Source organism: Mesorhizobium sp. RCAM 05099 (genome assembly GCF_059683685.1).
In genome coordinates, this window is the sequence record NZ_CM185035.1 from 6,894,301 (window position 1) to 7,007,863 (window position 113,563).

Annotated in this window: 106 protein-coding genes, 1 tRNA gene and 1 pseudogene (2 of these 108 running past the window's edge); 61 read left to right on the forward strand and 47 right to left on the reverse strand. The window is 63.7% G+C overall.

Annotated features, from left to right (window positions below):
- Together pdxR and AC56QQ_RS34120 are read left to right on the forward strand one after the other, a co-directional pair.
- Positions 1-786, forward strand: partial view of a MocR-like pyridoxine biosynthesis transcription factor PdxR gene (gene pdxR / locus AC56QQ_RS34115; RefSeq protein WP_489859202.1) — the 3' portion only. It extends 708 nt beyond the left edge of the window; the window shows 786 of its 1,494 coding nt (coding positions 709-1,494); its start codon lies beyond the left edge, outside the window; it ends in the stop codon at positions 784-786.
- Between the two features lie 185 nt (positions 787-971).
- Entirely contained in the window at positions 972-2,561 is a 1,590-nt protein-coding gene (locus tag AC56QQ_RS34120) for a trimethylamine methyltransferase family protein (protein WP_269906034.1), read from the forward strand.
- Positions 2,562-2,581: 20 nt separating this feature from the next.
- On the opposite strand, the gene AC56QQ_RS34125 is transcribed toward AC56QQ_RS34120, so the two are convergent.
- The 4 genes from AC56QQ_RS34125 to AC56QQ_RS34140 form a co-directional block, all read right to left on the reverse strand.
- Positions 2,582-2,980: a hypothetical protein gene (locus AC56QQ_RS34125; RefSeq protein ID WP_497124932.1), complete on the reverse strand. Its 399-nt coding sequence runs from the start codon at positions 2,978-2,980 to the stop codon at positions 2,582-2,584.
- A 62-nt stretch (positions 2,981-3,042) separates the two neighbouring features.
- Positions 3,043-4,434 carry a chromate efflux transporter gene (chrA, locus tag AC56QQ_RS34130; RefSeq protein ID WP_497124933.1) on the reverse strand — a complete coding sequence of 464 codons (1,392 nt, stop codon included), beginning with the start codon at positions 4,432-4,434 and terminating at the stop codon, positions 3,043-3,045.
- Positions 4,431-5,255: a chromate resistance protein ChrB domain-containing protein gene (locus tag AC56QQ_RS34135; RefSeq protein WP_489863597.1), complete on the reverse strand. Its 825-nt coding sequence runs from the start codon at positions 5,253-5,255 to the stop codon at positions 4,431-4,433. The genes chrA and AC56QQ_RS34135 overlap by 4 nt, the downstream gene beginning before the upstream one ends.
- 295 nt (positions 5,256-5,550) lie before the next feature.
- Positions 5,551-7,356, reverse strand: coding sequence for an IlvD/Edd family dehydratase (locus AC56QQ_RS34140; RefSeq protein ID WP_489859199.1), 1,806 nt, complete (start codon positions 7,354-7,356; stop codon positions 5,551-5,553).
- A gap of 149 nt (positions 7,357-7,505) precedes the next feature.
- Between AC56QQ_RS34140 and AC56QQ_RS34145 the strand changes: the two genes are divergently transcribed.
- A complete protein-coding gene (locus tag AC56QQ_RS34145) occupies positions 7,506-7,958 on the forward strand; it encodes an SRPBCC family protein (RefSeq protein WP_489859198.1) in 453 nt (150 codons plus the stop codon).
- A 106-nt stretch (positions 7,959-8,064) separates the two neighbouring features.
- Here AC56QQ_RS34145 and AC56QQ_RS34150 read toward each other — a convergent pair whose 3' ends face one another.
- Positions 8,065-9,240, reverse strand: a complete 1,176-nt coding sequence (locus AC56QQ_RS34150) for an Mrp/NBP35 family ATP-binding protein (RefSeq protein ID WP_497124934.1) — start codon at positions 9,238-9,240, stop codon at positions 8,065-8,067.
- A 180-nt stretch (positions 9,241-9,420) separates the two neighbouring features.
- Between AC56QQ_RS34150 and AC56QQ_RS34155 the strand changes: the two genes are divergently transcribed.
- Positions 9,421-9,798 carry a VOC family protein gene (locus tag AC56QQ_RS34155; protein ID WP_497124935.1) on the forward strand — a complete coding sequence of 126 codons (378 nt, stop codon included), beginning with the start codon at positions 9,421-9,423 and terminating at the stop codon, positions 9,796-9,798.
- 45 nt (positions 9,799-9,843) lie between these two features.
- Here AC56QQ_RS34155 and AC56QQ_RS34160 read toward each other — a convergent pair whose 3' ends face one another.
- Positions 9,844-10,848 (reverse strand): inorganic phosphate transporter, encoded by a 1,005-nt coding sequence (locus AC56QQ_RS34160; RefSeq protein WP_497124936.1) that lies wholly within the window; start codon positions 10,846-10,848, stop codon positions 9,844-9,846.
- Positions 10,849-10,851: 3 nt separating this feature from the next.
- On the reverse strand, positions 10,852-11,493 hold the full coding sequence (locus AC56QQ_RS34165; RefSeq protein WP_497124938.1) for a DUF47 family protein: 642 nt from the start codon (positions 11,491-11,493) through the stop codon (positions 10,852-10,854).
- Between the two features lie 156 nt (positions 11,494-11,649).
- On the opposite strand from AC56QQ_RS34165, the gene AC56QQ_RS34170 reads away from it, so the two are divergent.
- The 10 genes from AC56QQ_RS34170 to AC56QQ_RS34215 all read left to right on the forward strand — a co-directional run bounded on the left by AC56QQ_RS34170 (position 11,650) and on the right by AC56QQ_RS34215 (position 21,831).
- Positions 11,650-12,549, forward strand: coding sequence for a LysR family transcriptional regulator (locus AC56QQ_RS34170; protein ID WP_091584589.1), 900 nt, complete (start codon positions 11,650-11,652; stop codon positions 12,547-12,549).
- Between the two features lie 134 nt (positions 12,550-12,683).
- Entirely contained in the window at positions 12,684-13,163 is a 480-nt protein-coding gene (locus AC56QQ_RS34175; RefSeq protein WP_497124940.1) for a formate dehydrogenase subunit gamma, read from the forward strand.
- A complete protein-coding gene (locus AC56QQ_RS34180) occupies positions 13,160-14,716 on the forward strand; it encodes a formate dehydrogenase beta subunit (protein WP_489859192.1) in 1,557 nt (518 codons plus the stop codon). Before AC56QQ_RS34175 ends, AC56QQ_RS34180 begins: the two co-directional genes overlap by 4 nt.
- Positions 14,717-14,726: 10 nt before the next feature.
- Positions 14,727-17,639 (forward strand): formate dehydrogenase subunit alpha, encoded by a 2,913-nt coding sequence (gene fdhF, locus AC56QQ_RS34185; RefSeq protein WP_497124941.1) that lies wholly within the window; start codon positions 14,727-14,729, stop codon positions 17,637-17,639.
- A 2-nt stretch (positions 17,640-17,641) separates the two neighbouring features.
- Positions 17,642-18,472: a formate dehydrogenase accessory sulfurtransferase FdhD gene (gene fdhD, locus AC56QQ_RS34190; protein WP_497124942.1), complete on the forward strand. Its 831-nt coding sequence runs from the start codon at positions 17,642-17,644 to the stop codon at positions 18,470-18,472.
- Positions 18,462-18,773, forward strand: coding sequence for a formate dehydrogenase subunit delta (locus tag AC56QQ_RS34195; RefSeq protein ID WP_497124943.1), 312 nt, complete (start codon positions 18,462-18,464; stop codon positions 18,771-18,773). The genes fdhD and AC56QQ_RS34195 overlap by 11 nt, the downstream gene beginning before the upstream one ends.
- A 113-nt stretch (positions 18,774-18,886) precedes the next feature.
- Positions 18,887-20,440 carry an alpha/beta fold hydrolase gene (locus tag AC56QQ_RS34200; protein ID WP_497124944.1) on the forward strand — a complete coding sequence of 518 codons (1,554 nt, stop codon included), beginning with the start codon at positions 18,887-18,889 and terminating at the stop codon, positions 20,438-20,440.
- A gap of 109 nt (positions 20,441-20,549) precedes the next feature.
- The gene (locus AC56QQ_RS34205) at positions 20,550-21,029 is read left to right on the forward strand and encodes a carboxymuconolactone decarboxylase family protein (protein WP_489859187.1); all 480 of its coding nucleotides are present in this window, start codon (positions 20,550-20,552) and stop codon (positions 21,027-21,029) included.
- A gap of 84 nt (positions 21,030-21,113) precedes the next feature.
- Positions 21,114-21,476 (forward strand): nuclear transport factor 2 family protein, encoded by a 363-nt coding sequence (locus tag AC56QQ_RS34210; protein WP_497124945.1) that lies wholly within the window; start codon positions 21,114-21,116, stop codon positions 21,474-21,476.
- Between the two features lie 40 nt (positions 21,477-21,516).
- Entirely contained in the window at positions 21,517-21,831 is a 315-nt protein-coding gene (locus tag AC56QQ_RS34215; protein WP_497124946.1) for a hypothetical protein, read from the forward strand.
- Positions 21,832-21,883: 52 nt separating this feature from the next.
- On the opposite strand, the gene AC56QQ_RS34220 is transcribed toward AC56QQ_RS34215, so the two are convergent.
- From AC56QQ_RS34220 to AC56QQ_RS34255, 8 genes and pseudogenes are all read right to left on the reverse strand, one after another.
- Entirely contained in the window at positions 21,884-22,369 is a 486-nt protein-coding gene (locus tag AC56QQ_RS34220; protein WP_497124947.1) for an ester cyclase, read from the reverse strand.
- Positions 22,370-22,414: 45 nt separating this feature from the next.
- Positions 22,415-23,842: a gamma-aminobutyraldehyde dehydrogenase gene (locus AC56QQ_RS34225; RefSeq protein ID WP_497124948.1), complete on the reverse strand. Its 1,428-nt coding sequence runs from the start codon at positions 23,840-23,842 to the stop codon at positions 22,415-22,417.
- 29 nt (positions 23,843-23,871) lie between these two features.
- Positions 23,872-24,687 (reverse strand): ABC transporter permease, encoded by an 816-nt coding sequence (locus tag AC56QQ_RS34230; protein ID WP_091584386.1) that lies wholly within the window; start codon positions 24,685-24,687, stop codon positions 23,872-23,874.
- Positions 24,677-25,627, reverse strand: coding sequence for an ABC transporter permease (locus tag AC56QQ_RS34235; protein ID WP_497129223.1), 951 nt, complete (start codon positions 25,625-25,627; stop codon positions 24,677-24,679). Before AC56QQ_RS34235 ends, AC56QQ_RS34230 begins: the two co-directional genes overlap by 11 nt.
- A 14-nt stretch (positions 25,628-25,641) precedes the next feature.
- Positions 25,642-26,639, reverse strand: a pseudogene (locus tag AC56QQ_RS34240) (ABC transporter ATP-binding protein).
- Between the two features lie 190 nt (positions 26,640-26,829).
- Entirely contained in the window at positions 26,830-27,984 is a 1,155-nt protein-coding gene (locus tag AC56QQ_RS34245) for an ABC transporter substrate-binding protein (RefSeq protein WP_489859182.1), read from the reverse strand.
- 203 nt (positions 27,985-28,187) lie between these two features.
- Positions 28,188-29,114, reverse strand: a complete 927-nt coding sequence (locus AC56QQ_RS34250; RefSeq protein WP_489859181.1) for a LysR family transcriptional regulator — start codon at positions 29,112-29,114, stop codon at positions 28,188-28,190.
- Positions 29,115-29,182: 68 nt separating this feature from the next.
- The gene (locus AC56QQ_RS34255) at positions 29,183-29,959 is read right to left on the reverse strand and encodes a DeoR/GlpR family DNA-binding transcription regulator (protein ID WP_497124949.1); all 777 of its coding nucleotides are present in this window, start codon (positions 29,957-29,959) and stop codon (positions 29,183-29,185) included.
- A 442-nt stretch (positions 29,960-30,401) separates the two neighbouring features.
- On the opposite strand from AC56QQ_RS34255, the gene AC56QQ_RS34260 reads away from it, so the two are divergent.
- From AC56QQ_RS34260 to AC56QQ_RS34275, 4 genes are read left to right on the forward strand one after another with little or no spacing between them, the layout of a single operon-like run.
- A complete protein-coding gene (locus AC56QQ_RS34260; protein ID WP_497124950.1) occupies positions 30,402-31,289 on the forward strand; it encodes a phosphotransferase in 888 nt (295 codons plus the stop codon).
- Positions 31,286-33,727, forward strand: coding sequence for a GcvT family protein (locus AC56QQ_RS34265; protein WP_497124951.1), 2,442 nt, complete (start codon positions 31,286-31,288; stop codon positions 33,725-33,727). Before AC56QQ_RS34260 ends, AC56QQ_RS34265 begins: the two co-directional genes overlap by 4 nt.
- A gap of 10 nt (positions 33,728-33,737) precedes the next feature.
- Positions 33,738-36,155: a GcvT family protein gene (locus tag AC56QQ_RS34270; RefSeq protein WP_497124953.1), complete on the forward strand. Its 2,418-nt coding sequence runs from the start codon at positions 33,738-33,740 to the stop codon at positions 36,153-36,155.
- Positions 36,156-36,184: 29 nt separating this feature from the next.
- On the forward strand, positions 36,185-37,060 hold the full coding sequence (locus AC56QQ_RS34275; protein WP_497129226.1) for a phosphotransferase: 876 nt from the start codon (positions 36,185-36,187) through the stop codon (positions 37,058-37,060).
- A 97-nt stretch (positions 37,061-37,157) separates the two neighbouring features.
- Here AC56QQ_RS34275 and AC56QQ_RS34280 read toward each other — a convergent pair whose 3' ends face one another.
- Both AC56QQ_RS34280 and AC56QQ_RS34285 read right to left on the reverse strand, forming a co-directional pair.
- Positions 37,158-38,081, reverse strand: a complete 924-nt coding sequence (locus tag AC56QQ_RS34280) for a DMT family transporter (RefSeq protein ID WP_497124955.1) — start codon at positions 38,079-38,081, stop codon at positions 37,158-37,160.
- A 107-nt stretch (positions 38,082-38,188) separates the two neighbouring features.
- On the reverse strand, positions 38,189-39,469 hold the full coding sequence (locus AC56QQ_RS34285) for an amidohydrolase family protein (protein WP_497124957.1): 1,281 nt from the start codon (positions 39,467-39,469) through the stop codon (positions 38,189-38,191).
- Positions 39,470-39,622: 153 nt separating this feature from the next.
- On the opposite strand from AC56QQ_RS34285, the gene AC56QQ_RS34290 reads away from it, so the two are divergent.
- Complete coding sequence (locus AC56QQ_RS34290) at positions 39,623-41,377, forward strand: ABC transporter ATP-binding protein (protein WP_497124959.1); 1,755 nt, start codon at positions 39,623-39,625, stop codon at positions 41,375-41,377.
- A gap of 126 nt (positions 41,378-41,503) precedes the next feature.
- Here AC56QQ_RS34290 and ilvD read toward each other — a convergent pair whose 3' ends face one another.
- Complete coding sequence (gene ilvD / locus AC56QQ_RS34295; RefSeq protein WP_497124961.1) at positions 41,504-43,348, reverse strand: dihydroxy-acid dehydratase; 1,845 nt, start codon at positions 43,346-43,348, stop codon at positions 41,504-41,506.
- A gap of 220 nt (positions 43,349-43,568) precedes the next feature.
- Between ilvD and AC56QQ_RS34300 the strand changes: the two genes are divergently transcribed.
- The gene (locus AC56QQ_RS34300; protein ID WP_497124962.1) at positions 43,569-44,039 is read left to right on the forward strand and encodes a VOC family protein; all 471 of its coding nucleotides are present in this window, start codon (positions 43,569-43,571) and stop codon (positions 44,037-44,039) included.
- Positions 44,040-44,210: 171 nt separating this feature from the next.
- Here AC56QQ_RS34300 and AC56QQ_RS34305 read toward each other — a convergent pair whose 3' ends face one another.
- The 4 genes from AC56QQ_RS34305 to AC56QQ_RS34320 form a co-directional block, all read right to left on the reverse strand.
- Positions 44,211-45,803 carry a peptide chain release factor 3 gene (locus AC56QQ_RS34305; RefSeq protein ID WP_497124963.1) on the reverse strand — a complete coding sequence of 531 codons (1,593 nt, stop codon included), beginning with the start codon at positions 45,801-45,803 and terminating at the stop codon, positions 44,211-44,213.
- Between the two features lie 125 nt (positions 45,804-45,928).
- Positions 45,929-46,255, reverse strand: coding sequence for a DUF1127 domain-containing protein (locus AC56QQ_RS34310; protein ID WP_497124965.1), 327 nt, complete (start codon positions 46,253-46,255; stop codon positions 45,929-45,931).
- An 8-nt stretch (positions 46,256-46,263) separates the two neighbouring features.
- Entirely contained in the window at positions 46,264-46,797 is a 534-nt protein-coding gene (locus AC56QQ_RS34315) for a hypothetical protein (RefSeq protein WP_497124966.1), read from the reverse strand.
- Positions 46,798-46,813: 16 nt separating this feature from the next.
- Positions 46,814-47,095, reverse strand: coding sequence for a DUF4242 domain-containing protein (locus AC56QQ_RS34320; protein WP_489859169.1), 282 nt, complete (start codon positions 47,093-47,095; stop codon positions 46,814-46,816).
- 202 nt (positions 47,096-47,297) lie between these two features.
- On the opposite strand from AC56QQ_RS34320, the gene AC56QQ_RS34325 reads away from it, so the two are divergent.
- Positions 47,298-49,136 carry a winged helix-turn-helix domain-containing protein gene (locus AC56QQ_RS34325; protein ID WP_497124967.1) on the forward strand — a complete coding sequence of 613 codons (1,839 nt, stop codon included), beginning with the start codon at positions 47,298-47,300 and terminating at the stop codon, positions 49,134-49,136.
- 69 nt (positions 49,137-49,205) lie between these two features.
- Complete coding sequence (locus tag AC56QQ_RS34330; RefSeq protein ID WP_497124969.1) at positions 49,206-50,273, forward strand: NAD(P)/FAD-dependent oxidoreductase; 1,068 nt, start codon at positions 49,206-49,208, stop codon at positions 50,271-50,273.
- Here AC56QQ_RS34330 and AC56QQ_RS34335 read toward each other — a convergent pair.
- The 3 genes from AC56QQ_RS34335 to AC56QQ_RS34345 form a co-directional block, all read right to left on the reverse strand.
- Positions 50,267-51,634 (reverse strand): amidase, encoded by a 1,368-nt coding sequence (locus tag AC56QQ_RS34335; RefSeq protein ID WP_497124971.1) that lies wholly within the window; start codon positions 51,632-51,634, stop codon positions 50,267-50,269. The two genes, AC56QQ_RS34330 and AC56QQ_RS34335, sit on opposite strands and share 7 nt — an antisense overlap.
- A gap of 125 nt (positions 51,635-51,759) precedes the next feature.
- Positions 51,760-52,557 (reverse strand): class II glutamine amidotransferase, encoded by a 798-nt coding sequence (locus tag AC56QQ_RS34340; protein ID WP_489859165.1) that lies wholly within the window; start codon positions 52,555-52,557, stop codon positions 51,760-51,762.
- A 15-nt stretch (positions 52,558-52,572) separates the two neighbouring features.
- Positions 52,573-52,827, reverse strand: coding sequence for a DUF6356 family protein (locus tag AC56QQ_RS34345; protein WP_091584328.1), 255 nt, complete (start codon positions 52,825-52,827; stop codon positions 52,573-52,575).
- A 115-nt stretch (positions 52,828-52,942) separates the two neighbouring features.
- Here AC56QQ_RS34345 and AC56QQ_RS34350 point away from each other — a divergent pair, with 115 nt between their 5' ends.
- From AC56QQ_RS34350 to AC56QQ_RS34370, 5 genes are all read left to right on the forward strand, one after another.
- Positions 52,943-53,413 (forward strand): Lrp/AsnC family transcriptional regulator, encoded by a 471-nt coding sequence (locus AC56QQ_RS34350; protein WP_256749078.1) that lies wholly within the window; start codon positions 52,943-52,945, stop codon positions 53,411-53,413.
- An 85-nt stretch (positions 53,414-53,498) separates the two neighbouring features.
- The gene (dut, locus tag AC56QQ_RS34355; RefSeq protein ID WP_497124972.1) at positions 53,499-53,984 is read left to right on the forward strand and encodes a dUTP diphosphatase; all 486 of its coding nucleotides are present in this window, start codon (positions 53,499-53,501) and stop codon (positions 53,982-53,984) included.
- Positions 53,984-54,649, forward strand: a complete 666-nt coding sequence (locus AC56QQ_RS34360) for an HAD family hydrolase (protein WP_489859163.1) — start codon at positions 53,984-53,986, stop codon at positions 54,647-54,649. The genes dut and AC56QQ_RS34360 overlap by 1 nt, the downstream gene beginning before the upstream one ends.
- Positions 54,650-54,719: 70 nt before the next feature.
- The gene (locus AC56QQ_RS34365) at positions 54,720-55,571 is read left to right on the forward strand and encodes a hypothetical protein (RefSeq protein ID WP_497124973.1); all 852 of its coding nucleotides are present in this window, start codon (positions 54,720-54,722) and stop codon (positions 55,569-55,571) included.
- Between the two features lie 79 nt (positions 55,572-55,650).
- Positions 55,651-56,454, forward strand: a complete 804-nt coding sequence (locus tag AC56QQ_RS34370; RefSeq protein ID WP_489859161.1) for an isocitrate lyase/PEP mutase family protein — start codon at positions 55,651-55,653, stop codon at positions 56,452-56,454.
- A 9-nt stretch (positions 56,455-56,463) separates the two neighbouring features.
- Here AC56QQ_RS34370 and AC56QQ_RS34375 read toward each other — a convergent pair whose 3' ends face one another.
- Both AC56QQ_RS34375 and AC56QQ_RS34380 read right to left on the reverse strand, forming a co-directional pair.
- Positions 56,464-57,162, reverse strand: coding sequence for a sulfate transporter family protein (locus tag AC56QQ_RS34375; protein WP_497129231.1), 699 nt, complete (start codon positions 57,160-57,162; stop codon positions 56,464-56,466).
- A gap of 87 nt (positions 57,163-57,249) precedes the next feature.
- Positions 57,250-58,134, reverse strand: coding sequence for an EamA family transporter (locus AC56QQ_RS34380; protein WP_497124974.1), 885 nt, complete (start codon positions 58,132-58,134; stop codon positions 57,250-57,252).
- 270 nt (positions 58,135-58,404) lie between these two features.
- Between AC56QQ_RS34380 and AC56QQ_RS34385 the strand changes: the two genes are divergently transcribed.
- Both AC56QQ_RS34385 and AC56QQ_RS34390 read left to right on the forward strand, forming a co-directional pair.
- The gene (locus AC56QQ_RS34385) at positions 58,405-59,397 is read left to right on the forward strand and encodes an adenosine kinase (RefSeq protein WP_256749085.1); all 993 of its coding nucleotides are present in this window, start codon (positions 58,405-58,407) and stop codon (positions 59,395-59,397) included.
- Between the two features lie 343 nt (positions 59,398-59,740).
- On the forward strand, positions 59,741-60,454 hold the full coding sequence (locus AC56QQ_RS34390; protein ID WP_497124976.1) for an antitoxin Xre/MbcA/ParS-like domain-containing protein: 714 nt from the start codon (positions 59,741-59,743) through the stop codon (positions 60,452-60,454).
- Between the two features lie 138 nt (positions 60,455-60,592).
- On the opposite strand, the gene AC56QQ_RS34395 is transcribed toward AC56QQ_RS34390, so the two are convergent.
- Together AC56QQ_RS34395 and AC56QQ_RS34400 are read right to left on the reverse strand one after the other, a co-directional pair.
- Entirely contained in the window at positions 60,593-61,684 is a 1,092-nt protein-coding gene (locus AC56QQ_RS34395) for a diguanylate cyclase domain-containing protein (RefSeq protein WP_497124977.1), read from the reverse strand.
- Positions 61,685-61,873: 189 nt separating this feature from the next.
- Positions 61,874-64,153 carry an NADP-dependent malic enzyme gene (locus AC56QQ_RS34400; protein WP_497124978.1) on the reverse strand — a complete coding sequence of 760 codons (2,280 nt, stop codon included), beginning with the start codon at positions 64,151-64,153 and terminating at the stop codon, positions 61,874-61,876.
- A 256-nt stretch (positions 64,154-64,409) separates the two neighbouring features.
- Here AC56QQ_RS34400 and mutS point away from each other — a divergent pair, with 256 nt between their 5' ends.
- Positions 64,410-67,097, forward strand: a complete 2,688-nt coding sequence (mutS, locus tag AC56QQ_RS34405; protein ID WP_497129234.1) for a DNA mismatch repair protein MutS — start codon at positions 64,410-64,412, stop codon at positions 67,095-67,097.
- Here mutS and AC56QQ_RS34410 read toward each other — a convergent pair whose 3' ends face one another.
- The 3 genes from AC56QQ_RS34410 to AC56QQ_RS34420 form a co-directional block, all read right to left on the reverse strand.
- Complete coding sequence (locus AC56QQ_RS34410) at positions 67,098-67,943, reverse strand: aldo/keto reductase (RefSeq protein WP_497124980.1); 846 nt, start codon at positions 67,941-67,943, stop codon at positions 67,098-67,100.
- Between the two features lie 90 nt (positions 67,944-68,033).
- The gene (gene copM, locus AC56QQ_RS34415; protein ID WP_497124981.1) at positions 68,034-68,423 is read right to left on the reverse strand and encodes a CopM family metallochaperone; all 390 of its coding nucleotides are present in this window, start codon (positions 68,421-68,423) and stop codon (positions 68,034-68,036) included.
- 43 nt (positions 68,424-68,466) lie between these two features.
- Positions 68,467-70,977, reverse strand: coding sequence for a heavy metal translocating P-type ATPase (locus AC56QQ_RS34420; protein ID WP_497124983.1), 2,511 nt, complete (start codon positions 70,975-70,977; stop codon positions 68,467-68,469).
- A 191-nt stretch (positions 70,978-71,168) separates the two neighbouring features.
- On the opposite strand from AC56QQ_RS34420, the gene AC56QQ_RS34425 reads away from it, so the two are divergent.
- From AC56QQ_RS34425 to AC56QQ_RS34450, 6 genes are all read left to right on the forward strand, one after another.
- A complete protein-coding gene (locus AC56QQ_RS34425) occupies positions 71,169-71,972 on the forward strand; it encodes a glycosyltransferase family 25 protein (RefSeq protein WP_489859155.1) in 804 nt (267 codons plus the stop codon).
- A gap of 91 nt (positions 71,973-72,063) precedes the next feature.
- Positions 72,064-74,865 carry a [protein-PII] uridylyltransferase gene (locus tag AC56QQ_RS34430; protein ID WP_497124985.1) on the forward strand — a complete coding sequence of 934 codons (2,802 nt, stop codon included), beginning with the start codon at positions 72,064-72,066 and terminating at the stop codon, positions 74,863-74,865.
- A 46-nt stretch (positions 74,866-74,911) separates the two neighbouring features.
- The gene (murJ, locus tag AC56QQ_RS34435; protein ID WP_497124986.1) at positions 74,912-76,519 is read left to right on the forward strand and encodes a murein biosynthesis integral membrane protein MurJ; all 1,608 of its coding nucleotides are present in this window, start codon (positions 74,912-74,914) and stop codon (positions 76,517-76,519) included.
- A gap of 117 nt (positions 76,520-76,636) precedes the next feature.
- Positions 76,637-77,704, forward strand: a complete 1,068-nt coding sequence (gene trpS, locus AC56QQ_RS34440; RefSeq protein WP_497124987.1) for a tryptophan--tRNA ligase — start codon at positions 76,637-76,639, stop codon at positions 77,702-77,704.
- 99 nt (positions 77,705-77,803) lie between these two features.
- A complete protein-coding gene (locus AC56QQ_RS34445) occupies positions 77,804-78,295 on the forward strand; it encodes a universal stress protein (RefSeq protein WP_091580652.1) in 492 nt (163 codons plus the stop codon).
- A 274-nt stretch (positions 78,296-78,569) separates the two neighbouring features.
- Complete coding sequence (locus AC56QQ_RS34450; RefSeq protein WP_091581039.1) at positions 78,570-79,139, forward strand: NifU family protein; 570 nt, start codon at positions 78,570-78,572, stop codon at positions 79,137-79,139.
- Positions 79,140-79,305: 166 nt separating this feature from the next.
- On the opposite strand, the gene AC56QQ_RS34455 is transcribed toward AC56QQ_RS34450, so the two are convergent.
- On the reverse strand, positions 79,306-79,923 hold the full coding sequence (locus AC56QQ_RS34455; protein ID WP_489859152.1) for a L,D-transpeptidase: 618 nt from the start codon (positions 79,921-79,923) through the stop codon (positions 79,306-79,308).
- A 221-nt stretch (positions 79,924-80,144) separates the two neighbouring features.
- On the opposite strand from AC56QQ_RS34455, the gene cueR reads away from it, so the two are divergent.
- From cueR to AC56QQ_RS34475, 4 genes are all read left to right on the forward strand, one after another.
- Positions 80,145-80,561, forward strand: a complete 417-nt coding sequence (gene cueR / locus AC56QQ_RS34460; protein ID WP_497124989.1) for a Cu(I)-responsive transcriptional regulator — start codon at positions 80,145-80,147, stop codon at positions 80,559-80,561.
- 53 nt (positions 80,562-80,614) lie between these two features.
- Positions 80,615-81,037, forward strand: a complete 423-nt coding sequence (locus AC56QQ_RS34465; protein WP_497124991.1) for an OsmC family protein — start codon at positions 80,615-80,617, stop codon at positions 81,035-81,037.
- Between the two features lie 550 nt (positions 81,038-81,587).
- Positions 81,588-81,806, forward strand: a complete 219-nt coding sequence (locus tag AC56QQ_RS34470; RefSeq protein ID WP_489859149.1) for a hypothetical protein — start codon at positions 81,588-81,590, stop codon at positions 81,804-81,806.
- A 118-nt stretch (positions 81,807-81,924) separates the two neighbouring features.
- Entirely contained in the window at positions 81,925-82,878 is a 954-nt protein-coding gene (locus tag AC56QQ_RS34475) for an IS1595 family transposase (protein ID WP_497124992.1), read from the forward strand.
- Positions 82,879-83,204: 326 nt separating this feature from the next.
- Here the strand turns inward: AC56QQ_RS34475 and AC56QQ_RS34480 are convergent.
- Positions 83,205-83,294, reverse strand: a tRNA-Phe gene (locus AC56QQ_RS34480).
- Positions 83,295-83,424: 130 nt separating this feature from the next.
- Here AC56QQ_RS34480 and AC56QQ_RS34485 point away from each other — a divergent pair.
- Together AC56QQ_RS34485 and AC56QQ_RS34490 are read left to right on the forward strand one after the other, a co-directional pair.
- Complete coding sequence (locus tag AC56QQ_RS34485) at positions 83,425-83,952, forward strand: hypothetical protein (RefSeq protein WP_497124993.1); 528 nt, start codon at positions 83,425-83,427, stop codon at positions 83,950-83,952.
- Between the two features lie 181 nt (positions 83,953-84,133).
- On the forward strand, positions 84,134-84,316 hold the full coding sequence (locus AC56QQ_RS34490; RefSeq protein ID WP_497124995.1) for a hypothetical protein: 183 nt from the start codon (positions 84,134-84,136) through the stop codon (positions 84,314-84,316).
- Here the strand turns inward: AC56QQ_RS34490 and AC56QQ_RS34495 are convergent.
- The 4 genes from AC56QQ_RS34495 to AC56QQ_RS34510 form a co-directional block, all read right to left on the reverse strand.
- Positions 84,313-84,690: a type II toxin-antitoxin system PemK/MazF family toxin gene (locus AC56QQ_RS34495; RefSeq protein WP_497124997.1), complete on the reverse strand. Its 378-nt coding sequence runs from the start codon at positions 84,688-84,690 to the stop codon at positions 84,313-84,315. The genes AC56QQ_RS34490 and AC56QQ_RS34495 overlap by 4 nt on opposite strands.
- The gene (locus AC56QQ_RS34500; protein WP_497124999.1) at positions 84,647-84,889 is read right to left on the reverse strand and encodes an AbrB/MazE/SpoVT family DNA-binding domain-containing protein; all 243 of its coding nucleotides are present in this window, start codon (positions 84,887-84,889) and stop codon (positions 84,647-84,649) included. Before AC56QQ_RS34500 ends, AC56QQ_RS34495 begins: the two co-directional genes overlap by 44 nt.
- Before the next feature lie 282 nt (positions 84,890-85,171).
- Entirely contained in the window at positions 85,172-85,540 is a 369-nt protein-coding gene (locus AC56QQ_RS34505; protein WP_497125001.1) for a hypothetical protein, read from the reverse strand.
- Positions 85,533-85,802, reverse strand: a complete 270-nt coding sequence (locus AC56QQ_RS34510) for a hypothetical protein (RefSeq protein WP_497125003.1) — start codon at positions 85,800-85,802, stop codon at positions 85,533-85,535. The genes AC56QQ_RS34505 and AC56QQ_RS34510 overlap by 8 nt, the downstream gene beginning before the upstream one ends.
- 171 nt (positions 85,803-85,973) lie before the next feature.
- On the opposite strand from AC56QQ_RS34510, the gene AC56QQ_RS34515 reads away from it, so the two are divergent.
- Positions 85,974-86,474: an MmcB family DNA repair protein gene (locus AC56QQ_RS34515; protein WP_497125005.1), complete on the forward strand. Its 501-nt coding sequence runs from the start codon at positions 85,974-85,976 to the stop codon at positions 86,472-86,474.
- 279 nt (positions 86,475-86,753) lie between these two features.
- Here AC56QQ_RS34515 and nhaA read toward each other — a convergent pair whose 3' ends face one another.
- The 5 genes from nhaA to AC56QQ_RS34540 form a co-directional block, all read right to left on the reverse strand.
- Positions 86,754-87,950: a Na+/H+ antiporter NhaA gene (nhaA, locus tag AC56QQ_RS34520; protein ID WP_497125007.1), complete on the reverse strand. Its 1,197-nt coding sequence runs from the start codon at positions 87,948-87,950 to the stop codon at positions 86,754-86,756.
- Positions 87,951-88,270: 320 nt separating this feature from the next.
- A complete protein-coding gene (locus AC56QQ_RS34525) occupies positions 88,271-88,834 on the reverse strand; it encodes an ActR/PrrA/RegA family redox response regulator transcription factor (protein ID WP_111544836.1) in 564 nt (187 codons plus the stop codon).
- A gap of 85 nt (positions 88,835-88,919) precedes the next feature.
- The gene (locus AC56QQ_RS34530; RefSeq protein ID WP_497125008.1) at positions 88,920-90,251 is read right to left on the reverse strand and encodes an ActS/PrrB/RegB family redox-sensitive histidine kinase; all 1,332 of its coding nucleotides are present in this window, start codon (positions 90,249-90,251) and stop codon (positions 88,920-88,922) included.
- 26 nt (positions 90,252-90,277) lie between these two features.
- The gene (gene hrpB / locus AC56QQ_RS34535) at positions 90,278-92,740 is read right to left on the reverse strand and encodes an ATP-dependent helicase HrpB (protein WP_497125009.1); all 2,463 of its coding nucleotides are present in this window, start codon (positions 92,738-92,740) and stop codon (positions 90,278-90,280) included.
- 95 nt (positions 92,741-92,835) lie between these two features.
- Positions 92,836-93,726, reverse strand: a complete 891-nt coding sequence (locus AC56QQ_RS34540) for a DMT family transporter (protein ID WP_497125011.1) — start codon at positions 93,724-93,726, stop codon at positions 92,836-92,838.
- A gap of 28 nt (positions 93,727-93,754) precedes the next feature.
- Here AC56QQ_RS34540 and AC56QQ_RS34545 point away from each other — a divergent pair, with 28 nt between their 5' ends.
- The 15 genes from AC56QQ_RS34545 (at position 93,755) to AC56QQ_RS34615 (ending at position 107,682) form a co-directional block, all read left to right on the forward strand.
- Positions 93,755-94,444 carry a PIG-L deacetylase family protein gene (locus AC56QQ_RS34545; protein WP_489859143.1) on the forward strand — a complete coding sequence of 230 codons (690 nt, stop codon included), beginning with the start codon at positions 93,755-93,757 and terminating at the stop codon, positions 94,442-94,444.
- A 283-nt stretch (positions 94,445-94,727) separates the two neighbouring features.
- On the forward strand, positions 94,728-96,059 hold the full coding sequence (locus AC56QQ_RS34550; RefSeq protein ID WP_091580678.1) for an ABC transporter substrate-binding protein: 1,332 nt from the start codon (positions 94,728-94,730) through the stop codon (positions 96,057-96,059).
- 109 nt (positions 96,060-96,168) lie between these two features.
- Complete coding sequence (locus AC56QQ_RS34555) at positions 96,169-97,116, forward strand: carbohydrate ABC transporter permease (protein ID WP_497129236.1); 948 nt, start codon at positions 96,169-96,171, stop codon at positions 97,114-97,116.
- Positions 97,113-98,063, forward strand: a complete 951-nt coding sequence (locus AC56QQ_RS34560; protein ID WP_256749110.1) for a carbohydrate ABC transporter permease — start codon at positions 97,113-97,115, stop codon at positions 98,061-98,063. Before AC56QQ_RS34555 ends, AC56QQ_RS34560 begins: the two co-directional genes overlap by 4 nt.
- A gap of 2 nt (positions 98,064-98,065) precedes the next feature.
- On the forward strand, positions 98,066-98,266 hold the full coding sequence (locus AC56QQ_RS34565) for a hypothetical protein (RefSeq protein ID WP_497125012.1): 201 nt from the start codon (positions 98,066-98,068) through the stop codon (positions 98,264-98,266).
- A 3-nt stretch (positions 98,267-98,269) separates the two neighbouring features.
- Positions 98,270-99,382 carry an ABC transporter ATP-binding protein gene (locus AC56QQ_RS34570; protein WP_489859142.1) on the forward strand — a complete coding sequence of 371 codons (1,113 nt, stop codon included), beginning with the start codon at positions 98,270-98,272 and terminating at the stop codon, positions 99,380-99,382.
- Positions 99,375-100,388 (forward strand): ABC transporter ATP-binding protein, encoded by a 1,014-nt coding sequence (locus AC56QQ_RS34575; RefSeq protein WP_497125014.1) that lies wholly within the window; start codon positions 99,375-99,377, stop codon positions 100,386-100,388. The genes AC56QQ_RS34570 and AC56QQ_RS34575 overlap by 8 nt, the downstream gene beginning before the upstream one ends.
- Before the next feature lie 74 nt (positions 100,389-100,462).
- Entirely contained in the window at positions 100,463-102,106 is a 1,644-nt protein-coding gene (locus AC56QQ_RS34580) for a dihydroxyacetone kinase subunit DhaK (protein WP_497125015.1), read from the forward strand.
- A 72-nt stretch (positions 102,107-102,178) separates the two neighbouring features.
- Entirely contained in the window at positions 102,179-102,781 is a 603-nt protein-coding gene (gene dhaL / locus AC56QQ_RS34585; protein ID WP_497125017.1) for a dihydroxyacetone kinase subunit DhaL, read from the forward strand.
- A complete protein-coding gene (gene dhaM / locus AC56QQ_RS34590; RefSeq protein WP_027040441.1) occupies positions 102,778-103,167 on the forward strand; it encodes a dihydroxyacetone kinase phosphoryl donor subunit DhaM in 390 nt (129 codons plus the stop codon). The genes dhaL and dhaM overlap by 4 nt, the downstream gene beginning before the upstream one ends.
- Before the next feature lie 21 nt (positions 103,168-103,188).
- Positions 103,189-103,491 (forward strand): HPr family phosphocarrier protein, encoded by a 303-nt coding sequence (locus tag AC56QQ_RS34595; RefSeq protein WP_497125019.1) that lies wholly within the window; start codon positions 103,189-103,191, stop codon positions 103,489-103,491.
- Positions 103,475-105,076, forward strand: coding sequence for a phosphoenolpyruvate--protein phosphotransferase (gene ptsP, locus AC56QQ_RS34600; protein WP_497125020.1), 1,602 nt, complete (start codon positions 103,475-103,477; stop codon positions 105,074-105,076). Before AC56QQ_RS34595 ends, ptsP begins: the two co-directional genes overlap by 17 nt.
- Before the next feature lie 11 nt (positions 105,077-105,087).
- On the forward strand, positions 105,088-105,510 hold the full coding sequence (locus AC56QQ_RS34605; RefSeq protein ID WP_489859136.1) for a hypothetical protein: 423 nt from the start codon (positions 105,088-105,090) through the stop codon (positions 105,508-105,510).
- Between the two features lie 25 nt (positions 105,511-105,535).
- On the forward strand, positions 105,536-106,522 hold the full coding sequence (gene dhaK, locus AC56QQ_RS34610) for a dihydroxyacetone kinase subunit DhaK (protein WP_497125021.1): 987 nt from the start codon (positions 105,536-105,538) through the stop codon (positions 106,520-106,522).
- A 134-nt stretch (positions 106,523-106,656) separates the two neighbouring features.
- Complete coding sequence (locus tag AC56QQ_RS34615) at positions 106,657-107,682, forward strand: nucleotidyltransferase family protein (protein WP_497125022.1); 1,026 nt, start codon at positions 106,657-106,659, stop codon at positions 107,680-107,682.
- A 9-nt stretch (positions 107,683-107,691) separates the two neighbouring features.
- Here the strand turns inward: AC56QQ_RS34615 and AC56QQ_RS34620 are convergent, their stop codons facing one another.
- The 4 genes from AC56QQ_RS34620 to AC56QQ_RS34635 all read right to left on the reverse strand — a co-directional run bounded on the left by AC56QQ_RS34620 (position 107,692) and on the right by AC56QQ_RS34635 (position 110,025).
- Positions 107,692-108,663 (reverse strand): serine kinase, encoded by a 972-nt coding sequence (locus AC56QQ_RS34620; protein ID WP_497125023.1) that lies wholly within the window; start codon positions 108,661-108,663, stop codon positions 107,692-107,694.
- Positions 108,660-109,094, reverse strand: coding sequence for a lasso peptide biosynthesis B2 protein (locus tag AC56QQ_RS34625; RefSeq protein ID WP_497125024.1), 435 nt, complete (start codon positions 109,092-109,094; stop codon positions 108,660-108,662). Before AC56QQ_RS34625 ends, AC56QQ_RS34620 begins: the two co-directional genes overlap by 4 nt.
- 33 nt (positions 109,095-109,127) lie before the next feature.
- Positions 109,128-109,412, reverse strand: a complete 285-nt coding sequence (locus AC56QQ_RS34630) for a PqqD family protein (protein ID WP_269908005.1) — start codon at positions 109,410-109,412, stop codon at positions 109,128-109,130.
- Positions 109,413-109,719: 307 nt separating this feature from the next.
- On the reverse strand, positions 109,720-110,025 hold the full coding sequence (locus AC56QQ_RS34635; protein ID WP_497125025.1) for a hypothetical protein: 306 nt from the start codon (positions 110,023-110,025) through the stop codon (positions 109,720-109,722).
- Between the two features lie 118 nt (positions 110,026-110,143).
- Here AC56QQ_RS34635 and AC56QQ_RS34640 point away from each other — a divergent pair, with 118 nt between their 5' ends.
- From AC56QQ_RS34640 to AC56QQ_RS34650, 3 genes are all read left to right on the forward strand, one after another.
- Positions 110,144-112,051: a propionyl-CoA synthetase gene (locus tag AC56QQ_RS34640; RefSeq protein WP_497125026.1), complete on the forward strand. Its 1,908-nt coding sequence runs from the start codon at positions 110,144-110,146 to the stop codon at positions 112,049-112,051.
- A 210-nt stretch (positions 112,052-112,261) separates the two neighbouring features.
- Positions 112,262-113,278 carry an acyltransferase family protein gene (locus AC56QQ_RS34645; protein ID WP_497125027.1) on the forward strand — a complete coding sequence of 339 codons (1,017 nt, stop codon included), beginning with the start codon at positions 112,262-112,264 and terminating at the stop codon, positions 113,276-113,278.
- Positions 113,279-113,438: 160 nt separating this feature from the next.
- A protein-coding gene (locus AC56QQ_RS34650) for a metallophosphoesterase family protein (RefSeq protein ID WP_497125028.1) crosses the window boundary here: on the forward strand, positions 113,439-113,563 show its 5' portion. 634 nt of this gene lie beyond the right edge of the window; 125 of the gene's 759 nt are visible here — the first part of the coding sequence; its start codon is at positions 113,439-113,441; its stop codon lies beyond the right edge, outside the window.

A 113,563-nucleotide genomic window follows, 5' to 3' on the forward strand; every position in this document is an offset into this window, starting at 1 on the left:
CGCTCGATCTTCCGGCTCGCGGGCGCCGACATCCAGCCGGTGCCGGTCGACCAGTCCGGCATCGTAACCGCTTCTATTCCCAATGATTCCGGCTTCGTCTTCGTCACGCCCAGCCATCATTGCCCGACCATGGTGCCGCTGTCGGCGGAACGGCGGCAGGATCTCTTGGCACGTGCCAACCGCTACAACCAGATCATCATCGAGGACGGCTATGACAGCCAGTTGCTCGACGAGGCGCCGCAGCAGGCGCTGAAGAGCCTCGACCGCTCCGGCCGCGTCGTCTATGTCGGCTCGATGTCGAAGACGCTGGCTCCGGGGCTGCGGCTTGGCTACATCGTCGCCTCCGCTGGACTAATCTCCGAACTGCGGGCCCTGCGCCGCTTCATGCTGCGCCATCCGCCAGCCAACAACCAGCGCGCCGTTGCATTGTTCCTGTCGCTCGGCCACCACGAGGCGCTTGTACGGCGGCTGTCGAGCGCCTTCGACGAGCGGCGCAAGCGCCTGGTCCATGCGATTTCCGCCTTCCTGCCAGAATGGCGTTCGACCGATTCGGCCGGCGGCACGTCGCTGTGGCTCGAGGGGCCGCGCGGCACCGATGCGCGCGGGCTGGCCGAGGCAGCCGCCTCGCGCAGCGTGATCATCGAGCCGGGCGACCGCTTCTTCGACCGCACCGAAAAGCCCTCGCGTTTCATGCGCTTGGGCATCTCCTCGATCGCGCTGCAGCACATCGAGCCCGGCATCCGCGAACTGGCCACCGCGGCCGGACGCAGGCCTGCCGCCGCCTGATCCATCGACCGATCCCTTCAGAGCCGCGCGCGCGGCTCTGGTCCTTTAGCTCTGGCATATGCAACCGGACTGGCTGGCTCATAGGCTGTGCCAATGCCGGCGGCATAGTCGGAGCATAAGGGGAAGAAGCAGCCGATGGTGGACCAACCGCCGCGCCCTGCTTCTCTGAAAGGTGGAGTGTCTGCATGTCTGTGGTTCTTGAAAAGCAGGAAGCGGCGGCGGATCAGCGTTCGCGCCGCTCCGGCGGGCGCGAAGCGCGCCGTGCCATGCGAGCCGCGCCGCTGGCCGACGACATCAAGCCGGTACGCGCCGGTCTCGAAGGCGGCAGCTACGGACCGCTGACCGGGAACGACCAGGAGCGCATTCACGAGGCGGTGCTGACCCTGCTGGAGACGGTCGGCTTCGCCAACGCCATTCCCTCCTGCATCGAAGCGCTGACCGAGGCTGGAGCCACCTACGCCGACGATGGCCGCATCCGGTTCCCGCGCGCGCTGGTGCTCGATACCATCAAGAAAGCGGCACGGAATTTCACCCTGCACGGCCAGGACCCCAAGCACGACATGCTGATCAAGGGCAAGCGTGTGCACTACGGCACGGCCGGAGCCGCCGTCCATCTGGTCGATGTCGAGAAGCGCGAATACCGCGAGTCGCTGCTGCAGGACATCTATGATGCCGCCCGCATCGTCGAGGGGCTCGACAACATCCATTTCTTCCAGCGGCCGATGGTGCCGCGCGACATTCCCGATCCGCTCGAAATGGACTTCAACACGCTCTATGCCTGCGTGATGGGCACGTCCAAGCATGTCGGCACCTCGTTCACCGTGCGCGAGAACGTGCAGCCAGCGCTCGAAATGCTCTATGCCATTGCCGGTGGCGAGGAGAACTTCCGCGCACGGCCGTTCGTCTCGAATTCCAACTGCTTCGTCGTGCCGCCGATGAAATTCGCCGAGGACGCCTGCGGCGTGCTCGAAGCCTGCGTCGAGGGCGGCATCCCGATCCTCCTGCTCTCGGCCGGACAGGCAGGCGCCACGGCGCCGGCGGCGATTGCAGGTGCTGTGGTGCAGGCAGTGGCCGAAGTGCTGGCCGGCCTCGTCTATGTCAACGCCATCAAGCCGGGGCATCCGGCGATCTTCGGCACCTGGCCGTTCGTTTCGGATCTCAGGACCGGCGCCATGTCGGGCGGTTCGGCCGAACAGGCGGTGCTGACCGCGGCTTGCGCTCAGATGGCGCAATTCTACGACCTGCCGGGTGGTTCGGCCGCCGGCATGACGGATTCGAAACTGCCCGACATCCAGTCCGGCTATGAAAAGGGCATCACTGATGTGATGGCCGGCCTGGCAGGGCTCAATTTGGTCTATGAATCGGCCGGCATGCACGCCTCGCTGCTCGGCTTCTGCCTGGAAAGCCTGATCATCGACAACGACATGCTCGGCCACTGCCTGCGTTGCGTGCGCGGCATCGAAGTGTCGGATGAATCGCTGTCGATCGACACCATCGCCGATGTCTGCCTGAAGGGACCGGGACATTATCTCGGCAACGAGCAGACGCTGCGGCTGATGCAGACCGAATATTTCTATCCGGCCGTCGGCGACCGGTTTTCGCCGAAAGAATGGAACGAGAAGGGCCGACCCGACATCCTGCAGCGGGCGATCATCGAGAAGAAGCGCGTTCTTGCCGAGCGCTTCCCGCGCCATGTCCCCAAGCTGCTCGACGACAAATTGCGCGCCCGCTTTGGTGAGATGATCAAGCTGCCGCGCGGCAGCATGGGCGGATAAGCTCACTTCCCTTGAAGCCGTCAGCCGGCGCTGAGCCCATAGCGCTCGACGACCTCGGCACTGATCAGCTTGGCGTGCAGCGTCATCAGCACGATTTGCGCATCGAAGCTGTCGCCGGCTTCAAGGGCTGTTTCGATCCGCCGCTCCGCGTCGAGCCTGCCCTGAAGGCCGTTGGATCGTTCGAAGGCTTCCGGTCCGGCAATGCAATAGCTGAACAGCCGCGCCACCTCTGGATAGGCCTGGCTGGGCGGCTCGTCGGGCCAGCGGTCCTTCATCAGATTGACGATGGTGAGTTTCACCCCCTCCGGCACGAGGGCCGGATGAAGGTCGGCGCCACGCAACGCCGCATCGAGCTGCCTGAGGTCGCCCGAGCGGCCGAACATTCCGAGGAAGCCGAGGGAAGAGCGTCGTCCCGCCATGATGGTCCAATCCGTTTCCAACCACTTAGGTGTTCGCAAGCGGAATACAAAGCAAGCGGCATCTAGCCACTCGCCGCCAGCAGCAAGACACCGGCAAGGGCGGATCCGGCAAGCGTCGGCAGCATGCCGACTTTCAGCTTCAGGATGGCGATCATGGCGGCTCCGGAAAACAGTGCCGCGCGCCAGTCGATCGACGAAAACACCGGCACATTCATGCCGAGGCCCATGTTGCGAACCTCCCGGAAGATGACGTGCAGGGCAAACCACAAGGCGAGGTTCATGATGACGCCGACAACGGCGGCGGTGATCGCGCCCAGCGCTGCGGACAATGCCTTGTTGCCACGCAGGGCCTCGATATAGGGGCCGCCGAGGAATATCCAGAAGAAGCACGGCGTGAACGTCACCCACAAGGTCAGCAGCGCTCCAAGCGATCCGGCAAGCAACGGGTGCAGCGACCCGGAATGGCGGAACGCGGCGATGAAGCCGACAAACTGCAAAACCAGAATGAGCGGACCTGGCGTCGTTTCGGCAAGCCCAAGACCGTCGACCATTTCACCGGGCGCGAGCCAGCCGAAGGACTGGACGGCCGCCTGCGCGACATAGGCGAGGACCGCATAGGCGCCACCGAAAGTGACGACCGCCATGAGACTGAAAAACCTGCCTATCTCGGTCCAGACGCTGGCAGAGCCGGTGAACCACCAGACCACGAGAACGGGTCCGAGCCAGATCGGCAGCCAGATCGCGACGGTGCGCGGCGCATGCCATGTCGTCGGTTTGACATGGGTGAGTTCGCCGCGCTCGAACATCAGGTCGACCGCACCCTTGATATCGGCAACATCGCCCTTGCCATGCGCCGAGCCGGAAAACAGGCCAGGAGCAACGCGGTCCCCCAGCCATCCCGTGAGGCCCGCGAGCAGGATGATAAGCGGGAACGGCACATTCAACGCATAGATGGCGATAAAGGCCGCGACCGCGACCGACACCATGACTGGGTTTTTCAGGGCGCGCCGGCCGATCCGGATCACCGCTTCGATGACAATGGCAAGCACCGCCGCCTTCACCCCGAAAAACAGCGCCTCGACGAGCGGTACGTCGCCATAGAGCATGTAGAGGCTGCTCAAGATCAGCATGACAAGCGCGCCCGGCACGACGAACAGGATGCCGGCAATGAGGCCGCCGATCGTCCTGTGCAGCAGCCAGCCAATGTAGATGGCAAGTTGCTGGGCTTCCGGGCCAGGCAGCAGCATGCAGTAGTTCAACGCATGCAGGAAACGCTGTTCACCGATCCAGCGCCGCTCCTCGACCAGTTCCTTGTGCATCATTGCGATTTGCCCGGCCGGTCCGCCGAAGCTGAGCAGTCCGATTTTCGCCCAGACCTTGACGGCTTCGGCGAAGGCCGGTGCAACCGGTGCCTGGACGCTCCCAGCCTTATCCTCCGGGACCAAAACGCTCATGACGGTTTACCTGTGCCTGCAGCGGGCCAGTTGTGCGTTTCTTCGGTGGCGTCGCGACACCAGCGGAAGAACGCATCGTAGAGCAGCATGCCTGCTTCCAGTTGTTCCAGATCGTCGCGAAACATACGCGACAGGCCAAGCGAGGCAGCCAGAAAGCCGGCCGCCTGGGGCACCAGGTCGAGGCTTGCGGTGTCGGCGGCGCGCACGATCGCGGCAAGGCGGTCCAGCGCTTCGGATTCAAGCTCGAACTCCTCGATCATCGTGTCGAAGGTGCAGCGTTCGCCGCGATGGCTCCAGAACACATTGTCTATGTCAAAAGGTACCGCCTGAAAGCGATCGGCAACGGCCAATACTTCGGCGGGTTCGACAAACAGGAAGACCGCGTGAGGATCGACGAAACGCCGGATCAGCCAGGGGCAAGCGATGCGATCGACCTTCGGGCGGGACCGCGTCACCCATATGGTGCGGCCCTGTTCGTCGCACGACGGCAACTTGTCTGTGCGGACCAGAAGCCCCTTTGCATCGCGCCAGGCTTCGAAGCCGCCTTCGAGCGATTCGGCGGGAATTCCCTCGTGCCGCAGCCAGGCTGCGACGCCTTGCGAGAGCTTTTGCCCTTTCTGGCAGACGACGGCCACTGGTTTGCCGGCGAACGCGGCCGCCCAGGTCGAAACGGTTTTGAAATCGCGCCGGGTCGAGGCTGGCAGCAGGCGCGGATCGGCGTCGAAATCTTCATCGATGCGAACATCGACGATTACCGGAGCACCCGGCAGACCGACCAGACGGGACAGTTGCGATACGGTGATAGCGGTTGTTGACGGCATGGCGTCCACCTCCTGGAAGAGAAGCTTGGACGCGAACGTTGGGCTGACGCCTCACGGGGTCGTCGCGATGCACCCCTTGCCATGATGGTGGATTTGTTGGGCACGCTTGTCAAGGATGGTGAGTGTTCTCGCCCACGGCCGGTGTGCGCCACGCTGAACGGAAAAACGGCAGGCGGCCTGATTGATCAGGTCGCCTGCCGTTGATCCCAGCATCAGTGATTATCGCAAGGAATAATCAATGATTGTCCTTGGGAATAATCGATGACTATCCCGGGAATAACCAATGATTACCCAATCAGTGGTTGTCCCTGGGGACACCGCTGGTGTGCGCGACGTCCTGGTATTTCACCGCCGGCTTCAGCACCATTCCCTCGGAGAACTGGTCGACCATGCCGCGCTGGATCTCCTGCCACGGCGTCTGGTGCTTCGGATAGTGATAGCCGCCATTGTTCTGCAGTTCGGCGCGGCGTCGGGTGATCTCGTCGTCGGTGACGAGGATGTCGGCCGTGCCCTTCCTGAGATCGATGCGGACGCGGTCGCCGGTCTTGAGCAGCGCCAATCCACCGCCGATCGCGGCTTCCGGCGAGGCGTTGAGGATCGACGGCGAGCCTGACGTGCCCGACTGGCGACCATCGCCGATGCAGGCGAGCGCATGGATGCCCTTCTTGATCAGATAGGCCGGCGGCTGCATGTTGACGACCTCGGCACCGCCGGGGTAGCCGACCGGGCCGGCGCCGCGCATGAACAGGATGGTGTGTTCGTCGATGCCTTGCGCCGGATCGTCGATGCGGGCGTGGTAATCCTCGGGCCCGTCGAAGACCATGGCATTGCCCTCGAAAGCCTCGGGATCCTTGGGGTTGGAGAGATAACGCTCGCGGAACTCCGGCGAGATGCCGCTGGTCTTCATGATCGCCGAATCGAACAGATTGCCCCTGAGGTTGATGAAGCCGGCATTGGCCTTCAGCGGCTCGGCGACGGTGCGGATGACGTCGATGTTCTCGTTGACGACCCCCTTGCAATTGTCGCCGATCGACTTGCCATTGACGGTCAAGGCATCTGGATGCGGCAACAGCCCGCCCTTCATCAGCTCGGCCACCACGGCCGGCACGCCGCCGGCATGATGGTAGTCCTCGCCGAGATATTCACCTGTCGGCTGCAGATTGACGATGAGCGGCACCTTGAGGCCGATCTTCTGCCAGTCGTCATTGTCGAGCGGCACACCGAGGTGACGGGCGATGGCGTTGAGATGGATCGGCGCATTGGTGGAGCCGCCAATGGCCGAATTGACGACGATGGCGTTCTCGAAGGCTTTCCGCGTCATGATATCGGACGGCTTCAAGTCCTCATGCACCATCTCGACGATGCGTTTTCCGGTCTCGTAGGAAATCTGGCCGCGCTCGCGATAGGGGGCGGGAATGGCGGCCGAGCCCGGCAGTTGCATGCCGAGCGCCTCGGCCAGCGAGTTCATGGTGGTGGCGGTGCCCATTGTGTTGCAATAGCCGGTGGACGGCGCCGAGGACGCAACGATGTCCATAAACTCGTCATAGTCGATCTCGCCAGCCGACAGGCGCTGGCGCGATTCCCAGACGATGGTGCCCGAGCCAGTGCGCTTGCCCTTGTGCCAGCCATTCAGCATGGGGCCAACCGACAGGGCAATGGCCGGAATGTTGACGGTGGCTGCCGCCATGAGCAGAGCTGGGGTCGTCTTGTCGCAGCCGATGGTCAGAACCACGCCATCGAGCGGATAGCCGTAGAGCACCTCGACCAGGCTGAGATAGGCAAGGTTGCGGTCAAGAGCGGCGGTCGGGCGCTTGCCGGTTTCCTGGATCGGATGGCACGGGAACTCGAAGGGAATACCGCCCATCGACACGATGCCTTCGCGCACGCGCTTGGCCAGTTCGATGTGGTGGCGGTTGCAGGGCGACAGATCCGAGCCGGTCTGGGCAATGCCGATCAGCGGCTTGCCGGACATCAGCTCGGCCCGCGTCAGTCCGTAATTCAGGTAGCGCTCCAGATAGAGCGCCGTCATCCCGGGATTGTCGGGATTGTCGAACCACTCCTGCGAGCGAAATTTTTTCTTTCTGGTGGGGGCGCCTGCCATCGTGGTCTCCGTATTTGTAAGACAAATCGATATGGCAACGCGCGAGAGCAGGCAAGAGGGACGCGCGGTCGCAACCGGACTTTGGTGCGATAGACATGCACCCAACCGTGCGTTAGGGCTTCGGGGCAGTCTTGCTCTGGGAGGTTTTCATGGCTTTGGTGATCGAAGGCGAGGAACACATCGCCGCACCCCTGCAAAAAGTGTGGGAAGCGCTGAACGATCCCGAGGTTTTGAAGGCGACCATTCCCGGCTGCCAGAGCCTTGAGATGAAGTCACCGACCGAGATGGCGGCGACCGTGGTGGTGAAGATCGGACCGATCAAGGCGACCTTCAACGGCGAGGTAACGCTGAAGAACCTCAAGCCGCCGCATTCCTACACCATCCAGGGCGAAGGCAAGGGCGGCATCGCCGGCTTCGCCAAGGGCGGCGCCGACGTGACGCTGACATCAGATGGGCCGGATGCCACGGTGTTGAAATACGTGGCCAAGGCCGATGTCGGCGGCAAGATCGCCCAGCTTGGCAGCCGGCTGATCGAATCGACCTCGAAGAAACTGGCCGGACAGTTTTTTTCGAAGTTCGGCGAGAAGGTGGGCGCGGCTTAGGCCGCTGCTTGAACAACGCTTGGCTTGTTCAAGGCTGGCGCTACCCGTTGACGATCCTGCTCTCCCCGTTGTTCGAGGGTGAGGCAACGCCTACCGAACGGAAAACCTACTCGAACACTATGCTCGGCACCGCGGCTGCCGCAGCACCGCGCTCCTCATTGACCCGGTCCCAGACTTTTCCGGCAATGTCGCGATAGATCTTCGCTTCGGCGCCGTCGGGCTTCGAGACAACCACCGGCGTGCCGGCATCCGAACTTTCGCGGATACCCATCTCGAGCGGCACTTCGCCGAGGAAGGTGACGCCGAGGCGCTCGGCCTCGCGGCGGGCGCCGCCATGGCCGAAGATATCGTAGCGCTTGCCGGTGTCGGGAGCGATGAAATAGCTCATGTTCTCGACGATGCCGAGCAGCGGCACGTCGACCTTCTTGAACATGTTGAGGCCCTTGCGAGCGTCGATCAAGGCCAGGTCCTGCGGCGTCGAGACGATGACGGCGCCGGCCAACGGCACCTGCTGGGCCATGGTCAGCTGGGCGTCGCCGGTGCCGGGCGGCATGTCGACGACGAGCACGTCGAGCCGACCCCACTCGACCTCGCGCAGCATCTGCGTCAGCGCCGACATCACCATCGGCCCGCGCCAGATCATCGGCGTTTCCTCATCGACGAGGAAGCCCATCGACATGACCTTGAGGCCGTAATTCTCCATCGGCTTCAGGATCTTGCCGTCGACGGTCTGCGGCCGGCCATGGATGTTGAGCAGCCGCGGCATGGAGGGGCCATAGATGTCGGCGTCGAGCACGCCGACGCGCAAGCCGTTGGCGGCGAGGCCAAGCGCGATGTTGACGGCCGTGGTCGACTTGCCGACGCCGCCCTTGCCTGAAGCCACCGCGATGATCGCCTCGATGCCGGGCACGCCGCGCTTGCCGTGGCTTTGCGATGCAGGGGCATGGGGAACTGGCCGCGAAGCAGCTGGAGCGGCCGGGGGTGCCGGCCTGGGAGCAGGACGCGCCGCGACCGGAGCCTCCATGCCGCCGCCCTTCTTCTCGGCAGTCAGCGCGACGACGGCGCCGGCGACGCCGGGGATCGCCTTGACGACGCGTTCGGCGGCGGCGCGCAGCGGCTCCATTTCCTGGGCGCGAGCGGCAGGAACGGTGATCGAGAAGAAAACCTTGCCGTCGGCGATGAAAATCTCGGAAACCATGCCGAGGTCGACAATATTGCTGGTGAAGTCCGGCCCGTTGACCGTTTTCAGGCGTTCGATGACGGTATCTTTGGTGACGGGCATGACTTTTCCTCGGCGTTCGGCACTTCAGATAGTGTAGTTTTCGACCGGAACCAAGCAGCCGCCTCGACGCACCCCGGCTACTGCGAGCGAGAACTTCAGCGGGACGCCGGTCGTCAAACGGGGCACGCGACCTATTTCAATGAGCGACATGAGGAGCGCCAACCAGGGAAGGAGACGATCATGCTTGCCAACAGCAACGCGACGGCCAATCTCGCGGTGAACGACCTGGCGAGAGCAAAAGCCTTTTATGAAGGAACGCTGGGCCTCAAGCAGGTCGATGATATGGGTGGCGAACTGATCGTCTACAAAAGCGGCGATACGGTCATCAATGTCTATCGGTCCCAATTCGCCGGGACCAACAAGGCGACAGCGGTGACGTGGACGGTCGGCGATCAGATCGAGACTGTCGTCAAATCATTGAAATCGAAAGGCGTTGCGTTCGAGCACTATGAAATGCCCGGCCTGACGATCGAGGGCGACATCCATGTCGGCCAGGGCATGAAGGTCGCATGGTTCAAGGACCCGGACGGCAACATCCTCAATCTCGTGAACCGATAGACCGTGTCATGATTGCCGGCGGTTCCAGACGCTGCAATGCGCGCCTCATCCCGCCAGTCCGACCGCGAAGTAAGCGAGCGCCGAAATGGCGGCCGTGGCCGGCAAGGTGACAATCCAGGCAATGACGATGTTGCCGGCAATCCCCCAGCGCACGGCCGAGACACGGCGGGCGGCGCCGACGCCGATGATAGCGCCGGTGATGGTGTGGGTGGTCGACACGGGAACACCGAGCCAGGTGGCGGCGAACAGGGTGATTGCGCCGCCGGTCTCGGCGCAGAAGCCCTGCATCGGGTTCAGCCGAGTGATCTTCGAGCCCATGGTGTGGACGATGCGCCAGCCGCCGAGCAACGTGCCCAGCGCCAGCGCCGACTGACAGGTGAGGACGACCCACAGCGGCACGTAGAAATTGGCGCCGAGCATGCCTTGCGAATAGAGCAGCACGGCAATGATGCCCATGGTTTTCTGGGCGTCGTTGCCGCCGTGCCCGAGCGAATAGAGCGAGGCGGAAAAGAACTGCATGACGCGGAAGGTGCTGTCGACGGCGAACGGCGTCTGCCGCACGAACAGCCATGAAACGACGAGGATCAGGACAAGCGCCAGGACAAAACCGGTCGCCGGCGACACGACGATCGCGGCGACCGTCTTGCCAAGCCCCGCCCAGACGATGGCACTCAGTCCAGCCTTTGCAAGGCCGGCGCCGACCAACCCGCCGATCAGCGCATGTGAGCTGCTCGACGGGATGCCGGCAATCCAGGTGACGATGTTCCAGACGATGGCGCCGACAAGGGCTGCGAAAATCACCGCCGGGGTGACGATGCTGACGTCGACAATGCCCTTCCCCACGGTCTCGGCGACGTGAAGACCGAAGAACATGAAGGCGATGAAATTGAAGAAGGCCGCCCACAGCACCGCATATTGCGGCCTCAACACGCGGGTGGAGACGATGGTGGCGATGGAATTGGCCGCATCGTGCAGGCCGTTGAGAAAGTCGAAGAACAGCGCAACCGCGATGAGAGCGGCGAGAACGGGAAAGGCGATGGTGGCTTCCATTACCTAGACATTCTCGATGACGATGCCGCTGATTTCGTTGGCGACGTCCTCGAAGCGATCGACCACCTTTTCCAGCTGGCCATAGATCTCGCTGCCGATCAGGTAGGCCATCGGGTCACTGCGGCCATGCTTCCTGAACAGGTCCTTCAGCCCCTGCTCGTGCAGGTCGTCGGCCCGGCTTTCGACGCGCATGACCTCTTCGGCTATGGCGGTCAGACGCGCCGTGTGCGTCCCGACCTTGGCAAGCAGCGGGATCGCCTCGGCCACCAGCCCGGCGGCGGCGACGATGACGCCGCCCATTTCCTGCATCAGCGGGTCGAATTCCTTCTTTTCGAACAGCTTCACCGTCTTGACGGTCTTGTGCATCATGTCGATGGCGTCATCCATCGACTGGATCAGGTCCTTGATGTCGCCGCGATCGAAAGGCGTGATGAACGAGCGCCGCACGGCCAGCAGGACTTCGGCGGTGATGTGATCGGCCTCATCCTCGAGAGCGATGATCTTCTGACACCAGTGATCGATATCCTTGCCTTGGAGAAGCTGCTGGAGCGCCTCGGCGCCGCCGACCACGGTACGGGAATGGCGTTCGAACAGGTCGAAGAAACGATCTTCGCGCGGCAGCAGCTTGCGGAACCAGCCCAGCACGTCCGACCTCCCCGTTTCTGTCCCACCACATAGCGCCACATTCCGCCGGGGGAAACAGGTAGCCGGCTCAAAGATGTGGATGCAGGCCAATTGCGCATAGCGCTTGCGGCGAAACGCAATTTCCCCGACCTTGCACGCAAAGACCGGACAGATGGCATGATCGACAAGCTGGAATTCTTCATCGCATTGGCCAGGGAAGAGCATTTCGGCCGGGCGGCGGAGCTGTGCGGTGTCACCCAACCGACACTTTCGGCGGGGATCAAGCAGCTGGAGGGCCAGCTCGGCGTGATGCTGGTTCTGCGGGGCTCGCGCTTCCAGGGGCTTACACCGGAAGGCAAGCAGGTGCTGATATGGGCGCGGCGCATCGTCGGCGATACCCGCGCCATGCGCGAGGAAATGCGGGCGGCGCGCCATGGCCTTTCCGGACGTATCCGCATCGCCGCCATCCCGACCGCGCTGGCCATGGTAGCGCGGCTGACAACCCCTTTCCGGGCAAAACATCCCGGCGTCACCTTTTCGGTGCTGTCGCGGACTTCGATCGAGGTGTTGTCGCTGCTCGGCAATTTCGACATCGATGCCGGCATCACCTATCTCGACAACGAGCCGCTGGGACGGGTGACCAGCGTGCCCCTCTATGACGAGCGCTATCAGCTGATCACCGCTGTCGGAAATCCCTATTCCGACCGCGACAAAGTGACGTGGGCCGAGCTCAGCCAGCTGCCGCTCTGCCTGTTGACGCCGGACATGCAGAACCGCCGCATCATCGACCAGCATCTGGCCGAGGCCGGCGTACAGGTGCGGCCGACGCTGGAATCCAACTCGATGATCGTGCTGTTTTCCCACATCCGCACCGGCAAATGGTCGTCGATCATGCCGCTCAACCTTGCGGAAACATTCGGCTTTTCCGAACCGGTCCGGGCCATCCCGATCGTCGAACCGGATGCCAGCCACACCGTCGGGCTGGTGGCAACCCCGCGCGAGCCGCACACGCCGCTGGTCTCGGCGCTGTTGGACGAGGCGATGGCGCTGGCGGACGATTTCCACGCCCAACGCTAGGCTAGACAATGCAGGCTGAACACGATCGATAGAAGATCTCTATCGATCGACGGGACAGCGATATTGATTTCGCGGGTTTCCTCTGATTTTGTAAAGACTTAGCGAAAAAAGCTATCGACCAGGGAGGGCGCTGCATGACCATGCAGCCTGCAAGTACCGAGATCGCATCGCGCACGGCGGCGATCATCCATGAGATGAGGGGGCTGGAAGGCCCGCTGCTGCCGATCCTCCACGGCATCCAGGAAGAGTTCGGCCATGTGCCGCAGGATTCGCTGCCTGTCATCGCCGAGGCGCTGAACATTTCCAGGGCCGAGGTGCACGGCGTTGTCAGCTTCTACCATGATTACCGCCGCCATCCGGCCGGCCGGCATGTCCTGAAGCTCTGCCAGGCAGAATCCTGCCAGTCGATGGGTTCGGACGCCGTCGCCGCCAAGATCAAGCAATTGCTCGGCATCGGTTTCCACGAGACCACCCGCGACGGATCGGTTACACTCGAGCCTGTCTATTGCCTCGGGCTTTGTGCCTGTTCGCCGGCGGCAATGCTGGACGGCGAGGTGATCGGGCGGCTCGATGACGAAAAGATCGAAGAGATCGTTGCCGAGGTGCGCTCATGATCCCCCGCATCTACATTCCCGGCGATTCCGGCGCTCTGGCGCTGGGTGCCGAAAAAGTCGCCAAGGCAATCGCAAGTGAACTCGCCGAGCGCGGCATCGAAGCCAAGATCGTGCGCAACGGCTCGCGCGGCGCTTATTTCCTCGAACCGATGGTCGAAGTGGCGACGGCAAATGGCCGCGTCGCCTACGGCCCGGTAAAACCCTCCGACGTCAAAAGCCTGTTCGACTGCGGCTTCCTCACCGGCGGCCATCACAAACGCTGGCTGGGCGCGCCCGACAAGATTCCGTTCCTGGCCAAGCAGACGCGGCTGACTTTCGCCCGCTGCGGCGTCACAGATCCGCTGTCGCTCGAATCCTACAAGAATCATGGCGGGTTGAATGGACTGACGAACGCGTTGAAACTGACGCCCGCCGCCATTGTTGCCCAAGTGACTGAATCCGGGCTGCGCGGGCGCGGTGGTGCGGGCTTTCCAACCGGCATCAAGTGGAAGACGGTGCTCGATACCGTTGGCGACCGCAAATACATCGTCTGCAACGCCGACGAAGGCGACTCGGGCACCTTCGCCGACCGCATGATCATGGAGGGCGATCCCTTCGTGCTGATCGAAGGCATGACGATCGCCGGCATCGCCACGGGTGCGACCAAAGGCTTTGTCTATATCCGCTCGGAATATCCGCATGCGGTGGCGGTGATGAACAAGGCCGTCGAGGTTGCCCGCAAGGCTGGTGTCCTTGGCGCCAGCGTGCTGGGCTCGTCCAACGCTTTCGACATGGAGATCCGCGTCGGCGCAGGCGCTTATGTCTGTGGCGAAGAGACGGCGCTGCTCGACTCACTCGAAGGCAAGCGCGGCATGGTGCGCGCAAAGCCGCCGCTACCGGCTCACAAGGGGCTGTTCGGCAAGCCGACGGTCATCAACAATGTCATCTCGCTGGCTTCCGTGCCTGTCATCATGGACAAGGGTGCTGCCTTCTACAAGGATTTCGGCATGGGCCGCTCGCGCGGCACGATCCCGATCCAGATCGCCGGCAATGTCAAATATGCGGGTCTGTTCGAGGCCGCCTTCGGCATGACGCTGGGCGAGATCGTCGACGATATCGGCGGTGGCACCGCGACCGGCCGGCCGGTGAAGGCGGTGCAGGTCGGCGGGCCGCTCGGTGCTTATTTTCCGCGCGCGCTGTTCGACACGCCATTCGACTATGAGGCCTTCGCGGCCAAGGACGGGCTGATCGGCCATGCCGGCATCGTGGTGTTCGACGACACTGCCGACATGCTGAAGCAGGCGCGCTTCGCCATGGAGTTCTGCGCCATCGAAAGTTGCGGCAAGTGTACGCCCTGCCGCATCGGCTCGACGCGCGGTGTCGAGACCATCGACAGGCTCGCTGCCGGCATCGAGCCGGAGAAGAACCTGGCGCTGGTCACCGACCTCTGCAACACGATGAAATTCGGCTCGCTTTGCGCGCTGGGCGGCTTCACGCCTTACCCTGTGATGAGCTCGATCACCCATTTCCCCGACGACTTCAAGCCTGCGCCCGTGCGCGTGGCTGCTGAATAGGAGCTGGCAGATGAACATCAAGGCCGACTTCCCATCCCTCGTCGAAGAGATCGACTATGGAACCCCGCAATCGAAGGCCGAGAAGCAGGTCACGCTGAGCGTCGACGGCCGCAGCATCACCGTGCCGGAAGGCACGTCGATCATGCGTGCCGCGATGGAAGGCGGGGTCGAGATTCCGAAGCTCTGCGCCACCGACATGCTGGACTCGTTCGGCTCCTGCCGCATCTGCCTCGTCGAAATCGAAGGGCGTGGCGGCACGCCGGCGTCCTGCACGACACCTGTCGGCGAAGGCATGGTGGTGCGCACGCACTCCGAGCGGCTCGACGCCATTCGTCGCGGCGTCATGGAACTCTATGTCTCCGACCATCCGACCGGCTGGAACGAGAAGGCCGGAACCGGCGCCAGCGAGTTCGACGCGGTGGCGAAGTCGGTCGGCCTGACCGAGAACCGCTACGGTATCGAGGGCCGTAACCACGTCAAGCAGGAGAACGGCGTGGCGCCCGGCCATGGCTCGCTGGCGGTCGACTACATCGCCCGCGATGAATCCAATCCCTATTTCACCTATGATCCGGCGCAATGCATCGTCTGCTCGCGTTGCGTGCGGGCCTGCGAGGAGGTGCAGGGCACCTTCGCGCTGACCATCGAAGGGCGAGGCTTCGAATCCAGAGTTTCGGCTGGAATGCACGAGGCGTTCATCGATTCGGAATGCGTGTCCTGCGGCGCCTGCGTGCAGGCTTGTCCGACCGATGCGCTGCGCGAGAAATCGGTACTTGCCAAGGGCCTGCCGGAGCGTTCGGCCGTCACCACCTGCGCCTATTGCGGCGTCGGCTGCTCGTTCAAGGCCGAAGTGAAGGGTGACGAAGTCATTCGCATGATGCCCTACAAGGAGGGCAAGGCGAACCACGGCCATTCCTGCGTGAAGGGCCGTTTCGCTTATAGCTACGCCACCCACAAGGACCGCATCCTGTCGCCAATGATCCGGGAGAAAGTCACCGATCCCTGGCGCGAGGTGACCTGGGAAGAGGCGATTGCTCACACGGCCAAGGAATTCCGCCGCATCCAGTATCAGTACGGGCGCACAGCGATAGGCGGCATCACCTCGTCGCGCTGCACCAACGAGGAAACCTACCTCGTCCAGAAGATGGTGCGGCAGGGCTTCCGCAACAACAATGTCGACACGTGCGCGCGCGTCTGCCACTCGCCGACGGGCTACGGGCTCGGCCAGACCTATGGCACCTCGGCCGGCACGCAGGATTTCGACTCCGTCGATTATACTGACGTCGCCGTCATCATCGGCGCCAATCCCGCGTCCGCCCATCCGGTGTTCGCCTCGCGGCTGAAGAAGCGGCTGCGCCAAGGCGCCAAGCTGATCGTGCTCGATCCGCGTCGCACCGAGATGGTCAAGTCGGCACATATCGAAGCGGACTATCACCTGCCGCTGAAGCCCGGCACCAATGTGGCCGTGCTGACGGCGCTGGCGCATGTCATCGTCACCGAAGGTCTTTTCAACGAAGCCTTCATCCGCGAACGTTGCGACTGGGCGGAGTTCCAGGACTGGGCGTCTTTCGTCGCCTTGCCGGAAAACAGCCCCGAAACCGTCGGCAAGTTGTCCGGCGTCGATCCCGAACTGATCCGCGGCGCCGCGCGTCTCTACGCCACCGGCGGCAACGGCGCGATCTACTACGGCCTCGGAGTGACGGAACACAGCCAGGGTTCGACCACGGTGATGGCGATCGCCAACCTCGCCATGGCCACCGGCAATATCGGCCGGCCGGGCGTCGGCGTGAACCCGCTGCGCGGCCAGAACAACGTGCAGGGCTCGTGCGACATGGGTTCGTTCCCGCATGAGCTTCCCGGTTATCGCCATATCTCAGGCGAAGCCGTGCGCGACATCTATGAGACCCTGTGGGGCGTTAAGCTGGACGACGAACCCGGCCTGCGCATTCCCAACATGCTGGATGCGGCCGTCGACGGCACCTTCAAGGGTATCTACATCCAGGGCGAGGACATTTTGCAGTCCGATCCTGACACCAAGCATGTCGCCGCCGGCCTCGCTGCCATGGAATGCGTCGTCGTGCACGACCTCTTCCTCAACGAGACCGCCAACTACGCGCATGTGTTCCTGCCGGGCTCGACCTTCCTCGAGAAGGACGGCACTTTCACCAATGCCGAGCGCCGCATCAACATGGTGCGCAAGGTTCTGGAGCCGAAGGCGCGCTACGCCGATTGGGAGGCGACGCAGGAGCTTGCCCGCGCGATCGGGCTGGACTGGAACTATCAGCATCCCTCGCAGATCATGGAAGAGATCGCCAAGACGACGCCGAGCTTCGCCGGTGTCTCCTTCGATCTGCTCGACCGTGTCGGATCCGTGCAATGGCCCTGCAACGAGAAGGCGCCGCTCGGCACCCCGATCATGCATGTCGATGGTTTCGTGCGCGGCAAGGGCAAGTTCATCCGCACCGAATATGTGGCGACGGACGAGCGGACCGGGCCACGCTTTCCGCTGCTGCTCACCACCGGGCGCATCCTGTCGCAGTATAATGTCGGCGCGCAGACCAGGCGCACCGACAACATCGTGTGGCACGCCGAGGACCGGCTGGAGATTCATCCGCACGATGCCGAGAACCGCGGACTGCGCGACGGCGACTGGGTACGGCTGACCAGCCGCTCGGGCGAAACGACGCTGCGCGCGCTGATCACGGACCGGGTATCGCCAGGCGTCGTCTACACGACATTCCATCATCCCGACACGCAGGCCAACGTCATCACCACCGACTTCTCCGACTGGGCGACCAACTGTCCGGAATACAAGGTGACAGCGGTGCAGGTCGGCGCCTCCAACGGGCCTTCGGAATGGCAGCGCGACTATGACGAGCAAGCGCGCAACAGCCGTCGCATCGCGAAGCTGGAAGCGGCGGAGTAGTCTTGACCGCGCGCCGCAAAGCCACGACGCCGGTATCGCGGCTGACGCGCCGCGCCGGCGGCATCGCGACGGCCGACCGCATGGTGCCGGAGGAGACGCCGGTGGCGTTCTCCTTTGCCGGCACCACCCATGCGGTGATGATGGCAAGCCCGGCCGATTTCGAGGATTTCGCGCTCGGCTTCTCGCTGACCGAAGGCATCATTGCCGACCCACAAGAAATCGAAGCCATCGAGGTCGAGGATCTCGGCGAGGGCATCGACATCCAGATCCGGCTGAAGGATCAGGCCAACACGCGCTTCGAGGCCCGACGCCGGCGGCTCGCCGGACCGGTCGGCTGCGGGCTGTGCGGCATCGAATCGATCGAGGAAGCAATGCGATCGGTCGATGCGGTTGGTGCGTCAAAGCTTACGCTTGAGGCCGACGATATCGTCCGCTCCGTCAAGCTCCTGTCGAAGGTGCAGCCGCTTCACACCGAGACCGGAGCCGTGCACGCCGCCGGTTTTTACGTTCCAGGCAAGGGCATCGTCATGGCGCGCGAGGATGTCGGCCGCCACAATGCGCTCGACAAGCTGGCCGGAGCGCTGGCCGGGGCCGGCATCGACGGCGCTTCCGGTGCCGTCGTGGTCACCAGCCGTGTCTCGGTCGAGATGGTGCAGAAGACGGCGGCGATCGGCGCCGCCTTCATCATCGCGGTCTCCGCGCCGACCGCCCTTGCCATCCGCACCGCGCAGGAAGCCGGCATGACGCTGGTGGCGCTGGTGCGCGGCGATGATTTCGATATTTTCACCCACCCCGACCGGGTGGCTTTCGGAGTTGCCAAGCATGTCGCATGACGAGGAACACATCATGAGCACCAGCGAGAAGCTGGTGCGGATGGCAAACCAGATCGCCGATTTTTTCCATTCCAAACCGCGCGAGGAAGGGATCGCGGGCGTTGCCGAGCATATCAACAAGTTCTGGGAGCCGAGGATGCGGCAGCAGCTGTTCGAGATGCTGGAGGGCGGCACCGAGAACTTCAACGAGTTGGTGGTGGCCGCCTCCGCCAAGATCAAGCGGCCGATCACGCCGGCCGAGGCAGATCTCAAACTCGGGCTCAGGCCCTTCCCGGCCGACGTCGCCGCCTCGCAAAAATAGCCGCCGGGCCGCGCCGGCTTATATTCCCTGCCGCTAAAGTTTAAGCTGCCGCAATCGGCACTGTTCTGCTATGGTTGACGATCAGAAATCGTCAGGCCGGGGCGGAAAACCTGGTGAGGCCGATCGAGACCCGATACGCCCTTAGCGGCGACGTGCGGATCGCCTATCAGGTGGTAGGCCAGGGGTCGTTCGATCTCGTCTTCGTGCCGGGCTTCATTTCCAATCTCGACCTGCACTGGGAAGACGAAGGCTACAGCCGGCTCTTGAAGCGGCTTTCGGCGTTCTCGCGGCTGATCCTGTTCGACAAGCGCGGTACGGGTCTTTCCGACCGTGTCGACGCGCACCACCTGCCCAGTCTCGAAACGCGCATGGACGATGTGCGCGCGGTGATGGACGCGGCGGGCAGCGGCCGTGCGGCACTGCTTGGCGCCTCCGAAGGCGCGCCGATGGCGATGCTGTTCGCCGCCACCTATCCGGAACGGACGCGGGCGCTGGTACTCTATGGCGGCTATGCGCATTTCCACAAATGGGTGATGCCGCCAGAGCGCCTCGAGACCTTCATCGAGACGGCCGAGACGGCCTGGGGCACCGGCGCCACTTTGCCGAATTTCGCGCCAGGTCGGGTTGATGATGCGCATTTCGCCCAGTGGTGGGCGCGTTTCGAACGGTTGTCGGCGAGCCCGACGGCAGCGGCGGCGCTGGCGCGTATGAACGCGGAAATCGACGTGCGTGACGTGCTGGCGACAATCAGCGCGCCAACGCTTTTGATCCATCGCCGCAACGATGCGCGGGTCGACCCCGACGCCAGCCGTTTTCTGGCGAGGAAGATCCCAAACGCCAAGCTGGTTGAAGTGCCCGGGCGCGACCATCCGATCTGGACCGGCGACGTGGACCGGGTGGCCGACCTGATCGAGGAATTCCTGACCGGCGAGCGCGCCGTGGTGGAAGCGGAGCGCGTACTGGCTGCGCTTTTGGTGACACGCATCTACGATACGGCACGCCTTGGCGACCGCATGTGGAGCGAACGCAGCCAGCGCTTCCAGGAAACATGGCGAACACTTGTCGGGCGCCATGGCGGGCGCTGCGTGGATACGCATGGCGAAGTGATGATTTCACGTTTCGATGGACCGGGGCGTGCCTTGCGGTGCGCGGCGGCGTTGCGCGAAGCAGCGCAGGAAATCGGCGTAGCGAGCGCACAAGGAGCGCATGTCGGCGAGATCGAGTTGCGCGGACCGCCGGCAGGACTCACAGGCCGCGTGGCGATGCAACTCTCTACTCATGCCGGGCGCGGCGACATCCTGGCGTCGCGGCTGGTCGCCGATCTGGCCGCCGGCTCCGGGCTGCATTTCGCGGATGCCGGCCGTATCAGCATCGACGAACTGGACGAGCCGCTGGCGCTCGTGCTGGCGATGTCCGAACAGCATCTGGAACCGGCTTGCCGTCCCAAGGTCAAGGCGACGGAGCCGGCTTGCCTGACGGCACGTGAAAGCGAGGTGGTGAGCCTGATTGCAGACGGCAAGAGCAATGCCGCGATTGCCGCCGAGCTCAGGCTGAGCGAACACACGGTCAAGCGCCACGTCGCCAACATACTGCTCAAGCTCGATCTGCCATCGCGAGCGGCGGCGGCGGCATTTTCCGTCAGGCATACTGGCCCGGACGGGCCATGAGAGCCATGGCGCTTTCGGGCGAAGCGGCCATGCCACCGTAAGCGCTATCAATTTCTCCCATGCAGGCCAGGCGGTGTCGCCGGGAAAGGCGCTGCGAACGGAGGATGAAATGCTGAAGTCAAAGCTGAATGTCAGATCACTCGTGATAGCGGCAGGCGTTGGCGCGCTGTTCGCCATCACTCCCGCAAAGGCCGAGGATGCATCGGCAACGGCCGCCTACAAGGACATCCAGGCAACGCTCGGCTCGGTGCCGGACATGTTCAAGACCTTGCCTGACGTCGCCATCGCCGGCGCCTGGGCAGAGATCAAAGGCGTCCAGCTCAACCCGAACACGGCGCTCGACGGCAAGACCAAGGAACTGATGGGCCTCGCGGTCGCGTCGCAGATTCCTTGCCAGTATTGCATCTATTTCCACACCGAAGCGGCCAAGCTCAACGGTGCGAGCGACGAGGAAATCAAGGAGGCGATCGCGATGGCGGCGATCGTGCGCCACTGGTCGACGATTCTCAACGGCAGCCAGGTCAATCTCGCGACGTTCAAGAAGCAGACCGACGACGTGTTCGCTGCCGTCAAGGCGAAGTCGCAGTGAAAAATCCCTGCCCGGCGATGAGCACCGGACAGCACTTCTGATTATCAACCGCCCGATCGCGAAGACGGGCACATGGAGGATAAAATGCTGACCAAGACACAGGCCGTGGACGGCGCGGCGATCAAGAAGGCAATCGAAGGCCGTGACGGAAAACTCCTGTCGAGCTTCTATGCAGACGACGCGCTGGTGCGGGTGATCGACCGCAACAACCCACCGAGCAAGCCGCGCGAAATCCGCGGGCGCGCAGCGATCAGCACGTTCTGGGACGACATCTGCAGCCGGGCGATGACCCACAAGGTCGATACCACGATCGCCGATGGCGACAGCCTGGCCTTCACCCAGGCCTGCGCCTACCCGGACGGCACCAAAGTGTTCGCCGCGGCGATGCTGGAGCTGAAGAACGGGCGGATCACGCGGCAGACCGTCGTGCAGGCCTGGGACGAGTAGATCAATCGCGGGCTCAACCGCAATCTCGGAGGAAACCACCATGTTCAGCGCCAGATGGCAGATCGACGCCAAGTTCGGGCACAAGCAGACCGTGCTTGAGCTGTTGAAGAAATGGGAACGTGAGATCGGTTCGCAGGTCGGCATCGCCGACCTGAAGTTCCAGATCATGACCGGATCGATCGGGGCGCGGGAGGCAACAGTCGAGTCGCATCACCATGTCGAGAGCCTGGCTCAGTTGGAGGCGGTCTTCGCCAAGATCGGCAAGATCGACGCCCACGCCAAATGGGGCAAGGAGATGGAGCCCTATGTCGTGTCGGGCACCAGCCTGTGGAACATCTACCGCATCGTGGAATAATGGCTGCTTCCCTTCTCCCCGGCAACGGGGAGAAGGGAAGCAGGCGGCGCTGCTACATCAGGCCGAGCTGCTTGTAAAAGCCGAGCGCGTCGTAATAGTCGCTCTGGGTCGCGATCTTGCCGTCCTTGACCGAGAACATCGAGGCACCGGTGAAGGAGAACTTCTTGCCGGTGGCCGCGGTGCCGTCGGCCCAGGCGCCGGTATTGGTGCCGGAAAACTCCCATTCGAACGAGACGCGGTCGCCCTCGACGACGGGCGAACCCTTCATCGTCCAGACGGCATCTGGGACGGCCTTGAGGAAATTGTCGATGACGCCGGTCTTGGCGGCCTCCTTGCCCTTGACCGGTTTGCCGACCGAGGCGTCGTAGTAGGTGACGTCGTCGGCGAAGTAGCCGGCGGCCTTGGCCGAGTCATGCGCGTTCCAGGCGGCGAGATAGGCTTCGACCACCGATTGCGCAGTATCGGCGCCAAAGGACGGCGCCGCGACGAAGAGCGTGGCGGCGATGGCTGCGGTTGTCAGAAACTGGCGGCGATGCATGGTTCTTTCCTCCCTGGTTGAATGCCTCTATTGCGCGCTCAAGGGCTAGCCGTGGGCTACCATCACATGCCGCACGGCGGTGTAGTCCTCCAGCGCATAGAGCGACATGTCCTTGCCGTAGCCGGATTGTTTCAATCCGCCATGCGGCATCTCGTTGGTCAGCATGAAATGGGTGTTGATCCAGGTGCAGCCATATTGCAGGCGGGCGGCCGTCGCCATGGCGCGCGAAACGTCCTTGGTCCATACGGATGACGCCAGGCCGTAGTCGCTGTCATTGGCCCATTTCACCGCTTCGTCGACTTCCGTGAAACGCGTGATCGAGACGACCGGCCCGAACACTTCGCGGCGTACGATCTCGTCTTCCTGCAGTGCACCCGCGACCACTGTCGGCTGGTAGTAGAAACCTGAGCCCTCGCCCGGCTTGCCGCCGGTGGTGATCTCGATGTGCTTCAGTTCCGAAGCGCGCTCGACGAAGCTCGAGACGCGGTCGCGCTGGCGGCGCGAAATCAGCGGCCCGATCTCGTTTTCCGTGTCGTCCGGACGATTGTACTTGATGGTCGAGACGGCCGATGAGAGGTTGGCCACGAGCTTGTCGTAGATTTTCTTGCCGGCATAGATGCGGCAGGCGGCGGTGCAGTCCTGGCCGGCATTGTAGTAGCCGAAGGCGCGCAGCCCGTTGACCACCGCGCCGAGGTCGGCATCGTCGAAGACGATGACCGGCGCCTTGCCGCCGAGTTCGAGATGGGTGCGCTTGACCGACTTGGCCGCGGCCTGCAGCACCTTCTTGCCGGTGGCGACGTCACCGGTGATCGAGATCATGTTGACCTTGGGATGATTGATCAGCGTGTTGCCGACGCTGTCGCCACGGCCGAGCACGACGTTGACGACGCCTTCGGGCAGGATGTCGGCAAGGATTTTCGCCAGCTTGAGCGAAGTCAGCGGCGTCTGTTCCGACGGCTTGAAGACGACGGTGTTGCCGCCGGCGATCGCCGGCGCCAGCTTCCAGGCCATCATCATCAAAGGATAGTTCCACGGCGCGATCGAGGCGACGATGCCGATGGCATCCCGGCGCACCATCGAGGTGTGGCCGGGAATGTATTCGCCTGCAACGACGCCCGGCATCGAGCGGACGGCGCCGGCAAAGAAGCGGTAGCAATCGACGATCGCCGGGATCTCGTCATTGAGGACGGCATTGATCGGCTTGCCGCAGTTGAGCGCCTCGAGCGTAGCGAACTCCTTGGCATCGGCCTCGATGCGGTCGGCGATCTTGAGGAGATAGCCGGAGCGCTGAGCCGGCGTGGTACGCGACCACAAGACGAACGCTTGTTCGGCGGCGCTGACAGCCGCCTCGATCTGTGCCTGGCTGGCTTCGGGCAGGTTGAGGATCGTCGCTCCGGTCTTCGGGTTGAGGATCGGCTCCTCGGTTTCGGTACCCTTCTCGAATTTCGAGCCGATCAGCATCTGGGTGTCCATGGAAGTCTCTCCCTTGGGAACTCTTGAAATCATTTGCCCGAACCGGCGATCTGGTCGCCGTCGCGGGTCAGGTAATAGGCGGCGAGGATGGGCAGCAGCGTCACCAGCACGACGACCATGGCCACGACGTTGGTGACCGGGCGCTGACGCGGCCGGATCAGTTCCTCCAGCATCCAGATCGGCAGCGTCTGCTGTTGCCCGGCGGTGAAGGTGGTGACGATGACCTCGTCGAAGGACAGAGCGAAGGCCAGCATGCCGCCGGCAAGCAAAGCGGTGGCAATGTTGGGCAGCACGACATGGCGGAAGGTCTGGAAGCCATCGGCGCCAAGATCCATCGACGCTTCGATCATCGAACCGGACGTGCGGCGGAAGCGGGCGACGGCGTTGTTGTAGACAACGACGACGCAGAAGGTGGCATGGCCGAGCACGATCGTCCAGAACGAGAACGGAATGTCGGCCAGCGAAAACGCCGAGCGCAGCGCGATGCCGGTGATGATACCGGGCAAGGCGATCGGCAGGATGACCAGCAGCGAAATGGTTTCCCGGCCGAAGAATTTCGTCCTGGAAACCGCCGCCGAACAGAGCGTGCCGAGGATCAGCGCGATCGCCGTCGAGATGGCGGCGACCCTCACCGACAGCGACAGCGCCTGCCAGACATCGGGGCGGTTCCAGGTGACGGCGAACCATTGGGTGGTCAGGCCGGGTGGCGGCCAGACGAAGCTCTTCTCCTCCGTCGTGAAGGCGTAGACGAAGATCAGCAGGAGCGGCAGGTGCAGGAACAGCAGGCCGCAAGCGGCGGCGACCTTCAGGCTGAGCGGAGCGGATTGACCGCGATCAGAGCGCATTGAAGGCCCCCATGCGCTTGGCGCCCCAGAGATAGAAGCCCATGATGACGATCGGCACGACGGTGAAGGCGGCGGCGAGCGGGATGTTGCCGGCGGTGCCCTGCTGCGAATAGACGGCCTGGCCAATGAACAGCCGCGAGGTGCCGATGATCTGCGGGATGATGTAGTCGCCGAGCGTCAGCGAGAAGGTGAAGATCGAGCCGGCGACGATGCCCGGCAGCGCCAGCGGAAACAGCACGTTGCGGAAAGTCTGGCCGGGCGAGGCGCCGAGATCGGACGAGGCCTCGACCAGATTGCCCGGCACGCGCTCGAGGGCCGCCTGCACCGGCAGGATCATGAACGGCAGCCAGACATAGACGAAGACGATGAAAGTGCCGGTGAACGACACCGACAGCGAGTTGCCGCCGACGACCGGCAGCGACAGCCAGGCGTCAATCAGCCATTGCAGATGGAGCTTGCCGAACAGCCAGGTGAGGATGCCTTCCTTGGCCAGGATCAGCTTCCAGGCGTAGATCTTGACCAGGTAGCTCGACCACAGCGGCAGCATGATGCCGAGATAGAACAGCGCCTTCCAGCGGCCGCGCGCATAGCGCGCCGCATAATAGGCAATCGGGAAAGCGATGATGGCCGAGGCCAGCGTGACCAGGGCCGCCATCGTCACCGTGCGCAGGATGATGTCGAGATTGGCCGCCTGGAACAGGTCGCCATAGGTTTTCAAGGTGAACTGGCGGTTGATCAGGCCGGAGTACTCGTCGATCGAGAAAAAGCTCTGCGCCAGCAGCGCGAACAGCGAGCCGATATAGACGATACCGAGCCACAGCACCGGCGGCAGCAGCATGAGCAACAGCAGGACTTTTGGCTTGCGCCAGAAAAGGTCCGACAGCGCGCCGCGTAGGCCACCACTGCCTGGCAGGATGGCGGGCGCCGTGGCGCGCGGCATGGCGGCGTCGAGGCTCATGCCGGCTCGTCCATCAGGTGCAGGTGCTCGCGGTTGAAGGTGAGGACGACCGCTTCGCCTTCCACCGGCAAGGCCGTGCCGGCCGGCACGATGGCGTGCAGCCGCAGCCCGTCGGCGTCGAGCGCCAGTTTTGTCGTGGCGCCAAGATAGTTGGTCGAGACGAGGCGGGCGGAGACGCCTTCGCCGCTCGCCCCGCGACCGACGCGAATGGATTCAGGGCGCAGGCTGCCCCAGCGATGCTGGCCGGAATAGCGCTGGACGAAATCCGGCGGCAGCACGTTGGAGGAGCCGACGAAATCGGCAACGAAGCGGGTCTTCGGCCGCTGGTAGATGTCCTCGGGCGTGCCGATCTGCATGATCTTGCCGTCGTTGAAGACAGCGACGCGGTCGGCCATCGACAGCGCCTCGCCCTGGTCGTGGGTGACGAAGACGAAGGTGATGCCGAGCGCCTTCTGCAGCGACTTCAGCTCCTCCTGCATGTTCTCGCGCAGCTTGAGGTCGAGCGCGCCAAGCGGCTCGTCGAGCAACAGCACCTTGGGCTGGTTGACCAGCGCGCGGGCGAGCGCGACGCGCTGGCGCTGGCCGCCGGAAAGCTGGCCGGGGCGGCGGGCGCCATAGCCGGGCAACCGCACCAGCGACAGCGCTTCCTCAGCCGCCTTGTGCCGTTCCGGCTTGCCGACGCCCTTGACCATCAGCCCGTAGGCGACGTTGTCGAGCACATTCAAATGCGGGAACAGCGCATAGTCCTGGAACACGGTGTTGACGTTGCGGCGATAGGGGGCACGCCCTCGGCGCGTTCGCCGAAGATCGAGATCGAACCCGAGGTCGGCTGCTCGAAGCCGGCGATCAGGCGCAGGCAGGTGGTCTTGCCGGAACCCGACGGCCCGAGCATGGCGAAGAACTCGCCCGGCGCGATGTCGAGATCGACCGCGTCGACGGCGCGAACGCTGCCGAAATGGCGCGAGACTTTCTGGAAGGAAACGGCTGATGTCATGGGTTGTCCTGATCTGTCAGGCTCGTCAAGTTCGGACGCTGCGCTGCCCCTCATCCGCCTGCCGGCACCTTTTCCCCGAATAGTGATGGGGAGAAGGAACTTGGCGGAAACGCTGGCGACCCCCTCTCCCCGTTCTTCACGGGGAGAGGATAAGGGTGAGGGGCAGCGCTATGCTCTCAGCGAGGCGGAATCACCGCCCGCCGATGACGCCGATATAGTCCGACACCCAGCGATAGTAGGGCACGCACTGGTCGTTCTGGGTGGCGCATTTCGACACCGGCGTCTTCCAGAACTTGATCTTTTCGAAATTGTCGTAGCCGTTGGTCTTGCAGCCTTCGTCGGTCAACAGCTCGTTGCCCTTGCAGGCGGCGGGCACTACCGGCAGCGAACCGAACCAGGCCGAGACATCGCCCTGCACCTTCGGCGACAGCGAATGCTCGAGCCACATATAGGCGCAGTTGGGGTTGGCCGAATCGGCCTCCATCATGGTGGTGTCGGCCCAGCCGGTGACGCCTTCCTCCGGCACGGTCGAGGCGACCGGCTTCTTGGCGGCGACCAGCGCGTTGACCTGATATGGCCACGAGCCCGAGGCGACGACGCCTTCGTTCTGGAAATCGTCGACCTGGATCGCGGCGTCGTGCCAGTAGCGGCCGACCAGGGTGCGCTGGACGCGCAACAGCTCGAGTGCCGCCTTGTACTGGTCCTCGTTCAGTTCATAAGGATCCTTGATGCCGAGTTCCGGCTTGTGGAACATCAGGTAATTGGCGGCATCGGCAATGTGGATCGGCCCGTCATAGGCCTGGACGCGGCCCTTGTTGGACTTTCCGTCCGGCAGCTTCATTTCCTCGAAGACGACGTTCCAGCTCTTGGGCGCTTCCTTGAACACCTCGGTGTTGTACATCAGGATGTTCGGGCCCCACTGATAGGGAACGCCGTAGTGGACGCCGCCGACGGTGAACCATGGAGCGTCCTTGAGGCGGTCGTCGACCGTCTTCCAGCTCGGGATGAGATCGGTGTTGATCGGCTGGACGCGCTTGCCAGCGACGAGGCGCAGCGAGGCATCGCCTGAAGCGGTGACAAGGTCGAAGCCGCCCTCGTTCATCAGCGAGACCATTTCGTCGGAGGTGTTGGCGGTCTTGACGTTGACCTTGCAGCCGGTCTCCTTCTCGAAGGAGCTCACCCAGTCATAGCCCTTGTCGGTTTCGCCGCGCTCGATATAGCCAGGCCAGGCAACGATGTTGACCTGGCCTTCGCCCTTGCCAAGTTCCTTGACCTGGGCGACGGCCTGACCCGAGAAGGTCAGCGCGACCGTCAAAGCAGTGCATGACTTCAGGAATGAATTCATCATCGATCTCCCATTTTGGCGCCTGACCCCGAAAGCCGGTTTCGGTCTTCGCTAGGGGGCACGCGCGGACTGAAAAGTGTCAGTTCTTCCTTGGACGCCTGTCGCTCTGGTGGCGGCTTTGGTCCCTGAACCGAAAAGTGCTTTGAAAATTCCGGTTTCGCAAATTCATTTGTCAGAAAGGCGATATCGGTTTTTCCGATAGATCAGCGACCAATCTTGTCGGGCCGCTGGCGGACCATGCGCTGCGACTGGGCAAGGCCGATGAAATCGCGCGCCGCCTGCGGCAGGCCGGAGCCGCGCCGCCAGACCATGCCAACCTGGACCACCGGCAAGGAGCCGGAAATGTCGCGCGATTCGATGCGGTCGCCTTCCAGCGACCATGGCCGGTAGACAAGATCGGGCAGCAGCGCCACGCCGGCGCCGGTGGCAACCAGGCTGCGCACGGCTTCGACCGAACGCGTGCGGAAGGCGACATGAGGCTTGGCGCCGATCGCCGTCAGCAGCTTGCCGGTGTTCTCCTCGATTTCGTCGACGGTCAGCATGATCAGCGGTTCGGAGGCGATGTCGCCGATGCTGATGATATCGGCGCCGGCCAGCGGGTGGCCGAGCGGTAGCCACAGCCGGTAGGCCGAGACCTCGAGGATTTCCGACTGCAGCGCGGTGCGGTCGCGCAGGTTCGAGGTGACCATGACGGCTATGTCGAGCTTGCCGCCGATCAACAGATGTTCGAGATAGTCGCCATTGTCCTCGATGGCCGAGACCTCGACGCCCGGATAGGCGCGGCGGTAGCGCGCAAGAAGATCCGACAGCACATAGCCGGCGACCAGCGAGGTGACGCCAAGTTGCAGCCGACCCCCGGCAACCGTCTGCTCGCCGAAAAAGGCGCGACGCGCGTCGGAGACATCGGCGAGGATCTTTGTCGCGTGGCGCAGGAACTGGTGGCCCTTGTGGGTGATGTTGAGGCCGCGCGGATGGCGTTCGAACAGTTCGACGCCGAGATCGCTTTCCAGTTCCTTGATGGCTTCGGTGACCGACGACTGCGAGATGGAGAGATTCTGGGCGGCGCCCGACACCGTGCCCTGCTCGGCGACGGCGATGAAGAACTGCAGCTGGCGGATGGTGAAAGCCATGGCCGGACTAAACACGCTGAAGGCGGCGGTGGGAAGTGCCGGCCAATCGTCGGCAGGCATTGACTGGATCAGAACCCGGCTTCCTCGCCGGCAATGCTGAGCCGCGCGCCGGCCTGCTCAAGGGCGGCGGCAATGTCGTGCGGCGGCGACCGATCGGTGGCGAGTTCGGAAAAGCTGCCGAAGCCGCAAACCTGAACCAGACCAAGGCGGCCGAACTTGCTGTGATCGGTGATGACGAGCGAACGCTGGCCGCGCGACAGCACCATGCGGGCGAACTCAGCCTCTTCCAGATCATAGTCCATGACGCCCATCGCCGCATCGACGGCGCCGGTGGAGATGATGGCGTGGCTGACCGAGAAGCGGCTGACGAACTCGATGGCCGAGACACCGAAGGCGGCGCCGGAATCGCTGCGCAGTTCGCCGCCGGCCATATAGACTTTGTTGCCATTGATGGTGGCCAGCGTGCGGGCGATGTCCGACGAGTTGGTGACGACCGTCAGGCGCCGGTGGGCGAGCAGTTCACGGGCCAGGAACGAGGTCGTCGTGCCGGTGTCGAGCATGACCGATTCACCGTCGCGGATGGTGGCGGCGACCATGCGGGCAATGACGCGCTTGGCGTCGGCATTTTCGCGCATGCGCCGCTCGAATGGCGCTTCGCCGATCATCGACGGCAGCCCGATGGCACCATGCATCTTGAGGACGGAGCCGTCGCTGGTGAGCGGCTTGACGTCGCGGCGCACGGTCTCGAGCGACACGCCCAACCGGTCGGCCAGGCTGGCGATGGTGACGGTTCCCTCTTCCTGCAGCAGCCGCAGGATCTCGCCGTGCCGTTTCGAGTGAGCCATGGGGTCGTTTCCGGTCGCATCTGTTGCGCAATTGACCGCTTCTAAGGCAAATCTGCTGGATATTACAAGAAATCTCGAGACGAATCGGTCATAAAAGCAGGAAAAACCACAGAATCCAGTTGACATCCGGCGTTACGCGGCGTGACACTGGTTTGGTGACAGGCTCGGACTGCCACGGGAGAACGATGGCAGAGCCGTATCCAAACTTGCATGCCCAAAGGTCTGGAAACTGTCTGGCGCGAGGGCGAAGGAACCTATCGAATCCGCGGGGGCGGATGCCGGCCTCGAAGAGCCCGGCACATGGGACTCGTCGGTGCGGCGTGGGATACCGATCCCGAGTGCCGCGCCGACGAGATCTTTGCCAAAATGAGCATCCGTCGAAACGGCACGCCGGCCCCGCTGCGCCGCCCTGTCGATGCCTTGTCGGACCAAGGGCCAATCCATGACCGCCGAAGACCGCATCCGCGCCCTGCCCTGCTGGACCGGCGACATCGAGATCGCACCGCTGCCTGGCGGGTTGAGCAATGCAAACTATCTGGTCAAGGACGCGGCCGGAAAGCATGTCGTGCGCTTCGGCAAGGACTATCCGTTCCACCACGTCTTTCGCGAGCGCGAGGTGATGACCGCGCGGGCGGCCCATGCCGCCGGTTTCGCGCCGGCCGTCCGCCATACCGAACCGGGCATCATGGTGACGGAGTTCCTTGGCGCGAAGACCTATCTGGCCGAGGACGTGCGGGCCAATCTCGGTCGCGTCGCGGCCCTGATGCGCGGCTTTCACCGGGAGATGCCGAACCATATCTCCGGCGCCGGCTTCATGTTCTGGGTATTCCATGTCATTCGCGACTATGCACGCACGCTGGAAGAGGGCGGCAGCCGCAAGCGCGGCGAGTTGCCGCGCTTGCTGACGCTGGCGGACGAGCTGGAACGCGCACAGAAACTGCTGCCTATCGTCTTCGGCCACAATGATCTGTTGCCGGCCAATATTCTCGACGACGGCAACAGGCTGTGGCTGATCGACTTCGAATATGCCGGCTTCAACACGGCGATGTTCGACCTCGCCGGCGTCGCCTCGAATGCCGGCATGAGCGACGAGGAATCCTTCGCCTTCCTGACCGCCTATTTCATGAAGGAGCCGGATGAAGCGATCCGCCGCTCGCACGCGGCGATGCAGTGCGCCTCGCTGCTGCGCGAGGCGATGTGGAGCATGGTGTCCGAGCTCTATCTCGACGCGCCCGGCATCGACTACGTCGCCTATACCGAGGAAAACCTGACGCGGCTCGAAGCCGCGCTGGAAAATTACAGAACAAAATACGGGATACAAAAACCATGACATTGCCAACCCATGCTGGCGTCGTCGTCATCGGCGGCGGCATCATCGGCTGTTCGACGGCCTATCATCTGGCGCGCGACCACAAGGCCGATGTCGTGCTTTTGGAACAGGGCAAGCTGACCTCGGGCTCGACCTGGCACGCCGCGGGCCTCGTCGGGCAATTGCGCTCGTCGGCCTCGATCACCCGCGTGCTCAAATATTCCGTCGATCTCTACAAGGGACTGGAGGCCGAAACAGGTCTGGCCACCGGCTGGAAGATGACCGGTTGCCTGCGGCTGGCCACCAACGCCGACCGCTGGACAGAGTACAAGCGGCTGGCGACGACGGCGAAAAGCTTCGGCATGGACATGCAATTGCTGTCGCCGGCGGAGGTCAAGGCAATGTGGCCGCTGCTTGAGACCGGCGATCTGGTCGGCGCCTCCTGGCTGCCGACCGACGGGCAAGCAAGCCCCTCCGACATCACGCAGTCGCTGGCCAAGGGCGCGCGCATGCATGGCGCGAAACTGTTCGAGGATGTCCGCGTCACCGGCTTCGAGATGAAGGACGGCCGCATCACCGTGGTCAAGACCAGCAAGGGCGACATCGCCTGCGACAAGGTGGTCAACTGCGCCGGGCAATGGGCGCGGCAGGTGGGCGCGCTTGCCGGCATCAACGTGCCGCTGCAGCCGGTCAAACACCAGTATATCATCACCGAGAAGATCGACGGGCTGGCGACCGACGCGCCGACCATCCGCGACCCGGACCGGCGCACCTATTTCAAGGAGGAGGTCGGCGGGCTGGTGATGGGCGGCTACGAGCCGAACCCGCAGGCCTGGACGATGGGCGACGTGCCCAATGATTGGGAATTCCGCCTGTTCGACGACGACTACGACCATTTCGAGCAGCACATGACACAAGCGATCGCGCGCGTGCCGGCGCTCGAAACCGTCGGCGTCAAGCAGATGATCAACGGGCCGGAGAGCTTTACGCCGGACGGCAATTTCATCCTCGGCACAGCACCCGAATGCGCCAACATGTTCGTCGGCGCCGGCTTCAACGCCTTCGGCATCGCCTCGGGCGGCGGCGCCGGCTGGGTGCTGGCGCAATGGGTGGTCGATGGCGAGGCGCCGCTGGACCTGTGGGTCGTCGACATCAGGCGCTTTTCCAACCTGCACCGCGACCGGCAATGGGTTTGCGACCGCACGCTGGAGGCCTATGGCAAGCACTATACGATCGGCTTCCCACACGAGGAGTATGCCAGCGGCAGACCGCGCATCGTCTCGCCGCTCTACGAGCGGCTGAAACAACAGCGCGCCGTGTTCGGCTCGAAGCTCGGCTGGGAACGGCCAAACTGGTTCGCACCGGCGGGCATCGAGCCGCGGGACGTCTATTCGATGGGCCGGCAGAACTGGTTCGCGGCGGTCGGCGACGAGCACCGCCACGTGCGCGAGAAGGTCGGCATCTTCGATCAGTCGTCCTTCGCCAAATACGAGCTGAGCGGACCCGACGCGTTGAGGGCGCTGGACTGGATCTGCGCCAACGACGTCAGCAAGCCGGTCGGCCGGCTGACCTACACGCAGCTTCTCAACACGCGCGGCGGCATCGAGGCCGATCTGACCGTGGCGCGGCTGGCCGAGGAGAAATTCTACATCGTCACCGGCACCGGCTTCCGCACGCATGATTTCTCGTGGATCGGCGACCATATCGGCGAGGGACTCAACGCCACGCTCGTCGATGTCACCGAGGATTTCGGCACGCTGTCGCTGATGGGTCCCCGGGCGCGCGATGTGCTGGCTGATGTGACAGACGCGGATGTGTCGAACGCCGGCTTCCCGTTCGGCCATGTGCGCGAGATTGCCGTCGCCGGCCACACAATTAGGGCGTTGCGCGTCACCTATGTCGGCGAGCTCGGCTGGGAACTGCATGTGCCGATCGCGGCCACGGGCGACGTCTTCGACGCGCTGATGGCGGCCGGGAAGAAGCACGAAATCCGCCCCGTCGGCTACCGGGCACTGGAATCGTTGCGACTGGAAAAGGGTTATCGCGCCTGGGGCTCCGACATCACGCCCAACGATACACCGCGGGAAGCCGGACTCGGCTGGGCGGTGAAGTTGCGCAAGAATACGGATTTCGTCGGACGGCGGGCGCTCGAGAAGACCAACGGCGCGGCATTGAAGAAACGCTTTGCCGGCTTTACGGTCGACGATCCGGAGATCGTGCTGCTCGGCCGCGAGACCATCCTGCGCAATGGCGAACCGGTCGGCTACCTCACCAGCGGCGGCTATGGCTACACGGTGGGCAGGAACATCGGCTACGGCTATGTGCGCGATGCCGACGGGGTCAGTGACGATTTTCTCGCTTCGGGCGACTATGAACTGGTTGTGGCGATGGAGCGAACGCCGGCCCAAATCCATCTCGAGCCACTGTATGATCCGTCGATGAGCAAGATCAAGGCGTAACGGTGCAGCGATGAGTTTCCATGCGGATCGTCACGTCCATATCCTGATCATCGGTGGCGGCGCCATCGGCACCTCGGTGGCCTATCATCTCGCCCGCGACGGCGCCAAGGACGTGTTGCTGGTCGAGAAATCGCTGCTCACCCACGGTTGCACATGGCATGCCGCCGGACTGGTCGGACAGCTCCGGGGCAAACGGAACCTGACGCGGCTGATGCAGAATTCGGTCGCCGTCTTCGACCGGCTGGAAGCCGAGACCGGTCAAGCGATCTCATGGAAGAAAGTCGGCTCGCTGCGGCTGGCCGGAAGTTCCGCCCGCTGGAGCGAAATCCGCCGGTCGATGACACAAGCCAAGAGCTTTGGTGTCGAATGTCACTCGCTGTCGGCCGACGAGGCAGCCCAGCACTTCCCCTACATTGTCAAGGAAGGCATCGAGGGCGCCGCCTACATTCCCGGTGACGGCTATATCGATCCCTATTCATTGACGATGGCCTATGCCAAGGGCGCGCGGCTGAATGGCGCCAGAATTGAGGAAGGTGTGACGGTTGAGGAGATCGTCATCGAGGGACCGCGCGCGGTCGGGGTCGTCACCAATGGCGGCTCGATCTCCTGCGACATTCTCGTCAACTGCGCCGGGCTGTGGGCCAAGCGCGTCGGCAAGATGGCCGGTGTGCCGCTGGCCGCGGGTGTCGTCGAACACCAGTATTTCCTCACCGAAAAGACGCTGACGCTCGATCCGAACCTGGCCACGCTGCGCGACCCCGACCACAATTTCTACCTCAAGCCGGACACTGGCAGTTTTGCCATCGGCGGCTGGGAGGACGGCTCGAAAGGCTGCTGGCGCGGCATGCCGCCGCTCGATTTCGGCCGCGAGCTCTTCCCGCCCAACATGGAGCGACTGGAACTGTTCGCGCTGCCCGCGGCGGAGCGGCTGCCAGTGCTCAACGAGATCGGTATCCAGACTGTCATCAACGGGCCTATCCCGGTGTCCTTCGACGGCGAGCCGATCATGGGGCTGGCGCCAGAACTCGACAATTTCTTCGTCGCCTGCGGATTTACCGCCGGTATCGCGGCGTCCGGCGGCGCCGGGCTGGCATTGTCCAACATGATCCTTCATGGCGATGCCGGCATGGATTTGTGGCCCTTCGACGTGCGCCGCTTCGGCGCGGTGCAGGCGCAAGGCCGCTATCTGGAAGCGCGCGCCATCGAGGCCTACGGCGCCTACTACAAGATCCACTGGCCGGCGGAGGAATCCCACGCCGCGCGCGGTCTGCGCCTTTCGCCATTGCATGACACGCTGCGCGACAACGGCGCGGTTTTCGGCTCCAAATTCGGCTGGGAGCGGCCGAACTGGTTCTCTGTCGATGACGGTAAATCGGTCGAGATGGGCAGCTTCGAAGACAAGCCCGGCTGGTTCAACGCTGTCGGCGACGAGGTGCGCGCAATCCGCGAGCGCGCCGCCCTGATCGACCAGACCTCGTTCTCCAAGTTCGAGATTACGGGCAGTGGGGCACAGGCAGCACTGCAGCGCATCGCCGCCAACGACCTTTCCGGCGCGCCGGGCAGGGCCGTCTACACCCAACTCTGCAACGGGAAGGGCGGCATCGAAGCTGACGTGACCATCGTTCATACCGGCGAGGATCGCTTCCTGCTGGTCACCGGCTCCGGCTTCGGTGTGCATGACCGGCATTGGATATCGAGGCATCTGCCGGCCGGCGTGTCGCTGCGCGACGTGACCAATCAGTATGCCACAATCAATTTGTGCGGCCCCCGCGCCCGGGACATCCTGCAGTCGGTCAGCGATGATGATGTTTCCAACGACGCGCTGCCCTTTCTGGCTGCGCGCACCATCGAGGTCGGCAACGCCACCGCACTCGCGGTACGTGTCGGCTATGTCGGCGAACTTGGCTACGAACTCTACGTGCCGGAGGACTATGCCGTGCATGTCTACGAAACACTGCGCGAGGCGGGCGAGCCGCACGGCATTGCCGATGCCGGTTATCGCGCCATCGACGCCTGCCGCATGGAGAAGGGCTATCTCTACTGGTCCGGCGACATCACCCCCGACTACAATCCCTACGAAGCTGGGCTCGGCTTTGCGGTGGCGTTGGACAAGGGTGAGTTCCTCGGTCGCGAGGCGCTGTCGCGGATCAAGGCCGAGGGCGTGACGCGAAGGCTGTGCTCCTTCACCGTCGACGGCTTCGCGCCGTTCCACGGCGGCGAGGCGATCCTGTTCGGCGGCAAGGTCGTCGGTTCTACCTCATCCACTGGCTATGGCTATACGCTCGGCAAGACCATTGCCTTCGGCTACCTTCCGGTGGAGTTGTCGGGCGAGGCCGCGTTCGAGATCGAGGCCTTCGGCAAGGCCTACAGAGCGACGCGCGGGCCGCGCACGCTTTATGATCCAAAGATGGAAAGGTTGCGGGGGTGAGTGACGATCTAACCCTCGCCCGTCAGGCCATGACAGCGATCCCGCTGTTCAAGGATTTCGCCGGCAAGGTAGAGCGGCTTGGCGGCCTCACCAATCTCGTCTTCAGGGCTGGCGAGTTCTGCCTGCGCATTCCCGGCAGGGGCACCGAGGAGTACATCAACCGCGCCAACGAAGCGGTGGCGGCGCGTGAAGCAGCAAGGGCGGGGGTCAGTCCCGAGGTGCTGCATGTCGATCCCGGCACCGGCGTGATGGTGACGCGCTTCATCGCTGGCGCCGAGACCATGTCGCCGGAGAAATTCAAAGTTCGGCCGGGCAGTCCGGCACGGGCCGGCGAGGCCTTCCGCAAGCTGCATGCTTCCGACGCGGTGTTTCCCTTCCGCTTCGAACTGTTTGCAATGATCGACGATTATCTCAAGGTGCTGGCAACCAAGGATGTCAGCCTGCCCGCCGGCTATCATGACGTGGTGCGCGAGGCCGGGGGCGTGCGGTCGGCGCTCGCCGCCCATCCGCTCCCCCTCGTCGCCTGCCATTGCGACCCGCTTTGCGAGAACTTCCTCGATACGGGGGACAGGATGTGGATCGTCGACTGGGAATATTCGGGCATGAACGATCCGCTGTGGGACCTTGGCGACCTCAGCGTGGAAGGAAAGTTCGACGCGGTACAGGACGAAGAGATGATGCGCGCCTATTTCGGTGGCGAGGCGAGGCCAGCGGAGCGCGGCCGCGTCGTCATCTACAAGGCGATGTGCGACCTTCTGTGGACGCTGTGGGGACTTATCCAGCTGGCCAACAACAACCCGGTCGATGATTTCCGCGCCTATGCCGACGGCCGTTTCGCCCGCTGCAAGGCACTGATGGAGACGCCGGAGTTTTCACGGCATCTCGCCGCGATACGCCGGGGTTAGGGACCAGAACCCTGGATTCTGCAGCGCGTCGCGCTTTCAGTCATTTCTTGTGCATGTCGTTATCCCAAAACCGCTGCGCGCTTTTGGGCGACAGGCATTAATTCACGCCCTTCGGCACGTTTTCGGGCGGCACCGTGGTCTCGACCACTTTCTGTCGGTGGAAGATGAACAGGCCGGCCAGCACGACGATGCCCGAGCCGATCAGGATGCGCGTGCCTGGAATGTCGCCGAAGAACACCAGTCCGAACACCACCGCCCACAAGAGCAGCGTGTAATGCAACGGCGCCAGCGTCGAGGCCGGAGCCAGCTTGAGCGCCCTGGTGATCATCAGATGCGCCCCGCAAGAAACAATGCCGAGAAGCAGCATGGCGCCGAAATCAAGCGCCGACGGCGTCTGCCAGGCGCCGATGGTCAGGACACCGCCAACGACCAGCGTGCCGATGGTCTGCCACGTCACCAGATTGGTGTCGCTGGTGCCGCGCAGCCGCCGATTGAGGATAATGGCGAAGGCGAAGGCGATGCTGCCGACCAGCGCGAAGCTCGACGACAGCGAGAACGCCGCCGAGGATGGCTTCAGCATGATCAGCACACCGCAGAAGCCGAGAAGGATCGCCATCCAGCGGCGCCAGCCGACCTTTTCGCCGAGCAAGAGGTGCGAGAGTGCCGCGACATAGATCGGCCCGGCCATGTAGAAGCTCATCACGTCGGCGAGCGGCAGATAGACGACGGCGGCATAGAACAGCGCGGTGTCCAGCGTGGTCATGACGACGCGCAAGATCTGCAGTTCGAGCCTCTCCATGCGGAACAGCTTGGCCGTGCCCTGATGGGCGATCATCGGCCCAAGCACGAAGAAGGCGCCGATCGAACGGATCAGAACCACCTGGCCGACGGAGAAGCTGGCGACCAGCCATTTGCCCATCGCATCGTTCAGCGCAAACAGGAAGTCGCCCGCCAGCATCAGCAGAATGCCGGCCAGCAACACGTTCCTGATTGTGGAATTCTGCGCCACGGGCTGCGTCATGCCGATCCCGATTCCTCCCTTGCGTAGCCGCGTCGTAGACGGAAGCAGCCGCTTTGACGAGGAGAATTCGGGAAACCGGCGAGACCAGAACCGGAAATCGGCTGGGCCTACGTGGCTTTGTGCCTGCGGTTCACCGCCGCCGGCCTACCATCGATCGAAAGCCGCGTATCCTGCCTTGTCCGCTCCGCCACCACCTTGCCCCTGGCGATGACACAGATGCGCTCGGCGCGCAGGCGCAAGGCTTCGACAGGATTGCCGGCATCGAGAACGACCAGGCTGGCGCGCTTGCCGACCGCGAGACCCAGATGATCGAGCCCCATGATCGATGCGTTGACATTGGTGACCATGTCGAAGCAGCGCGCCATGTCGGCCGGGCTCGACATCTGGGCAACATGCAGGCCCATGAAGGCGACATCGAGCATGTCGGCCGTGCCCAGCGAATACCAGGGGTCGAGCACGCAATCCTGGCCCCAGCCGACGCGGATGCCGAGCGCCAGCATCTCCTTGACCCGGGTCAGGCCCCGGCGCTTCGGGAAGGTGTCGTGGCGGCCCTGCAGCATGATGTTGATCAGCGGGTTGGGAATCGCCGAAACGCCGGCTTCGGCGATCAGGGGCAGCAGCTTCGAGACATAGTAATTGTCCATCGAATGCATCGAGGTGAGGTGCGAGCCGGCCACCCTGCCCTGCAGGCCAAGACGCTGCGTCTCGTAGGCCAGCTGCTCGATATGACGCGACAGCGGATCGTCGGTCTCGTCGCAATGCAGGTCGACCATCAGGCCACGCCTGGCCGCGATCTCGCAGAGCTCTGTCACCGAACGCGTGCCGTCGGCCATGGTGCGCTCGAAATGCGGAATACCGCCGACGATATCCACGCCCAGGTCGAGCGCGCGGATGGTATTTTGACGCGCCGTTGGCGAGCGATAGAACCCATCCTGTGGAAAGGCCACCAATTGCAGATCGATGTAGGGGGCGATCGTTTTCTTGACGTCGAGCAGAGCCTCGATCGCCAGCAGCCTGTCGTCGCAGACATCGACATGGGTACGGATGGCGAGCAGGCCCATCGACACCGCCCAGTCGCAATAGGCAAGCGCGCGGTCGCGCACCGCCTCATGCGTCAGGAGCGGCTTCAATTCGCCCCACAGCGAAATGCCTTCGAGCAGCGTGCCCGACGCATTGATGCGCGGGATGCCGTAGGACAGTGTCGCGTCCATGTGGAAATGCGGATCGACGAAGGGCGGCGAGACCAGATTGCCACGGGCGTCGACCTCGGTCCGCGTGGAGCCTTGCAATGTCGGCTCGATCGTCACGATCGTCTCGCCGCTGATGCCGATGTCGGCAGTGGCGCCATCAGGCAACGTGCCGCCGCGAACGATAAGGTCGAAATCCATCTGTCGTCATCCCGCTTGAAGAATCACCCGTTCCATCGTGTCGCAAAAGACAGCTTGCCGCAGCGGTTTCTTTGCCACCGCTGCCGACGGTTCCATCTCGTCGCAACTCCCTCTATAAGCCGCCTTCGTCGTCCCGTTTCAAGGATCAGCCGTTTGTTTCGTTTCTTCCGCTCGACGGAGAACCAGCGCCTCGTTGCGAGGCTGGTCAGGGAATCCTTCCGACAGCATATGTTCGGATACGGCGCCGCCATAGTGTCGATGCTGGTGGTGGCCGGCATGACGGGCGCCAGCGCCTGGATCCTGCGTGAAATCACCAATGAATTCGTGATCGACAAAAGGATCGATCGCGTCAACATGATTGCGATGGCGGTTGCCGCGATCTTCATCGTCAAGGGCATCGCCAATTTCGTCCAGGCCTATTTCATGAGCCGGGTCGGCAACGCCATCATCGCCGAACGGCAGCGCAAGATCTACGATCGGATTCTCGCGCAGGGCATCGAATTCTATCATTCCACCTCCTCGTCCGACCTGATCACCCGCATGACCAACAATGCCCAGGCGGCACGCAACGTGCTCGACCTCGTGGTCACGTCCTATGCGCGGGATCTGGTGACCTTGATTGTCCTCGTGCTGGTCATGGTGGTGCAGCAGCAGGCGCTATCGCTGATTTGCTTCGTCGTCGGGCCCTTGGCCATCTACAGCGTCAACCGCATCCTGAAGCGTGTCCGCAAGTTCGCTGCAATGGAGTTCCGCTCGGTCGGCCAGATCGTGCAGGTAATGCAGGAAACCGCAATCGGCGTGCGCGTGGTCAAATCCTTCAACCTCGAAGGCTTGATGCGCAAGCGCATGTACAAGGCGGTGTCGGACGTCGAGGATCGGGCCAACAACATCGCTGCGCTGGAAGCGGTGACGAGCCCGGTGATGGAGACCCTGGCCGGGCTGGCGATCGCCGGCGCCGTCATGGTCAGCGGCTTTCTGGTTCTGCAGGGCGGCCAGTTGCCGGGCAACATCATGGCCTTCATCGCGGCGCTGTTGCTTGCCTACGAACCGGCAAAGCGCCTCGCGCGCGTCCGCATCTCCCTGGAAAGCGGCATTGTCGGCGTGCGCATGATGTTCCAGCTCGCCGACGAACCGCTGACGCTGGCCGAAAAGCCGGATGCCAAGCCGCTTCTGGCCGGGCCGGGCGAGATCCGGTTCGATACTGTCAGCTTTGCCTACCAGAACGGCCCGCCGGTGCTGGACCGGTTCGACCTGACCCTCGCGCCCGGCAAGATGACGGCGCTGGTCGGACCGTCAGGCAGCGGCAAGTCGACGATCTTGAACCTGATCATGCGCATGTACGACCCGCAGGGCGGCAAGGTGATGTTCGACGGCCAGGACATCTCTCACGCGACGCTCGCGTCGCTGCGGGAAAAGATCGCCTATGTCAGCCAGGACACGTTCCTGTTTACCGGCACGATCATGCACAACATCCGGCTCGGGCGTCAGGACGCGACCGACGAAGAAGTGATCGCCGCCGCCAGGGCCGCCAACGCGCATGACTTCATCATGGCGCAGGCGAAGGGCTACGAGACGGATGTCGGCGAGAATGGCGGCCTGCTGTCCGGCGGCCAGCGCCAGCGCATCTCGATCGCGCGCGCCATGCTGCGCAATGCCGAGATCCTGCTTTTGGACGAAGCGACCAGCGCGCTCGACGCCGAATCGGAAGCACTGTTCCGCGACGCGCTGCAGCAACTGACGGAGGGGCGCACGACGATCGTCATCGCGCATCGTCTGTCGACCGTGCATCAGGCCGACACGATCGTGGTGCTGGAAGCCGGCAAGGTGGTGGAGAGCGGCCCGCACCGGACCCTGCTCAAGCAGGGCGGGCTTTATCAGAAGCTCTATGAGTATCAGCTGATGCCGTAGGGGCGGAGCCTTACCCTCCCCCTTGTGGGAAGGGTCGCTGCGCAGCAGCGGGGTGGGGGGCGGCGCCGACCACCCGGACCTTCGGTCCGACCTCCCCACAAGGGGGAGGTAGGGGTTGCAGCCAATTCACTCCGGCACGAACCTGACCGCCCCCTTGGCCGCGCTGGTTGCCATAGCCGCATAAGCGCGCAACGCCGTCGTCACCTTGCGCTTGCGCTTTTCCTCGGGCTTCCAGGCCAACGCGCCCTTTGCCTCCATGACCGCCCGCCGGGTGGCGAGTTCGGCATCGTCGACAGCAAGGCGGATAGTGCGGTTCGGGATATCGATCTCGATCGTGTCGCCCTCCTGCACCAGCCCGATCGTGCCGCCCTCGGCGGCTTCCGGCGACGCATGACCGATCGACAGGCCCGACGTGCCGCCGGAGAAACGGCCATCGGTGACCAGCGCGCAGGCCTTGCCGAGGCCTTTCGACTTCAGATAGCTGGTCGGATAGAGCATTTCCTGCATGCCGGGCCCGCCGCGCGGCCCCTCGTAGCGGATGACGACGACATCGCCGGCCTTGATCTCGTTGGAGAGGATTGCCTTGACGCTGGCGTCCTGGCTTTCGAACACGCGGGCCGGGCCGGTGAATTTCAGGATCGATTCGTCGACGCCCGCCGTCTTAACGATGCAGCCGTCGAGCGCCAGATTGCCTTTCAACACGGCGAGACCGCCGTCTTTCGAGAAAGGTGTTTTCGCCGAGCGGATGACGCCTTTTTCCCGATCGAGGTCGAGCTCGTCCCAGCGCCGGTCCTGGCTGAAGGCGACCTGCGTCGGCACGCCGCCGGGAGCGGCGAGGAAGAAGTCGCGGACGTTCTGGCTGGTCGTGCGGGAAATGTCCCAATGGTCGAGCGCCTCACCCAGCGTTCGGGTATGCACCGTCGGCAGGTCGCGGTTGATCAAGCCGGCATTGTCGAGCTGGCCGAGGATTGCCATGATGCCGCCGGCGCGGTGGACGTCCTCCATGTGCACATCCGCCTTGGCGGGAGCAACCTTGCACAGCACCGGCACCTTGCGCGACAGCGCATCGATATCATCCTGATCGAAGTCGACCTCGCCCTGATGCGCCGCGGCGAGGATGTGCAGCACGGTGTTGGTCGAGCCGCCCATGGCGATGTCGAGCGTCATGGCGTTCTCGAAGGCGCCCTTGGAGGCGATGTTGCGCGGCAGCGCCGTCTCGTCATCCTGCTCGTAATAGCGCTGGGCGAGATCGACGATCAGGTGGCCGGCCTCGACGAACAGGCGCTTGCGGTCGGCATGCGTGGCCAGCGTCGAGCCATTGCCGGGCAGCGACAGGCCAAGCGCCTCGGTCAGGCAGTTCATGGAATTGGCTGTGAACATGCCCGAGCAGGAACCACAAGTCGGGCAGGCCGAACGCTCGATGACCTTGACGTCCTCATCGGAGATCTTGTCATCGGCGGCCGCGACCATAGCATCGACTAGGTCGAGCGCCTGTGTCTTGCCGGCCAGCACCACCTTGCCGGCTTCCATCGGGCCGCCGGAAACGAAGACGGTCGGGATGTTGAGGCGCAGCGACGCCATCAGCATACCGGGGGTGATCTTGTCGCAATTGGAGATGCAGACCATGGCGTCGGCGCAGTGGGCGTTGACCATGTATTCGACGGAATCGGCGATCAGCTCGCGCGACGGCAGCGAATAGAGCATGCCGTCATGGCCCATGGCGATGCCGTCATCGACGGCGATGGTGTTGAATTCCTTGGCGACGCCGCCGGCCTTTTCGATCTCGCGCGCGACCAACTGGCCGAGGTCCTTGAGATGGACATGGCCCGGCACGAACTGGGTGAAGGAGTTGACCACAGCGATGATCGGCTTGCCGAAATCGGAATCCTTCATGCCGGTGGCGCGCCAGAGGCCACGGGCGCCGGCCATGTTGCGGCCATGGGTGGTGGTGCGGGAGCGATAGGCAGGCATGAATTTTCCTTAGGTGGCTGGCCGCGCTCGACTGGAGCGTGACGGCACTGAATTCGGACCGCAGGCGTTATAGACGCCGAAGCCTGGTCTGGCCACAATTTTGCAATGCGCCAGATTTGTCACAAAAAAACGCGGCCGCTGTCGGATCACGCTCCGTCACAACGTCCTTGGGCCGTAACCAGATCGACACCAACCGGAAATCCGCACCAAGGAGAGACGCATGCAAAAGATCACCACCTTCCTGTGGTTCGACGGCCAGGCCGAAGAGGCGATGACCCACTACATGTCCATCTTCAAGAATTCCAAGGAGCTGAGCGTAACGCGTTGGCCCAAGGACCACGCTCTTGAAGGCCAGGTGCTGGTGGCCTCGTTCGAGCTCGACGGCGTCCCGTTCCTGGCGCTCAACGGCGGACCGCAATACAAATTCACCGAGGCGATCTCGCTGTCGATCGACTGCAAGACTCAGGAAGAAGTCGATCATTTCTGGAGCAGGCTCACCGAGGGCGGCGGCGAACCCGGCCCTTGCGGCTGGCTGAAGGACAAGTTCGGCGTCTCCTGGCAGGTCGTGCCGGAACAGCTGCCGCGCCTGCTCGGGGATGCGGACCGGGCCAAGGCCGGCCGGGCTATGAATGCCATGATGCAGATGGGCAAGATCGACATCGCCAAGATCGAAGAGGCGGCGAAGGGATGAGATGCGGTCCGCGTAGCGGACGAAAAGCCAATTGCTTGGCTTTCGAGCTTTGACCACCCTGAGCCTGCGAAGGGCCGGGGCACATTCCCCAGTCCTTCACCGCCGACGCTGCCCCTCATCCGCCCTTCGGGCACCTTCTCCCCGTGAACGGGGAGAAGGAAAAACTGGCGCCTATGCCGCCCTGTCGCGAACCTGATAGTCCTTGATCGTGGCGAAGCGGATCGCTTTCCAGCGCTCGGCTTCGTAGTTGAGCGAGAAGGCGTGCTGGGCGAGGAACACCGGGTCGTTGTCGAGGTCGCGGGCGATGTCGCCACGATGCGCCTCGATGAAGCGAAGCACCTCGGCCTTGTCGTCGGCCGAGATCCAGCGGCAGACCGAAAAGCGCGACATCTCGAATTCGACGGGCAGCGTGTATTCGAAGTTCAGCCGCTCCTTCAAGACATCGAGCTGCAGGGCGCCGACGACGCCGACGATGGCCGGCGAGCCGTCCTCGGGCGAGAACAGCTGCACGACGCCCTCCTCGGCCATCTGGTGCAGCGCTTCCTTGAGTTTCTTGGCCTTCATCGCATCGCCCAAACGGACACGGCGCAGGATTTCCGGCGCGAAATTCGGCACGCCGCGGAACAGGATTTCCTCGCCCTCGGTCAGCGTGTCGCCGATGCGCAACGTGCCGTGGTTGGGAATGCCGACGACATCGCCGGCAAACGCCTCGTCCGCGGTGACGCGCGTGCGGGCAAAGAAGAATTGCGGGGCCGACAAGGACATCGGCTTTCCCGTGCGCACCAGCTTGGCTTTCATGCCGCGCTCAAGCTTGCCCGAGCAGACGCGCACGAAGGCGATGCGGTCACGATGGTTGGGATCCATGTTGGCCTGGATCTTGAACACGAACGAGGTCATCTTGTCCTCGGTCGCCTCGACCTTGCGGGTATCAGCCTCCTGCGCGCGCGGCGGCGGCCCATAGGCGCCGAGCGCCTCGATCAGGTCGCGGACGCCGTAGTTGCGCAGCGCCGAGCCGAAATAGACCGGCGTCAGGTGGCCTTCGCGGAAGGCGTCGATGTCGAGCGGGCGGCAGGCTTCGCGCGCGAGCTCCAGTTCCTCGATGAAGGCCTCGCGCTCGTTTTCCGGCAAAAGGCCGGCGACGCGATTGGAATCGGGACCGTTGACCGGCGAGCGCTCCTTCTCGTCGTCGCCCTTGCGGACCGCGTTCAGCGCCAGGTGATAGGTGCCAGAGAACGTCTTGCCGCGGCCGATCGGCCAGGTGATGGGTGCGGTATCCAGCGCCAGCTTCTGCTCGATCTCGTCGAGGATCTCGAACGGATCGCGGCTTTCGCGGTCCATCTTGTTGACGAATGTGATGATCGGGATGTCGCGCAGCCGGCAGACCTCGAACAGTTTCAGCGTGCGCGGCTCGATACCCTTGGCGGCGTCGATGACCATGACGGCGCTGTCGACCGCCGACAGGGTGCGATAGGTGTCGTCGGCGAAATCCTCGTGGCCGGGCGTGTCGAGCAGGTTGAAGACATTGTCCTCATACTCGAAGGTCATCACCGACGTGACGACCGAAATGCCGCGCTCGCGCTCGATCTTCATCCAGTCGGACCGGGTCTGGATCTTGTCCTTCTTGGCCTTGACCTCGCCGGCAAGCTGGATGGCGCCGCCGAACAGCAGCAGCTTTTCGGTCAGCGTCGTCTTGCCGGCGTCCGGGTGCGCGATGATCGCGAAGGTGCGGCGGCGGGATACCGCCTGTTCGATGTCTTCAGCCAATTTTTGGAATCCTGTCTGTGGCGCGGGCTTCTAGCAGCGCATTTCAGGCCTGTCGAACAGATTTGGCCGGATTGGTCCGGGACCGCCTCTGTGACCAGGGAAAATTGGCAATGAAACCGCGACTTTCAAATCCACAGACGATCACGACCAAACTTGCTGCCGGAGCGGATGACTGAAGAGATTTCGGAGCGATCGATGCCGATGTCGCGCAACAGATAGTCCGGCAAGTCCTCAAGCCATGCCCGATCTCCGCGAATGCGGATGATACGGGCCAGGGCACGAAGGCCACGGCGGTATATTGCGATGGCCAGTGCGAAGGAGCGCCCAGTGGCCGGCCGATCAACGATGAATTCCGGCGCTATGCGAAGAACTGACATGGTCATGTTTCCTTTTGTCTGATCGATGGATGATTGGGAGGGCCATGCAATGACCCTCCCAAAGGTGCAGCGCATCGCCTGCTTCAGGACTGGTCGTGTACGCAGCTCACATACGGGTTCCAGTCGGCGAACATGCCGGCCGGATTGTGCCGCCAATGCCAGACGTGAAGCTCGTAGTAGGGGTCCACTGGGTGGACACCCACCGTCGTCTTGCGCTGGAGGGTGCGGCCGAGGAACTCGGGAACGCCCTTGTCCTTCCAGTCCTTCTCGAAGACGATGTACTCCATGCCAACGAGCTGCATGGTGCCATCGGATTCCGGCTCGTAGGTCAGCACGTCCGGCTCACCGAGCACCAGCTTGCCGTCGCCGGCACGGCCGGGATGGATGAAGTGAACACCCATCGTGCCGTGCTCGTCATGCGTCGTGCATTCGAAGAGTTGCTGGTAGCCCTCGGCCTTGGCGACCTCGATGTTGAGGTACTTGGCCGCCATTTCCCGGGACCGGTTGAGCACCGGGTCGGGCGTATCATGGGCATCCGCGGAGCCGCAGGCGAGCGCGAAGGCCCAAATGCCGGCGGACAACGCCGTGCCGAGGATGAGATTTGCGAAGAGTTTCACGGCCCGTCCCTCCGCGTCAGGCGCTGGCGTGCGCCGTCATCGGATCGAACAGGCGCTTGACCTGTGTGATCTTCGTCGCCGGGAATCCGCTCATCTTGGCGTGGCGCTGGATGATCGCTTCGTCCTTGGCGAGATAGACGCAGAACGTCTTGTCGTCGGCGACGAAGGATTCGACCCACTGAATTTCCGGGCCGAGTTCGGCGAGGACGGCGTTCGAGGCCTTGGACGCATCGCGAAGCTGCTCGTGCTCGAAAGTGCCGACCTTGGGAATTTCCCTTTCGATGATGTACTTGTGCATTTCGTAGTCTCCTTGTCTGGGGTTCAAATGCCGCCGGACGGGCGACCATGTCGCTGCCGGTGACATCCCTGGGGCTGCTGCGTTAAAGTGCAGCTTGGCTCGCCAGGCAGACGGAGAATGACAGGAGGGGTGGCCGACAGTCCTTACGCCGCCCTTATCTTCTCCTGATCCTTTGCCACTATCGCTGGAGGGAATTCTGCCGATGGGAGTTTATTGCTTCGGCAATTTCGAGCTGAACGAGGATTCTCGCGGCCTTCGTCTCGCCGACAGAGAGATCGACGTGCAGCCTCTGGTGTTCGATTTCCTTGCCATCCTTCTGCGTCACAAGGACCGGGCCTTGAGCAAGGACGAACTGCTCGAAACGCTGTGGCCGGGCGTCACCGTGACCGAGGCCTCGCTACAGCGTGTGGCCAGCCTTGCTCGCAGCGTTCTGCGCCAAGGCGGTATGGAAACGGCGCTGCGCAACCTGCCGCGGTTCGGCTACCGGATCTGCCTCGATCCGCCAGCCGCTTTTGAACACAGGTTGAGTCTCGCCAGCCCGTCGATTGCACAGTCCCCCAACCTCGGGTCGCCGATTCTGGCCGCGCGGGCGGCGGCTTCTGCCAGGATATGGCGCGAGGCCGCGGCTTCGTTCGCCGCGGCAGACGCAGCCGACCAACTGCTCACCGCCGATCTCGAGGAATGGGCGCTGGCTCTGGAATGCATGGGGCGGCCAGCCGAAGCCATTCCACCGCTGACGCGCGCGGTGAGAGCATACAGCATTGCAGCGCAGGGGTCACGTGCGGCTGCTCCGGCAATCACGCTCGCGCGAATACACCTGGAGCGGGGAGAGCTTGCGGTCGCCAAGGGTTGGCATCAGCGCGCGGCAGCCTTGATAGGCACCGCCACCGATAGCCGGGAACACGGCCTCTGGTGCTGGATGGGCGCGCGCATCATGGGAGCGGAAGCCGAGCCAGAGCAGGCGCTGGCGCTGGCCGAGCAAGCCTTCGAAGTTGGCAAACATCTCGAAGATCCCGTCGTTGAATCGCTCGGCCTGATCTATCGCGGCTTTTTCAAGCTTTGCCTCGGCGAAACCAAGTCAGGTGAAGAAGACCAGGACTTCGCAGCCGCCCTCGGCCTGTCCAGCGACATCGATCCGATCGTTGGCGGTATCCTCTATTGCAACATTCTTTGGGCCTGCCGGAATTTCGGCGACTGGGCGAGAGCCAACCAGTGGACGCTCGGCTATGAAAGCTGGTGCAAGGGACATGGGCTCGAGGACCTGTCCGGCTCGTGCCGGCTGCATCGGGCCGAGGTGCTCGGGGTGCATGGCACGCTGAAGGAGGCCGAGGCACTGGTGCGCGCGGCTCTCGAACAGCTTGCCCTGGACGCGCCCTGGGCGACGGGCGATGCATTGCGCGTTCTTGGCGACATTCATCTCTCCGCCGGAGATCTCGCCGAGGCGGAAGCGGCCTATCGCGCGTCCCATGCCGCGGGCTGGGACCCTCAGCCCGGCCTTGCACTCCTGCAACTGGAGCAGGGACAGGCCGAGGCTGCTTTCGCCTCTCTCGAGCGATCCCTTGTCGGGAACGGCTGGCCGACCCTGCAGCGCAAGGGTCTCATTCTCGCCACGCTGGCCAAGGTGGCGGCACGGACGGGTCGGCCGGAGCGCGCGAAGGAGGTCATCGCCGAGCTGGAAAAGCAGCCGCAACGCTGGCCGATGGCATCGATCCGGGCGCTCACGGCGGTGGCCAAGGCCGAGCTCTTTACACGGGAAGACCGATTGGCCGAAGCCGCCCGAGAACTGCAAGTCGCCTGCGCGCGCTGGAACGAGATCGGTTCGCCGATCAATGCCGCCGATGCCCGGCTGTCGCTAGCAGTTTTGCTTCTTCAACTGGGCGATCACACGGGCGCCGAGCTGGAGCTTGGCACCGTCCTGGCGGTCGCAAGGAAAGTCGACTCGCCACGGCTGCTGAGGCGGTGCGACGAGCTGCGGACGCTGCTCGCTGGCGCGACGAAAGAAGCGGCACAACCATTGCCGAGAACGCATCCAGGCGGATGAGCCTTCCCCACTATTGAGATATGCCCGCCGTGATGTCATCAGAAGATGCCCATTCGGCAGAGGACCAGCATGAGCAAGAAAATCATCGTCATCGGCGCCGGCATCATCGGTGCCTCCATCGCGTGGCATCTGAGCAAGGCGGGCGCTCGGGTGACGGTGATCGCCGACAGTGCTGCCGGCGGCGTCGCGACGCCGAATTCGTTTGCCTGGATCAATGCCAGCTGGGGCAATCCGGAGCCGTATTTCCGGCTGCGCACGCGCGCCATGGCCGAATGGTCGCGACTGGCGCGGGACCTGCCTGGCCTGCCGCTCGCCTGGTGCGGCGGCCTATGCTGGGATCTGTCGGCGGCCGATATGGAAACCTATGCCAGAGAGCATTCATCCTGGGGCTATGGCATCGAGCGCGTCGATCGTGCCGCCGCCACGCGCATCGAGCCCAATCTCACGGAGCTTCCGGATTTCGCCTTGCATGTCGCCGAGGAGGGTGTTGCTGAGCCGGTCGCGGCCACGAAAGCGTTGCTGGCTGACGCCGAACGGCGCGGGGCGCGGATCATCGCCAGCACGGTCACGGCTTTGGTCCAAACGGACGGCAAGATTGCCGGTGTCGACACATCGCACGGCCTGATTGCCGCCGACGAGGTGGTGATCGCGGCCGGCGTCGGCTCGCCGGATATTGCCGCGACGGCCGGCATCAAGCTGCCGATCGAGACACCGCCGGGGCTGATCGTCCATTCGCGGCCTTACGAAAAACTGCTCAACGGGCTGGTGCTGGCCGAACGGCTGCACATGCGCCAGACGGCGGAGGGTCGCGTCATCGCCGGCTCGGATTTCGGCGGCGCCGATCCCGGCATGGATCCGCAAGCCACCGCCCGCGAGCTGTTTTCGGCCATGAAAGCCATGTTGCGCGGCAGCGACGGGCTGGAGCTGGATTTCCACACGGTCGGTTACCGGCCGACGCCGATCGACGGCTTTCCGATCGTCGGCCGCGCCGAGGGCATGGACGGTCTTTACGTCGCGGTCATGCATTCGGGCATCACGCTGGCGCCGGCCGTCGGCCTGTTCGCCGCGCGGGAAATCCTCGACGGCGAGCGCGACCCGCTGCTTGAACCTTATGGATTGTCCCGCTTCGCTCAATAGCCCGGCGGACGGCGAAAACCGCCGGTGAGCGGCTCGATCGCCGCCGCAATGCCGAGCAGCCGCGACTCCGACCAGCGTTTGCCGACCAGTTGCAGTCCGATCGGCAGGCCGTCGCTGTCCTGCCCGCACGGCATGGAAAGCGCGGGATGACCGCTGTAGTTGAAGACCGCGCCATAGGCGGGCAGCAGCCAGTAGCTCTGCTCCTTGCCGTCGACCTTGATCGGCGTGCCCGGCTCGCAATGTGGGAAGGCCGTGGTCATGGCGACCGGGCAGAGCAAGGCGTCCCAGCTTTCGAAAAACCGGTCCCAGGCGAGGATGGATTGGTCGCGACGGGCGAGCGCCTCGAACCAGCGCGATGCCGGCGTCGGTTGCTCCGGCGGCTGCGCGGCTTCCATCATCATGCCGATCAACGCGCCGCCCTGCTCCAGATCATCGCGCAGATCGAGCTTGGGCGGTTTCGCTTCCTCGACGATCGTGCCTGCCGATTGCAGCTGCCTTGCGAGACTTTCAAGCGCGGCACTGATATCGCCGGCCACCGGGAAGCCTGGAAAGGACGGCGCGACGGCGATGCGCAAGGTCTTGAGGTCGAGCTTTGGCATGGCCTCGACCGGCACCGGCGCAAGATCGGTATCGCTCCCGTCCGGCCCGGCGATGATCTGATAGATCAACGACAAATCTTCCACGCTGCGCGCCAGCGGGCCGAGGCAGGACATCAGCCGCACGCTGCGCGCGGCACCATCTGGATCGGGGAAGGCGCCAGCCAGCGAGACACGATGCTCCGTCGGTTTGAGCCCATAGACGCCGCAGAAAGCAGCCGGCAGGCGGATCGAATCCTGCATGTCGGTGCCGACATCGAACGGCGTCATCCCGGCGCAAAGCGCCGCCGCCGCACCGCCGCTGGAGCCACCCGCCGTGCGCTGGAGATTCCAAGGGTTGCCAGTGCGGCCGAACAACGGATTGTTCGACTGCCAGTCCGACAGCATGGTTGCGACGTTGGTCTTGGCCATCAGCACGCCGCCGGCCGCCTTCAGCCGGGCGACGACCGGACTGTCGTGCCTCGCGACATAGTCGGCGAAGGGCGGAAAGCCGACCGTGGTTTTCATGCCAGATGTCTCGTGCATGTCCTTCAAAGTGAACGGCACGCCGTGCAGTGGCCCGAGCGCCTCGCCACGCGCCACTGCCGCGTCCGCCTTCTTGGCGCGCTCGCGAGCCCCTTGCCTGTCGAGCGAAATGACGGCGTTGACCGCCCCATTGTGCCTGTCGATCTGCACCAGATGAGCGTCGAGCACTTCCACGGCGGAGATTTTCCGCGTGGCGATCGCGGCGGCGAGTTCGACGGTTGAGGAAAAGACGATGTCCATGCTCAAGGCTCCGGCTTGGCCGCACTCGCCCTGATCAAGATGGCGGACGGCGGCGCGACTTCAAGCCAAGTTGAGCATTCGAGCATCGGCTGCGCTTGATCGGGATTGTGCAGCTGGGCCTGGGACTATCCGACCAGCGCCAGCTTCGCCGCGGCAGGGGCAAAGGGGCGAATGGTGATGCCATCCCTGGTCATGGTGACGAAGCTCGACGGCGGGATCGCCTGCCAGTCGCCGCCCTCGCGATCGAAGGGTTCGGAAACGATGCAGCGGCCGCCCCTGCGCAAGACGGAGGTGTAGAGCGTCGGCGCGTGGGCGTCGGTGGCATAGCGCACCGCATGCAGCGCCTGCCCATCCGAGAAGGCGGCGGTGAGCTTCAGCGCCGGTTCGAGACCGGCGCGGCGCGAGGCTTCGAGGACGCGGCTGGTGGCACGGGACACGGCACCTTGCGGATCGGTGGCCAGTCCTTCGTCGATCAGCAGCAGGAAGAACAATTCGGAATCGGTGGTGCCTTCGCGCTGGTCGAAGACGGCATCGCAGAGCGAGTTCTCCAACGCCCGGCGGATCTTTTCAAAGCCGCCGATCTGACCATTGTGCATGAACGACCAGCGGCCCGAGATGAAGGGATGGCAGTTCATGCGGCTGGTGGCGCCGCCGGTGGACGCCCGCACATGGGCAAGGAACAGGCCCGACTTGATCTGCCGGCAGAGGCTTTTCAGATTGGGGTCCGACCAGGCCGGCAGGATATCGCGATAATGCCCCGGTTCGGGCCGGTCGCCATACCAGGCGAGGCCGAAGCCGTCGCCATTGGTCGGCGATTTCGCTTCCTGGGCGCAATGGCTCTGGGCGATCAGCGAGTGACAGGGCGCCGTGAGGATGTCTTCGAGGAAGACTGCTTCACCAAGATAGGCCGCCCACCGGCACATCGCATCAACCGTTCTCTAGGCGCGATCCATGAGAGCAGCGGGCTCCTTGATCGCATGTTTGCCTCTGTTGTGCGTCCGCTCGTAAAGCTCGCGAACGATTCGGCTGGCGGTAGTCTCAAACAGAAATGGCAAGAAAGCGTGAACGAGCGCGGCACCCGCCGCCATCAGCAACCGCGACGAGAACCAGGCGGCAAAGGCCATATGGCCGAAATAGGTCTCGCCGACCTTGGCCGGGTGAGAGGTGAAAATCCTTGCGAGCCCTGCCGACATGCTGGTCCTCCTTCAGCGCTTGAGTTCCTGATGATGAGTATCCTGACATGCTTCGCAGGTTCATTGGTCTCAAAATGTCCTTGTATTTGGCCATTTCATGGGACAAACATCCCACATGGTGCTGGAAATCGACGAAATCGACCGAAAATTGCTCACTGAATTGCAACGCGACGGCACACTCTCCGTCGACCAGCTGTCGGAACGGGTGGCCTTGTCGCGCAATGCCTGCTGGCGCCGGGTCAAGCGGCTTGAGGAGGATGGTGTCATCACCGGGCGGGTGGCGCTGGTCGACGCCGACAAGCTCGGGCTTGGCCTTTCGGTGTTCATCCTGATCCGCACGTCCAATCACGATCCCGACTGGTTGCAGAAGTTCCGGGCGGCGGTGACCGGCCTTCCCGAGATCACCGGCGTCTATCGCATGTCCGGTGACCTCGACTATGTGCTGCGCGCCCGCGTCGCCGACGTGAAGGCCTATGACCGGCTCTACCAGCGACTGATCGCCAAGGTGGCGCTGTCGGACGTTTCCGCCTCCTTCGTGATGGAGGAGATCAAGGAAACAACGGTCGTTCCGATGGAACTGCGCTAGATCACTGTGATGCCACAAAGAAAGCCGTTGATAGCATTGCGGTTGAGTTGACCGAATCGCGGTTCGCGCCGATAGGATCGATTTTATGCGCGCAGCTCTCCACACTCCCTCCGTCATCGGTCCGACCGTCGGCTTCGTCAGGTTGCCGCATGGTGAAGGGCTTCCCCTCCCCGACTATGAAAGCACCGGCGCCGCCGGCATGGATTTGCGGGCCGCGGTGCCCGACGACCGGCCGTTGCTGATCCTGCCGGGCAAACGCGCTTTGGTGCCGACCGGGCTGATCCTGGAAATTCCGGAAGGCATGGAAGGCCAGGTGCGGCCACGTTCGGGCCTTGCCTTCAAGCATGGCCTTACCGTTCTCAACACGCCCGGCACCATCGACAGCGACTATCGCGGCGAAGTGAAGGTGCTGTTGATCAATCTCGGCGACGAGGATTTCGCGGTGACGCGCGGCATGCGCATCGCCCAGATCGTTTTCGCGGCGGTGACGCAGGCAGCGGTGGAAGAACGCACCTTGGCCGGCGGAACGGCACGTGGCTCGGGCGGGTTCGGATCGACCGGCACCGCCTGATGCATGGGGTCCTGCCAAAACTCGTTATCTTCGACTGCGACGGGATCCTGGTCGATACCGAGAACCTCGCCAATCGACGCCTCGCCGAATGGCTGACCGCTGCCGGTTATCCGACAAGCTTCGAATATTGCCGCAAGAACTTCTCCGGCCGCAGCATGGCATCGGTGCAGAAGGAGATCGAGGCAGAGACCAGCGTCAGGCTCGGCGCCGATTTCGTCGATCGCTGGAATGCCGGCCTGCCCGACCTGTTCGCCCACGGGGTTGAGGCCATCCCTTACGTCCACGACTTCATCGAAGTGGTGCGCGCGGCCGGCATCGCCTATTGCGTCGCCACCTCGGCCAGGGTGTCGAAGATGCACATCACGCTTGGTCAGACCGGGCTGTTGCCGCTGTTCGAACACGCGCTGTTCAGCTCGACCATGGTTGGACGCGGCAAGCCATTTCCCGACCTATTCCTGCATGCGGCGAAGACGATGGGCTTTGCGCCCGCCGACTGCATCGTCATCGAGGACAGCGTCGCCGGAACGCAGGCCGGCATCGCCGCCGGCATGCGGGTATTTTCCTATCATGGCGATCCCTATTCCGACCGCGATGGGCTGGTCCAGGCCGGCGGCATCCTGTTCGACGACATGCGCGAACTCGCCGGACTGGTGCCGATCCACTGATTTGATCTTCAGCTCGCGGCTGTACGCCGATTGTCCGTGCTAGCTTGGCGCCGCCAATTCGAGGCCACGCATGAAACCCACCCTGCTTCGCTTCGTTCTCGCTGTTGTGCTGCTGCCGTTTCTCTGGACGGCAGCCGGCGCGCAAGCCGTCAGCTTCCCGGAACTCGGCAGCGCACTGCCCGGCCACAAGGACGTCACCTATCTCGATCTGGCCAGGATGGTCATCCCCGACCTGAGCGCGGACAGTGACGGCTTCTACAAGGGCGGGTCGCCGATCGACATGCGCCACATCGAGGGTCCCGATAGCGGCGGTTCGCCGCCCGAGGCGTCGAGCCTCCCCAATGCATCGGTGCTCGACATCAAGGCCGGCGGCAAGGATCGGCTGGCGATGCTGTTCGACCTCGGCGATTCTCCCGACAGTGCCGAGGGCTATGCGGTCCTGGCCCTCTACGACATCACGGCCAGGCCGAGACTGCTCGACGCCGTCAATGTCGCCGTCGACCGCAGCACCTATTTCCGTGATCCCGGCAAGCTTTCCCTCAGCCCCAACGACGATTTGCTCATCACCATGAGCACGCATTTCAATTCGAATCAGGGCTATGTGAGCACGCCGCTGATCATGGTTCGCAACGACCGGTTCGAGCTGATCGACATGATCTATACGTTTGACGAGAACCTGTGCGCCTACAAGCGCACGCAGGATATCGCCTTCCAGCCGATCGCCGACAAGCCTTATGCCGCGATCAAGGCGACCGTGACCGACGCCACCGCGCCGAGCGGTGAAAGCTGCGACGAGGCACCGCCAGAGGCTTCATCGCACAAGATTTCCGTCACCTATCACTGGGACAAGAAGGCATCGCGCTACGTCAAGGATTCCGACGCGTTCGAACGTTTGTCAGCAGAGAACGCCAAACGCTTCTGAACCGATCGCATTCGTTTGCCCGGCCGAGGACGGCAGGATAAATTCCGCTCCACCACACCGCACATGATGGGAAACTACCATGGACAAGGGCAAGATCTTTCGTGACCTGCATGCCTCGACCTTCGTCATGCCCAATCCCTGGGACGTCGGCACGACGAAGTTGCTGGGCTCGTTCGGCTTCAAGGCGCTGGCGACGACCAGCGCCGGCTTTGCCTTTTCGCGCGGCCTGCCGGATGGCGCCGTGACCTTCGAGGCGATGATCCACCATTGCCGCGAGGTGACGGCGGCGACCAGCCTGCCGGTTTCCGCCGATCTCGAACGCGGCAAGGGCGACAGCGCCGAGCAGGCCGCCGAAACCATCTTCGCGGCGGACGCGGCCGGCCTTGCCGGCTGCTCGATCGAGGACCACACCGGCGACCCGGACAAGCCGATCTATGATTTCTCGCACGCGGTCGAGCGGGTCGCGGCGGCGGCGGAGGCGGCACGGGCGCTGAAGCACGATTTCGTCTTCACGGCGCGCGCCGAGAATTTCCTGTGGGGCAAGTCCGATCTCGACGACACCATCAAGCGGCTGCAAGCCTTCGAGAAGGCCGGCGCCGATGTGCTCTATGCGCCAGGCATCGGCGACGTCGAGATGGTCCGCACGGTCTGCTCGGCGGTCGGCAAGCCGGTCAACGTCATGGCGAGACCGGGCTTCACCATCGCCGATCTTGCGATGGCCGGGGTCAAGCGGATTTCGCTCGGGCCGTGGCTGACCAATTTCGCCTATGGCATGCTGGAGACGGCGGCGCGTGAGATCCAGCAGGACGGCACGTTCGGCTTCACCCGCGCCGCCATGCCGTTCGGCAAATTGCAGGCGCTTTTCGCTGAACCCGTCGCCTGACGCTTGCGGTCACTGGCGGCTTGCGCGGGCCGATATCGCCTTGTGCAGATGCACCATCATGGCAGCGGCGAACAGTGGCGTCACCAGGTTGAGCAGCGGCACGGCGAGGAAGGCCGATATGACCAACCCGGCGAGAAACACCGTGCCGGCATAGTGCCTGCGCAAGGCCCTGGCCTCTGCCTCCGGGCGAAAGCGCATGGCGGCGAATTCGAAGAACTCACGCCCGAGCAGATAGCCGTTGACGATGAAGAAGGCGGCGATGTTGATGCCGGGTACCAAAAGAAGCAGCAGGGCGACGATGTTGCCGAGGATGACGACGCCCAGGAATCTCATCGACAGCACCAGCGACCGCAGCGCCGGCATGGCGCGTCCCGGCAGATCGTCGGGATAGTCGGTCTGTTCGACCACTTCGGCGACATCGTCGAGAAACAGGCCGGCGATAACGGCCGTCACCGGCGCGATGAGCAACGCCATGGCGAAGGCAAGGGCGATGGCGGCGATGATGCCGCCCAGCCAGCCGGCCCAGGAGGGCATGCCGGGCAACAGCGCGTGGAGCCATGGCAGGGCCAGCCACTCGACAAGACTGGTCAAACTGAACCAAAGGGCGACCAGCGCCAGCAGGGTCAAGCCCAATGTCTTGAGGAACACGGCACGAAACGGAGGCGAGAGCAGCTCAAGGGCCGCAGTGCGAGCAGCGTCGAAAATCACCGTGCTTGAACCCCAGGTCAACGGACACCGCCGAGCGGGCGGACGCTCCCGAGATAGGCAGCGCAGGACGCGAGCACAAGCCAATGGCTATCGAGCGAGTACCGGTTTGCGCACTGGGATGGTCATCGCCGCTACGCCTGCGACAACAAAGGCCATTCCCAGCCATGCCGTCGAACCCAGGCTTTCGCCGAGGAAGAGGGCGCCGATGCCGACACCAATCGGCACGCGCAGATAGGCTTGCGACGTCGTGCCGACCGAGCCCAGCGTGTGGATCAGGCGGAAATAAATGACGAAGGCCAATGCGGTCGAGAAGACGGAAAGGCCGAGCAAGGCCAGGATCGACGCCGCCGACGGTGCCAGCGTCCATGGCTGGTCAACCACAAGGCTGAGCGGCACGAGCATGATTGCGCCGCAGAGCATCGAGCCGGCCGCCGGGAGCATCGGATCGAGGCCCTTGAAGCCGCGGCCGAAGATCGCCGCACCGGCATAGCAGATCGTTGCCGCGACGATGGCAAGCTGCGCCCAGAGCTGGTGACCGAGACCACCCAGCGCCTCGGTGCCGATGATGAGGCAGATGCCGGCTATGCCGGCGCCGACGCCAAGCAGCTTGCGCAACGTCACTGGCTCATGGCGGGTGATGAGCGCGGTCAACAGGAAGGTGAAGATCGGCGAGGTGGCATTCAGGATGGTGGCAAGGCCGGCGTCGACCGAGCGCTCGGCCGCGGCGATCAAGGTGAACGGCACAACACTGTTGAGGCAGGCCTGGAAGGCGAAACGGCGCCAGCTTGCAACATCGCGCGGCATGGCGAGGCCACGCCAGCGGATGATGGCGAGCAGGATACCACCCGCGATCAAGGTGCGCGCGGCAATGAACGTGACCGGCGGGATCGTCTCGACACCGATCTTGATGAAGGTATAGGACGCGCCCCAGAGCACCGCCAGAACGGCAAGCAGTGCCAGCTCGGTCGTCATGTCATTCTTTGTCGGCCTGTTCTTTGTAGACATGGGGGCTGGTTCGCCTTGGGACGTGATCGGCTGAACAAGGCTTGTAAGCGACGCGGCGATGGAATGTTTCGGCCACGGTCGAATTGTCGTAGCGCCTGGCGTGTCGCGCTCCAGGGTCCGCCGTTCGCGGACCGGAATCACCCGAATATCAGCACACCCTAGGCAAACCCGTTGCGAATCGCTACACCCGCGCCCGGCCGGTGTGGAAGCCGGCTCGGGTTCTTGGCGGAGACTTTGATGCCGGATTATGACGTGCTTTGCATCGGCAATGCCATTGTCGACATCATCGCCCAGTGCGACGAGGAATTCCTCGAGACCAACGGCATCATCAAGGGCGCGATGAACCTCATCGACACCGAGCGCGCCGAACTGCTCTACAGCCGCATGGGCCCAGCGATCGAAGCGTCCGGCGGCAGCGCCGGCAACACGGCGGCCGGCGTCGCCAGCTTCGGCGGACGCGCCGCCTTCTTCGGCAAGGTCTCCAGCGACGCGCTCGGCGAAATCTATGCCCATGACATCCATGCGCAGGGCGTTGCCTTCGACACCAGGCCGCTCAAGGGCGAGCCGCCCACGGCGCGCTCGATGATCTTCGTCACCCCTGACGGCGAACGCTCGATGAACACCTATCTCGGCGCCTGCGTCGAACTTGGGCCGGAGGATGTCGAGGCCGACAAGGCCTCGGGCGCCAAGGTCACCTATTTCGAGGGCTATCTGTGGGACCCGCCGCGCGCCAAGGAAGCGATCCGGCAGACGGCGAAACTGGCGCACGCGGCCGGCCGCGAAGTGTCGATGACGCTGTCGGATTCGTTCTGCGTCGACCGCTACCGGGACGAGTTCCTCGACCTGATGCGCTCCGGCACCGTCGACATTGTTTTCGCCAACAGCCACGAGATCAAGTCGCTCTACCAGACATCGTCGTTCGACGAGGCGCTGGCGCAGATCCGCAAGGATTGCAAGATCGCCGCCGTGACGCGCTCTGAAAAGGGCTCGGTGATCGTGCGCGGCGACGAGACCGTGGTCATCAAGGCGACCTCGATCAGGGAGCTGGTCGACACGACAGGCGCCGGCGACCTCTACGCCGCCGGTTTCCTGCACGGCTACACGCAAGGCCGCGACCTCAAGACCTGCGGCGACCTTGGCTCACTGGCGGCCGGACTGGTGATCCAGCAGATCGGCCCAAGGCCACGGCAGAATTTGCGTCGTGAGGCCGAGCAGGCGGGGTTGTTGTAGCTTTAGTGTCGTCTTAGCGAGAGCCGGGGTTTGCCGGGTCCCCGCTGCTTCGCAGCGTCCCGGCGTTCGCCGGCCTTTCATCGTGCCACTGGCACGATGAATTCGCCTGCGGCGAACCGGCTGCTCACCGTCGCGCAGCTGTCACACATCGCACCTACACGAAATCGAGGCCCCGCGACTGACATTTCGGGGCACCATAGCCAGTTGGGGTGTCAAAAAATGCAAGACAGCAAGCTGTCGGGCGGCTGCATCCGTTGCCGCTGCGATTTCGGCTTTCCGCACTGACGTTCAACATTCGGCCGCAGCTGAGGGAGGAGCGCGCGCGGCCCAAAAAGACAGATGCATGAACAGATTCCAGACCCAGTCGACCGGCATCGGGCAGGACGAATTCGCGGATATGGTCGCGGAGAGAGTCGAACGCGCGCTTGCCCACTATGACGAGGCCATCAACAAGCCCACCATGGTCTCGGTCGGCAAGATCGCCGGCAGCATAGCTTCCGCCGTCACCCTGCTGTCGCCAAAGCACCAGCGCGCCATCGACGCCATCCATGCCGATCTTCCCGGCCTGGCGTCGAAGTTCGTGCGCGCGCTGGCGGCGGAAGCCGCGCGTCGCAGCGAGGCCGGTACCGCGACAAGCCAGCCGGCGGCATCGCTGGCGGATATCGATGGGCCTGTTTCTTCATCCCCGCGCGGCCAGTCCGACGACCTCGAATCGATGCTGATCGAGGACTGGGCCGGGCGGGTCGCCGGCTCGACCTATCTGGAAGAGAACCTGCGCATCGCCCGCTCGACATTGCACCGCTGGCAAAGGCGGGGCGAAGTCGTCGCCTTGCGCAAGGGCGGCCGCAAGCACGTCTTCCCGCTGGCGCAGTTCGTCGACGGCAGGCCAGTGGCGGGTCTCCGCGAGGTGCTATCCCTGATCAGCAATCCGAGGCTCGCGTGGCTGTGGCTGACCCGCCCCTCGGCGCAACTCGACGGCCGCATTCCGATCGACCTGCTGCGGCAGGATCAGGTCGACGATGTGGTGCTGGCCGCGCGTGTATTCGCGCCGGATTGAGTGCCTTGAGGCCTGGGCAGACGCCAAATCGGGCCCGGCCGGCATCAAGCGGTTCCGCGAGTGGCTGCTGGGGTAATCGCCGGGCACAGGCAGGCGATAAGGCTGGTTCAAGGGCTTTTGTGCACGCCCTTGATGGCGCTAGGCCGTCTTGCGAATCGGGTGGCGAGGCCGGGACGATGGCTGTTGCGGCGCCATTTCCCTGGCGGTGACCAGACGGTTGCGGCCACTCTTTTTGCCGATGTACATCAGCCGGTCGGCGAGCGCGATCAGCGCTTCGGAATCGGTGGCTTCCGCCGGATACATGGCGACGCCAACGGTGCAGCCGACCTGGATGGCGCCATTCGGCGTCGGAACCTTGATCCGCAATCTTTCCAGGATGCGTTCGGCGACGCGCACGGCCTTCTGCTGTGCCAGATCGGCATCGCCGGAGAACAGGAAGGCGAACTCGTCACCGCCGAGCCGGGCCACGAAATCGGCGCTGCGCAGGATCGAGCGAAGCTGGCTCGACACGCGCTGCAGCAGCGCATCGCCGGCCTCGTGGCCGAGCGTGTCATTGACTTCCTTGAACCGGTCGAGGTCGATGAACAGGAGACCGGCCGCCTCGCCGGTGGCGCCGCAGCGGGCGACCACCGATTTGAGTTCGTCGTGGAAGGCGCGCCGGTTGGGCAGGTCGGTCAAGGCATCGTGGTTGGCCGAATGGTCGCTTTGCTGCTTCGCCACCTCGATCTCGCGCTTTTGCGCCGAGAGTTCCTCGTTGGCTGCCTTCAGATCCAGGAGCAGCTGGGCGTTGAGGTCCTCGACAACCTTGCGGTCGCTGATGTCGACGACGAAGCCTTCCAGGAATTCGAGTTCGCCGGCATCGTCCCAGACACCGCCGCCAATCTCGCGAACCCAGAGCGGTTCGCCGACCCTCGGCACGATGCGGTAGTCGACGTTCCAGTTGCAACGCGCCTCGAGCGCGGCGTCGACGGCGGCATAGACCGCAGCGAGGTCGTCCGGGTGGATAGCAGAGACATAGTCGCGCACGGCGTTGTGCACGAAATCCGTGGGCGGAAAGCCGCTGACCGTGAAAACGCCATCGCTGATATAGAGCATGGTGTAGGATGCATCGTTGCGACAGCGGTAGAGATAGCCGTCCATGCGGCCGGTGATGCTGAGCAGGGCGTCCAGCCGCTCGTCGTGGTCGGCTCCCAGGCCGACCGTGGATACAGGAACTCCGTCATGCTTCATGGCCGCACCCCCATTTGGCGGTCTGAGCGCGCCGTAGATGCCGTTACGGCAAGTCGGCAAGAGGTTCCCTATATCAGTTGAATCTTATCAATCCCTTATGGCTGAGGTCCGACGGCGTTCGGGCGCTGCCTGGTCGAAAGCCAGATCGTTGGCTTTGGCTGGCTATTGGTCCGCCGCACGGACCGTTCCTCAAGTCCCCGCCGTATACGCCGCGATCGCCGCCATGTTGACGATGTCCGAGTCCTTCGCATTCAGCGAGACGATCTGAACCGGCTTGTTCAAGCCAACTAGCAGCGGGCCGATGACCGTCGAGCCGCCGAGTTCCTGCAGCATCTTGGTCGAGATCGAGGCCGAGTGGAACGCTGGCATGATCAGCACGTTGGCCGGGCCGGTCAGGCGGATGAACGGATATTGCGCCATGGCGCGGGCGTTGAGCGCGACGTCGGCGGCCATTTCACCGTCATACTCGAAATCGACGCGGCGCTTGTCGAGGATGCGCACGGCTTCCTGGACGCGCTCGGAGCGTTCGCCCTGCGGATGGCCGAAGGTGGAATAAGCGAGCATGGCGAGCCTCGGCTCGTAGCCCATGCGGCGGGCGAAGCCGGCCGCCTCCTCGGCGATGTCGGCGATCTGTTCGGCGTTCGGCATGTCGTGCACGGCGGTGTCGGCGACGAGCACGGTTCTGCCCCGCGCAAGCACGATCGACACACCGATGACGCGGTGGCCGGGCTTGGCGTCGATGACGCGGCGGATGTCGTCGAGCGCGGTGGAATAATTGCGGGTGACGCCGGTGACGATGCCGTCGGCGTCGCCCAGCGCCACCATGCAGGCGGCGAAATGGTTGCGGTCGTTGTTGATCAGCCGCTGGCAATCGCGGAACAGGAAGCCCTTCCGCTGCATGCGCTCGTAGAGATAGTCGGTGTAGATCGAGTTGCGGCGCGACAGCCGGGCATTGATGATCTCGATGCCTTGTTTGTTGAGGTCGATGCCGGCGTGCTTGGCGTTTTCCTTGATGACGTCGTCGCGGCCGAGCAGGATGGCGGTGCCGAGCCGCTGGTTCACATAGGAGACGGCGGCGCGCATCACCTGCTCCTCCTCGCCCTCGGCGAAGACGACGCGCTTGGGCTGACGGCGCACACGGTCGTAGATGCGCTGCAAGGTCGAGGCGATCGGGTCGCGGCGGGCGGACAGCTCCTGCGCGTAGCGGTCGAGGTCGAGGATCGGCTTGCGGGCGACGCCTGAGTCCATCGCAGCCTTGGCCACCGCGATCGGGATGGCCGAGATCAGGCGCGGGTCGAACGGCACCGGGATGATGTAGTTGGGACCGAATTTCGGCCGGTTGCCCTGATAGGCGGCGGCGACGTCATCGGGCACGTCCTGGCGCGCAAGTGCTGCCAGTGCGTGGGCGGCGGCGATCTTCATGTCGTCATTGATGGTGGTGGCCCGCACATCCAGCGCGCCACGGAAGATGTAGGGGAAGCCGAGCACGTTGTTGACCTGGTTCGGATAATCCGAACGTCCGGTGGCCATGATGGCGTCGGTGCGGATCTCGGCCACTTCCTCGGGCGTGATCTCCGGGTCGGGATTGGCCATGGCGAAGATAATCGGGTGCTTGGCCATCGACTGCACCATGGCCGGGGTCAGCGCGCCCTTGGCGGAAAGGCCGAGAAAGACGTCGGCGCCGTCGAGCGCCTCGGCCAGCGAACGCGCCTCGGTCTTGATCGCATGCCCCGACTTCCACTGATTCATGCCTTCGGTGCGGCCCTGGAAGACGACGCCCTTGGTGTCGCACAAGGTGATGTTTTCCGGGGCGAAGCCCATCGCCTTCAGCAATTCGATGCAGGCAATGCCGGCGGCACCGGCGCCGTTGCAGACCATCTTGGTGGTCTTCATGTCGCGGCCGGTGATTTCCAGCGCGTTGATCAGGCCGGCGGCCGAGATGATCGCGGTGCCGTGCTGGTCGTCGTGGAAGACCGGAATGTCCATCAGCTCGCGCAGGCGCTGCTCGATGATGAAGCACTCCGGCGCCTTGATGTCCTCGAGGTTGATGCCGCCGAAGGAGGGGCCGAGGAAGCGCACGCAGTTGATGAACTCGTCGGCATCCTCGGTATCGACCTCGAGGTCGATGGAATCGACATCGGCGAAGCGCTTGAACAGCACCGCCTTGCCTTCCATCACCGGCTTGGAGGCCAGCGCGCCGAGATTGCCGAGGCCAAGGATGGCGGTGCCGTTGGAAATGACGGCGACCATGTTGCCGCGCGTCGTGTAGTCGAAGGCGCGGCTGGGATCCTCGGCGATGGCGCGCACCGGCACGGCGACGCCCGGCGAATAGGCGAGGCTGAGGTCGCGCTGCGTCGCCATCGGCTTGGTGGCGACGATCTCCAGCTTGCCGGGGCGACCCATGGCGTGGAATTCGAGCGCTTCCTGCGCGCTGACGGACGGACCGTTGTTCTCGGTTTTCCTGGCCATGATGTTCTTGATTTCCTCGCCTTATGCAGCACCTCCTTGAAGCGGGTGCCTTGTGTCGTTCCGAATTAAGACCACGCGCCGCCGCGTGTAAACCGCCAGCGCTCGGGAATCGCAGCCCGAAGGTCAAATGCAAGCAAGCGACAGCCTCGGTCGTCCCCTGTTTTTCGACGCTCCGGCATTAAACCGCGCCATCACATCTGCTAGCGTGCCGCGCATGAACATGCACACCCCGAACGAGCCCGACGCTCCCGAGGCGATGACGTCATTGCCAACGGCCACTGCCGCCGTCACGCCGATGATGGAGCAGTTCATCGAGATCAAGGCGGCGAACCCGGATTCGCTGCTGTTCTACCGCATGGGCGATTTCTACGAGCTGTTCTTCGACGACGCCGAGAAGGCGAGCCGGGCGCTGGGCATCGTCTTGACCAAGCGCGGCAAGCACCAGGGCCACGACATTCCTATGTGCGGCGTGCCGGTGCATGCGGCCGACGACTATCTGCAGAAGCTGATCGGCCAGGGATTCCGCGTCGCCGTCTGCGAGCAGATCGAGGATCCGGCCGAGGCCAAGAAACGCGGCGGCAAATCGGTGGTGCGCCGCGACGTGGTGCGGCTGGTGACGCCGGGCACCATCACCGAGGACAAATTGCTGGCGCCGTCGGAATCGAGCTTCCTGATGGCGCTGGGGCGGGTGAAGGGCGGCGCCGAACACTCCTTCGCCCTAGCCTGGATCGACATCTCGACCGGGGCCTTCCGCGTCACTGACACCACCGCCGACCGGCTGCTGGCCGACATCTTTCGTGTCGATCCGCGTGAGCTGATCGTCGCCGAGCCGGTGTTTTACGATGCGGAGCTGAAGCCGGTGTTCGACGTGCTCGGCCGCGTCGCCAACCCGCAGCCGCCCTCGCTGTTCGATTCGGCCTCGGCCACCGGGCGCATCGCCCGTTTCTTCGAGGTGGCGACGCCGGACAGCTTTGGCGCCTTTTCGCGCGCCGAACTGTCGGCGATCTCGGGCGCCATCGCCTATGTCGAGAAGACGCAGAAGGCCGAGCGCCCGCCGCTGTCGCGGCCGGAGCGCGAGGAGCAGGGCTCGACCCTGTTCATCGACCCGGCGACACGCGGCAATCTGGAACTGCTGCGCACGCTGTCGGGCAGCCGCGAGGGTTCGCTGTTCAAGGCGATCGACCGCACGGTGACCGGCGGCGGCGCAAGACTGCTCGCCGACCGGCTGATGGCGCCGCTGACCGACCCGACGGCGATTGGCGCGCGCCTCGACTCGGTGTCGTTCTTCCGCTCAGAGACGCGGCTGTGCCAGGCGGTGCGGTCGAGCCTGAAGAGCGTTGCCGACATGCCGCGCGCTTTGTCCAGGCTGGCGCTTAACCGTGGCGGCCCGCGCGACCTCGGCGCGCTGCGCGCCGGCTTCGAGGCGGCAGCAGCCATCGCCGAGATCTTTGCCGCGGCCACCCTGCCCCAGGAACTCACGGCGGCACTTGCCGCCATTCATGCGCTGCCCCAGGCGCTTGCCCAGCATCTGATGCAGGCGCTTGGCGAGGAACTGCCGCTGCTCAAGCGCGACGGCGGCTTCGTGCGCGGCGGCTACCATGCCGATCTCGACGAGATGCGGGCGCTGCGCGATGAATCGCGCAAAGTGATCGCCGGGCTGGAGCGCTCGCTGATCGACGAGACCGGCATCCGCTCGCTGAAGATCCGGCACAACAATGTGCTCGGCTACTACATCGAGGTGACCGCCAACCATCACGCGGTGATGACCGGCAGCGATGGCGCCAAGGCGCGCTTCATCCACCGCCAGACCATGGCCAATGCCATGCGTTTCACCACGACCGAACTCGCCGAACTCGAGACAAAGATCGCCAATGCCGCCGACCGGGCGCTCAGCATCGAGCTGGCCGCCTTCGACGCGCTTACGGCGGAAGCGGTCGGCGAAGCGGAAAAGATCCGCGCCGGCGCCGATGCGCTCGCCGTGCTCGATGTGTCGGCGGCGCTCGCGCTTCTGTCCGAAAGCGAGGCCTGGTGCCGGCCGGTGGTGGATTCCAGCCTCGCCTTCGAGATTGCGGGCGGGCGGCATCCAGTGGTCGAGCAGGCACTGCGCCGCTCCGGCGAAGGCCCGTTCGTCGCCAATGATTGCGACCTGTCGCCGGAGGCGAGCGCGAAAAACGGCGCGATCTGGCTTTTGACCGGCCCCAACATGGGCGGTAAATCGACCTTCCTGCGGCAGAACGCGCTGATCGCCATCTTGGCCCAGACCGGCTCCTTCGTGCCCGCGACGTCAGCCCATATCGGCGTCGTCGACCGGCTGTTCTCGCGCGTCGGCGCCTCCGACGATCTGGCGCGCGGCCGTTCCACCTTCATGGTCGAGATGGTCGAGACAGCGGCGATCCTCAACCAGGCCGGCGAACGGGCGCTGGTGATCCTCGACGAGATCGGCCGCGGCACCGCCACCTTCGACGGCCTGTCGATCGCCTGGGCGGCGGTCGAATACCTGCATGAGAAGAACCGCTGCCGGGCGATCTTCGCCACGCATTTCCACGAAATGACATCGCTGGCCGGCAAACTGGCGCGGCTCCACAACGTCACCATGCGGGTCAAGGAATGGGAAAACGACGTCGTCTTCCTGCATGAGGTTGGCAAGGGTGCCGCCGACCGCTCCTACGGCGTGCAGGTGGCGCGGCTTGCCGGGCTGCCGGAGGCGGTGGTCGACCGAGCCAAGGAAGTGCTGCATCAGCTGGAAGAAGGCGAGGTTTCCGGCAAGACCAACCGGCTGGTCGACGACCTGCCGCTGTTTTCGGTGGCGGTGAAGCGCGAAGCGCCGAAGCCGGCGAAGAGCGACGCGCTGGGTGCGGCGCTTGGCGACATCAATCCCGACGAGATGACGCCAAGGGAAGCGCTGGAAGCGCTGTACCGGCTGAAGGGCCTGGCGGGGAAATAGTCAGATCATCTCCAGCCCGCGCTTGCGGGTCGGTGGCGGGAAGGCACGGTCGAGATCGGCAATATCCTGCGGCGCAAGCCTGATGTCGAGCGCGGCAACGTTCTGGCGGACGTGGTCCTGGCTGCTGGCCTTGGGGATGGCGATGACGCCGTCCTGGTGCATCACCCAGGCAAGCGCGATTTGTGCCGGCGTCGCATTGTGGCGGACGGCAACGGCTTCGAGCCTGGCATTGCGCGCCAGCGCGCCCTGCTCGACCGGCGAATAGGCCATCAGCGGAATGCCACGCTGGCGGCTCCAGGGCGCCAGATCGAACTCGACGCCACGCCGGACCAGATTGTAGAGCACCTGGTTGGTCTGGACGTTGGCGCCTGACGGCAGCAATGCCAGTTCCCGCATCTCGTCGGTATCGAAATTGCTGACGCCCCAGTGGCGGATCTTGCCGGCGTTTTTCAAAGCCTCGAAGGCCGCGACCGTCTCCGTCAACGGCACACTGCCCGGCCAATGCAGCAGGTAAAGATCGATGCGGTCGGTGCGCAGGCGCCTCAGGCTGTTCTCGCAGGCGCGCTGGACGCCCGCGCGCGAGGCGTTGGACGGCAGCACCTTTGAGACCAGGAAAGTCTCGGCGCGGCGCCCGGCAATGGCCTCGGCCACCACCTCCTCGGCGCCGCCACTGGCATACATTTCGGCGGTATCGATCAGCGTGACGCCGAGGTCGAGGCCGAGCCTCAGGGCGTTGATCTCATCGGCGCGACGGCGGGCATCCTCGCCCATCTTCCAGGTGCCCTGACCGAGAATGGGGACGGCTTCGCCGGAAGGCAGCGTGGTGGTTCTGATGATCGATGGCATGGCGGGGCTCCGGTTCGGGCCTGATCGCATCACAGCCCCGGCGAGAAATCCAGTGAGAGTTCTCCCTGGATTTCGCCATCGGCGGAAGGCTCACTTCACAGGATGAGCCGCAAGCCAGTCCTGCATCTGCTTGATCTCGGCTTCCTGCGCGGCGATGACCGCCTCGGCCAGTTTGCGGATTTCCGGGTCCTTGCCGTTGACCAGTTCGACCTTGGCCATGTCGATGGCACCCTGGTGATGCGGGATCATGCCCCGGACGAAGTCGACATCGGCATTGCCGGAATATTCGATCATCATGTCGCCATGCATCTTGTCCATCGCCGCCTTGTAGGCGTCGGTCGAGGGACTGTCCGCGCCCATCGCCATGCCGGCCATGTCGTGTTTCATTTCCTCGCTCTGCGCCGGAACACTTTCGAGGAAGACGGCAAGCAGCATTCCGGCCGCCATCAGCAACAGCACGAGTTTTTTAGCCAAGGTCATTCATGGTCTCCTGTTGGGTGGATTTCGTATTTGGGGGCTTTGCTCAGAGTTTCAACGTTCTCAGCCGCAATGCATTTGCGATCACCGACACCGAGGACAGGCTCATCGCCGCCGCCGCCAGCATCGGCGACAGAAGCGTGCCGGTGAGCGGATAGAGCACGCCGGCGGCAACCGGCACGCCAAGCACGTTGTAGAGGAAGGCGAAGAACAGGTTCTGGCGGATGTTGCCGATCGTCGCCCGTGCCAGCGTGCGCGCCCGCACGATGCCGTTGAGGTCGCCCTTGACCAGTGTGATGCCGGCGCTCTCGACAGCGACATCGGCGCCGGTGCCCATGGCGATGCCGACATCGGCGGCGGCAAGTGCCGGTGCATCGTTGACGCCGTCACCCGCCATGGCGACGCCGGCGCCCCCGGCGCGCAGTTCCTCGACGAGCGCTGCCTTCTGTTCCGGCAACAGGCCGGCGCGGACCTCGTCGATGCCGAGGCTTCTAGCGATCGCGTGGGCCGTGCGCTCATTGTCGCCGGTCGCCATGATGATCCTCAGTCCGCTGTCATGCAGCGCCTTGATCGCCTCGGCCGTGGTTGACTTGACCGGATCGGCGACGACAACGATGCCGGCCAGCCTCTTGCCGACGGCAACGAACATCACGGTCTTGCCCTCGGCCTGCAGCGTCTCGGTCCTGGCTGCGATGGATGCGGTGTCGATGCCGAGATCGGCCATCATCGCCGCGTTGCCGAGCGCGACCTTCTGTCCCGACACGGTGCCGGAAACACCCTTGCCGGTGACCGCCTCGAAATCGCTGGCCTCAGTGATCGTCAGGCCACGGGCGCCAGCCCCCTCGACGATCGCCTCGGCAAGCGGATGCTCCGAGCCTTTCTCCAGAGCGGCGGCAAGCGCCAGCAGTTCATTCTCGACCATGCCCTCGACAGCGACGACATCGGTCAATCGCGGCCGGCCTTCGGTCAAGGTGCCGGTCTTGTCGACGATCAGCGTGTCGACCGAGGCAAAGCGCTCGAGCGCCGCCGCTTCCTTGATCAGCACGCCGGCATGCGCCCCGCGCCCGGTGGCGGTCATGATCGACATCGGCGTGGCGAGGCCGAGCGCGCAAGGACAGGCGATGATCAGCACCGACACTGCCGAAACAATGGCGAAGATCAGGCTGGGCTCCGGTCCGAAGATCGCCCAGGCGGCGAAGGCCACGAGCGCGACAAGAACGACGGCCGGGACAAAGTAGAACGACACGCGGTCGGCCAACCCCTGGATCGGCGCACGCGAGCGCTGCGCCTTGGCGACGAGCTCGACGATGCGCGCCAGCGTGGTCTCGGCGCCGATCCGGTCGGCACGCATGATCAGCGAGCCGTTCTTGTTGAGCGTGCCGCCGGTCAGCGCATCGCCTTCAGCCTTTTCGACCGGCAACGGTTCGCCTGTGATCATCGATTCGTCGACCGAGGAACGGCCGTCCAGAACGGCGCCGTCGACCGGCACGGCGTCACCGGGGCGAATGCGCAAACGGTCGCCGGCCTTGACCGCGTCGAGCGGCACGTCGCGTTCCGAACCGTCGGCGGCGATCAGCCGTGCGGTCTTCGGCGCGAGATCGAGCAAGGCACGGATCGCTGAGCCGGTCATTTCGCGGGCGCGCAGCTCCAGCACCTGGCCAAGGAAGACCAGCGCGACGATGACCGCGGCGGCCTCGAAATAGACCGGCACCGCGCCACCATGGCCACGAAACTGATGCGGGAAGAGATCTGGAAACAGCGTGGCGACGACGCTGTAGAGATAGGCCGCGCCGACACCGAGCGAGATCAGCGTCCACATGTTGGGGCTGCGGTTGAGGATCGAATCCCAGCCGCGATGAAAGAAGGGGAAGGCGGCCCAAAGCACCACCGGACTTGCCAGGACCAGTTCGATCCAGACCTTTGTCCGATCCTCGACCAGGCCTCCAAACGTCAGGCCGATCATGGGCGCCATGGCCATGATCAGAAGCGGGAGAGACAGGGCCGCGCTCACCCAGAACCGCCTGGTGAAATCGACCAGCTCGGGATTTGGCCCTTCATCGCCTGTCGGCACGCCCATCGGCTCCAGGGCCATGCCGCAGATCGGGCAGGAGCCGGGCTTGTCGCGGATGATCTCGGGGTGCATCGGGCAGGTGTATTGCGTACCCTTGGGCATTGGCTGCGGCGCCGGCCCGGCGCCGAGATATTTCTGCGGTTCGGCCTCGAATTTCGCCTTGCAGCCGGCGGAGCAGAAATAGAAGCCCTGGCCTTCGTGACGGACAAAGTGCTTCGCCGTGGCGCGGTCGACACTCATGCCGCAGACCGGGTCGGTGGCCGTCAGGAATTTCTCCGGCTCGGCGACAAATTTCGTGCGGCAGCCTTCGCTGCAGAAATGATAGAGGTGGCCGCCATGCTCGGCGCTGGGCTTGCCGGCCGCCGGATCCACGGTCATGCCGCAGACAGGGTCGCGCACTACGCCCGTGTCGCCGACTGCGATTTTCGCCTCACAACAGCCGCCCTGTGCGCCATGCGTGTGATGATCGTGATCTGAATGCGCCATTTGGAAGTGCCTCGATGCCTCTGCTCAATGCTGGAGGTAGTGCTTCCAGTAACTGGAAGGTCAAGGGCTGTTTTGATTTTTCGCATTTCGGGTAGCGCTCGCGCGATTCGCCCAGAAAAAGCCCATATCTCGTAGCGCAGCGTGTGCTAATAGATCCCGATCTTCCAACAACGCGGCCGATCCCGTAGACAATGAAATGTCTGGTCATCAACCTCGATCGGTCTCCAGACCGGCTCGCCCATATCACGGCGGAGTTTGCCCGCATCGGCGTTGCCTTTGAACGAATCGTCGCAATCGATGCCCGTGACCATCCCGACCTGGTGCTGCAGCCACAGCATGCGATGTACGCCATCCGACGCTTGTCCCGCAGCGAGATCGCCTGCATGCACAGCCATCGCGCCTGTTGGTCGATCATCGCGCGGGACGACGCCCCCTACGGCGCCGTCTTCGAGGATGACATGGTGTTTTCCGCGAAAGCCGGTGCCTTGCTGGCTGATACCGGCTGGATTCCGGCCGATGCCGATGCCATCAAGCTCGAAACATTCTTCAGCAAAACCATGATCCAGCGGAAAAAGACTTCCGTTGGTCGCGGTTTTTCCGTGTTCAGGCTTCGCAGGAGCCATATGGGAACCGGCGGCTACGTCCTCTCAAGGCAGATGGCACGCGATCTCCTGGAAGCAACCGCGCAGGCCAACGCCGCGGCCGACGATCTCGTCTTCAACCCGGCGTTCCCGACTTCGGGCAGCAAGACGATCTACCAACTCGTTCCCGCGCTCTGCGCGCAGGACCAATTCGTGGACGACAGGCTGCCAAGCCTGCTTTCCGAGGAACGGGACGCCGAATGGGTCGCGAGCGGGCTGACCGTAAAGCGCAAAAAGCCGATCGCCGAGAAAATAAGGATAGAGACCAGGCGGATCGCCGAGTGGATCATCGATTTCTGCAGGCTGCGGCAATATAGGGTCATCCCGCTCGATCCGCCCGAGGCGGAGGAATAGGCGGCTTGCCGCGCCTGCCCGCAGGCCCCATACCCAGCGCCGTGAAAACGCGCTATAGACGCCGCCCAAAAGGCAAGGCCAACCGGTACCTATGGCGAAAATCTCCCTGAAGCTCGATGAACTGATCGACGGCGAAGCCTTGCGCCGCGAGATGGCCGCGCTTACCCGGGCCACTGCCGGGGACGGCTCGGGACAGGCCGCACGCAGCGGTGTGCTCCAGCTTCTCAAGGGGCGGCTGGCGGACGGGCGCGCCATTGCCGAACGCATGCTGAGGGACGACGGCGGCGGCAGCGCCTGCTCGGCGCGGCTGTCGCACCTCATGGACGAGATCATCCGCGCCCTCTACGATTTCGCCGTCACGCATGTCTATCGGGTCAAGAACCCCTCTTCGGCGGAGCGCATGGCCGTTATTGCGGTCGGCGGCTATGGCCGCGGCACGCTGGCGCCCGGGTCCGACATCGACCTGTTGTTCCTGCTGCCCTACAAGCAGACGCCGTGGGGTGAGCAGACCGTCGAATACATGCTCTACATGCTGTGGGATCTCGGGCTCAAGGTTGGCCACGCCACCCGCAACATCGACGAATGCCTGCGCCTGTCGCGCACCGACATCACCATCCGGACCTCGATCCTCGAGGCGCGTTTCCTGTGGGGCGAGCTCAAGCTCTACGACGAACTGATGCAGCGCTTCGACCATGAGGTGGTGCGCACGACTGGCCCCGAATATGTCCAGGCCAAGCTTGCCGAACGCGACGACCGCCATGCCAAGGCTGGTGAAAGCCGTTATCTCGTCGAGCCCAACGTCAAGGACGGAAAAGGCGGCCTGCGCGACCTGCAGACCCTGTTCTGGATCGGCAAGTATTTCTACCGGGTGCGCACCGGCGAGGAGCTGGTCGACAAGGGCGTCTTCACCGAAGGCGAATACCGGGAGTTCCAGAAGGCCGAGGATTTCCTGTGGGCGGTGCGCTGCCACATGCATTTCCTCACCGGCAAGGCCGAGGAACGGCTGCATTTCGACATCCAGCGCGAGATCGCCGAGCGGCTGGGTTACACCAGCCATCCCGGGTTGTCGGCGGTCGAACGCTTCATGAAGCACTACTTCCTCGTGGCCAAGGATGTCGGCGACCTGACCCGCATCTTCTGCGCCGCGCTCGAGGAAGAGCAGGCCAAGCATGTGCCGGGCTTCAACCGCATCTTCCTCACCTTCTCACGGCGCAAGCGCAAGCTTGCCGGCACGTCGGACTTCATTGTCGACAACCACCGCATCAACATCGCCGACGACCAGGTTTTCCAGCGCGATCCGGTCAATCTGCTGAGGTTGTTCTGGTTCGCCGACAAGCACGGTCTGGAATTCCATCCCGATGCGCTGAAGCTGTTGACCCGCTCGCTCGGCCTGGTCAACAAGTCGCTGCGGCGCGACGAGGAGGCCAACCGGCTCTTCCTCGACATCCTGACCTCGGATCGCAACGCTGAACTCAACCTGCGGCGCATGAACGAGGCCGGGCTGCTGGGCAGACTGATCCCGGATTTCGGCAAGATCGTCGCCATGATGCAGTTCTCGATGTACCACCACTATACGGTGGACGAGCATCTGATCCGCTGCATCGGCGTGCTGGCGGAGATCGAGCGCGGCGACGGCGAAAAGATCCACCCGCTGTCGCACACGCTGATTTCGGGGCTCAGGAAGAGCCGCGAGGCGCTTTATGTCGCCGTGCTCCTGCATGACATCGCCAAGGGCAGGCCGGAGGACCACTCCGAGGCCGGGGCCAGAATCGCCCGCCGTATCTGTCCGCATATGGGTCTTTCGGCCGCCGACACCGAAACGGTCGCGTGGCTGGTCGAACATCATCTCGTGATGTCGATGACGGCGCAGACCCGCGACCTCAACGACCGCAAGACGATCGAGGACTTCGCCTCGATCGTGCAGTCGGTGGAGCGGCTGAAGCTGCTCTTGATCCTGACCGTGTGCGACATCAGGGGCGTCGGACCGGGTGTCTGGAACGGCTGGAAGGGCCAGTTGCTGCGCACCCTCTACTACGAGACCGAACTGCTGTTGACCGGCGGGTTTTCGGAAGTGTCGCGCGCCCAGCGGACGGCGGCGGCGCGCGAGCGTCTGGCCGAGGCGCTCGCCGACTGGCCGGACAAGGCGCGCAAACGCTATGTCGGCCTGCACTATGAGAACTACCTGCTGACCGTCGATCTCGCCGACCAGTTGCGCCATGCCGAGTTCATCCGCGAAGCCGACGTGGCGGGCAAAAAGCTGGCCACCATCGTCAAGACCCACCAGTTCGAGGCGGTGACCGAGATCACCGTGCTGGCGCAGGACCATCCCCGCCTGCTCTCGGTTGTCGCCGGGGCCTGCGCCGGAGCCGGCGGCAACATCGTCGACGCCCAGATCTTCACCACGTCGGACGGCCGCGCCCTGGACACCATCCTGATCTCCCGCGAGTTCGACCGCGACGAGGACGAGCGCCGGCGCGCCGAGCGTGTCGGCCGGCTGATCGAGGACGTGCTGTCGGGCAAGAGCTGGCTGCCGGAGATGATCGAGAAGCGCACCAAGCCGCGGCGCGGCGCCAAGGTGTTCAAGATCCCGCCGCGCGCCGAAATCCGCAACACGCTGTCGAACCGTTTTTCGGTCATCGAGGTCGAGGGGCTGGACCGGCCCGGGCTGTTGTCGGAGATCACCGGAACGCTGTCCGACCTGTCGCTCGACATCGCCTCGGCCCACATCACCACCTTCGGCGAGAAGGTCATCGACACCTTCTATGTCACCGATCTCACCGGCCAGAAGATCGACAGCCCGGCACGCATCGCCACCATTCGCAACCGGCTGATGACGACGCTCGAAGGCATCGCGCCCGAGCGCGGCGGCAAGGCCAAGGCGGCCGCCGAGTGACGACCACAATCCACTTCTCCCCATCCCGCAGGCAGTTCCCAGACTTATGAGCCTCGTCAAGAAATTCGCAACGGTCGCCTCCGGCACTCTGATGAGCCGCGCGCTCGGCTTCGGCCGCGAGATGCTGATGGCGGCGGCGCTCGGCACCGGACCCATCGCCGACGCCTTCAACGCCGCCTTCCAGTTTCCCAACACTTTTCGCCGGCTGTTCGCCGAGGGCGCCTTCAACGCCGCCTTCGTGCCGCTGTTCGCCAAGGAGATCGAGACCCACGGCACCGATGGCGCCAAGCGCTTCTCCGAGGAGGTGTTCGGCGTGCTGTTCACGGCGCTGCTGGCGCTGACCATCGTCATGGAACTGGCGATGCCGCTGATCGTGCGTTACCTGGTGGCGCCGGGTTTTGCCAGCACGCCGGGCAAGTTCGATACCACGGTGACGCTGGCGACGATCATGTTCCCCTACCTGATCTGCATGTCGCTGGGCGCCATGATGGCGGGCATGCTGAATTCGCTTCGCCGCTACTTCGCCGCCGCGGTGGCGCCGGTGTTCCTCAACATCATCCTGATCGGCGTGCTCGCCTATGCCTGGTACAGGGGGGCCGACGCGCGCACCGTCGGCTTCGGCCTGGCCTGGGGCGTGCTTGCCGCCGGACTGGTGCAACTGGCGATCGTCTGGGTGGCGGTGCGCCATGCCGGCATCTCGATCGGCTTCCGCCGCCCGAAAATGACGCCCGCGGTCAAGCGCCTGCTGATCCTGGCGCTGCCGGCGGCGATCACCGGCGGCATCACCCAGATCAACCAGCTGATCGGCACGGCGATCGCCTCGGCGCAGAACAGCGCGGTGTCCTCGCTCGCCTATGCCGACCGCATCTACCAGCTGCCGCTCGGCGTCGTCGGCGTCGCGGTCGCGATCGTGCTGTTGCCCGAACTGTCGCGGGCGCTGAAGTCAGGCAATCTGATTGAGGCCGCCAACCTGCAGAACCGCTCGGTCGAGTTCACGCTGTTCCTGACCCTGCCGGCGGCCGCCGCGCTCTGGATCATGTCGGAGCCGATCGTGCGGCTGGTCTACGAGCGAGGCGCGTTCGCCGCCAACGGCTCGACGCCGACGGTGGCGGCGATCCTGGCGATCTTCGGCCTCGGCCTGCCGGCCTTCGTGCTGATCAAGGCATTCACCCCCGGCTATTTCGCCCGCGAGGATACGCGCACACCGATGATCTTTGCCGCCATCTCGGTGGCGGTCAACGTCACCACGGCGCTGACGCTGTTTCCGTTGATGGGCGCGCCCGGTATCGCCGTCGCCTCGGCCGTTGCCGGCTGGGTCAACGCGCTGATGCTGCTCGGCGTCTTGATCCGGCGTGGTCATTGGGGCCGCGACGTGCCGCTCATGAAGCGCATTCCGCGGCTGGTGCTGTCGGCGATCTTGATGGCGGTCGCGCTCTATTTTGCCGAGCACTGGTTCGCCGTCAGGCTCGGCCCCGGCTCACCGCTGGTCGTCAAGGCGACGACGCTTCTGTCGCTCGTCGCCGGTGGGGCGCTGCTCTACTTCATTAGCGCCTTCGTCACCGGCGGCGCCGATTTCGGCATGATCAGGCGCAACGTCAAGCGGGGCACGGCAAAGGCAACACCCTCCGCCGCAAAAACCGAAGCAGACGAATAGGCCAGGCAACCGACGGCGACGCCGGTCTTGATCGCAGCGCCGTGTTCGTCCATAAGCGCGCCGTCGAAAGACTTTCGCCGCGCGCGAAACGGCCCTCCACAAGCCAAGGGAACAACAATGACCGCCTTCAAGCCACTCGTCTTCTCCGGTGTCCAGCCGACGGGCAATCTGCACCTCGGCAACTATCTCGGCGCCATCAAGAAATTCGTCGCCCTGCAGGAAACATCCGACTGCATCTACTGCGTCGTCGACCTGCATTCGCTGACAGCCCAGCTCGTCTATGAAGACCTCGCCGACCAGACACGGTCGATCACCGCGGCGTTCCTCGCCTCGGGCATCGACCCGAAGAAGCACATCGTCTTCAACCAGTCGCGGGTCATGCAGCACGCCGAGCTTGCCTGGATCTTCAATTGCGTGGCGCGCATCGGCTGGATGAACCGCATGACGCAGTTCAAGGACAAGGCCGGCAAGGACCGCGAGAACGCCTCGCTCGGCCTGCTCGCCTATCCCTCACTGATGGCTGCCGACATCCTGCTCTACCGCGCCACGCACGTGCCGGTGGGCGAGGACCAGAAGCAGCATCTGGAACTGACCCGCGACATCGCGCAGAAATTCAACAACGACTTTTCCGCACGCATCGCCGGTCTTGGCGTCGGTGTCGAAATGCAGGTCGGCGAAGAGACGGTGAATGGCTATTTCCCGCTGACCGAACCGGTCATCGGCGGGCCGGCGGCGCGCATCATGTCGCTGCGTGACGGCTCGAAGAAGATGTCGAAGTCGGATCCGTCCGATCTTTCGCGCATCAACCTGACCGACGACGCCGACGCCATCTCGAAGAAGATCCGCAAGGCCAAGACCGACCCGGAAGCGTTGCCGAGCGAGCTGGACGGCCTGGCTGCCCGGCCCGAGGCGGAAAACCTGGTTGGCATCTATGCCGGTCTCGCCGAGATGTCGAAGGCCGACGTGCTGAAGGAATTCGCCGGCCAGCAGTTTTCGGTGTTCAAGCCGGCGCTGGCCGACCTGGCGGTGGAAAAGCTGGCGCCGATCGCCAGCGAGATGCGCCGCATTTCCGATGACCGCGCCTATGTCGACGCGGTGCTCAAGGACGGCGGCGAGCGCGCCGGCGTGCTCGCCGAAGCGACGATGAAGACGGTGCGCGACATCATCGGGCTGCTGCAGGGCTGATCCCAACGTTGGTGCACCAACACTGGCACAAGGCCGGCGGCTTGCCGCCGGTCGGCCGCGGTGGCAGATTGCGGCCGAAACCACATAGAGCAGATAGACATGGTCTCCAAACGCCTCAGCCGCGAAGCCGGCCATCGCCGAAAGTTCCTGGCGATCATCGACGATACGCCGGAATGCGAGCGTGCCGTTGCCTACGCCTCGAAGCGGGCGCAGAGCACCAACGGCACGCTGGTGCTGCTCTACGTCATCGAGCCGGACGATTTCCAGCATTGGCTGGGCGTCGAGAAGATCATGCGCGAGGAGGCAAACGCCACGGCGCGCGCGGCACTCGACAGCTATGCCAACAAGGTGCGCCAGAAACTTGGCATCGAGCCGGAGATGGTGGTGCGTGAAGGCAAGCCGACGGACGAGATCCACAAGCTGATCGAGGAAGACCAGGACATCGCCATCCTGGTGCTGGCCGCCGGCGCCGGCAAGGAAGGGCCTGGACCGCTGGTCGGCGCTGTCGCCGGCAAGGGCGCCGCATTCCCGATCCCGGTGACCGTGGTGCCGCAGAACCTGTCGGACGAGGAGATCGACAGCCTGGCCTGAGATGTATTGATATTCAGGTGATGCCGGCCTGCAAACGGCGGCTTCCTGCGCTTCCGGTGCTCACGTACTTCAAGTACGCTCCGCTCCGGTTCTCGGAAACCACCATTTTCGGCTCGGCCTGACCTGAATCTCTATACATCTCAAACGTGTAAGAAGCGCAAAAACATTCCGCCAGCCGGCCATTCCGGCAACGCGTTTCGCTTGAATGTCCCGCCAATAGAGCTTATTTAGAATTATTCCAAACTAGCTGCCCAAAATGGGCACGGAGACGGCCATGTTCATCCAGACCGAATCGACACCAAACCCGGCGACGCTGAAATTCCTGCCTGGCAAGGAAGTGCTTCTGGAAGGCACCGCCGATTTCCGCGATGCCGACAGTGCCGCCGTTGCCTCGCCGCTGGCCGGCCGGCTGTTCGAGATTCCGGGCGTAACCGGCGTCTTCTTCGGCTACGACTTCATCACCGTGACCAAGGATGGCCCCGACTGGCAGCATCTGAAGCCGGCGATCCTGGGCGCCATCATGGAGCATTTCATGTCCGGTGCGCCGGTGATGGCCAAGGCCGGCCCTGCCGCCGAAACCAGCCTGACCGGTGAATTCTACGACAAGGCCGACGAGGAACTCGTCATCACCATCAAGGAACTGCTCGACACGCGGGTCCGCCCGGCGGTCGCCCAGGATGGCGGCGACATCACCTTCCGCGGCTTCGAGAACGGCACGGTTTTCCTGCACATGAAGGGCGCTTGCGCCGGCTGCCCGTCATCGACGGCGACGCTGAAGCACGGCATCCAGAACCTGCTGCGGCATTTCGTGCCTGAAGTGCAGCAGGTCGAGCAGGTCTCATAGAGACCACTTCCGAGCGCCAATGCATCGAGAGACAACAAAAAACCGGGCCAAATTGCCCGGTTTTCTGTTTGGGACGTCCGTTGTTGCCTAGACGGTCCGCGTACGAAAGCTGCCTCTATCTGATCACGATTTCCGAAAACCGGTACCGGTTTTTCGGCATCATGATCTAAAGAACAATGACCTTGGCGCCGACGGAGGCGCGGTCATAGAGGTCGATAATATCCTGGTTCATCAGGCGGATGCAGCCCGACGACATTGCCTTGCCGATAGAGTTCCATTCCGGGCTGCCATGCAGGCGATAGCCCATGTCGCCGCCCTTGTTGAACAGATACATGGCGCGGGCGCCGAGCGGGTTCTTCAGGCCAGGCTCCATGCCACCGGCAAACTTGGCCAGTTCCGGCTGACGCTGGATCATCTGCGAAGGCGGCGTCCAGGTTGGCCACTCGCGCTTCAGCGCGATGTGGGCGGTGCCGTGCCATTCAAAGCCCTCGCGGCCAACGCCGATGCCGTAGCGCATCGCCAGGCCGTCGCCCTCGACGAAGTACAGAAACTTGTTCTGCGTATCGACGATGATCGTGCCCGGCTTCTCCTGGGTGTCGTAATTCACCTCTTGCCGATGGTACTTCATCGGCACCTTCTCGATCGGGATGCGCGGCAGCTGGTAACCGGCGTCGGTGACCGCGCCATAGTCGTTGGAGAACATCCGCGAGCCGATGGTGCTGCAACCGGTGATAGCAGTGGAAAGCGCCAGTGCGGCGACTATTGCAAACGACTTCATGCGCATCAGGTAATCCGGTGCCTCGCCCCAGCGGCACGAGTCGGCCGCTTCTCAGCATTATTCATGCTGGCATTTGCTTTGCTTGCCAAGCACGCGATGCCTATATGGTGGGGCTTACGCGCCGGTAACCGTATCACTATGGCATTTCGGCAACAGCCTTCACAGGATTGTGAAGGAAATTCAAAGGGCCAAGTTAGAGGGCTCGCTAAAAACCGAGGGAAATCGTCATGAATGTCGGTGACGCCGCCCACCGTTCAGGCCTACCGGCCAAGACCATCCGCTACTACGAAGAAATCGGCCTGATCGCGCCGGCGCGCGCCAGCAATGGCTACCGCGACTATTCCGGCGACGACATCCACCGGCTTGCCTTTCTGCGCCGCGCGCGCAACCTCGGCTTTTCCATCGACGATTGCCGGCAGCTGATGGCGCTCTACCAGGATCGCGGCCGCGCCAGCCACGATGTGCGCGAGATTGCGGCCGCGCATGTCACGGCGATCGAGGAGAAGGTGCGCGAGCTGCAGTCGATGCGCTCGACCTTGCAGAAGCTGATCCACGCCTGCCATGGCGACGAGAGGCCGGACTGCCCGATCCTGGATGACATGGCGGGTGCGCTCGGCGACAAAGCCGTTTCGGCGTCGGCATAAGGACCGCGCGCGGCTCGATACCTTATCGGCGCCGGCAGGGAAGATATCCGCCAATGGTCTCGATGACCGTCGAATTGCGCAATATCGAGGATACTCAAGCCGCCATGGGCTGGGCCGGCGGCCACACGATCATCGTTGACAGGCCCCAAGGCAAGGCCGGCGGGATGGGCCTCGGCTTCAATGGCGGCCAGCTTCTCGCCCTGGCGATCGGCGGCTGCTTCTGCAACGACCTTCGCTATGTCGCCGAGGAGATGGGCGCGAGACTTGGAAAAATCGCCGTGACCGTGACGCTCACTCTCGAGGGCCAGCCGTTGCTGGCGACCACGGCAACCATGGTGGTCGCCTGTCAGACATTGGACGGCGCCGATCCGGCACAAATCATTGCAAGGGCTGGAGCGATCTCCACGGTCAGCAATTCGCTGCGGCAGGGCGTGCCGGTCAGCATCGAAACGCACGCGGCACGGACGTTCGATTGAACCAATTCCTTCCGCCTCTGGCCGCGACGGCCGACTGCTCTACTTCCTCATGGTCGCGTTGATCAACGATGGAGGTTGGCATGGATCGGCGATTGTTTCTGACTGGAATGCTTGGACTGGCGGGGACCGCGGCCGTGATCACCGTCGCGCGCCCTGGTACCGCGTTGGCTGGCATCCCGAATACGGGACCCGGCATTCTCGATGAACTCGACAAGCCTTCCGACGACATTTTGGAGCCGGATGGTCCCGATACCCAGAACGGCATCGAGCCCGTACACTGGTATCGCAGGAGGCGCCGCCGCGTGTGGAGACGGGTTTGCCATCGCTACAGGCGTCGTGGCCGCTGGCACCGGAGATGTTACCGCAGAGCCGTCTGGATTCACTTCTGACGAGAGCCGGCAAACGCGAAGGCCTCGGCATCTGCCGGGGCCTTTGTCGTTGATCAGGCGGAAGCAACGGTCAAGGGCGGGGCCACTGGACTCGCGGCATCATTTTGGGCTAGTCAGCGCTCCTCAGACCAAAGGCATCGCGCTGTAGCCGCGCGCAATCCATGATCATCGTGAAAAAGCCGTTGCGCGACGAAGATTTGTACTTCGTCTTCGCTGAAGAGCGCTGTGTTGCGTTCTTTTATCTCCTCTCTTCATCCGGGGACAAACAGATATGGGCCGTGAGCGGCGGCGACCAGAAGCCGCTGGCCGCGAACACCGATGACTTCGCCAGCTATGACGCCGCCTTGAACTTCATCGTCGCCCATCTGCCCAGACAGTAGCTGAAGGATGGCATCCGCGTTGGCGGGTTTGTCAAACATACAATCTCTTCGCATAAAGGCGATTATATGGTTGACAAACCCAAACCGTTTACGTAGGGTAAGGACATAGGAGATTTCCATGTCCGTTCTGTCCCGCCCCGAGTTCCATGACGAAGCCAAGGCTTTCGAGCATGTGGAAGGCATCTTGTGGCCGAACGGTCCTGTTTGCCCCAAGTGCGGTAGCGTTGATCGCCACTACGCGTTGAAGGGCGTTCGTACCAAGCCGTCCAAGAAGAACCCGCACGGCGTCGAGCGTCACGGCCTGCACAAGTGCAGCGCTTGCCGTTCGCAGTTCACCGTCCGCATGGGTTCGATTTTTGAGGAAAGCCATTTGCCCCTCACCAAGTGGCTTCAGGCTATCCACCTTATGTGCGCCTCTAAGAAGGGCATTAGCGCTCACCAGATGCACCGCATACTCGAATGCACCTATGAGGCTGCATGGTTCCTGTGCCATCGCATTCGCCTTGCAATGGCGTCTGGCGACCTGTCCCCGCTTGGCGGCAACGGCAAGACCGTTGAAGTTGACGAAACCTACACAGGACGCCTTGCCGGTACTCAGGTTAAGCGCGGCGGCGGCGCTCACAAGAACACTGTCGTTACGCTGGTTGAGCGTGGTGGCCGCGCCCGTTCCTTCCATGTTGATACCGCTCGCATTGGCACCGTTATGCCAATCGTTCGCGCCAACATCGCGAAGGAAAGTGCGTTGATGACTGACGAGGCTGGCATGTATCGCCGCGTGGGCCAGGAATTCGCTTCCCACGATGTCGTCACGCATTCCAAGGACGAATACGTTCGCTACGAAGGCGAAAAGACCATCCACACCAACACCGTGGAAGGCTTCTATTCGATCTTCAAGCGCGGCATGAAAGGCGTCTATCAGCATTGCGGCGAACATCACCTGCACCGCTACCTCGCCGAATTCGATTTCCGTTACAGCAACCGTATTGCCCTTGGTGTCGATGACGGCACCCGCGCCTTTATCGCCCTGAAGGGCGCCGCCGGTAAGCGTCTCACCTATCATAGACCTGCTTGACGAGAAGCGGACGCATTTCCGAAAGCCGGTGCAGCTAGAGTTGCCGCTCTGGCGATATACACGCCAAGGGCGACCGCAAAACAAAAAGGGCTGACCGCGAGGCCAACCCTTTTCGTTTTGGATCACTTACCGCCACTCAGCCTTGCGGCTGAGAGATGCGAATCAACGCATCTATCCACAGAGTCCTCCTAGGAGGTTTGCGTACCCTGTAGGAACCTGAACAACATAATAGAGAAATGGTTGCGTTTCAATTGAAATAGGCGGGCCAAGTTTGCGTGCCCGCCTATCATCAAACCCTCCTCGCAACGCGCGTTCGTTGCAATCAGTGGCGGTAAGTGAGGGATTCGAACCCCCGGGACACGCAAATGTCCGGTCGATTTTCAATCGACTGCCTTAGACCGCTCAGCCAACCTACCTGCCGTCATAGTGATGACTCGGGTGTAAGAGTCAAGGGCGATGAGAAGAAAGAGCGAACATCTCTTATCATTTTGTCATACCTTACCATGACCGTTGCAATCTCGGGCTCCCGGTGCTAGATGCCGTGTCATGAGCGAGACCATCGATATTGAGACGATTCGGCGAAAGCGAGCTGACCTCGTTGACCAGCGGGAAAAGCTGGTTGCCAAAATAGCGCGCTTAGAAACCGAGATCGCCGAATTGAATGTGACTGAGCGCACGGTAGCGCGGCTTATAGGTCTTACTCTGCCGGCTCCGGCCAGCCAGGATGCACAACGTGAGACGGGCCGAAACGCGAAGCCGGATGATCTGCCAGCTATGACAACCATGATCAAGGCGATATTGCTTGCGCATTTTCGCCGTGGTCGGCGTGGCCTTGCTCCTAAGGAGATAAGGGAAGATATCGCGAAATTCTATTGGCCTGATGTTCCGAGTGAGGCAGTGGGTCCAATCGCTTGGCGCATGCTAACTCGTGGAGAATTGGAGAAAACGCCAGACGGCCTATACGCCTTGCCAAAAGATAAGGCCTCCGCATTGAGTGCAGAGGCCTTCGAAGTCACCGGCGAAGTTGACGCTTCGCCTATCGAGACTCAAGCACGCGACGGCGTATTTGAGTGAACTTCCGCTGACCGGCGGCCAGACTCGGGACTGGTTAGATCCCGGGAGACTGGAGCTACCCATGCTCCTCTTACCGCGCGCGGCGGGCTATTCCCAACCGCGCCTCATAAGATAGAGTATGGGCGGGGATAACTCCCCGCCCATTCGTTTAGCATACGCACGAATCGGAGTCTATATTCCTATGTCAAAGCCAGCGGATAAGCCGCAAATCGACAAATTCCGCGAGGCCGCGCGCGAACTGAAAACCGATCCGTCAGACGCCGCCTTTGAGGCTGCCGTCAATAAGATCGCCCATGCGCCGAAGCTGACCCAGGAACAGATAAAGGAACTGGTGCGCCGGAAGCGAGACGCGGGTGAGGGCTAAAGCCCGAGCAACGCTCTTATCTTGGCGAGCACGTGCGGGGCGATATCCGGTCGGTGCTCAACGAACTCCGAAGCGCGGACTGACCAATCCAGGCTCTTGATCTGATCCGCAAGAACCACACCATCCATCTTGCCGCCCGTAGGCGTCTCAACCTCGAAAGGATATCCTTTGGCCTTTGAAGTGATCGGGCAGAGGACGCAGAGCCGAGCAAGTTCATTGTACTTTCGCGGCGATAGCACAAAAGCATAGTGCTTATCCGCAAGCTCGCGTCCAGCTTGCGGATTTAGCTGAATGTGGATTACGTCAAATCGATCGGGGCAATATGGAGGATTAGAACTCGTTACCAACCGACCTACCTGTGGCCACCTCGACATGACGATTTTCTTCCGTGATTCCACACAGAAGTGCTTCTAGGTCATATACGGGTGTATCATCAACAGGGCGCACCAAAAGCACCCCGTTTGTCACAGATATGTCTACGTAAACGCCTTCACGCACCGAAATTTCACGCGCGAATGCGGTTGGAATACGCAGCGCCAGGCTGTTACCCCATTTTGCTACAGCGGCGATCATCGGACTGTCTCCTACAGCTCATACTAGCTGTATCTACGTTGGAGACACATAATAGGTTCCGAATCTGAACGCAATATTAATGTTGCGATTTTCGCAACGACCACCGCAATCGACATGAATTTGCTCGAAAATTTTTGACTCACTAAAAATGCGTGACCCTCAATTTTCACCGCAAACGTAGGTGACAATTCATGCATGGTGACCAGCGATAGCCATCCCATCGCCATTTACCTGCAAAGGTATCGCTACAGGGCCTGTAGCCATTCCCCTACGGCTGGGTAGCTACTTGGATTCTTTCTTGATGATCGAAAGCATTCCATTTCGCCAAAAAAAGAGGCCTACGGAAAATACCCAAAACCCTATGCCAACATAGAAACATAGCGGCTGGACAATGTGCGCCAACGTTTGGGCAGACGCCGGAAGGGTCTGTGCCATCTCTACGTCTTTGAAGATATCCAGGCCGAAGCCAAAGAGCGCAGACCCGATGCCGAACGTTGCGGACATGGCGAGGTTCGCCAAGCCAAGCTGCTTCAACTCGCTATCAGTGACTGTGTAGCACCTCATTTCGCGAGACCCCATGACGAGCTTGATGGGCTGTGCTGGCGTAGTCTCAAAGGTGGTAAGGTGTTGGACCGTTTGCACTTCAACCATTTTGCAGCTCGGTCTTTTGCGGCTCTGCCACTTGCTGATCTGGCAATACACCGGTGCCAAGCGCATTGAACAAGACTGTGTGGTGGCAGTTTGTGCAAACCACTCCGATTTGTGGGTAGGCTGGACCGCCGACAACCATTCCCCCGCCATAGAAAATGGGGGTGTGGACGAAGTGCTCCATGACATTGAAGTTGCGATTGCCGCATGCCGTGCACGCAAAATTTGGCGCTTTCGACTTTAGCCACTGGACGGCCAGCGACATTTGTATCGGGTCTAATTTCCCGTCTCCGATAGCCAAACTGATTCCCCCCAATAGCTTTTCTAAGCTTGACCATATCAGGCTGCTCCTGTTTTGTCATTGGGTTTGTCAACCAGATAATCGCCCGCATAAAACAGGTTCAAACCGTGAACAAAATCTGGCATGGTGCGGGCCATGCCAATCATCTCGCCTATATCAATCAACCCGCTCATCGACGGTCGCCAGTCCGAACGCGCCATGCTGGTGCGGCGCGGCGTGCAGCGGCTGTTGAGGGAGATGGGCGCGCATGTGCTGCCCGAACTGGCGCTGGCCACCGGCCGCCGCGCCGACCTCGTCGCGCTGACCCGGCAGGGTGACATCTGGATCATCGAGATCAAATCGTCGATCGAGGATTTCCGGGTCGACCGCAAATGGCCCGACTATCGGCTGCACTCCGACCGCTTCTTCTTCGCCACCCATCCCGGCGTGCCCTCGGAGATCTTTCCCGACGAGTGCGGCTTTATCCTCTCCGACGGCTATGGTGCCGAGATCCTGCGCGATGCGCCCGAGCACCGCATGGCGGCGGCAACGCGCAAGGCGCTGATGCTGCGGATCGCGCGGGCTGGTGCGGCACGGTTGCTGGCGGCTGAGTTGGCAGGCGTTTCGGTGCCGGCGCTCGAGGGTGAGAGCGAATAACATTCGCAAAACATCGGGTGCGGCTGCCTTCACGGAACCTGGGTTCCTCTCCCCGCAGAGTGGGGAGAGGTGGCCCGGCAAAGCCGGGACGGAGAGGGGCCATTGCGGCTTCTGCGAGTTCGCTGCCCCAAGGAGAGCCTGACAGGCTTCATAAGTGGCCAGCCTGACACCCTATCCTTCACCGGTTCGAGCTTCGCGGAGGTCGTCCCCCCTCTCCGTCCCGGCTTTGCCGGGCCACCTCTCCCCCGCGTTGCGGGGGTGAGGAACTCAGGAATCGCCCTACCCTTCGCCCTCTTCCACGCCACCAGCCGCCGGCGCCAGCAAAAGCACGGCGGCGCCGAGGATGGCGGCGATGAAGGAGCCGGCGAGGATGCCGACCTTGACCGCGTCCTGCAGCGCCACATCGCTGGCGAAGGCGAGCAGGCCGATGAACAGGCTCATGGTGAAGCCGATGCCGCACAGCAGCGAAATGCCGATCATGTGCGACCAGCCGGCATGGGCCGGCAGATCGGCGAAGCCGAGCCTTATGGCAAGCGCGGAGGAGCCCAGCACGCCGACCAGCTTGCCGACCACGAGGCCGGCAGCGACACCCAGCGTCAACGGCTGGATCAGCACGCCAAGGCTCAGGCCGGCCAGCGAAACGCCGGCATTGGCGAAACCGAAGATCGGGATGACGACGAAGGGCACTATCTTGTGCAGGCCATGCTCGAGCCGGTGCAGCGGCGAATGGTCGAGATCGTGGCCGACCCCGGCGGAGCGTTCGAGCGGAATGGTCAACGCCAGCGCCACGCCGGCAAGCGTCGCGTGGACGCCCGATTTCAGCACCAGCACCCACAGGATGACGCCGAGCACGAGATAGGGCACCAGCGTCATCACCCGCATGCGGTTGAGCACGACGAGCACGGCAATGACGGCGAAGGCAGCGGCGAGATAGGTTGATGACAGGCCGTTGGTGTAGAATATGGCGATGATGATGACGGCGCCGAGATCATCGATGATGGCGAGCGCGGTGAGGAAGACCTTCAGCGAGGCCGGCACGCGGCTGCCTAGCAGCGACAGCACGCCGAGCGCGAAGGCAATGTCGGTGGCGGTCGGTATGGCCCAGCCGGAAAGTGCCGCCGCATTGTCGCGGTTGATGGCGACATAGACGAGTGCCGGAACCAGCATGCCGCCGGCGGCGGCGATGCCGGGCAGCACGCGCCTGGGCCAGGTGGAAAGCTGGCCGTCCAGCATCTCGCGCTTGATCTCCAGCCCAACGAGCAGGAAGAACACCGCCATCAGCCCGTCATTGACCCAGTGCGAGACGCTGAGCGGACCGAGATAGGCGTGGAGAACGGCGAAATAGATTTGCGAGAGCGGCGAATTGGCGACGATCAGGGCAAGGGCCGCCGCCGCCATCAGGATGATGCCGCCAGCCGCCTCGCCATCGAGAAATTCGCGGAAGACGGAAACCGGCCGCTGCTTCAAGTCCCGCATGTCGCCTCCCCTAAGCTGCTGATTTCGAAGTTGCCCAAGTACCCTTTTTACAGATCTTTGCGCTGCCCCTCACCTGCCTGCCGGCATCCTCTCCCCGTATAGTGACGGGGAGAGGGGCGCTCTCAGCGCCGGTTTCGCCAATCATCAGCGTTTCAAGGAGAGCGCCGAAGTTGCGGCCAGCCTCCTTCTCCCCGTCACTATACGGGGAGAAGTGCCCGGCAGGGCGATGAGGGGCGGCGCCGACTTCGAAGATTGGTAGTCTCCGCCACAAGTTGGAAACTGTTATTGGTCCGAAGCAATGCCTCGCGTGTTTGGCGGTCCTAACGCGGCGCGCGCTTGGCCAATATGCGCTGCAAGGTGCGGCGATGCATGTTGAGCCGGCGCGCGGTTTCGGAGACATTGCGCTCGCACATTTCGTAGACGCGCTGGATATGCTCCCAGCGGACGCGGTCGGCCGACATCGGGTTTTCCGGAGGCGCCGCGCGCTCGCCGGCGGTGCGGGTCAGTGCGGCAAAGATGTCGTCGGCGTCGGCCGGCTTCGACAGATAGTCGACGGCGCCAAGCTTCACCGCCGTCACCGCCGTGGCGATGTTGCCATAGCCGGTCAGGATGATGGTGCGGGAATCGTCGCGCTTCTCGCGGATGGCCGCGACCACGTCGAGGCCGTTGCCATCGCCGAGACGCATGTCGACCACGGCATAGGCGGGCGGATTGGCGCGCGCCTTGGCGACAGCTTCCTCGACACTCTCGGCCGTCTCGACCACAAAGCCCCTGGTTTCCATGGCGCGAGCCAGACGCGTAAGGAACGGTTTGTCGTCATCGACGATGAGCAGCGAGGTGTCCTCGCCTTCAACCATTGCGCCAATATTTTCGTCGCCTGTCATGGTCTCAAAATTCCTGCTGCCTCAATTTTACGCAGATATAGTTCCTGAGCCCCGTTGTCCAATTCTTAGAGCCCCCGAACGGCTCTCAGGCGGTGTCGAACATACTGGCCGAGGTGACTTCCGGATTGAGGAACACGCCGCGCGGCCATGATATCTGTACCACGGCGCCCTCGCCCAGACCGCTCGAATTGCGAAAATCGAGCGTCGCCCCCGAGCGTTCGAGCAGCGTCTTGGCGATGAACAGGCCCAGCCCCAGGCCGCCGCCGGCTTCGGTGCCCTGGCGCGTCGACATGTAGGGTTCGCCGATACGGTCGATAATCTCGGCCGGGAACCCGGGTCCATCATCGATGATCGAGAAGGTGACGGTGGCCTCGTCCCAGCTCCAGCTCACGGTGACGCTCTTGCGGGCAAAATCGACGGCGTTCTCGACCAGGTTGCCGAGGCCATAGATGACGCCCGGATTGCGGCGTCCGACCGGTTCGGGGCCGATGCGTTCGCCGGGCCGAAGCTTGATCGAGATGCCGAAGTCGCGATGCGGGGCGGTGACCTCCTCGACGAGCGAGGTCAGCGGCAGCCGGGAAAGATGCGCCTCGCCCTCGGACGAGAGGCTGGTCAGGCGCTTGAGGATCTCGCGGCAGCGCTCGCTCTGCGAGCGAAGCAGCTTCACGTCTTCTCCGTATTTCGGATCGTTGCCGAGCGCCTTTTCCATCTCCTTGGCGACAAGCGTGATGGTGGCGAGCGGCGTGCCGAGCTCGTGCGCGGCCGCCGCGGCCAGCCCGTCGAGCGCCGACAAGTGTTGTTCGCGCTGCAGCACCAGTTCGGTGGCGGCAAGCGCGTTGGCCAGAAGCCGCGCTTCGGCGGCCACCCGGAAGGCGTACATGGCGGTGAAGGCGATCGAGGACAGCACCGCCATCCACATGCCCGCGACATAGATGAAGGGCATCGCCAGCGGCGCGCCTTCGTACCAGGGCAGCGGCAGATGGATGAAAACCAGGAAGGTCGCCGCCGACATCACCAGCCCGCCGAGGATGGCGGTCAGACGCAGCGGCAGCGATGTCGCCGAAATGACCACAGGCACGGTCATCAGCAGCGAGAACGGATTGGTGAGGCCTCCGGTCATGTAGAGCAGGCCGGCAAGCTGCAGGCTGTCGAAGATGAGGATGCCGAAGGCCGCGAGCGGGGTGAGCCGGTGCGCGGCTGGAAACCGGAAAGCCAGAAACAGGTTCATCCAGGCCGAACAGGCAATCAAGGCAAAGCAGAGGCTGACCGGCAGCGGGAATTTCAGGCCATAGGCGACGACGAGCACGGTCAGGCTCTGGCCGACAATGGCAAGCCAGCGCAGCCGGATCAGCGTGTTTAGGCGCAGTCTCTGGCTCTGCTGGAAATCGGGCGAACGCAAAACGTTGATCATGGCCATGAATTACAGCCGCAGGGCCAGGAACGCTAGGTCCCCCGCGGCTTGGCGCGGCTGGTGGCGGCGACGAGCAACGGGTTTTCCGGCCAGACATGCCGGGGGTAGCGGCCGCGCATGTCGGCGCGCACGTCGGCCCAGGAGCCACGCCAGAAACCGGGCAGGTCGCGTGTCGTCTGGATCGGCCGGTGCGCCGGCGACAGGAGTTCAAGCGTCAGCGGCACGGTGCCGTTGGCGATGGCAGGATGGCGGTCGAGGCCGAACAGTTCCTGCACGCGAACCGCCAGCACCGGCCATTCGCCTTCATAGCGGATCGGCACATGGCTGCCCGACGGGACATCGAAATGGGTGGGCGCCAGCGTGTCGATCCTGCGCTGCAAGTCGTGTGGCACGAGCGCCAGGAGGCCGGAAGAAAGCGTGCCTGAATTGATGGCTGAGAACGACGCGGCGCCGGAGAGGAATGGCAGCAGCCAGTCGTCCAGGCGTTCGACAAGTGCGGCGTCGGAAACATCGGGCCAAGGCGCGCCGAGGCCGCGATGCAACCAGCCGAGCCTTTGCCGCAGCGTCTCAGCCTCCTTGCTCCAGGTCAGAAGCGACAGCCCATGTTCGCGCAAGGCGTCTGTTATGGCACGGTCGGCCTCAGCGCCGGTCGGTGGCGGCAGCATGCGCTCTGCGAGCGTGATGGCGCCGAGGCGCACCGTTTCGCGCACCCGCACGGCGCGTTTCTCGCGGTCGAAGGTGGTTTGCCTGCGGGTCTCGATCCCGTCCGCCAGCGTGGCGCGGATATCGTCCTCGCTGATTGCGGCGGCTGCCGTGATACGGGCATTCTGCGCCTTGCCCTGCAAATCGGCGACGACCAGAAACGGCTCGCCCGCCAGCGGGTCGGCGGCGTCGAGCATGGCGCCGGAGCCGTTGGCCAGCACGAAGCGGCCGCGCTCGCCGCGGGCCTTCGCCACCCGGTCAGGCCAGGCGTGAACAAGCAGGAGGCCGGCTGAAACGGCTTCGCTGTTCCCGGCACCGCCCGCCTGTCTCGCCAGCCGCTCGGCGAGCTGCCGCGCGGCGGTCGCACGCGGCGATCGCTCGGATCGAAACCGCATCAGCCGCCGTTCGAGATCGGCACCTTCGCCGCCAAGCCCACGCTCGGTGAGCAGCACGGCAAGCATGGCCGCCTCGTCGGCATGGCCGCTGCGGGCTGCCTCGGCAACCATGTGCGCCAGCCGCACGGGCAGGGCGAGTTTGCGCATCGCCATGCCCGCTTCCGTCAGACGTCCCGCCTCGTCGACGGCATCCAGCGCGCGCAGCAGCGCCCTTGCCTCGTTGAGCGCCGGAGCCGGCGGCGGATCGAGGAAGGCGAGCGCCGTCGGATCGGCGACGCCGAAGGCGGCACAGTCGAGCAGCAGGCCGGAGAGGTCGGCCTCGAGGATCTCCGGCGGCGTGAAGGCGGGCAGTGCAGCCGTCTGCTCGGCGCGCCACAGCCGGATGGCGACGCCAGCTTGCGTGCGCCCGGCACGGCCGGCGCGCTGGTCGGCCGAAGCCTTGCTGACGCGCACGGTTTCCAGCCGGGTGAGGCCGCTGGCCGGCTCGTAGCGCGGCAGCCGCGACAGGCCGGAATCGATGACGACGCGCACGCCGTCGATGGTGATCGACGTCTCGGCGATCGAGGTGGCCAGCACCACCTTGCGGCGACCGACCGGCGCCGGCTTGATCGCCGCGTCCTGCGCCTTGCCGTCGAGCATGCCGTAGAGCGGCACGATGTCGGTGCCGGCCCCGACCTTGCCCGCCAGCCGCTCGGCGGTGCGCTCGATCTCGCGCTGGCCGGGCAGGAAGGCGAGCACGCTGCCGCTCTCGTCGGCAAGCGCCGAGCGGATCGCCTTGGCCATGGCGTCCTCGATGGTGGCGCCGGCCGGCCGTTCGTCGTAACGGACATCGACAGGGAAGGCGCGGCCCTCGCTCTCGATCACCGGCGCGCCCGACAGCAGTTTCGCGACACGCGCGCCATCGAGCGTCGCCGACATCACCAGCAGCCGCAGATCCGGCCGCAGCGCCCCTTGCACGTCGAGCGCCAGAGCGAGGCCGAAATCGCCATCGAGCGAACGCTCGTGGAATTCGTCGAAGATCACCGCCGAGACACCGGGCAGTTCGGGATCGTCGAGGATCATGCGCGCCAGCACGCCTTCGGTGACGACGAGAATTCTTGTGCGGGCCGAGGTGCGGTTTTCCATGCGCATGGCGTAGCCGACGGTGGCGCCGGGTTCCTCGCCGATGAGTTCGGCCATGCGGCGGGCGGCGGCGCGGGCGGCGAGCCGGCGCGGTTCGAGCAAAACGATCTTGCCGACACCCAGCCACGGCGCGTCGAGCAGCGCCAGCGGCACCAGCGTTGTCTTGCCGGCGCCCGGCGGCGCCACCAGCACAGCGCTGTTGCCACGGCCAAGCGCTTCACTCAGAGCCGGCAGCACGGCGGATACCGGAAGCTCCGGCAAGGGGTTTGTCGTCATCGGTCCAGGAATGCGTTCATCCAATCGCGGCAGGCCCGCCTCGCCCGCATATCAGCGGTCGCGGTGGCCGTGCAACTCATGGCATCGTGGCCGGTTCAAAGCCGGGTCCGGGAAAACGGATTCCAGCGCACCGTGCCCAGCCGCGCTTCCTCGCGCACCATGGTCAGCAGGCCGGAGCCGCCGACGACCGCGAGACCGACCAGGGACAGCCAGTCAGGATACTCCTGGAAGAACAACGCACCGAGGATCACCGCCCAGACAATCTGTGAATAATGCGTCGGCGCGACCCGGTTGGCGGGCGCGTATTTGACGGCCAGCAACTGCAGCAATTGTCCACAGGCGGTGAAGGCGCCTGCCATCACCAGCCACATAAGCTGTTTTCCGTCGGGAACCGTGAAGGACGTGGCGGCGGCACCGATACCGTTGAACAGCAGCCCATAGCCGATCAGCACGCCCAGCATGGTCGTGCGCTTTTCCTGCTGCGCGAGCGAGCGCATCAGGATGACGCTGGTCGCGGCGAGGAAGGCAACGCCGAAGGCGGCAAGGTGGCCGAGATTCAGCTCGCGAAAGCCCGGGCGCACCACCAGCATGACGCCGGCGAAGCCGGCGACCACCGCCAGCCAGCGCCACGGCCCGACCTTTTCCTTGAGGATGACCGTGGAGAGGATGGTGACGCAGAGCGGCGCCAGGAAGACCAGTGCATAGACCTCCGCCAGCGGAATGGTGGTGAAGGCGTAGACGCTAAGCACGCCGGAGGCGATGCCCGCCCAGGCGCGGGCCTGCACCGCCCAGGGGCGACTGGTGCGCCAGAAATCACGCCAGCGCTCGTGCGCCGGCCGCGCGAAGAAGAGAAAACAGCCGGCAAACAAGGTCGAGAAGAAGCCGATCTCGAAGACCGTGAATTGTCCCCCGAGGCTTTTGACAACGGCGTCGCTGCCCGAATAGCTTGCGTAGGCGATCAGGGCGAGCAGGATTCCGTTCGTCACGTTTTTCCATTTCCGGGGAGAGAGTAGCGTGAAAATACTGGCTCTCGGCGCGCATCCGGACGACATCGAGATCTTCATGTTCGGTACGATGGCGGCCTATGCCGCGCAAGGCGCAGAACTCACTTTCGCCATAGCCACGGATGGCGCCAAGGGCGGCAAGGGTGATCCAGGCGCGCTTGCCCGGGCACGCCGGCAGGAGGCGGCCCAAGCGGCGGCCCTGCTTGGTGCCACGCCACGCTTCCTCGACTTCCCGGATGGCGGGCTGGTGGCCGACGCGGCACTCATCGCGGCGCTGACGACGCTGATCGGCGAGATCGGCCCGGATCTCGCGATCACGCACGCGCCGAACGACTATCACGGCGACCACCGCGCGCTGTCGGATGGCGTGCGCATCGCCGCCTCGTTCGCCGTTCCGGTGCTGCATGCCGACACGCTCGGCGGCACCGGTTTTTCGCCGACACATTATGTCGATATTTCCGCGCATGCCGCCGTCAAGGCCAAGGCGATCCGCATGCACCAGTCGCAGGACCCGGAGCGTTTCGTCGACGCCGCCCGGACGCAGAACGCCTTTCGTTCCGGCCAGTGCAATGGCGCGCAGGGTTCGTTGGCCGAAGCCTTCCGTTTCGAGCCGGTATTTCCCTTCGCCGACATCCGCGCCCTGCTGCCGCCAGCGCCGATGATCCGGCCGGTGATGGTCAGCACCAGACGGGTCGACTGAGACGAAGGGACGTTCGGGTCTGCTCGAGATCAGCCTGCACGGCTTCCATGCTCCGCACGGACCTGACCGGCGGTCCGCGCTTTTCCCAACGTTTTCAGACACCGGCGCGGGATGCTGCGGCGCAGCAACGAATTTGCTTGCGTTGTTTAGTAAAAAATGGATCACTAAACAAATTACTAAACATCTGCCGCGCTCCGGCGCCGCCGTGTTTAGGCCCCTGAGGAGAGGGGTTGAGGGCTCTTGAAACCGTCATCCGGGCGCGTTTCGCAAATGGGAGGAAGGCATGAAATCGAGCTTGAAAATGGCGTTGGGACTGGCCTCGGCGATGGTTGCGTCGACAGCGGTTTCGAACGTCGCGCACGCTGAAGACCTGACGCTGTGCTGGGCCGCCTGGGACCCGGCCAACGCGCTTGTCGAACTGTCCAAGGACTTCACCAAGGAAACCGGCATCGGCATGAAATTCGAATTCGTGCCGTGGACCAACTATGCCGATCGCTTCCTCAACGAGCTGAACTCGCACGGCAAGCTGTGCGACCTGATCATCGGCGACAGCCAGTGGATCGGCGGCGCCGCCGAGAACGGCCACTATGTCAAGCTGAACGATTTCTTCGACAAGGAGAAGATCAGCATGGACGACTTCGTGCCGGCAACCGTCGTCGGCTATTCGGAATGGCCGAAGAACACGCCGAACTACTGGGCGCTGCCGGCAATGGGCGACGTCGTCGGCTGGACCTATCGCAAGGACTGGTTCTCCAAGCCGGAACTGCAGAAGGAATTCAAGGAGAAATACGGCTGGGATCTCGGCCCGCCGGCGACCTTCGACCAGTTGAAGCAGATCGCCGAATTCTTCCAGAAGCGGCAGATCGACGGAAAGACCGTCTATGGCGCCTCGATCTACACCGAGCGCGGCTCGGAAGGCATCACCATGGGCGCCATGGACGTGCTCTACAGCTACGGCTTCCAGTACGAGAACCCCAAGAAGCCCTACGAGATGGAAGGCTACGTCAACTCCGACAAGTCGGTGAAGGGCCTCGAGTTCTACAAGGCGCTCTATGATTGCTGCACCCCGCCGGGCGCCTCGAACAGCTACATGGGCGAAGGCGTCGATGCCTTCAAATCCGGCCAGGTGGCGATGCACATGAACTTCGCCTTCACGTGGCCGGGCCTGCAGAAGGACGAGAATGTCGGCGGCGACAAGATCGGTTACTTCGTCAATCCCAAGGGGCCTGACGGCGACCAGTTCGCCCAGCTCGGCGGCCAGGGTATCTCGGTAGTGTCCTATTCCGACAAGCAGGAATCGGCGCTGAAATACATCAAGTGGTTCGCCAACAAGGACGTCCAGGCCAAATGGTGGTCGCTCGGCGGGTATTCCTGTCTCAACGCGGTGGTGAAGGATCCGAAGTTCCCGGCCAGCCAACCCTACGCGCAGACCTTCCTCGACTCGATGGCCATCGTGAAGGACTTCTGGGCCGAACCGAGCTACGCGCCGCTGCTGCAGGCGTCGCAGAAGCGCTTCCATGACTATGTCGTCGCCGGCCAGGGTTCGGCCAAGGATGCGCTCGACGGCCTGGTCAAGGACTGGACCCAGGTCTTCCAGGACGATGGCAAGATGTAACCGGCTCCTCCCGAGCTAGGCCGAAGCGTCCCGTGCCGCCCTTGGCACGGGACGCAGTTCAGATAAATTCATGACAGAGACGACCCAAGTGACCGAAGCAGGACTGACCATGCTCAATCGGACCGCGGAGAACGTTGCCCGGGCGACCCCGGAGCCGTTGGCCCGCAGGGTCCGGGGCATCAGCGACAAGGGGCTCGCCTGGCTATTCATCTCGCCAACGATCCTGCTGCTGCTCGCCATCAACATCTTTCCGCTGTTCTGGGCGATCTATCTGTCGTTCACCAATTACCGCGCCAACCGCCCCAACGAGGTGGTGAAGAATCTCGGCTTCGCCAATTATCAGCGCATCCTCGGCGACCAGGACATCTGGATCGCGATGCAGACGACGGCGCATTTCGTGTTCTGGACCATCCTGTTACAGACGCTGATCGGCTTCACGCTGGCCTGGTTGATCGACAGGAAATTCCGTGGCCATGCCTTCTGGACGACGCTGATCCTGGTGCCGATGATGCTGTCGCCGGCGGTGGTGGGCAATTTCTGGCGCTTCCTCTACGAACCGCAGATCGGCCTGTTCGCCTATGCCATCTCCTTCGTGTCAGGCATTCCGCCGACAAACATCCAGATGCTCTCCAACGTCTCGCTGGCGCCGTGGTCGATCATCATCGTCGACACCTGGATGTGGACGCCTTACGTGATGCTGATCTGCCTCGCCGGCCTGCGCTCCATCCCCGAATACATCTATGAGGCGGCCGAGGTCGACCGCGCCTCCAACTGGCGGCAGTTCTGGTCGATCACGCTGCCGATGGCGCTGCCCTTCATCATGCTGGCGGTGCTGTTTCGCGGCATCGAGAATTTCAAGATGTTCGACATGGTCAATCTGTTGACCGGCGGTGGACCGGGCTCGACCACCGAGGTCGCCTCGATCACGCTGAAGCGACAGGCTTTCGAGAGCTGGCGCACCGGCTATTCCTCGGCCTTCGCCATCATCCTGTTCGTCGCGGTGTTCGGGCTGGCCAACATCTACGTCAAGGCGCTCAACAAGGTGAAGCAGAGATGAGCCTGACCACCGCCCATTCGGTCGTCGCACCGTCTGCGAATTCGAAGCGGATCGCGGGCGCGATCATCATCGCCTACGCGCTGATCTCGATCGTGCCGTTGCTGTGGATCTTCGCCACCAGCTTCAAGACGCCGCCGGACTCGATCGCCTATCCGCCCAAGATCCTGTTCCAGCCGAGCCTCGAAGGTTACTGCAATTTGTTCACGACGCGGACGCGGCAGACACCGGAATACATCAACTCGCTGGGCCCGGCGACGAGCTTCTGCGACGAGACCACGCGCAAGCGCAACATGGTCATCGCCGGCCCGTCCAACTTCGTGCCGCGCTTCGTCAACTCGCTGATCATCGCCTTCGGCTCGACCTTCTGTGCCGTCTTCCTCGGCACGCTGTCGGCCTACGGCTTCTCGCGCTTCAAGGTGCCGCTGGCCGACGACCTTCTGTTCTTCATCCTGTCGACGCGCATGATGCCGCCGATCGCCGTCGCCATTCCGATCTACCTGATGTACCGCGAGCTTGGCCTGTCGGACACCGCACTCGGCATGATCCTGCTCTACACGGCGGTCAACGTGTCGCTGGCGGTGTGGCTGCTCAAAGGCTTCATCGACGAGATCCCGCGCGAATATGAGGAAGCGGCGATGATCGACGGCTATACGCGGCTGCAGGCCTTCTGGCGCACCGTGCTGCCGCAGGCGACGACCGGCATCGCCGCGACCGCCATCTTCTGCCTGATCTTCGCCTGGAACGAATATGCGTTCGCTGCTCTGTTGACCTCCGGCACGGCGCAGACCGCGCCACCGTTCATCCCGACCATCATCGGCGAAGGCGGCCAGGACTGGCCGGCCGTGGCTGCCGGCACGACGATCTTCCTGGTGCCGATCCTGGTTTTCACCATCCTGCTTCGCAAGCAATTGCTGCGCGGCATCACCTTCGGCGCGGTGCGCAAATGAGCATGACCAATCCAGTAAAAAGCAAATCGCGCTGGCCGGCCTGGGCCAGGCGCGGCCTGATGGAAAACATCGCGACGGCGCTGATCGCCATCGGCTTCCTGATGCTGTTCCAGCCCTTCGCGCTGTCGCTCTACACCTATTCCTTCATCACCATGCTCGCCGGCACCGTGATGTTCATCATCGTCTCGAAATTTCCGGAGTAGGTGATGGCCGAGATCCGTGTTCAGCATCTGAGAAAGGCCTTCGGCGATTTCGTCGCCGTGCAGGATTCCAACTTCGTCGTCGAGGACGGCGAGTTCTTCGTCATGCTCGGGCCTTCGGGCTGCGGCAAGACGACGACACTGCGCATGATCGCCGGGCTCGAATTGCCGACGGGCGGCGAGATCCTGCTTGGCGGCGAGGACGTCACCATGCGCCGCGCCCGCGAGCGCGACATCGCTTTCGTCTTCCAGCTGTTCGCGCTCTATCCGCACATGAACGTGCGCAAGAACATCGGCTTCCCCTTGCTGGCGCAAGGCATGCCTTCGGCCGAGATCCGCACCCGGGTCGAGGAGACGGCGAAGCTGTTGCGCATCGACCATCTGCTCAACAAATCCGTCTCCGGCCTCGCCGGCGGCGACCGTCAGCGGGTGGCGCTCGGCCGCGCCATCGTGCGGCGGCCAAAGTGCTTCCTGATGGATGAACCGCTGGGGACCCTTGATACCGAATTCCGCGATTTGATGGTCCATGAGTTGCGCGAGTTGCACAACCGCATCCACGCCACCACCGTCTATGTCACGCATGACCAGATGGAAGCGATGTCGATGGCCGACAAGATCGCGGTGATGAACCATGGCGTCATCGAACAGTTCGGCACGCCGCGTGAGATATACGATCGTCCGGCAACCATGTTCGTCGCCGACTTCATCGGCTCGCCGCCGATGAATTTCTTGGGATTTGGCGGCGGATTGGCAAAGGGCGCCAGGGAGATCGTCGTCCAGGGCGCGAAGGTCGCGGTGCCGGAAGTGCGTGAGGATATCGCGCCGGCCGACATGGCGCTCGGCATCCGGCCGGAACACATCCGCTTCGACGATGCCTCCAAGCTGCGCGGCGCCATCTACGGCACCGAATATCTCGGCACCACGCAGATCGTCGCGGTGGAGACGGCGGATGGCATCATCAAGGCACGCGTGCCGGCGGAGATCCGCCTCGCCACCGGCGATCATGTCGGCCTGACGCTGAGCAGCGCCCGCCTGTCGCTGTTCGAGAAAAGCTCCGGTCGCGCGGTGAGAACCGCGATCCACGATGTGGCCTCGCAGCGGAGGGCGCAGCATGGCTGACGTGCACATCAGAAACGTGACCAAGAGCTTCGGCGACCATGTCGCCGTCAACGATCTCGACCTGCATATATCAGACGGTGAATTCGTCGTGCTGCTTGGGCCGACCGGGGCCGGCAAGACGACGACGCTGCGGCTGATCGCCGGACTGGAGCGGCCGGACGCCGGCGCAATTCGCATTGGCGGCCACGATGCCACGACGCTGTCGCCGGCCGAGCGCGACACCGCCTTCGTGTTCCAGCAATATTCGCTCTATCCGCATCTGTCGGTGTTCGACAATCTTGCCTTCCCGCTGCGTTCGCCAGCGCGAAAAATGCCGGAAGACCAGATCCGCCGCCGGGTCGAGGAGGTGGCGAAGATGGTGCGCATCCATCACAAGCTCGCCAACCGCTCGACCAAACTTTCTGGCGGCGAAATGCAGCGCGTCGCCATCGGTCGCGCCTTGGTGCGCAAGCCGGCCATCTATCTGATGGACGAGCCGCTGTCGTCGCTCGACGCCAAGCTGCGCGCTGATCTGCGGCTCGAACTGAAGCGCATCCAGTCCGAACTCGGCGCCACCATGCTCTATGTCACGCATGACCAGATCGAGGCGATGACCATGGCCGATCGCATCGGCATCCTCGCCGATGGCGTGCTGGTGCAGATCGGCACACCGAGGACGATCTATTCCGAGCCGGCAAACCTGCATGTCGCTGCGCGACTCGGCCAGCCGGCGATCAATCTGCTGCCGGCCGGTCTGCTGCCGGATGGTGGGACACCAGCGGGAACCATGACGATCGGCGCGCGCACCGAACATCTCTCTATCGAGAAGGCGATGAATGGCCATGCCGACGGCGTTGTCGACTGGGTCGAGCATCTCGGCGACCAGAACCACCTGCATGTGACGGTGGGTTCCAGGAAGCTGGTGACGCTGACCGATCCCGACACGGATCTGGCACAGGGCGACAAAGTGGTGATCCGCTACCGGTCGCCGCTCTATTTTGGTGCCGACGGACAAAGGCTGATGTGAACGGTTTTCGGTGTTCCCTGCCAAGGGTCAACGCACGCTCTGATTGACGATTGCTGATAGACTGGACGAATTCGATGAAGCACTTTTTCAATCGCAGGGAAACGATCGTGACGGAGGCGCTGGATGGCCTCCTGAGGACAATTGGCGCAGGCGACCTCGCGCGTCTGGACGGCTATCCCGAGATCAAGGTCATCCTGCGCGCCGATTGGGACAAGACGAGAGTCAGCGTCGTTTCAGGCGGCGGCGCCGGGCACGAGCCGTCGCATGCCGGCTTCGTCGGCAAGGGGATGCTGACGGCGGCGGTCTCGGGCGAGATCTTCGCTTCGCCCAGCGTGGAGGCGGTGCTGGCAGCCATTCGCGCGGTCACCGGCCCGGCCGGCTGCCTGCTGATCGTCAAGAACTATACCGGCGACCGCCTCAATTTCGGCCTCGCCGCCGAGAAGGCGCGCGCCGAGGGTTTTCGTGTCGAGATGGTGATCGTCGCGGACGACATCGCCTTGCCGGATATCAACCAGCCGCGCGGCGTTGCCGGCACCTTGTTCGTGCACAAGATATCAGGCCACCTGTCGGAAGCCGGCCACGATCTGGCCGACGTCGCGGCGGCGGCGCGGGCCGCCGCAGCGGACATCGTTTCGCTCGGCATGTCGCTGTCGTCCTGTTCGATCCCGGGCCAACCTCATGAAGACAGGTTTGGCGCGGACGATGGCGAACTCGGTCTCGGCATTCACGGCGAACCGGGTGTCGAGCGCATCGCCGTGCAAAGCGTCGACAGGCTGGTCGCGATCATGGCGGAGCGCCTCGCGGCGGGGCTCGACCCGAAAGCCGGCTATGCCCTGCTGATCAACAATCTCGGTTCCGTACCGCCGCTCGAAATGTCGCTTGTCGCCAATGCCGTGCTTGCCTCGCCGCTCGCTCGGACGGTCAAGCTGACGATCGGCCCTGGACCGCTGATGACGGCGCTCAACATGAACGGCTTCTCGCTGTCGCTCATCCGGCTCGATGCAGCGCGCGAGGCGGCATTGCGCGCGCCCGTCGGCCCGCACGCCTGGATGCCGGCAAAGACCGTTGTCGCGCCTTCCGTCATGCCGCTGGCGAAACCCGCCACCGAAAGCGCGGCCAGCAAGCCCAGCCAAGATGCACGCAGCAGGCGCCTTGTGGTCACCATCTGCGAAAGGCTGATCTCGCTCGAAACCACTTTGAACGGGCTGGACGCCAAGGCCGGCGATGGCGACACCGGCTCGACGGTGGCGACCGGCGCGCGCAGTGTCCTCGACCGGCTGGATACACTGCCGCTTGCCGACCCCGCCGCAACCCTTGGCGCGGTCGGCGACATTCTGAGCGCATCCATGGGCGGCTCCAGCGGCGTGCTGCTGTCGATCTTCTTCACGGCGGCGGCGCAGGCCCTGGACGGCGGTGCCAGCATGGCCAAGGCACTGCTTGCGGGCCTCGAACGGATGACCTTCTACGGCGGGGCGAGAATTGGCGATCGCACCATGGTCGATGCCCTGGAGCCCGCGCTCAAAGCGCTCCACGCCAAGGGGCTGGAGGAAGCGGCAACCGCGGCCCGACGCGGCGCCGAGGCCACCGCCGCGATGGACAAGGCGAAGGCCGGGCGGTCAGCCTATGTCGGCAGCAAGCTGCACGGCGTGGTCGACCCCGGGGCTCATGCCGTGGCCGAGGTCTTCGCGGCCTTGGCCGCACTGCATGCAGCGGCCTGACGCATGCTTCAGTTGTCGAGCGACAGTTCTTTCGATACTGCCGGCGGGATGGAAACCGGGAATTTGCGCGACATGGCGGGGTTGAACCTTTCCAGGCTGATCACGGCCGCCGCGGACACGATTGCCGCTCATGCCGAGGAGTTGACGGCGCTCGACCAGGCGATCGGCGACGGCGACCACGGGCTGAACATGAAGCGTGGCTTCGAGGCCGTGCGTGGCGAGGCGGAAGCGTTTTCGGCCAAGCCGCTGCCCGAGGCCCTGAGGGCGATTGGCACCAAGCTGGTGATGACGGTCGGCGGCGCTTCAGGTCCCTTGTTCGGCACCCTTTTCATGGCGCTCGGCAAGGAGATTTCCGGCGCGCCCGATCGCGCCAATCTGACGGCGGCTTTTGGCAAGGCCATCGAAGCGGTGGCGGCGCGAGGCAAGTCGCAGGTTGGACAGAAGACAATGCTCGACGTGCTGCAGCCCGTGCATGACGCTTTGCTGCGGGGAAAAGCCCCCTCTGAAATCGCCGTTATCGCCGACGCGGCGGCCGAGGCAACCGTGCCGATGAAGGCCCTGCGTGGCCGCGCTTCGTTCCTCGGCGACCGTTCGATCGGTCATATGGACGCCGGCGCACGCTCAACCGCGCTGCTGGTGTGGACAGTGGCGAAAACCCTTGGGGAAAGCGCATGAGCAATGTCGGTATCGTCATCGTCTCGCATTCGCCGCTGGTCGCCGAGGGCACGGCCGACATGGTGCGGCAGATGGTGGGCGACGAAGTGCCGCTTGCATGGTGCGGCGGAAACGGCCATGGCGGGCTCGGCACCAATGTCGAGGCGATCATGGGTGCCATCGACAAGGCCTGGTCCGAAGCCGGGGTCGCCATCCTGGTCGATCTCGGCGGTGCGGAGACCAACAGCGAAATGGCGGTCGAGATGATCGGCGAGCCGCGTTCGCAGAAGATCATCGTCTGCAACGCGCCGATCGTCGAAGGCGCGGTGATGGCCGCGACCGAGGCTTCCGGCGGCGCCTCGCTGAAGGAAGTGGTGGCGACGGCGCATGAATTGTCGCCGTCGTGAGCGAACGGGAATTTTGAAAACATGTCCGCATCCGCCGAAGCGAGCGTCCTGATCACCCACGAGGTGGGTCTGCACGCGCGTCCTTCGGTGAAGTTCACCAAGCTTGCCAAGACCTTTGCCGCCGACGTGGAAATAGCGCTTGCGACCAACGGGCCATGGTTCGACGCCAAGAGCATCGTCAAGGTGATGGCGGCCAAGGCGCCGAAGGGCACGGTGCTGCATATCAGGGCCAGCGGCGATGGCGCCGATAATGCCGTCGACGCGCTGGTCGAACTGGTGCGGCGCGATTTCGACGAAGGCGCGGACCATGTCCGGACCGCATAGGCTGCAGGGCATTTCGGCCTCGGCCGGTTATGCCGAGGGTCCGCTGTTCGACCTCGACCGGAGTGCCGCATCCTATGTCGGCAAGGCAACAGTCGCTGAAGAGAGAGCCGCGCTCCAGACAGCGATAAGCGCAGCGACCGGCCGGCTCGCCGCGCTGATCGCGGCGAGCGAAGGCGATGCCGCCGACATTCTCGAGTTCCAGCTCGCGATGCTCACGGACGATGCACTGACCGGCCCGGCTTTTTCGCACATTGCCGAGGGCACGGCCGCCGATTTGGCCTGGCGCCGGGCACTCGACGCGGAAATCGCCGGCTATGAGACGTCTGACCAGGATTATTTCCGGGCGCGTGCGGCCGACATCCGCGACATCAGGGACCAGGTGCTGCGGGCACTGACCGAGGATGGCGACATCCAGGCACCGGCCGGCGCCATTCTCTACGGCGATGACATCGCGCCGACACGTTTTCTCGAAACCGACTGGAGTTGCGGTGGCGGCATCGCGCTGAAGGCAGGCAGCACGGCGAGCCATGTCGCCATGCTGGCGCGTTCGCGTGGCGTGCCGATGGTTGTCGGGCTTGGGGTGGTTGGCCTTGGCGCTCCGCCAGCCAAACTTGCCGGCACGGCGCTGCTCGACGCCGAGCATGGCGGGATCGTGCTGTCGCCCTCGAGGGCCGAGATCGACGCCTTTCGCCAATCGTCCTCATCATTCGCGGCGCGCCGCGACCTGGCTGGGACTTTCCTGGCCCGGCCGGCGATGACCAAGACCGGCACGGCGGTGCGCGTGCAGGTCAACATCGCCGACCCGTCCGATGTCGACGGCATCGATATCGCGACCTGCGACGGTGTCGGGCTGATGCGCACCGAATTCCTGTTCGGCAGGACGCTGCCGGACGAGGACACGCAGTACCGCGCCTATCGCAAGGTGCTGGAATGGGCCGGTAAAAAGCCGGTGACGATCCGCACCGTCGATGCCGGCGGCGACAAGCCGGTGCCTGGCTTCACCGTCGAGGAAGGCAATCCGTTCCTCGGCCTGCGCGGGATCAGGCTGTCGCTGGCGCGGCCCGAGGTGTTTCGTGTACAAATCCGTGCGCTGCTGCGCGCCGCTGTCCACGGCAGCCTGAAAGTGATGTTCCCGATGATCGCCGTTGTGGAGGAATACAGGCAGGCCGCGGCAATGTTCGCCGAGGAGCAGGCAACGCTGGCCGCGCGTGGCATCGCGCATGAAATGCCGCCGCTTGGCATCATGGTCGAGGTGCCGTCGGTGGCGATCGTGCCGGAGGCCTTTACTGATGCCGCCTTCTTCTCGATCGGCTCCAATGACCTCACCCAGTATGTCATGGCGGCCGCCCGCGACAACGCTGCCGTGGCGCATCTCAATTCAGTCCGCCATCCGGCGGTGCTGCGGCTTGTCGCTGGTGTGACCGCGTTTGGCCAGCGCGAAGGAATCCCGGTCAGCCTGTGCGGTGACGCTGGCGGCGATACCGCCTCGATCCCGTCCCTGCTCGACGCCGGCCTGCGCGATCTTTCCGTCGCTCCGGCTCAACTCGCCATGGCCAAGGCGGCCATCGCGGACGTTTCGGTCTAGGCTCGGCTGGCATGGTCGACAAGACACCTGAACCCGGTTCCGAAGAGGCGATCCGCGCCTACAAGACGATCCTGTCCCAGGTCATCGACCAGCGGCCTTCCGGCATGCGCCAGCGCCTTGCCGACGCGCTTGGCAAGCACCGCAGTTTCGTCACGCAGATTTCAAGCCCGGCCTACTCGATCCCGATCCCGTCGAAACATTTGCCTTCTATCTTCTCCGTCTGCCATTTCAGCCCGGCCGAGCGCGATCAGTTTCTCGCCGCCTATCACCAGGCGCATCCGGGCAAGATGTCTGTCGCGGCGGGCATGCGCAAGACGCGGCATGTTTCGCTGATCGTGCCGGATTTCGGCGACGACAAGCAGAACGCCGCGCTCGACAGGGCGGTCAATGATTTCATCCAGAAGATCACCAGCATCACCGGCAAAGGCAGCTGATCGCCTATTTCGGGAGGAGACGACCGTGAAGAAATTTATCAATTCGGTGGACACGGTGCTGACCGAGAGCCTCGATGGTTTCGTTTCCGCCCACGCCGACATCCTCGTGCTCGGCGACGGGCACAAATTCGTCCGCCGCAAGACCTTGCGGCCGGGCAAGGTGGCGCTGATCTCCGGTGGCGGCTCCGGCCACGAGCCGCTGCATGGGGGCTTTGTCGGCCACGGCATGCTGGACGCAGCCTGCCCCGGCCAGGTGTTCACCTCGCCGACGCCGGACCAGATGCTGGCGGCGGCGGAGGCCGTCGACACCGGCGCCGGCTGCCTGTTCATCGTCAAGAACTACGAAGGCGACGTGATGAATTTCGACATGGCGGCCGAAATGTCGGAAGGCGTCCTGCAGGTGGTCACCAATGACGATGTCGCCGTCGAGAACTCGTCCTATACGACCGGCCGACGCGGCGTTGCCGGCACGCTGGTGGTCGAGAAGATCGTCGGCGCGGCCGCCGAGCATGGCATGGCCTTGCCACTGCTGAAGGCGCTGGGCGATCGCGTCAACGGCGTGACCCGCTCGATGGGCGTGGCGCTGACCAGTTGCACGGTGCCGGCCGCCGGCAAGCCAACCTTCGACATCGGCGATGGCGAGATGGAATTCGGCGTCGGCATCCACGGCGAGCCCGGAAGGCGGCGCGACACATTGAAGAGTGCCGATACCATTACCGAGGAGATATGCGCGGCGATCCTGGGCGATCTGGGCGACAGGGCGAAAGGTCCGGCGCTGCTGTTCGTCAACGGCTTCGGCGGCACGCCGCAGATGGAACTCTACCTGATGTACAACAGCGCCCGCCGGATTTTCGAGAAGCACGGCGTGACGATAACCCGCTCGCTGGTCGGCACCTATGTCACTTCACTCGACATGGCCGGCTGCTCGATCACGCTGGCCATGCTCGATGACGAGACGACCGGCTGGTGGGATGCGCCCGTCCATACGGCGGCATTGCGCTGGGGCATGTAGAGCAATTCCAGGAAAAGCGTGTAACGGTTTTCCGTCCGGAATTGCGTAAAGCAAATGACCAGAGCGCTGGCTTCAGCCGGGCTTTTCTGCAACCATCCTGGACAATCCCCTCATCCGCAACATTGTCCGGGTTGATGCTGCCATCCCTCACCTCCGCCGAAGAAAAGCTCTTGCTACGCTACGCCGATCCGGAGGTCGCGGCAGTCGGGGAAGATCTGTCGGCAAGGACGCTGACGGCGCTGCTCGACAACGCCGAATTCCATGGCGTCCTGCCGATCATGCTGCGCAAGCTGCAGGAGCGTGGAGACGCGCATCTGTCACCGGACTCCGGCTTCCGGGCGAAGCTTGACGACCTGCGTCAGAAGGCGACGATCGCCACCGGCCAGTCGATGCTGCTGCAGTACCATGGCGACCGCATCATGAAGGGCCTCGCCGCGGAAGACATTCCGGCGCGGATCGTCAAGGGACCGGTCTTCGCGCGAAAGCTCTACCGCAACATTTCCGACAGGCCTTTCACCGACATCGACATCCTCGTCGAACCCGCCAACCTGTCGCGGGCAAACCAGGTGATCGCGGCATGTGGCTTCGAGCTTGGCAGCAACGAGGCCGAATCCTATGCGCTGCAGGAATTCAAATGGCTCGAAAAGGAGAATTCGAGCCTGCTGATCGAACTGCATGGTGACCTGGTGCATGATACCGGCATGCGGCGGCGCCTGTCGCTGGGGTTCAAGGAACTGCGCGTCATCGACGGCGAGGCGTCAGACACACCGGCCGCGCTTTTGACGATCGCCATCGTGCACGCCGCCGGAGGGCACAAGTTCCACCGGCTGCAGCTTTGCGTCGACGTGCTGCAAGGCGTGCGTGCGCTGCGGTCGCCGGAATCGGAAGCCCGCCTGCTCGACGCTGCCCGCATGACCGGCATCGAGCTTGAACTGGCGATTGTGCTCAATGTGACCGGCCGGTTGTTCGACGAACAGCGCGCGCTAGAACTCGCGGGCCGGATCAAGCCCGACCTGTCGATACGACTGGCGAGACGGCTGATCACCACGAACACGCTGCTCGGCGTCAATTCCAGGGACAAGATCGGCTCGCGGCTGCGCCGCGATGCCTTCCGATGGATCCAGCGGCTGGCCAGAGCCAGACCGCACGCCGCCGCCTGACCGGCTCGGTCAGTCCCGTGCCCTCAGGGCATCGCTGGTCAGCGCCGCAGCGTCGGCCGGATGCCTGAAGGTCGGCACCGAAGAAACCAGCCCGGCGATCATCGCCAGCCGGCGTTTCTGCAGCGGCAGCAAACCGGTCATGCCGGTGCGGACATTGTCCATCGCCAGCGCCACCATCGCGTCGGTCCCGGCCATGGGCACAAGCCGGGTCTGGCCGTCGGCGGACCGCGCGAGGTGGAGAAGTGCCGCCACCGGCCTCGCGGTCGGGCTTTCGATTCGTACAATCTCGCTCAACCGCTCCAGCGAGACGGCTTGTTCGCCGTTGCGGTCCCATGACGGACCGAGGCATGGCGACACCTGCGGGATCATCCGCGCGGTCTTCTGGTGGATCTTGACGTGGCGCGGCAGCCCCCAGGCAACGGGCCTAGCGGCTGCCGCGCCCAGGATCATGGCATCGTCGGAGCAAAGGCCGAAGCCTTGCGTTGCCAGCGCCAGCGACGTCGTGGTCTTGCCGGTGCCGCTCGGGGCGTGGATCAACACGACGGCGTCTTGGTCCGGCAGCGTCAGGCCCGCGGTGTGCAGCATATGCTGGCCGCCGGCGTCGAGCGCGGCGTCGAGCACCAGCATCGATGGCGTCCAGGCGGCTTTCGCACCGGGGCGAATCCGGATTTTGGCCCAGCCTTCCTCACCATTGATCGACACAGTCTGGCGTTCGGGAAAGACGAGATGGACGGTGCCACCGTCCTCGATCATCCGGCAATAGCCATCCTCCGGGATTTCGCCATCGAAGACGAGAGATCCATCCGGTGCCTCGTCCAGGACCTCGGCCGCGATAATATCAAGGCGAAAATCCGGCTCGACCGGACCTGTGATACGCAGGCTGGCGAGCATCCTGTCGAAGTCCCGCCACAGATCGGGAGCCTCGGCTGATATGCCGAGGATCTGGCCGTTGAGGCCATAGCACGCTGAAGGTCTGGTCAAGCGGGACGCACCTTTGTGGCATCGGCATGGTGGCGATAGATCTCGACCATGCCGGGAAGGCTGTCACTGACCACCGGCCTGCCGTCGAGGCAGACCCAGCAATGCGCCGACAGGCGCGGCGCCTGCATCGATTTCGGGTCAACTCCGAAGCGGAGGTCCGGATCGAAGCCGGCGAGGCACAGGAATCGATGGCCGAGCAGACCCTCCCTCAGGCATCTGCGGTCGCGCATCAGCCGGGGATGGCGCAAGGTGCGGTTGACGCTGGCGACGACGTAGGCGGACGGCAAGCCGCGATAGGGCGTCGACGAGGCGAGCGGCGCCCATTTGAGCACGTCCTCGAAGCTGCGGTTGCCAACCAGGACCGGCAGCAGCCGCGCGCTCGCCCAGAGATGGCAGCGAAACAGGGCGCGCAGGAGAGGACCGTCAGCCATCATGCGGTACCTTTAGCCATCAAGCGGTACCCATCAAGCGCCTGGGGCGGCGAGGATACCTTCCGAGACCAGATCAGTGGCCAGCGCCGCCATGTCCTGATCAAGCGTGCCCTTGTCGACCTCGAATTCCTCGCAAAGCAGGTCGACGATCTGGTCGAGACTGCGTGCGCCATCGACCTTGTCGAGAAAGGCCTCTGTCGTGCCGTTGCACGTATAGAGCTGGCCGCTGCGTGCCAAAAGCACGACGGCACCGTCGCCGGCATGCTGAACCGAGGCGTCGTCCGCCAGCCGCAAAACAGTTCCAGAGGCAATTTCCATCACCAACCCACCAAGCCATGCCGAACCCCGAAATGAGATAGCGCGGTGGTGGGGCGCTGTCCATTGGTCGACCAGTTCCACCTCCCTGGCATCGCCCAGCTTGAGGCCCGCTGCTGCGGATCGATATCGCGCCGCCGGCTCTCCACGGGAACCGTCTCAGAAATAGTCGCGGCAGCAGTGGGCTATCCGTGAGCAGTCCGAGCAGGGCCGTTGCTTTTCTTCCCCTAAGTAAGGTAAGGAAGCCGCGGGTCTTGGGGAGATAGAGTATGCGTTACAATTGGGAGCGGGCTCCGACGAGCTTCGAACGTCATCGAAAAGCCTTGGCGGCAGCCATTTTGATCGCCGGCGGTGTTGGCCTGATGCTTATGGCTCTGCCGCTGTAGAGCAATCCCAGGAAAAGCGTGAAACCGTTTTCCGCCCGGAATAGCGTCTGGTCGAGGAGACAGGGCCGTTCGGCGTTTCCGTGAAACAATGAACCGCTCAGGTCCAATCGACCTTCACGCCACCGAACAGGATCGGGCCATATGCTCGAGGCGAAACAGGCGCCATCGGGCGAGACGCCGATGATGCGCCTTGCCGCTGCATCCCCCGCGCTGGCGCTGGCGCTGCTCACGACACCATGCATCGGTGGTCAAGACGAGACCGGCTCAGACGAAAATGCAGGAGACATCGCCGGAAAAAACAGCATAGGCTACTCACAAGGACGGCAAAACGTTCCTGGGGAGGTACGGATGGCTTCACGCTATCACGAGGTCTATGACGGCTGGAAACGCGATCCGGAAAAGTTCTGGGCGGATGCGGCTGTCGCCATCGACTGGTACTCGCCCTATGACAAGGTGTTCGACGCCACGGCAGGCGTCTACGGACGCTGGTTCACCGGTGCGACCTGCAACACCTGCTTCAACGCCGTCGACCGCCATGTCGCGGGCGGGCGCGCCGACCAGATCGCGCTTATCCATGACAGCGCCATCACCGGAACGGTCAGGAAATTCACCTATGCCGAGCTGAAGCGCGAGGTGGTCGCGCTGACCTCGGTGCTGAAGAACCGCGGAATCGGCAAGGGCGACCGCGTCATCATCTACATGCCGATGGTGCCGGAGGCGGCCTTCGCCATGCTTGCCTGCGCCCGCATCGGCGCCGTGCATTCGGTTGTCTTCGGCGGCTTTGCCTCGCATGAGCTTGCCACCCGCATCGACGACGCCAAGCCGAAGCTGATCATTTCGGCCTCCTGCGGCCTGGAGCCGGGCCGTGTCGTGGCCTACAAGCCGCTGCTCGACAAGGCGATCGAGATCTCCAGGCACAAGCCGGACGCCTGCCTGATCCTGCAGCGCGACCAGATGCGCTGCGAGTTGAAGGACCATTTCGACATCGACTATGCCGACGCTGTCGCCCGCGAGCGCGCCGCCGGCGCCAATGTCGACTGCGTGCCGGTGCTGGCCACCGATCCGCTTTACATCATCTACACATCGGGCACGACCGGCCAGCCCAAGGGCATCGTGCGCGACAATGGCGGCCACATGGTCGCGCTGAAGTGGACGATGGAAAACGAGTTCGGCGTCAAGCCGGGTGAGGTGTTCTGGGCGGCCTCCGACGTCGGCTGGGTGGTCGGCCATTCCTACATCGTCTATGGGCCGCTGCTGCATGGCTGCACCAGCGTCCTGTTCGAAGGCAAGCCGATCGGCACCCCCGATGCCGGCACCTACTGGCGGGTGATCGCCGAACACGGCGTCGTCGCGTTGTTCACCGCGCCGACGGCGTTTCGGGCCATAAAGGGGCAGGATCCGAAGGGCGAGTTCATTCCCAAATACGACCTCTCGACGTTCCGTACGCTGTTTCTCGCCGGCGAGCGCGCCGACCCCGAAACCATCAAATGGGCGGAGCAGAAGCTGAACGTGCCGGTGATCGATCATTGGTGGCAGACCGAGACCGGTTCGCCGATGACCATCAATCCGGCCGGTCTCGGCCTGTTGCCGGTCAAATACGGCTCGCCCGGCGTGCCGATGCCCGGCTACGACATCCGCGTGCTCGACGATGCCGGTCACGAAGTGCCGCGCGGCACGCTGGGCAATGTAGTGGTCAAGCTGCCGCTGCCGGCCGGCTGCCTGCCGACGCTGTGGAATGCGGACGAGCGTTTCCACCAAGCCTATCTAGACGAGTTCCCCGGCTTCTACAAGACGGCCGATGCCGGCATGATGGACGAGGACGGCTATCTGTTCGTCATGGCCCGCACCGACGACATCATCAATGTAGCCGGCCACCGGCTGTCGACCGGCGCCATGGAGGAGGTGCTCTCGGCGCATCCGGACGTTGCCGAATGCGCCGTCATCGGCATCGCCGACCAGATGAAAGGCCAAATCCCCCTCGGCTTCGTCGTGCTCAATGCCGGCGTCGCGCGCGACATCGGCGCCATCGAAAGCGAGGTGGTGAGGCTGGTGCGCGAGCGGATCGGCCCGGTCGCCGCCTTCAAGACGGTGGTGACGATCAAGCGCCTGCCGAAGACGCGTTCCGGCAAGATCCTGCGCGGCACGATGCAGAAGATTGCCGACAAGGAAGAATGGGCGATGCCGGCGACCATCGACGACCCTGTCATTCTCGACGAGATCACCGCCGCCCTGAAGGAGCGCGGCATCGGGCTTTGAGCAGCCGGCGTGGGTTGGCAGCGGATCTGCGTGCATGGCGCCGCCACGCGGAAGGCCGTGGCCGGCATCGGTAAGCAATACTTCTATTGTGCAATGCAGCAATGCACCCTACAGTTCATGGCGGGGGGCCATCGACAAGGTTCGCATGGCTCAGCAGAAGATCACATTTGGCGGCGTCGACATCCTGCGGTTCTCGCCGCCGTACTGGTCATGGTCTACCACTATGGCTTCTGGGTGTGGGCCTTCCCGGACGGCGTTTCGGCGCGGGCCACGGGTGGCATTGCTCCACATCCGGAAATAGGCGCGTGGGTCGAATCCGGCTGGGTCGGCGTCCAGATATTCTTCGTCATCAGCGGCTTCGTCATCGCCTTCAGCGCCGAGAAGTCGACGCCCCTGCGCTTTTTCGAAGCAAGGGTGAAGCGGCTGGCGCCGGCGGTCTGGATCTGTGCGCCGATCACCGCAATGGTGCTGTTGATCGTCGGCCTGAGCTGGCCGACCGATGCGGTCACCAGGCTGGTTCGCACTGGCCTGTTTGTCCCCTACGGCCCATGGGTCGACAGCGTCTACTGGACGCTCGGTATCGAGATCGCGTTCTATGCTGTCGTCTGGACCCTGCTGCTGCTCGGCCGCTTCCATCTGATGGAAGTGGTGGCCATCGCGATCGGGCTGATCAGCACGCTTTTCTGGTGCCTCTATTATCCGCTCGACTGGTCGGGCCTCGCCGAAACGCGCTCGCTCGACCTGCTTTTGGTGCATCACGGCGTTTTCTTCGCGACCGGCGTCATTCTGTGGCTGATGCGGTTCAAGGCGGTGACGGCCACTCGCCTTGCCTTCTGCGCCCTGTTCCTGGGCGGCGGCGTCCTGCAGATCGCCAGTTCGGTCGACGTTCATATGCTGAAGGTCGGGCTGCAGATGCCCTTCGCGCCGCCAATCCTCATCTTCCTCACCGCGATCGCGCTGATGGCGTGGTCGCTGCGGCTCGATCTGTCCTGGAGCGGCTGGCGCCGCATCGGCCTGATGACCTATCCGCTCTACCTGCTGCATGACGTCGTCGGCGCCGCCATGCTCGGCGTCCTGGTCCGCGCCGGACTGCCGCATCTCTTGTCGATGATCGCGGTCGGCGCGACCATGATCGCGGCAAGCTGGCTGGTGGCGACAGAGGCCGAGCCGCGCATCCGGCAGATGCTCGACCACATCGTTTTCCGCTATCGTCTCAAGGCAGCCTGACAGCAATCCGTCGGCAGGTCGGTCCGGTCGCCGACGCGGCGCTCAAGCGATTCGCCGGGACCGCATTTGCGGCCATTGCGGAGTTTTTCGCTTCAGGCATGATGCAGACATTCATGCCCTGCGCATGACCGCATGCCTTCGACATCGAGACGCTGCTCCCGTGACATTTTTCCAGCGAAAACCCCGTATAGCGCAGCGTGCGCGCCTCGACATCGACATGCAGGACACCGTCGTCTACGCGGTCGGCGACGTGCATGGCTGCTACAAGGAGCTCCGCTCGCTGGA

Excerpts from the sequence above, each read along its gene's own strand:
- AC56QQ_RS34515 (WP_497125005.1), top strand. The coding sequence starts at position 85,974 with ATGCCAATCATCTCGCCTATATCAATCAACCCGCTCATCGACGGTCGC.
- AC56QQ_RS34140 (WP_489859199.1), bottom strand. The coding sequence starts at position 7,356 with ATGGCAGGCGCCCCCACCAGAAAGAAAAAATTTCGCTCGCAGGAGTGG.
- AC56QQ_RS34250 (WP_489859181.1), bottom strand. The coding sequence starts at position 29,114 with ATGGCTTTCACCATCCGCCAGCTGCAGTTCTTCATCGCCGTCGCCGAG.
- dut (WP_497124972.1), top strand. The coding sequence starts at position 53,499 with ATGCGCGCAGCTCTCCACACTCCCTCCGTCATCGGTCCGACCGTCGGC.
- AC56QQ_RS34390 (WP_497124976.1), top strand. The coding sequence starts at position 59,741 with ATGAACAGATTCCAGACCCAGTCGACCGGCATCGGGCAGGACGAATTC.
- AC56QQ_RS34450 (WP_091581039.1), top strand. The coding sequence starts at position 78,570 with ATGTTCATCCAGACCGAATCGACACCAAACCCGGCGACGCTGAAATTC.
- AC56QQ_RS34340 (WP_489859165.1), bottom strand. The coding sequence starts at position 52,557 with ATGTGCCGGTGGGCGGCCTATCTTGGTGAAGCAGTCTTCCTCGAAGAC.
- mutS (WP_497129234.1), top strand. The coding sequence starts at position 64,410 with ATGACGTCATTGCCAACGGCCACTGCCGCCGTCACGCCGATGATGGAG.
- AC56QQ_RS34155 (WP_497124935.1), top strand. The coding sequence starts at position 9,421 with ATGCTTGCCAACAGCAACGCGACGGCCAATCTCGCGGTGAACGACCTG.
- AC56QQ_RS34255 (WP_497124949.1), bottom strand. The coding sequence starts at position 29,959 with ATGGCTCACTCGAAACGGCACGGCGAGATCCTGCGGCTGCTGCAGGAA.
- AC56QQ_RS34195 (WP_497124943.1), top strand. The coding sequence starts at position 18,462 with ATGTCGCATGACGAGGAACACATCATGAGCACCAGCGAGAAGCTGGTG.
- AC56QQ_RS34615 (WP_497125022.1), top strand. The coding sequence starts at position 106,657 with ATGCTGCCATCCCTCACCTCCGCCGAAGAAAAGCTCTTGCTACGCTAC.
- AC56QQ_RS34395 (WP_497124977.1), bottom strand. The coding sequence starts at position 61,684 with ATGAAGCATGACGGAGTTCCTGTATCCACGGTCGGCCTGGGAGCCGAC.
- AC56QQ_RS34160 (WP_497124936.1), bottom strand. The coding sequence starts at position 10,848 with ATGGAAGCCACCATCGCCTTTCCCGTTCTCGCCGCTCTCATCGCGGTT.
- AC56QQ_RS34225 (WP_497124948.1), bottom strand. The coding sequence starts at position 23,842 with ATGGACACCCAGATGCTGATCGGCTCGAAATTCGAGAAGGGTACCGAA.
- AC56QQ_RS34205 (WP_489859187.1), top strand. The coding sequence starts at position 20,550 with ATGCTGAAGTCAAAGCTGAATGTCAGATCACTCGTGATAGCGGCAGGC.
- AC56QQ_RS34425 (WP_489859155.1), top strand. The coding sequence starts at position 71,169 with ATGAAATGTCTGGTCATCAACCTCGATCGGTCTCCAGACCGGCTCGCC.
- AC56QQ_RS34565 (WP_497125012.1), top strand. The coding sequence starts at position 98,066 with ATGACCAATCCAGTAAAAAGCAAATCGCGCTGGCCGGCCTGGGCCAGG.
- AC56QQ_RS34245 (WP_489859182.1), bottom strand. The coding sequence starts at position 27,984 with ATGAATTCATTCCTGAAGTCATGCACTGCTTTGACGGTCGCGCTGACC.
- AC56QQ_RS34180 (WP_489859192.1), top strand. The coding sequence starts at position 13,160 with ATGATCCCCCGCATCTACATTCCCGGCGATTCCGGCGCTCTGGCGCTG.
- AC56QQ_RS34135 (WP_489863597.1), bottom strand. The coding sequence starts at position 5,255 with ATGCCGTCAACAACCGCTATCACCGTATCGCAACTGTCCCGTCTGGTC.
- AC56QQ_RS34500 (WP_497124999.1), bottom strand. The coding sequence starts at position 84,889 with ATGATCGCCGCTGTAGCAAAATGGGGTAACAGCCTGGCGCTGCGTATT.
- AC56QQ_RS34125 (WP_497124932.1), bottom strand. The coding sequence starts at position 2,980 with ATGGCGGGACGACGCTCTTCCCTCGGCTTCCTCGGAATGTTCGGCCGC.
- AC56QQ_RS34280 (WP_497124955.1), bottom strand. The coding sequence starts at position 38,081 with ATGACGCAGCCCGTGGCGCAGAATTCCACAATCAGGAACGTGTTGCTG.
- AC56QQ_RS34175 (WP_497124940.1), top strand. The coding sequence starts at position 12,684 with ATGACCATGCAGCCTGCAAGTACCGAGATCGCATCGCGCACGGCGGCG.
- ptsP (WP_497125020.1), top strand. The coding sequence starts at position 103,475 with ATGTCCGGACCGCATAGGCTGCAGGGCATTTCGGCCTCGGCCGGTTAT.
- AC56QQ_RS34445 (WP_091580652.1), top strand. The coding sequence starts at position 77,804 with ATGGTCTCCAAACGCCTCAGCCGCGAAGCCGGCCATCGCCGAAAGTTC.
- AC56QQ_RS34530 (WP_497125008.1), bottom strand. The coding sequence starts at position 90,251 with ATGGCCATGATCAACGTTTTGCGTTCGCCCGATTTCCAGCAGAGCCAG.
- AC56QQ_RS34230 (WP_091584386.1), bottom strand. The coding sequence starts at position 24,687 with ATGCGCTCTGATCGCGGTCAATCCGCTCCGCTCAGCCTGAAGGTCGCC.
- AC56QQ_RS34235 (WP_497129223.1), bottom strand. The coding sequence starts at position 25,627 with ATGCCGCGCGCCACGGCGCCCGCCATCCTGCCAGGCAGTGGTGGCCTA.
- AC56QQ_RS34630 (WP_269908005.1), bottom strand. The coding sequence starts at position 109,412 with ATGGAAATTGCCTCTGGAACTGTTTTGCGGCTGGCGGACGACGCCTCG.
- dhaM (WP_027040441.1), top strand. The coding sequence starts at position 102,778 with ATGAGCAATGTCGGTATCGTCATCGTCTCGCATTCGCCGCTGGTCGCC.
- AC56QQ_RS34210 (WP_497124945.1), top strand. The coding sequence starts at position 21,114 with ATGCTGACCAAGACACAGGCCGTGGACGGCGCGGCGATCAAGAAGGCA.
- AC56QQ_RS34265 (WP_497124951.1), top strand. The coding sequence starts at position 31,286 with ATGACATTGCCAACCCATGCTGGCGTCGTCGTCATCGGCGGCGGCATC.
- AC56QQ_RS34560 (WP_256749110.1), top strand. The coding sequence starts at position 97,113 with ATGAGCCTGACCACCGCCCATTCGGTCGTCGCACCGTCTGCGAATTCG.
- AC56QQ_RS34465 (WP_497124991.1), top strand. The coding sequence starts at position 80,615 with ATGGTCTCGATGACCGTCGAATTGCGCAATATCGAGGATACTCAAGCC.
- AC56QQ_RS34325 (WP_497124967.1), top strand. The coding sequence starts at position 47,298 with ATGGGAGTTTATTGCTTCGGCAATTTCGAGCTGAACGAGGATTCTCGC.
- AC56QQ_RS34455 (WP_489859152.1), bottom strand. The coding sequence starts at position 79,923 with ATGCGCATGAAGTCGTTTGCAATAGTCGCCGCACTGGCGCTTTCCACT.
- AC56QQ_RS34430 (WP_497124985.1), top strand. The coding sequence starts at position 72,064 with ATGGCGAAAATCTCCCTGAAGCTCGATGAACTGATCGACGGCGAAGCC.
- AC56QQ_RS34495 (WP_497124997.1), bottom strand. The coding sequence starts at position 84,690 with ATGTCGAGGTGGCCACAGGTAGGTCGGTTGGTAACGAGTTCTAATCCT.
- AC56QQ_RS34385 (WP_256749085.1), top strand. The coding sequence starts at position 58,405 with ATGCCGGATTATGACGTGCTTTGCATCGGCAATGCCATTGTCGACATC.
- AC56QQ_RS34260 (WP_497124950.1), top strand. The coding sequence starts at position 30,402 with ATGACCGCCGAAGACCGCATCCGCGCCCTGCCCTGCTGGACCGGCGAC.
- AC56QQ_RS34575 (WP_497125014.1), top strand. The coding sequence starts at position 99,375 with ATGGCTGACGTGCACATCAGAAACGTGACCAAGAGCTTCGGCGACCAT.
- AC56QQ_RS34580 (WP_497125015.1), top strand. The coding sequence starts at position 100,463 with ATGAAGCACTTTTTCAATCGCAGGGAAACGATCGTGACGGAGGCGCTG.
- AC56QQ_RS34330 (WP_497124969.1), top strand. The coding sequence starts at position 49,206 with ATGAGCAAGAAAATCATCGTCATCGGCGCCGGCATCATCGGTGCCTCC.
- AC56QQ_RS34645 (WP_497125027.1), top strand. The coding sequence starts at position 112,262 with ATGGTCTACCACTATGGCTTCTGGGTGTGGGCCTTCCCGGACGGCGTT.
- AC56QQ_RS34345 (WP_091584328.1), bottom strand. The coding sequence starts at position 52,827 with ATGTCGGCAGGGCTCGCAAGGATTTTCACCTCTCACCCGGCCAAGGTC.
- AC56QQ_RS34475 (WP_497124992.1), top strand. The coding sequence starts at position 81,925 with ATGTCCGTTCTGTCCCGCCCCGAGTTCCATGACGAAGCCAAGGCTTTC.
- AC56QQ_RS34300 (WP_497124962.1), top strand. The coding sequence starts at position 43,569 with ATGCAAAAGATCACCACCTTCCTGTGGTTCGACGGCCAGGCCGAAGAG.
- AC56QQ_RS34640 (WP_497125026.1), top strand. The coding sequence starts at position 110,144 with ATGGCTTCACGCTATCACGAGGTCTATGACGGCTGGAAACGCGATCCG.
- AC56QQ_RS34510 (WP_497125003.1), bottom strand. The coding sequence starts at position 85,802 with ATGTCGCTGGCCGTCCAGTGGCTAAAGTCGAAAGCGCCAAATTTTGCG.
- AC56QQ_RS34420 (WP_497124983.1), bottom strand. The coding sequence starts at position 70,977 with ATGGCGCATTCAGATCACGATCATCACACGCATGGCGCACAGGGCGGC.
- AC56QQ_RS34370 (WP_489859161.1), top strand. The coding sequence starts at position 55,651 with ATGGACAAGGGCAAGATCTTTCGTGACCTGCATGCCTCGACCTTCGTC.
- AC56QQ_RS34150 (WP_497124934.1), bottom strand. The coding sequence starts at position 9,240 with ATGCCCGTCACCAAAGATACCGTCATCGAACGCCTGAAAACGGTCAAC.
- AC56QQ_RS34605 (WP_489859136.1), top strand. The coding sequence starts at position 105,088 with ATGGTCGACAAGACACCTGAACCCGGTTCCGAAGAGGCGATCCGCGCC.
- AC56QQ_RS34380 (WP_497124974.1), bottom strand. The coding sequence starts at position 58,134 with ATGACGACCGAGCTGGCACTGCTTGCCGTTCTGGCGGTGCTCTGGGGC.
- AC56QQ_RS34320 (WP_489859169.1), bottom strand. The coding sequence starts at position 47,095 with ATGCACAAGTACATCATCGAAAGGGAAATTCCCAAGGTCGGCACTTTC.
- AC56QQ_RS34470 (WP_489859149.1), top strand. The coding sequence starts at position 81,588 with ATGATCATCGTGAAAAAGCCGTTGCGCGACGAAGATTTGTACTTCGTC.
- AC56QQ_RS34550 (WP_091580678.1), top strand. The coding sequence starts at position 94,728 with ATGAAATCGAGCTTGAAAATGGCGTTGGGACTGGCCTCGGCGATGGTT.
- nhaA (WP_497125007.1), bottom strand. The coding sequence starts at position 87,950 with ATGCGGGACTTGAAGCAGCGGCCGGTTTCCGTCTTCCGCGAATTTCTC.
- AC56QQ_RS34525 (WP_111544836.1), bottom strand. The coding sequence starts at position 88,834 with ATGACAGGCGACGAAAATATTGGCGCAATGGTTGAAGGCGAGGACACC.
- AC56QQ_RS34410 (WP_497124980.1), bottom strand. The coding sequence starts at position 67,943 with ATGCCATCGATCATCAGAACCACCACGCTGCCTTCCGGCGAAGCCGTC.
- murJ (WP_497124986.1), top strand. The coding sequence starts at position 74,912 with ATGAGCCTCGTCAAGAAATTCGCAACGGTCGCCTCCGGCACTCTGATG.
- AC56QQ_RS34170 (WP_091584589.1), top strand. The coding sequence starts at position 11,650 with ATGATCGACAAGCTGGAATTCTTCATCGCATTGGCCAGGGAAGAGCAT.
- AC56QQ_RS34275 (WP_497129226.1), top strand. The coding sequence starts at position 36,185 with ATGACAGCGATCCCGCTGTTCAAGGATTTCGCCGGCAAGGTAGAGCGG.
- copM (WP_497124981.1), bottom strand. The coding sequence starts at position 68,423 with ATGACCTTGGCTAAAAAACTCGTGCTGTTGCTGATGGCGGCCGGAATG.
- AC56QQ_RS34365 (WP_497124973.1), top strand. The coding sequence starts at position 54,720 with ATGAAACCCACCCTGCTTCGCTTCGTTCTCGCTGTTGTGCTGCTGCCG.
- AC56QQ_RS34555 (WP_497129236.1), top strand. The coding sequence starts at position 96,169 with ATGCTCAATCGGACCGCGGAGAACGTTGCCCGGGCGACCCCGGAGCCG.
- AC56QQ_RS34220 (WP_497124947.1), bottom strand. The coding sequence starts at position 22,369 with ATGCATCGCCGCCAGTTTCTGACAACCGCAGCCATCGCCGCCACGCTC.
- AC56QQ_RS34350 (WP_256749078.1), top strand. The coding sequence starts at position 52,943 with ATGGTGCTGGAAATCGACGAAATCGACCGAAAATTGCTCACTGAATTG.
- AC56QQ_RS34360 (WP_489859163.1), top strand. The coding sequence starts at position 53,984 with ATGCATGGGGTCCTGCCAAAACTCGTTATCTTCGACTGCGACGGGATC.
- fdhF (WP_497124941.1), top strand. The coding sequence starts at position 14,727 with ATGAACATCAAGGCCGACTTCCCATCCCTCGTCGAAGAGATCGACTAT.
- AC56QQ_RS34120 (WP_269906034.1), top strand. The coding sequence starts at position 972 with ATGTCTGTGGTTCTTGAAAAGCAGGAAGCGGCGGCGGATCAGCGTTCG.
- AC56QQ_RS34595 (WP_497125019.1), top strand. The coding sequence starts at position 103,189 with ATGTCCGCATCCGCCGAAGCGAGCGTCCTGATCACCCACGAGGTGGGT.
- AC56QQ_RS34310 (WP_497124965.1), bottom strand. The coding sequence starts at position 46,255 with ATGCGCTGCACCTTTGGGAGGGTCATTGCATGGCCCTCCCAATCATCC.
- AC56QQ_RS34490 (WP_497124995.1), top strand. The coding sequence starts at position 84,134 with ATGTCAAAGCCAGCGGATAAGCCGCAAATCGACAAATTCCGCGAGGCC.
- ilvD (WP_497124961.1), bottom strand. The coding sequence starts at position 43,348 with ATGCCTGCCTATCGCTCCCGCACCACCACCCATGGCCGCAACATGGCC.
- AC56QQ_RS34400 (WP_497124978.1), bottom strand. The coding sequence starts at position 64,153 with ATGGCCAGGAAAACCGAGAACAACGGTCCGTCCGTCAGCGCGCAGGAA.
- cueR (WP_497124989.1), top strand. The coding sequence starts at position 80,145 with ATGAATGTCGGTGACGCCGCCCACCGTTCAGGCCTACCGGCCAAGACC.
- AC56QQ_RS34625 (WP_497125024.1), bottom strand. The coding sequence starts at position 109,094 with ATGGCTGACGGTCCTCTCCTGCGCGCCCTGTTTCGCTGCCATCTCTGG.
- AC56QQ_RS34335 (WP_497124971.1), bottom strand. The coding sequence starts at position 51,634 with ATGGACATCGTCTTTTCCTCAACCGTCGAACTCGCCGCCGCGATCGCC.
- AC56QQ_RS34570 (WP_489859142.1), top strand. The coding sequence starts at position 98,270 with ATGGCCGAGATCCGTGTTCAGCATCTGAGAAAGGCCTTCGGCGATTTC.
- AC56QQ_RS34145 (WP_489859198.1), top strand. The coding sequence starts at position 7,506 with ATGGCTTTGGTGATCGAAGGCGAGGAACACATCGCCGCACCCCTGCAA.
- hrpB (WP_497125009.1), bottom strand. The coding sequence starts at position 92,740 with ATGACGACAAACCCCTTGCCGGAGCTTCCGGTATCCGCCGTGCTGCCG.
- chrA (WP_497124933.1), bottom strand. The coding sequence starts at position 4,434 with ATGAGCGTTTTGGTCCCGGAGGATAAGGCTGGGAGCGTCCAGGCACCG.
- AC56QQ_RS34270 (WP_497124953.1), top strand. The coding sequence starts at position 33,738 with ATGAGTTTCCATGCGGATCGTCACGTCCATATCCTGATCATCGGTGGC.
- AC56QQ_RS34485 (WP_497124993.1), top strand. The coding sequence starts at position 83,425 with ATGAGCGAGACCATCGATATTGAGACGATTCGGCGAAAGCGAGCTGAC.
- AC56QQ_RS34215 (WP_497124946.1), top strand. The coding sequence starts at position 21,517 with ATGTTCAGCGCCAGATGGCAGATCGACGCCAAGTTCGGGCACAAGCAG.
- dhaL (WP_497125017.1), top strand. The coding sequence starts at position 102,179 with ATGGCGGGGTTGAACCTTTCCAGGCTGATCACGGCCGCCGCGGACACG.
- trpS (WP_497124987.1), top strand. The coding sequence starts at position 76,637 with ATGACCGCCTTCAAGCCACTCGTCTTCTCCGGTGTCCAGCCGACGGGC.
- AC56QQ_RS34285 (WP_497124957.1), bottom strand. The coding sequence starts at position 39,469 with ATGGATTTCGACCTTATCGTTCGCGGCGGCACGTTGCCTGATGGCGCC.
- AC56QQ_RS34505 (WP_497125001.1), bottom strand. The coding sequence starts at position 85,540 with ATGGTTGAAGTGCAAACGGTCCAACACCTTACCACCTTTGAGACTACG.